This is a genomic window from Methylophilales bacterium MBRSF5, from assembly GCA_001044335.1.
GTDB lineage: Bacteria > Pseudomonadota > Gammaproteobacteria > Burkholderiales > Methylophilaceae > BACL14.
Genome location: CP011001.1, coordinates 1211102 through 1326444 on the forward strand (window position 1 = coordinate 1211102; position 115343 = coordinate 1326444).

Consider the following 115343-nt stretch of genomic DNA (forward strand, 5'->3'; position numbering starts at 1 on the left):
TTTTTAATTCTTGTCCGACAAGATTACTTCCACCAGAGTCAATCACCGCAATAGAATCATTACCAACAATAAATCCGATATTGCATATATCTCCATCATAGCCAACATCCACATCAAGGTGTTTACCAACATGAACATAGATACCTGGAGCAACTTCTTTAACAAATGCATTAACATTGATTGCAACAAGCAAAAGAAATAAAAAGATATAATGTTTTAACATTAGTCCTACTATATTGATATTTATTTATTTAAGGTCTATATTAGCTGTTAATGGCAAAAGTTAAAAATAATTATTTTGGTCCAAAAAAAGATAGGTATAACAATGTAGCCATTTTGCTGCATTGGTTACTAGCTATTGGGATAATTTTTATGTTTATTCTAGGAACATATATGGAAGAACTTCCCAAAGGTGGCACGAAAGTAACTAACTTTGATCTCTTTGACTTAGGATTAATAACAATTGAATCATCCAAAGAAATGTCAGTAAGGTCATTTTACTTTACATTGCATAAATCTATTGGCGTAACCATTTTTTTCCTTGTTTTATTTAGAATATACTGGCGACTGACTCATAAACCGCCAAAAATGCTATCTAGCATGAGTGCTCTTGAGGTGAAATTAGCTACTGCAACCCACCACGCGTTTTATCTTTTAATGTTTTTAATACCATTAACAGGAATTATTATGTCGGTTGGTAGTAAATATGGTGTTCATTGGTTTGGAATTCCTTTTCTTCCAGGAATAGATAATGAAACCTTAAGAGAGTTATTTAAAGAATTCCATGAGATATTTGGACTTATTTTATTATTATTTTTTATTCTTCATTTTGCAGGTGCAATTAAACACTCCTTAGTCAATAAAGACGGTGTCCTCAAAAGAATGTGGTTCCACAAATAATTCAAACTATTTACTGTTAACAATTTCTAATTCCTATGCGGAATTACATTATTTTTTCAGACCTCGATGGCACACTTCTTGATCATAAAACATACACTTTCGGGCCAGCCTCCGAAGCCCTGTCTGTTATAAAATCACGCAAGATTCCTTTAATCCTTTCCTCAAGTAAAACGAAAGCTGAAATTGAAAGAATACAGTCCAAATTAATTATTGAAGATCCTTTCATATTTGAAAATGGATCAGGTGTTTTTTATAACAATCAAGTCACTAGCTTTGGAATTAACTTAACCGAAATTCACGACAAAATAATCCCTTTGCAAAAAACTTTTAATTTTAATTGTTACTCTATGCTACCAATTGAGGAAGCGGTTCACTTTACCGGGCTACCAATAGAGGAGGCTATGTTCTCACAACAAAGGCACTTCTCAGAACCCATTATTTGGCTTGATGATGAAGATAAAAAAATTGATTTTATTCAAAGCATTCATCTATTAGGGCTGCATGCTGCCCAAGGTGGTCGATTTTTAACCATTTCATCGCACCACGATAAAGCAAAAGCACTAAAATGGATCAAAAATACTCTCGAAAAAGATTGTCAAACAGAATTTATCAGCATTGCATTGGGTGATGGAGAAAATGATATTAATATGATTGACGCATGTGACATTAAGATATTGATTAAAAATAAAAATGAACACTTGCATAAAGCTGGCTGGGTCATGAGCAAGGTGAGTGGACCCTCTGGCTGGAATCAAGAAATAATGAAAGTATTAAATAATGAGTGATTTTTATCAAAATGGGATTATCAGCACCCTTCATAATTTAAGAACACAGTCCTTAGATGATTTAGAAAAAAATTTAGAGTCATTTGCTAAATCAAGGCCAATGACTTTGGTTCTGCCCAGTTTATTTTCTGAACTTGAAAAACCAGCACTTCAATTAATAGTGGACGAGCTAAAAAAGGTTAATTATCTAAATTCAATTGTTATCGGTTTAGATCAAGCGACAAAAGAAGAGTATAAGTATGCATTACATTTTTTCAATCAACTTCCTCAAAAACACTTTGTTTTATGGAATGACGGTCCACGCTTAAAAAAAATAGATGATAAACTCAAAAAGTTTGGTCTATCTCCAAAAGAGTTAGGTAAAGGACGAAACGTCTGGTTTTGTTTTGGATTTGTCCTCGCAGATGGCAGCGCAAAGTCAGTTGCTCTACATGATTGTGATATTGTCACTTATAATCGAGAATTACTAGCGCGTCTAATTTATCCAGTTGCTAATCCAAATTTTAATTATCAATTTTGTAAAGGCTATTATTCAAGAGTGGCTAATGAAAAAATTAATGGCAGAGTCTGTCGTCTTCTTGTCACTCCTTTGATAAGATCTTTAAAAAAAATCTTCAATGACAATGAATATTTAAATTACCTTGATAGTTTCAGATATGCACTGGCTGGAGAATTTTCAATGCGCACTGAAGTGCTTAATGATATCCGTATTCCCAGTGACTGGGGTTTGGAAATAGGTGTGCTTTCTGAGGTCAATAGAAATTACTCAAATAATCATTTATGTCAGGTTGATATTGCCGATCATTATGATCATAAACATCAGGACTTAAGTTTAGATGATCAAGAAAAAGGATTATCAAAAATGTCCATTGATATTTGTAAGTCCATCTTCAGAAAACTTGCAACCAACGGACATGTTTTCAATTCTGAAACCTTTAGATCCATCAAAGCTACATATTTTCGTATTGCCCTAGATTTTATTGAAACTTACAACAATGATGCTCTGATGAATGGACTTAAATTAGATATTCATTCCGAAGAAAAAGCTGTTGAAATGTTTGCACAAAATATTCTTGACGCTGGAAATAGCTACTTAGACAATCCAATGGAAACCCCTTTTATACCATCTTGGACAAGGGTTAATAGTGCCATTCCTGATTTACAAAAAGAATTTATATCAGCAGTTACAGAGGATATGAATGAGTTTTCAAAATAAAATCTGTGAGCAAATACTTAATCATCTCAATGTCATTTATCCCAAATCAAATAATACCCATTTAACTAACAAGATCTTTTCTATTTTTTTTGAAAAAAAATCACCCAAACAACATTTAATTCAAAACAGATGGGATGAGTCAGATGTTGCCTTAATTACTTATCTAGATACGTTCTATGATGATGATGAAAAAAATATTCAGACTTTGAATAAAGTGCTAAATACTTATCTTCAAGACAGTGTATCAATTATCCATCTCCTTCCTTTTTTTCCCTATAGTTCAGATGATGGTTTTGCCGTTATTGATTATTTAAAAATTAAAAGAGGGTTAGCTACCTGGAGTGATATTAAAAAACTTTCCTCTAAATATAAAATTATGGCTGATCTTGTAATTAACCATTGCTCAAGTGAGTCAGAATGGTTTCAACAATTCTTAAATAATCAACTTCCAGGGAAAAAATTTTTTTTAGATTATGAGGATAAGTTTGATACTTCTAAAATTGTCAGGCCTAGAAGTCACGACTTATTGCAGTTATTTAAAACAAAAAAAAATAAAAAATATGTGTGGTGTACTTTTAGTAGGGATCAAGTAGATTTAAATTTCAAAAATAAAGATGTTTTAATTGAATTTTTAAAGATTATTAAATTTTATCTAGACCAGGGTATTTCAATTTTACGATTAGATGCTGTTGCATTTCTTTGGAAAGAGCTTGGAACAAATTGTATAAATCTGAATGAAACTCACGAGATTATAAAGCTATTTAGACTGCTGCTCGATGCTAGCTCCCAAAAAACATTTTTAATTACAGAGACGAACCTTCCTAACAAAGAAAATCTTGATTATTTCGGGAATGGTAATGAAGCGCAATTAATATATAACTTTTCACTTCCTCCTTTAATTCTTTATTCCATGCTTTATGGTAATTCGACTATCTTAAGAAAATGGCTTATGTCTATGCCTCCTCCAATGGAAGGGACTACTTACTTTAATTTTATTGCTTCTCATGATGGAATCGGAATGAGGCCTGCAGAAGGGTTGATATCGGAAAGAAATATCAAAGCTATCTTAAAAAGAATGAAAGAGTTTGGGGGCGAAGTTTCTTATCGCAAGGTTGAAAATAAAAGTAAACCATATGAAATCAATATTGCACTAATTGATGCCCTTAAGGGAACAATTAATAATCTAGATAATTTTCAAATCCACAGATTTATATGTGCGCATGCAATTATGTTAAGCCTTGAGGGAATTCCAGCTATCTATGTTCATAGTTTTTTTGGAACAGAAAATGATTACGCTGGAATGCAATCAACAAAACAGAAAAGAAGTATCAATAGAAAACGATATGGTTTAAAAGACCTAAGCAATAAGATGAATAAAAAGACAATCCATTCTTCTGTCTTAAAACAGCTTAATTCTTTAATTTCTATTCGAAAAAAACAACCAGCATTTCATCCAAATGCAACACAATTTACATTGAACCTGGGAGAAAAAATATTTGCTTTGTGGAGACAATGTCAAAATAGAAAACAGAGCATTTTTGTCTTATGTAATATTACGAATCAGAAACAGCCGGTTGATCTTAATGAAATAAATTTAATTTTCAATAAAAACTGGATAGATCTCATTTCCAATAAGAAAATTGAATCTAAAAAGATTTCTTTAAAGCCATATCAAACGATGTGGATTAGCAATTATTAATTTTTGTAAATTAAAGCCAGCTTAAAATTAGCTATAATTGAAGACATGAACAAAAAAACTTATGTCCTTCATGCTGAAGATCATGATAGAAATATATTCGATTCAAAATATGTTTATCCTGTTGTCTCACGCAGAGCTGGGGGATTGTCTTTAGGGGTAAATCTCAATACCAATAATGCATGTAATTGGCAATGTATTTATTGTGAAATTCCAAACCTCACAAGAGGTGGTCCGGAACCCATCCAAGTTGAATTTTTAAAAGATGAGTTAAACTTTTGGATTGATCAAATAATAAATTCTAACTTTTTAAAAGAAAATACTCCCCCCGGGACAACCTTTGCCGATGTAGCCCTATCAGGAAATGGAGAGCCCACTGCAGCACCAGAATTTTTAGAGGTTTTAGAAATTATCATTGCAAGTTTAAAAGAACATAAACTAATTGATAAAATTCCTGTTCGCTTAATTACAAACGGAAGCTTTATCAGCAAAAAAATAGAATGCCTTAATATTTTTAATCGCTATCATGGTGAGGTCTGGTTCAAAATTGATGCAGCTGACGAAGGCTCTATAAAACTAATCAATCAAGTTAATTTAGATCCAAATTCAATGATTAATAATTTAAAAAAATGTGCAGAGGCTTGTCAGACAGTGATTCAAACCTGCCTATTAAAAATTAATCATCAAGTTCCGACAAACGATTTTTTAAAAAATTATTCAAGACTAATTAAACCTTACGAAAAGTTAATTAAAAAAATTGATCTTTATAGCTTGGCAAGACCATCCTTACAGAATAATCAAGATATTTCTATTGAAAGATTATCTTTAGACGAACTTAATCATATTAAGAACATATTACAAAAACAATTGACAATTAAAATCGATGTTTTTCCATGAGTAACTTTAGTTATTAATGTTATATTTACAACATGAAAGATATAAGTCATCTAATAAGTATCAAAAAGAAAATGGTTGTGCCGCTCTTATTTATAATCATATTCTCCTATTTCTTATTTATTATTTGCATTGCTTATTTTCCTGAATTTTTAGGTCAGCAATTTTTTAATTCCACAATCTCATATGGAATCGTTTTTGGTTTCTTATTAATTCTCATCATATTTATCGTCACCCTTGTGTATGTATTTTTATCAAATAAGTATTTAGAACCTGAAATCAAAAAAATCACGTCATGAACATCATTGCAGTTAGTTTATTTTTACTTTTTGTATTTGTAACGCTTTATATTACCTATTGGGCAGCGAAACAAATCTCTAACCGAGACTCTTTCTATACGGCCGGTGGAAATATATCTGGTTTTCAGAATGGACTAGCTATTTCAGGTGATTTTATGTCAGCCGCATCTTTTTTAGGGATCTCAGGCCTTGTCTTTGCAACAGGTTTTGATGGACTCATTTATTCAATTGGATTCTTAGTAGGATGGCCAATAGTTCTCTTATTAATCGCGGAACCATTAAGAAACTTAGGGAAATATACCTTCGCAGATGTTGCTTCTTATCGGCTTCAACAAAGACCAATCAGAACATTATCAGCCTTGGGCTCTCTAGCAACCGTATCCCTCTATCTGATCGCACAAATGGTTGGTGCAGGAAAATTAATTCAAATCTTGTTTGGCCTTCCTTATGATTTAGCTGTTTATATTGTTGGTGGATTGATGATTTTATATGTCACCTTTGGAGGAATGATTGCAACAACCTGGGTTCAAATCATTAAGGCTGTACTTCTTCTTTTTGGAGCCACATTAATTTCTATTCTGGTCCTATATCAATTCAATTTTAACCTTAATAAATTTTTTGCTACCGCAGTGAATAATCATGAATTAGGATCAAAAATACTTAATCCGGGAGGTCTTATCAAGGATCCTATTTCTGCCATATCATTAGGGTTAGCACTGATGTTTGGTACCGCAGGATTACCACACATATTAATGCGTTTTTTTACAGTAAAAGACTCGATTCAGGCAAGAAAATCCGTAGTCTATGCTACCGGCTTTATAGGATATTTTTATATTCTGACCTTCATCATTGGCTTTGGAGCCATCATTCTCGTTGGCTCCAATACCGACTATCTAAATCCTGAGGGTGGGCTAATTGGAAATAATAATATGGCAGCAATCCACCTTGCTCATGCCGTTGGTGGTGATGTGTTACTTGGATTTATTTCGGCTGTTGCCTTTGCTACTATCTTGGCGGTTGTATCAGGATTAACTTTAGCCGGTGCATCAGCCATATCTCACGATATCTATGCCAATGTAATTAATTCTTCAAACAAAAATGAGAAAAAAGAATTATTTGTTTCAAGAATTGCCACGATTTTCCTAGGTATTTTGGCAATTTTTCTAGGCATCATATTTGAAAAACAAAATATTGCTTTTATGGTCGGGCTTGCTTTTGCTATCGCAGCCAGTACTAATTTTCCAATTATATTTTTATCCATGTTCTGGAAAAATCTAACGACAAGGGGGGCTTTTCTTGGTGGGTTAATTGGTCTTTTAGTGACCATCGCATTGGTCATCCTCAGTCCTGTTGTTTGGGTAGATGTTTTCCATTTTAGTGAAGCCATTTTCCCTTATAAGTATCCAGCTTTGTTCTCTATGACTACAACATTCTTTTTTGTTATTTTTATATCTTTATCAGATCGATCAAGTCAGGCAATAAAAGATAAAAAAGGATTTCAGGAACAATTCTATCGATCCATTACTGGGATTGGGATAGAAGAGGGTAAAAAACATTAATGATATTTTTTACTGTACTCTTTCAACACATCGAGCATTAATGTCACTTTAGCAGGATCAGTGAATTGGGTAATGCCATGTCCAAGATTAAATATATGACCTTCACCATGGCCGTAATCATCGATAACTGATTTGACTGTGTCTTCAATTTTCTTATCGGATCCTAATAGGATTGCTGGGTCCATATTTCCTTGAAGCGCTACTTTATCTTTTGTTAATTCTCTTGCAGTTTTTAAACTGGTTTGCCAATCAAGCCCTATTGCATTGGATCCCGCTTTTAATTGTTGATTTATCCATTGTCCACCGCCTTTGGTGAATATTATTTTTGGCACATCACCAAAGCCAAGGATATTAAGGTTATCTATAATGACTTTCATGAAATTCAATGATAATTTTTCATATTCCATATGACTTAATGCCCCACCCCAGGAATCAAAAATCATCACTGCATCTGCCCCTGCCTTGATTTGTTCAGCAAGATATTGACTCACTGTTTCCGCATTAATTTTTAAAATATGATGCATTAGGTCATCACGCTCATATGCCATTTTTTTTACATTCAAAAAATCTGAACCACCTTTACCTTCAACCATATATGTCGCAAGTGTCCATGGACTTCCAGCAAATCCAATTAGGGGGACTCTATTTTGTAAAGCATCTTTAATTGAACGAACAGCATCAAAAACATAAGACAATTTTTCCATGGATGGAATGTCGAGTTTGTGAACGGATGATTCATCGATTAATGGATTTGAAAACATAGGACCCTCACCAGGCAGAAAATTTAATCCCAGACCCATGGCATCAGGGATGGTCAAAATATCAGAGAATAAAATAGCGGCATCTAAGTGAGGATAACGGTCTAAGGGCTGCATGGTGACTTCAGTAGCAAAAGATGTGTTCCGACAAAGATCCATAAAAGACCCAGCATTTTTTCGAGTGTCTCTATATTCAGGCAGGTAGCGGCCAGCTTGCCTCATTATCCATGCAGGAGTGTAGGATGTCTTTTCAAGTCTTAATGTCTTAAGAAATGAATCATTTAATAGATTCATGATGATTATCTAGGTAGCGAGGTGCTTCCCATGAGATATTCATCAACCGCATGAGCACATTGTCTACCTTCACGAATTGCCCACACCACTAATGACTGACCTCTTCTCATGTCCCCAGCTGCAAATACTTTATCTCGTGACGTAAAGTAAGCTTTTTTGCCTTCAGTATCTGCCTTAACATTGCCACGAGCATCTTTGTCAACACCAAATTTTTCAAGAATCGATTGTTGGGGGCTAACAAAACCCATTGCCAATAAAACAAGATCCGCTTTAATTCTGAACTCTGAGTTTGGTATTTCAGCCATCTTGCCATCTTTCCATTCGACTCGGCTAGCAACCAATTCTTTTACAACGCCATTGTCGCCAATCAATTCTTTGGTAGCAACAGACCAATCACGATCACAACCTTCTTCGTGTGAGCTTGAGGTTCTCAGTTTCAGGGGCCAGTATGGCCACACCATCGATTTATTTTCTTTTTCAGGTGGCTGTGGCATCAATTCAAATTGCGTCACTGATTTTGCACCATGACGGTTAGACGTCCCAACACAATCCGAACCAGTATCGCCGCCACCAATCACCACCACGTGTTTATCAGTCGCTAGAATCTGTTCTGACAACTTATCTCCAGCAACCACTTTATTTTGTGAGGGTAAAAAATCCATTGCAAAATGAACGCCGTCAAGTTCTCTTCCAGGAACGGGAAGGTCTCTTGGCCATTCAGCGCCACCTGATAAAATCACCGCATCGTAATCTTTAATTAAATCGTCAGGATGAATATTTTCACCGACATTATGGTTAGTTAAAAAATTAACCCCTTCAGCAGCCATCTGCTCCATTCGTCGATCAATATGAGATTTTTCCATTTTAAAGTCGGGGATTCCATATCGAAGGAGTCCGCCAATACGATCATTTTTTTCCATTAGGTCCACATCATGGCCTGCACGGGCTAATTGTTGTGCTGCTGCTAAACCAGCTGGGCCAGAACCAACAATGGCAATTTTTTTGCCAGTTTTCTTGTCTGCTACCTGAGGTTTTACCAGGCCTAGTTCCCATGCTTTATCAATAATCGCATGTTCAATTGATTTAATCCCAACCGCATCGGAATTAATATTTAGGGTACAAGCAGCCTCACATGGTGCTGGGCATATTCTTCCAGTAAACTCAGGAAAGTTATTAGTAGAATGCAGCACCTTGATTGCTTCTTCCCAATTTTGGCGATACACCAGGTCATTCCAGTCAGGAATAATATTATTTACAGGGCATCCATTATTACAAAAAGGGATCCCGCAATCCATACATCGGGCGCCTTGAACTTTGGCTTCTTCATCCGTTAAGTGCAGAACAAACTCTTTATAATTCTTTACTCGTTCATGAGGAGGAATATTTTGTTCAGATAGCCTATCAAACTCTAAAAATCCTGTTGCTTTACCCATTACACTGTTTCCTTGTTTGTTTTTTCTTGCAGCTCATTTAAAGCTCTTCGATATTCATTTGGCATGACTTTGACAAAATGATTCAACATATCATCCCAATTATCAAGAATATGTTTTGCTACTTTACTATTGGTATATTTCAAATGATCACTGACTAAGGTTTTTAAGATCACTTCATCCGGTTGATTTAGATGTTGAGCTTCACTCGGTTGTGCATTCGCTGGTAACACTTTTTCTAACGTGACCATCGATTTATTGCAATTGGCTTCAAACGTCTTATTCACATCAAATATATAAGCTACACCGCCTGACATACCGGCCGCGAAGTTTTGACCTGTCGGTCCAAGCACGGTAACTGTTCCGCCCGTCATATATTCACACCCATGATTACCGACCCCTTCAACTACAGCGCTGGCTCCAGAATTTCTTACACAGAATCTTTCTCCAGCAATGCCGCTGAAGAATGTTTTGCCAGATGTCGCACCGTACATCACTGTATTACCTACAATGATATTTTCAGATGCTTTTGCATTGAAAGTTTTCGGAGGTTTGATGATAATTTTTCCACCACACAAACCCTTGCCAACATAGTCATTACCTTCACCCTCTAGATTAAATGTAATGCCTTTTGCTAAAAAAGCCCCAAAACTTTGTCCAGCGGTTCCAGATAAATTCACTTGAATTGAGTCTTCAGGAAGTCCGTCATTGCCATATCTCTTCGCAATCTCGTGAGAAAGAAGCGTGCCAGCAGTTCGATTAATATTGGTAATTGGGGTATCAATGACACAAGAACCTTTATTCTCAATCGCATCTTTTGCTTGCTTAATCAGTTCATGATCAAGTGCCTTGTCTAGGCCGTGATCTTGAGTTTCTTGATGATATGTCCCAACCTCGTCTGACAATTCTGGACGATAGAAAATTTTTGTAAAATCTAGACCGTGTATTTTCCAGTGATTGATACCAGCCTGCATGTCTAAAAGATCTGAACGGCCAATAAGATCATTGAAATGTTTAACACCCAATTCAGCCATAATTTCTCTCACCTCTTCAGCAATAAAGAAGAAGTAATTGACCACATGGTCTGGTTGGCCTGTAAACCTTTTTCTCAATTCAGGGTCTTGAGTTGCCACGCCAACAGGGCATGTATTCAAATGACATTTTCTCATCATGATGCATCCTTCCACCACTAATGGTGCAGTAGCAAAACCAAATTCGTCAGCACCCAGTAGCGCTCCAATGACAACATCTCGTCCGGTTTTCATTTGACCGTCCACTTGTAAAATGACACGGCTTCGTAACTTATTCAGCACAAGAGTTTGTTGTGTTTCTGCAAGTCCAAGCTCCCATGGAGTGCCTGCATGCTTGATCGATGAAAGTGGTGAAGCACCTGTACCCCCATCATGACCTGCGATCACAATGTGGTCTGATTTTGCCTTCGCCACTCCAGCTGCAACGGTGCCGACCCCAGTTTCAGATACCAACTTAACTGATATATCAGCCTGTGGGTTGGCATTTTTTAAGTCATGAATTAACTGAGCCAAATCCTCAATAGAGTAAATATCATGGTGGGGTGGAGGCGAAATTAAGCCAACACCTGGAACAGAAAATCTTAGCTGTGCAATGTACGGACTCACCTTATGACCAGGAAGTTGACCGCCCTCACCAGGTTTAGCGCCCTGGGCCATTTTAATTTGAACTTGATCTGCTGCCGCAAGATATTCAGCTGTTACTCCAAAACGACCGGAAGCAACTTGTTTAATTTTAGACCGTAAAGAGTCTCCTTTTTTAAGCTGAATGTTTGCCTCAATTAAATCTTTTCCAAACATTTCTTCCAAGCTGGAATCCTTAGTCAGCGGTATAAACCTTTTCTTGTCCTCGCCGCCTTCGCCCGTGTTAGATTTACCACCAATACGATTCATTGCGATAGCCAGCGTCGTATGTGCTTCAGTTGAAATCGAGCCTAATGACATGGCGCCGGTTGCAAACCGTTTAACAATTTCGGTGGCTGGCTCAACGTCATCAATTGAAATTGATTTATTGGAGGACTTAAATTGGAATAAACCTCTTAATGTCATAAATCTCTCGGATTGATTGTTAATCAATTCGGCATATTCTTTATACGTTTGGAAATCTTTTTTTCGTGTGGCGTGCTGCAATTTTGCAATGGATTCTGGATTCCACATGTGTTGCTCACCACGAATTCTGAAGGCATACTCACCGCCAGCATCAAGCGCATTGGCTAACACAGGATCGTTTCCAAATGCATCGCTATGTAATTTTTCAGCTTCTACTGAAACTTCGGCTAGACCAATTCCTTCAATATTTGTTGTCGTACCAGTAAAGTATTTTTCAATAAATTTTGAGTTTAAACCGATCGCTTCAAAAATTTGCGCACCACAATAGGATTGGAATGTTGAAATACCCATCTTCGACATAATTTTGTATAAGCCTTTGCCAACTGCCTTTATAAAATTAGTTTGCGCTTGAAGAGCATCATCCGTAATTTCTTTCATGGTCTCAAACACAAGCCATGGACATATTGCTTCAGCGCCGTAACCACCGAGTAATGCAAAATGATGAACCTCTCTTGCAGATCCAGTATCCACAACGAGGCCTGCGTTCGTTCTATTTCCCTCGTGTACTAAAAATTCATGTGTTGCAGAGGAAGCTAACAGTGCAGGGATGGCGATTCGATCATTAGACACATTTCGATCAGATAAAATTAAGATATTAAATCCATCACGAATCGCTTTGTTTGCTTCCTGACAGACATTATCTAAGGCCTGCTGCATTCTTGATTCAGCATTTTCTGCTGTTGATTTTTCGTAAGTAATATCAATCACTTTTGATTTGAAGTGCCCGTTAGTTAGCTGTTGAATTGACTTTAATTGCTCTAATTCCTGAAGACTTAATACAGGCTGGCTAGCTTCAAGGCGCCATGGTGGATTGGTTTCTTCAATACCTAAAAGGTTTGGTTTTGGTCCAATAAAAGTCACCAATGACATCACGATTTCTTCTCTGATCGGATCAATTGGTGGATTCGTGACTTGAGCAAACAACTGTTTAAAGTAATTATATAAAGACTTGGCTTTATTTGATAACACTGGAAGAGCAGCATCATTTCCCATTGATCCTGATGCTTCCTGACCAGATTCAAACATTGGCTGTAGGATAAATTTGATGTCCTCTTGGGAGTAGCCGAAACTTTGCTGGATATCTAAGATTGGTTGAGACATTGTTTTCGATTCTTCAACCTTATCCAAATCTCCTAAGAAAAATCTTGAATCATTGACCCACTTTTCGTAAGGTTTTGCTGATGCTAATAATTTTTTAACTTCTTGATCGTCAATCACTCTGCCGGCATCGGTATCAATTAGCAACATCTTGCCAGGCTCTAATCGCCATTTTTTAACAATCTTTTCTTCTGGGAAAGTAAGAACGCCCATCTCGGATGCCATCATCACCACGCCGTCATCCGTCATCAGATACCTCGCTGGTCGTAATCCATTTCTATCGAGTGTGGCGCCGATCATTTGGCCATCGGTAAAAGCCACTGCGGCAGGTCCGTCCCATGGCTCCATCAATGCTGCGTGATATTCATAAAATGCTTTTCTTTCCTTGTCCATCAGAGGATTACCGGCCCAGGCCTCAGGAATTAACATCATCATGGCATGCGGCAAGCTGTACCCACCAGCCACGAGAAGCTCTAAACAATTATCAAAACAGGCCGAGTCAGATTGACCATCTTCGATTAACGGCCATAGTTTTTCCAAATCCTCACCGAGCAACATCGATTTCATGGTCTCATGTCGCGCATGCATCCAATTCACATTCCCTTGGACCGTATTGATTTCTCCATTGTGCGCAATCATTCTGAAAGGATGAGCAAGATCCCAAGAGGGGAAAGTATTTGTTGAAAAACGCTGGTGCACTAGTGCAATGGCAGAGGTGAATTTTTCATCTTTTAGGTCTTTAAAGTAAACACCGACTTCCGCCGCTAACAACATCCCCTTGTACACGATTGTTCTGGATGACATCGATGGAATGTAAAACTTAGCGCTATCTTCCGGATTCAGTTTATTAACGGCTATTTCAATTCTTTTTCGGATGACAAATAATTTTCTTTCAAAGGCTGTGTGTTTGTCACACTCACTGCTTCTTTGAATAAAAATTTGTTTAATGACTGGTTCAACCTCTTTGGCAGCATCGGCGATGTCAGAATTGTCCACCGGCACATCTCTCCAGCCCAGAGTCGTCTGTCCCTCTTCTTCGACTATTTTTTCAATCAGGGTCTCCACTTCATTTCGAAGTGTGTCGTCTTGGGGGAGGAATAGCATTCCGATGCCGTAATATCCGAAGTCTGGCAATTTAAATCCGGCTTCATTGGCTTCGGCTAAGAAAAATTCATGTGGGATTTGACTTAACAACCCTGCACCGTCACCAAGTTTTGGATCGTACCCAGTTGCTCCTCGGTGGGTGAGGTTGTCTAAGATGGTCAGGCCTTGTGCAACAATTTCATGACTTTTTTTACCATGAATATTTGCAACAAATCCAACGCCACAGGCATCATGTTCGTTAGATGGATTATAAAGACCTTGTTTCTTAATATTTGATTTTTTTGCCATAACTTTTTATCTATCGTTTTAAATGAGCCGAACCAACAATAATACTGGTTTTATCCAGTAAATTCAATGTTTATGAGGGATTTATTCGGGTTTAGTTTAGATTTTTTGAAATGCTTTTTTGGCACATTCGATGGTGAAATTAATGTCCTCATCTGAATGTTGTGCCGAGACAAAACCAGCCTCAAATGCAGACGGTCCAAAATAGATTCCTTGGCTCAACATTTCATGAAAAAATGCATTAAATTTTTCACGATCAGACGTCATCACATCTTGAAAAGAGTTAGGCGGTTGTTCGCTAAAATAGAGGCCAAACATTCCGCCCACACTGCGTGCACAAAATTTGATACCCAATTCTTTGGCTGCATCAGTTAGTCCATCTGTCAATTTTTTGGTCTGTTGAGATAAAGATTCAAAGAAACCTTTGGTCTGAATGAGTTCGAGTGTTTTTAATCCTGCAGCCACGGCCACTGGGTTACCTGATAACGTTCCGGCTTGATAGACTGGCCCCAAGGGGGCTAATGTTTGCATGATCTCTTTGCGTCCACCAAAAGCTCCTACCGGCAATCCTCCTCCGATTACCTTACCTAAGGTGGTCATATCCGGGGTGATGCCAAAGAGTTCTTGCGCCCCACCCAGTGAGACTCTAAAACCCGTCATTACCTCATCAAAAATCAACACCGCGCCATGTTTTTCTGTGACACTTCGTAGCGTGTTTAAAAACTCTTCTGACGGCACAATCAAATTCATATTTCCCACCACTGGCTCGAGAATGACGCAAGCAATGTCATCGCCTTGCTGATCAAACAGCTGTTGCAGTTCTTCCACATTGTTGTAGCTTAAAGTTAGGGTATCTTTAGCGACATCGGCTGGTACCCCAGCAGAACTCGGTTGGCCAAAGGTTAGTGCCCCTGAACCGGCTTTCACAAGCAGGGCATCAGCATGGCCGTGGTAGCAACCCTCAAACTTTACAATCTTGTCTCGCCCGGTAAAGCCACGAGCTACTCGAATCGCACTCATGGTGGCCTCGGTGCCTGAGCTCACGAGGCGGACCTGTTCGATCGAGGGCACAATTTTTACGATCTCTTGGGCCATTTCTAACTCTCTTGCCGTCGGTGCCCCGAAGGAAAGGCTATCTTTGGCAACGTCTTGAACAGCCTGAATGACCTCAGGGTGAGCATGGCCTAGAATCATCGGTCCCCATGAGTTGATGAAGTCAATATACTCCTTACCATCCTCGTCCCATAACTTTGAGCCTTGAGCCGACTTGAAAAAAATGGGGGTGCCGCCGACCGATCCAAATGCTCGCACAGGGGAATTGACCCCACCCGGGATAAAGTGTTGGGAATGTTCAAATAATTCTTTATTTCTGCTCATAAGTTTTTAAAATCTCGTTAAATGTTTTAACCGTCTGGGTAATGTCTTGAGATGAAAATATCTCATTGACCACGGCGATTGCGCTCACACCACAATCTAATACTGACCTGCAATTATCTAAATTTATCCCTCCAATTGCAACCACTGGTTTGCTTGCCTGAGTCATAATTTGTTGAATAAATTCTGTGGATGCGTGCGGTGCGTTGGGTTTTGTGGATGAGGGAAAACACGCACCAAGAGCAATGTAGTCACATGCTTGGGATAAGATCGTCTCTACCCTCTTCCCATCGTTATAACAGGAGATGCCGATGATTTTATCTGGCCCTAATATGTGACGAACATCGTCTATTGTGCTGTCATCTTTTCCTAAATGAACGCCATCTGCATCCAAAGTGTCACATAATGTAATATCATCATTGATGATGAAAGTGACCTTACGCTGATCACAAATGTCTTTAATTAATGAGGCCTGTTGCAGTTTTAATTGCGCAGTTGCCACTTTATTGCGGTACTGCAGTACAGATACCCCTGACTCAACCGCCTCTGTTACTTTATCAACTAAAAGAGGTGTGTCGTCACAATCGGGGGTGATGGCATACAAGCCTTTAATGATGGGTGGGGTCGTCGTCACTGTCATCGAAGTCATTCATCCAAAAAAAACGATTGGGGATTCTCTGGCCTTGGCCAGTTTGTATGGCTGCATCTAAGGTGTGCCAGGTAAAATCTTGGCCTTCTTCAACGGCTTGTATGAGAGATAAGCCTTGCGCCACATAGGCAGCAATGGCTGATGCCAGCGTACAACCTGATCCGTGGTACTCATGGGGTAATCGCTTCCAGGCATAAGACTCAGTCTCGCCATCAGATAAATAAAGTTTATTCATCACTTCATCTGTAGCATCATGGGTACCTGTAATCAATACATTTTCACAGCCACCTGCCAATAATCGTTTAGCCGCCTCATCGATTGAAATCTCTTTTATTTGATCATCTAGCTTCACCAGCTGTCTCGCCTCCATGATATTAGGTGTGAGTATTGTCACTCGAGGCAAAATGAGCTCAATCATCAATTGACGCATCGATTCAGATGTTAATTCATCTCCCCGGCCAGAGGCCATAATTGGATCGAGCACTACAGGAATATTTGGGTATTCAGTGAGTAATTTAGCGAGCACACGAATATTTTCTTCGCTCGATAACATGCCGCATTTAATCAAATCAACTTTAGAGTCATCTAAAATGGTTTGAACTTGTGCTGCAAACAACTCTGATTCCACTGGGCTCACATGATAAACGCCCTTAGTATCTTGAACTGTTAATCCAGTAATTACAGTTAACGGGTGACAGCCTAAACTTGAAACGGTTTGAATATCTGCCTGCATCCCAGCACCGCTGGTAGGGTCTGAAGCTGAAATGATTAATATGTTTGGTGTCGAATCCATAAATTGATATATTAATCCATCATGGTATTATTTAACAGTTAAAATCAAGCACATATTTAAGTTTGGAGGAGGCTTAAACAGTGATAAAACAAGGTTTTTCATTAATCGAATTATTAGTGGTTGTTGCAATAATTGGTATCCTGGCAGCCATTGGCACGATCGGTTATCAAAACTACATTGACGGCACACGCATCTCCTCAGCAGACCAAGAAAGAAATCAGAAAGCACGAAAATTAGAAAATGACATCATTGGTGCACAAACTGGAGTTATATCAAATTACTCAAGTTGTTTTGATTTGATAGATGATCAAATTTCAGATTTTAATTCCAGTGGTTCAGATAACCCTTATGACACTAATTACACTGGACAAATTTTTGTAAACGGACATACAGCACCAAAAAATGGATCTAATCAGATTGAGTTAGATGCAGGCCAACAGATTATTATGTGCAGTACGCCATGCGCACCTCCAGAAAGTGTTGAAATTAGAATGTGTTCATGCACAGATCAAAATGGATGTTTAACTTCGTTAGGTTCACCAGCTACTGTAGCTTGTCCTACCCCTGCATCAGTTTCATCATGTTAACTTTTATGAAAAATGAGGTATCAAATAATGAAACACATAAAACAACTTAAATATATTGCTCTAGGGTCAGCACTCTTCGCAGGCTTTCATTTGGCAGCAGATATTGAGGAAGACAGAACCAATACAATCGGAAGTGGAGATTGGCAAACTGGACTTATCACCCCAAGTGATTCTGACACAGATTCAGCTTGTAATGTCGTAGCTGGCATACCCTTTTCATGTACGCTTCCTGCATCCGGCGGGGGCGGTTCAGTAACCTGTTCGCCAGTCTCTATTCCTGGCGGATTAACACTATCATCAGGTTGTGTATTAGCTGGCTCATCACCGACTGACTTTTCTGTTGACGTTCAATTTGATGACGGGGTCAGTGATCCTGTTACAAAAACCATTAATCTCACAGCAGGTCCAAACCAAAGTCCAACTGCAAGTGATCCTAGCGGATGTCCGGCAGCGAAAACTGGTGTTGCATGGTCATGTAATTTAGCTGGTTCAGCCACAGATCCAGAAGGTCAAGCAATGACCTACTCATTAGGCGCAAGTGCACCATCGTGGGCGTCGATCAATGGTGGGGTTTTATCAGGAACTCCGACTGCCTCTGGCTCAGTAGGCGTTCCATACGATATAAGTGATGGTGTAAATATTATTTCATACACATACAACATTAATATTGCCGTAGGAGCAGCTGATGCTCTTGAGGGTGATGACCCAGTATCAATAGCAACTTTAGAAGATGCTGGTGTATCATCGGCAATGACAACAGCGCTAAATTCAAATACATGTGGCACAACAGGAGATCAAAGTTGTCTTACTGCGTTTAATAATCAAAGATCATCAACAGCTTGTTCACTCGCCGGCGGCTCATCTGCAACTACATCACAGATGGAAGATTATGTTGAATGTGTTGTCTTCGAAACATATACAGCAGATGCCTCTGGTGTTTCTACTACTCCTGCGGCAGAATCTGCAGCATCTGGATGCGGTCAATCTGTAAACGTACCTATGCCACCCATGTGTGGTTATAGTGCATGGACATGTCCAATTACTAATTTACCGACCGGATGGGTTAACAATGGTCAGACTGTTTCTATCCCAGATAGTGCAACTACTCAAAATATAACTCTGAACGTTGAAATGAGATTAGCAAGTTGGACAAATCATCTGATCAAGACCGTATCACAACCGGTGAATGTATCAGCAGCCATTTCTGGAGCCTCAAATGGATATAAGCTTTACCATGGTGGACAGACTGGTAAAAGTGGAGCATCGAACAGACGGTGGAACGTTTGGCAGGCCTGGGAATACTGCCAAGATATTGGTGGTAATTTAGCTACTATCAGCGAAGCTGAAAGTTCAGGTGTTTTGGGTACCGCTACTAGAGTTTATGGCCAGAAAGAGGGGCAAACTACCAAGCCTGCTAAACCATTTTGGAATGCTAGCCGTTATGGTACAGACTACAAAGCTGCCAAAGAAAATGGCGCATTAAGGTATATTCAAAGTCCTGGATCATACATATGTACAGCAATGAATAGATACACATGTGGAGGCAATGCTGCAACCACCAAGTACTTTGTATGTAAAGATCTTCCCTCATGCCCAGCAGACTAAATAAACTAAAATTCATTAAAGGAGAATGTTATGAAGAAATTTTTATTGGCACTACTACTAGCAACTCCAGTTGCATATGCGGATTACCCGACATGCGATCCAAATGCTGCAGATAATGAAATATCTTGTCCAGTTTGTTTTGAAGCAGACAATCCGGCTATTGAAGATGCACCGGCCGATCAACAGATTGTATGTGTTGCAGCTTCTGATGAAACATAATATAAATTAATACTTAAAAACCCAATCTTTGCATTGGGTTTTTTTTGTCGAAATATTTCTTGTTTTAATGGTTAGTTATTTAATCCTTTAAATTCTATAGTAAGCTTATTAGTAGTCATGAAAAATCAATTTAAAATTTTAGGTTGCTCTGGAAGTGTTGGTAAGGGGGGTTACACCACCTGTTTTCAAATCAATGATGATATTTTAATTGACGCAGGATCTGGATTGTTGGACCAAGGCTTTGAAGAACTAAAAAAAATAAATAAGATTTTTTTAACGCACAGTCATCTTGATCATATTTTGGGTATCCCTTTACTGGCTGATTTGGTCGGCAACTATCGTGAACAGCCGATTGAGGTCTATGGGAGCAATGACACCATTATTAACGTTAAAAAAAATATTCTTAATGGTGTGATCTGGCCTGATTTTTCTGTAATACCAACCGAATCAAAGCCTTACCTGAAGTTTTCTAATATCAGTACTGAGATACCTAAAGTTGTTGATGAATTTAGGATAACCCCCTTTTATGTTAATCACACGGTACGTTGCTTTGGCTATAAGATCGAATCCCGGGACCAGGCCATTATTTTTTCAGGCGACACGGGCCCATCAGATAATTTAATTCGTATGATTAATGAGACCAAGAATTTGGCCGCAGTCATTATTGATGTCTCATTCCAAGATAAGCGACAAAATATTGCTGACCTGTCCAGACATTTTACCCCCCAGAGTTTAGCGAAGGCAGTGACGGCCATTGAAAAAAAACAAACGATTTACATCACCCACCAAAAACCAGGATGTGAAGAAAATATCCTAAAAGAAATTAAAGATCATAAGATCAAACAGGACATCAAAATCCTCGAAAGAGGTCTAGTGATTAATTTCTAGGTAGTATCACCAACAATGTGGCATCGTCATGCAGCCGGATGACATCCTTTTGCAAGAACCGGTTGATTTGTTCATATCGCTGCGGTGCGGTCATCCCTGATTGATTTTTTGCCATCTGGGCCAATCCCTTAGACTCAATCTCCTTGCCATTTATTTTTGCCTCGGTAATGCCATCTGTCGAGACATAAATAGCTGACCCCTCATGAATGGTGATATCTTGATTGGATGGATTGAATGCCTCGTCATTCAGAATGCCTACCGGTGGAGCGCTGGTCCCATATTCACGATACTTTCCATCTGCATAATGCAAGACCGGATTATGGCCACAATTGACAAACTCCAGATCATTGCCATCCAACCAACCCATGACGCACGTTGCAAAACGGTCATCCGTGCCCTGGCCATAAATCTCAAAGTTCATCTTCTTAGCCATCTGGCTGGCTGACAACTCCTCTTTGGCAAAGAGTCTAAAGAGGGACATGCATCGCGACATGAGAATCGTGGCCGGTACCCCCTTGCCTGAGACATCTCCTTGTATAAAAGCGATATTGCCATTCACCTCAAAGTAGTCAATAAAGTCTCCGGAGAGTTCTCGATAAGGTTTTACCCCGCCGGAGATAAAATCATAGGCATCCACCTTTGGGAATAAGACCGATTGGGCCACCTTGGCATCGGCAATATCTTTTTCGATCAGTTTATCTAAGACAGCTTTTTCGGTGAGCTCAATATTTTTTAATATAATGCCGAGGTTCAATGAGAGCAATTCAAAGTATTCTAAATCCGCTGTGTCAAAAAATTGTTGGTCTGTATTTTTATTTAAGGCCTGCAGACAGCCAAACACATGTCCATCGAACAGGACCGGGACCGTCATCAGAGAGCGGGTCACAAAGCCGGTCTTCTGATCTACTTTATTTAAATGGGCGGCGTCTTTTTTGACATCCTCAATCAGCTTGCTTGTTTGATTGGTAAACACCTCCCCGACAATTCCTTGGTCTGATTTGATCGACAGTCCGGTGATGTCCACAGGGCCGATACAGGATTGGCACTCCAATTTATCTACCTCTTTTTTATAAATAAAAAATGAGGCGGCCTCGGCATGCATGAGCGTAGAAATTTCAGCTAATACATTTTTTAATGTCTCCGAGATATTAGAACTCACAGAAAACTGGTTCAACATCTGCGTCAGTATCGCAATTAAATTTTTATTGTCATTCATGCGCTAAACTCCATCTGGGTCAGGTGCCCATGCCCGGTATATTGAATGGTAAATGATTGGGCCACTTTCTTGATCAACCTCAGGCCCATGCCACCCTCCTCAGAGGGTTCATGCTCTTGATCTAAAAAACTCAGGTCCATTGGCTTGGCGTAGTCGGTAATATCGAACCTCAGTCCATGTTCAGTATTTGTGATGGTCACATCAATCTGCATCCCATCCGCCAGTTGGTAGGCATGTCGATAAATATTTTGTAACACCTCATTGACCGCAATGATGACCTCATCGGTGATCGCAGGAAAGTGATCTTTATTTTCTTGCAACCAGCGCAAGCTGTGGTGCAATAATTTATGTTCGGTCAAGAATGTCTTATTCATAAAAAAGGCCACATATTGATATGCGGCCTTCTAGATAATTTAATAAATTAAATTATGATGGATCATCAAGGTTAAGTGATGATTCAATATCGACTGTTGCGATATCGGCAGCATCAGTACCTGTACAAAATGAAATTGTACCAGCTGCTGCCATCCAAGGTTGGCCTAGGTCAGCGCCATCTGCTGTACAGTCAATCGCTGTAGTGCCAACTGCAGCATATGCCGCATTGCTAAATGGATTCTCCATGCTTGATGCTGCGATGATTAAGTCTGCACATGCATTTTCAGTAGTACCATCAGCACATGTTGTGGTGTCAAGGCCAGCCGAGATAGCTAAATCCTCAGCAGCAATAGCTTTTGCAACTGTTTCCATGTTTGTTTCAGCGACTCTGGCACGAGTTCCGTCAATGTAGTTCTGGTAGCCCACTGTACCTACAGCCGCCAAAATACCAATGATTGCAACCACAACCAATAACTCAATTAATGAAAAACCTTGTTTCATGTTTATTTCCTCCAAATTACTCAAAAGTTCCTGGGTTAAATTCAAAATCATCTGACTTTGAATCGCCAGAATCATTCCCTTCTTTGGAATTGTTACCCGATTCACCAGCCTTGTCAACTGTGCTTGCACCCTCATCAGCAGGCGTGTCATCAAAACTAATATCAAAGTCATCGCCTGAAGGGGTGTCCTCTGAAAAATCCATCACCATGTCGTCGTCATTTTCTTCTATATTTGCTTCTGCAGGCTCGTTCAATTGAGGTTCCTCTTCTGACAAGTTAAGCTCTAGATCATCATCCGCAGCGGATAAATCTAACTCGGGAGATTCCTCCACACTGTTCTCACCTTGGGGATTCTCATCCACCTGTTCTGTTGCTTGCGGAAGCGAGAAGACCGCGCCCAGACCTGCCATGTCGATAATTTTTTTTGCCGAAGCTGAAATGGATTTGATCTCAAAAACCATCTGGTTCTCTTCCGCAACCCTTTTTGCAAATAACAATAAGGCCACCGCAGATGAGTCCATGTACTCGGTCTCACCGCACTCGATGACTAACTTTTTAAAGCCTGCCTTAGGCTCATTCTTAATTAAATCTTTGATCGAAGTCGTTTCCGATAAGTCCACGGTCCCTGAGAGACTTAAGATAAAAGATTCACCATTTGTTTGTAGATCGTATGCCATGACAGTATCCCTTAATCAATTGACTCAATGAGCCCCTTACCCAACAAGATTTCTTTGTATTTCTCCATTAACATCATACCTTCTTTGGCCCCGGTCTGCATCATGTTGGCAATCTGTGAAATTTTCTTCTCTCGGATCAGGTTAGCCACTGCCGGTGTATTCACCATCACCTCAAAGGCTCCAATTCGACCGCCGCCTTTTTTCTTCATCAGTTGTTGGGTCATGACCAGCCTCAAAGAGAGGGATAATTGTGCCTGAGCTTTACTCTGTTCTTCAGGGGGAAACGCGTCCACCAGACGGTTGATCGTTTCAGGGGCCCCGTTGGTATGGAGCGTACCAAAAACCAGGTGGCCTGTTTCTGCGGCCGTCAGCGCCATGGATATGGTTTCATAGTCCCTTAGCTCACCCATCAGAATCACATCTGGATCCTGACGAAGGGCACCCTTCAAAGCCGATGCAAAGGTGTCGGTATCCTTTCCCACCTCTCGTTGCACAATTAACGACTTTTGGTTTTGGTGGGTGAACTCAATCGGATCCTCTACAGTGATAATATTTTCAGCCCTCGTTCTATTAATCTTATCGATCATGGCTGCGAGCGAGGTCGACTTACCCGAGCCTGTCGCCCCGGTCACCAGCACTAGGCCGTCTCTGAGTTCTAGAGCCTGGTGCACTGCAGGGGGCAGGCCCAGCATGTCAATGTTAGGCACCTCGGACACAATCACCCTCAAGACTAGGCCGGTGCCTGTTATTGTTCCTAAGGCCGAAGCACGAAATCGGGTATCCTTAATCACAAAGGCAAAGTCTAAGTCCTTATGTTCACGGAACTTTTGGTACCAGTCCTCAGGCACCTCTGAGGTGATCAAGTCTTGCAGGTCATCCTCGGTGATCATCTTATCTTCATATGTTTTTAGTTCCCCGTGCACCCTACAGGTCAAAGGCTTGCCTGCATGTAAATGAAAATCGGAAACCCTTTCTGCTTGCAAGGTGTCGTAAATATAAGAATATAAGGGATTACTGTCACTCATTATCTTCAGTCCTTGTTAAGTTATGCAAACGCATCGCCCGCACTAAATATTGGTAAGTATAAGGCTACCACCATGACGCCAATCATGCCACCAACAAACACAATCATGACCGGCTCGATGATCGTGGTTAAGCCAGAGACCACCGCCTCAAACTCTTCTTGATAATAACGGGCAATGGACGCTAACATCTCATCCATATTACCGGTGCGTTCACCGACCTTGATGAGCTGGGATAACTCCAATGGGAATACCGTCTCTTCAGCAAATAAGTCTGATAAATCAGACCCCGTGACCACTCGATCATTAATTCTTTCCATGGCCTCAATAAATTTTGTATTGGTCGTGACATTCGTGGCCACCTTTAATATTTCTTCCACGCCAATCCCAGCGGCAAATAAATTAGCCATCAATAAAGAGAGTCGTGCCACAGTTGATTTGATGATGATGTTTCCAAACAAGGGTAACTTCAGCATCATGCCGTGCACACTGGCACGGTAGGGATACGCATGCTTCATCAACATGCGATGGGTAAAAATGATACCGACAATGGTGGCAATTAAACTCATAAAATTACCGCCGTCCATGATCCAGTCACTGGCATCGATAATCATTTGTGTCGGAGCTGGTAATTCAACTCCCATGCCAGCATACATCTCCTGGAAAGTCGGTACGACAAAAATCAGCATCGCCCAGACGATGAGTATGGTGACCACAATCAAGGTTACCGGATAGAATAAGGCACTCTTAATTCCGGATCGAATTTTCTCCATCCGCTCTTGGCCATCGACAATACGATCTAAGAACTGGTCTAATTTACCAGAAATTTCTCCAGCCTCGATCATGTTACAAAAAATACTATCAAAGCAAGAGGGGTGTTTACGGACCACCTCCGAGAACGGCATCCCCACATTGATGTCCTTAATCATCTCGTTAATGTACTTTCTAAAGACAACATTTTGGGTTTGTGAGCTGATTAAGTTTAATGAATCTAGTATGGTTAAGCCACTGCGCACCATGGTCGCGAGCTTCTTGGTAAACACCAAGACATCCTTATTAGGAATTTTACCAAAGGGCCCCCAGGTAATTGCGGTTAACGTGGGATCCTTTTTTGGTTTAAGCTCTTTGGCTCTTATCTTTGTGTATTTTCTTGCTTTGAGTGTTGTTAAGGCGTCATTACGATTTCCTGCTTTGATCGATCCGTTAATCGATCTCCCTTTTTTATCTTTTGCCTTATAGCTAAATTCTTTCATTAATTTTCAAGCTGAAGCGTATTCGCGTATTCCTCAATGGACAAAATACCTGTTTTCACAAAGTCCCGGCCTATTTCCTGCATGGTCCTGAAGCCATCTGTTTTCGCTGCCTTTTCAATTTCCTCCACCGACTTATTGTTCAGGATGGCGATCTCCATCTCCTTGGTCATTCTTAAAACTTCGTAGATACCTTGTCGACCCTTCAGTCCTGAGCCACCGCATACTTTGCACCCTTTGCCTCGCTGAGCTGTAAACGATTCAAGCTCACTTTCTTTAAAACCCATCTTAACTAATTCTTCGGGAGTGGCGCGAGGGTCATCCTCTAGACACTCTTGACAGCTTTTTCGCGCTAAGCGTTGCGCAACCACAACCGATAACGCACTCGCGATCATAAAGTTAGGAACGCCCATGTTCTGAATACGAGTAATCGTCGCAATGGCATCATTGGTGTGCAGTGTTGAGAGCAATAAATGTCCCGTCAATGCAGCCTTGATGGCAATGTCAATGGTTTCCTGATCTCGGATCTCACCCACCAAAATCACCTCGGGATCTTGTCGTAAAAAAGCGCGGAGGATAGAGCTAAAGGTGAGACCAATTTTCTCGTTGGCCTGCACCTGACCAGCGCCCTCTAAATAATATTCCACGGGGTCTTCTGCTGTCAGGATACAGGTATCAGGCTTATTAATTTCTTGCAGTGCGCCATAGAGAGTGGTTGTTTTACCTGAACCTGTGGGACCTGTAACCAAAACCATCCCTTGCGGAGCGTTAATGGCATCAATGATTTTATTGTAGTCGTCTGGATCAAAACCCAGCTTATCTAGAGACAGGGCGGGGTTACCTGCCAAGATACGCATCACGATCCGTTCACCATTTTTTGTTGGCATGATATTGAAACGGAAATCGATATCGTCCTTTCCACCCATCGGATCCTTAATGGTGATGGCCCCGTCTTGCGGCAATCGTCTCTCAGAGATATCACAGTCCGCGAGAATTTTAAAACGAGTGATCACCCCTGCGTAATGTTTAAATAGGTACTTGCTGTATTCTTCAATCACCTGCATGGAGCCATCCCGTCGCATGCGCACCTGGGCATAATCACGGAAGCATTCGATATGAATATCTGACGTCCCAGAGATCACCGATTCGTTTAAGATTTGATCACAAAAATCAATCACCATGTCTGGGTTCCCTAGTGGGAAATTATCTCGATACCTCATCCCCTTGGGGATGTTTAATTTTGTTTTTTGAATAACCCGAGGCGCCTCATCCTGTTTCTTCTCAACCACCTTTTTCTTTGGTGCTCGGGCTTGGGATTCTGCTGCTAAAAAGACGTCACTCACTGCAGGGTAGGTCAGCATCTTTTCGAAATGGGAGAGGCTCGTAATTTCGAAAACGACATTTAAACTAGATTGGGTCTTGATGGATGAAGATAAAGAAATGTTTTTTGGATCCAAAATTAAGACGTGTAGGACATCATCTTCAATCTTATAAGGAAGTAAAATATTTTCAATTATCGTAGAGCTATTGATGCTGCGGACTGCTTCACTCTGACATTCTTCGGGACTCGGAAAGGTCCTGGTTAAGCTAACACTCTTAGCAAAGGTATTGACCAGCCAGGATTCATCAATCGAGCCATCATTGATGAGCATTTTAAGTTTTTCATTCCATTCGAGTTTAGAGAAAAAGTCAGAATTAATTTTACTTTCTTCAAGGCGGCCTGCATTGATAATGGCCTTGATTGCTTTCTCACTTGTGGTTGGGGAATAATTGACCAGCATAAATTATTGTGTGGCTGGTGTGAGTGGTGCTGGTGAAGCTGAACTACTGCCCTCAATATTTATTGGGAATGTCGAGACCGGAATGAACATGGCATTGCCACTCAACCCAGTCACGCTGATACCATTGTCATTAATATTTGTGATCACAAATCCATGGGGGCCTAAAAGCTGGTCAACGGTGACCTCTAAAGTCATTTTTTTTAATTTTTCTAAGCTAAAGTCGTATGGTTTTTCTTTGAAGTCCAGTAATGCGAACTGAGACAGGCCAACAGTGGCTGTATTTTGAGTAGCCATTTCTTCTTGCTCCGAGACAAAGTGTTGATGGACTTGTGAGCAGTTCATGTTCTTATTCTTGGTTAATGCAGCCAAATAATGACAATGCGCGACTGTAATTTCTTTCGTCCGGAATGGGCCGTACTCCAGATCATAGTTGCTCAACGTATTTTTTTCATTGAATCGAATGATGATATACCGGTTCAGGTCATCGTTATAATTGACCATTAAATTTTTTGCAACGGTACGGATTTCACCCAAATCTTGTTTCGATTGAATTTTGACGTAGTAGCCTTGGTGTTCATCACCAAAAAAATCATCGGGGTTCAGTTCTAGTATCTTCGGCATCTGTAATTCTTCGTCTGCAACGATGCCCACTACTCGGTAATACCGCAGATCCTGTAAATGCCTCAGATCATCAATTCTGCTCGAATCACTAGCTGATTCTTCACCAAAGGTGGCGTATGCTGGAGATCTTGTCACCCCTCTTTTAAATGGGTCAGTGTATATTTGCTGATTCTCAATATCTAATTCAATCACTGAATCATCAACCATATCAGTTTGAGGTAAGTCTTCTGGAAGCATTCCATCAGCAAATGATGTAAAGACAAAGAATGTACCAATTAATGTTATGAAACATTTATTAAGTGTCTGTATCTTAATCATTTATCTATCCTTTCCTCTTAGTAGATTGTATAGGATTATTTTCCGTGAAAAAAGGAATGTCGTAAATTACTCTAAATTGGATTTCATCTTGATTGCTTTCAGTCACAATCTCTTCTACAGGAATAATTAGATAAGGGTACTGTTTAAGAACGTCCTGTCTCGCTTTTAAGTAATCCAGATACTGTCCTTTAAGTTGGAAGTGATAGGTCATGAATGACACATTTTTCGGTAAGCTCTTCATTAATTTTTGTTTACGTTGCGCTTCTTTATTTTTGATCACATCCATAATTGTTTTATAATTATCCTTTAGAGCATTGGCCGCCTGGGTAACTTGTGGTTTTTCTTTCGCCTTAGGCTTTTTCTTATTATCTTTTTTCTTACCTTTTCGCATTTTTTTACCAGTTAACTTTTCGGCTACATTTTTTTTATCTCTTTTAGCTTTAGGGGTATCGTCTTCTATTGGTACAACAATATTTGAAAAGATGGTCGTATCGGCATCCGGTTTTTGTAATGGTGGAATCGAGAAAGTCACAGGAGATAATGATTTTTTAATTTGTATTTCTTGTTTCACAATTTTTAAATCCCCATTTTCCAATAACATCGCTACTTGATTGACCAAATCATCTGCTCCCGACTGGGATGGAATCTTATTCAGTTGATCTTGGATATTCTGTTTTTTATTTAAGATATCTTGTTGGATTTTTTGTGCATTTTTTTCGATGTTTTTAATTTCAGCTAACACCTTGGGAAGCTTTTGTTTACTTTTTTTCACTTTCTCAGAGTATGTCTGATAACTACCCCAGCCGTTATTTGCAATAAAAAAGATAATAGCGCCTAGAACTATATATCCTACCGACCAGATGATCATCTTGTTCTGTGCAGCAAATTTGCGATATTTGATTGCTGAAAATTTTTGCTTACTCCCTAAATAGCGAACAGCCAATCTATTTTCAGCAAAATCATTAGCACTTACTTTATCTTGTGTAGATATCTCTTGAGCTTTGATCTCATCCAATAATTTTTGGGCTCTTTTTGATAGTTTTTTCTTAAAGATTGACATTAGGTTTTAATCACCCCCACCAATTCAAAAAAGTTCATCGAGCGATCTTTTCTTCTAAAGGAATCAATTTTAATATTTTCAAAATTGTTATCCTGCATAAATGTATTGTAAAAACTATTGACGCTCATGACGTTCAGACTATTACCAAAAATTTGAAAGGTATTGTCTCTGATGATTACTCGATCCAATTCAACATCCTTAGGAATATCTCGAATTAACTTTTCAAACAGCTTCTGATTGGTTTGGCCATTCGAAAGGTCAGCGATAATTTCATACTCCGCCTCTTTTTGATTAATCTCTGCCTTACCTGACTTGATTGCCTGTTTCAGCCTTTCTAATTTTTTTTCAGACACGACTAGCTGTTTTTCTTGCTGGTTACCTCCCATATTTAGAGTAAACAGGCTTGCGCTAAAAATGAGTGCGCCGATGAGAAGCAGCCCAAATAAATAAAATCCTTTTTTGATTGCTGCCTCTTTTTCAAAGTTACTTTTGATGAAAGCAGCTTTTTCATGAAAGTTCATTATTGGAGCAGAGGTGACTTTATTCGGAATGGCAATTTCTGAAAAATATTTTAGCGAGTAATTGCCCAGTGCAGGAATAAATCTTGAACCACCATAAAAATTGATATCTCCTTGGTCGTTACTCATGAATGAGTTTTTATCGAGAGGCTTTTGCACAGAGATATATTCAAACTGCTGGTTTATAGATATGATGTTAACAACCCTAAAATTCTCACGCAGTAAGCCAAAAAACGGCAATTCGTGGTCATAATCGCTGATAAAGTACATATTCTCAAACTTTAGAACTTTTGCCTCTTCTAAGAGATAATTTGTTGCTGTTTTTAGTGCGGTTGAGATTCGACCTACGACCTCATTCCAAAATGTTTTGTTTTCTTCATTAATTTCAGGAATATCATCTAACAATGACTCATCTAATTCATCAATATTCACTTGGGCGACGTCGACCTGCTCGGCATTGACATAAATGATTCGATTGTTGCCTTTACTTAGATGAAAAATCGCAAAAGGCCTCTCTCTTTGAACTCGGCTTAGGCGTGACTCAATAATTTTAATCAAAGCCTGATCCTCTGCGATATAACCCACTGGATATAGATTGGACTGTAGGGATAGATTTTGGTATAAGCGGGTCAATAATCGATCTACGGCAACATACATCAGATTTGAAGAATTTTCCTCGGCGTCAGTTGTAAGCAAACTCGAACGAATTTCCGCCAACTTCAAATCAGCCAAGTCTGGATCGTGTTCCTTCCAAAAATCATACGGGGTTGCCTTAGTCAGCGTATTAAATTCTTTTTTATCGGCCTTTACATCCAGATTCATCGGAATGGTAATGCTCTTCATGCGGCTTTTTTGGTGGGGGATTATCCATGTGACTAACTCGCCCTCCATTTTGTATTGCCTCACCATGCGGGAAATAAAAGAACTTAAAAACTCAATCTCAGGATTGATATTGTTTGGATCAATCACTTTCGGTAATTTCCACTCCATGACCTTGGTCTGAACCTTGTATGGCTCTGCCGCATAACTCAGGTTAATCAGCAGTGATGAGTGAGTTAAACGCATTACCACACCAGGTTCTGATGGCAAGATTTTTTTATCCGCCATAGGCTTCCTTTAACTCTAAAACTTTCTTATCGTGCTGCTCTTGATTGATGTGACTGCCATCCAACAATTCTTTTAGTGCTTTTAAGTCAAGCGTGAGCTCTCTTTTCTGCTTGCTCGTGAGGGGTGTTGCCTTAGCTGTTTTTTTGGGCTGACTAGCATCTACCTTTAAATCCAAGTCCAAACCGGCCACACTTTTTTTAAATTTTTCAGTGTAGGCTTGATCTTCAGCCGATAGCGGTTTTACTTGGTTAGAAGATTGATTAGCCATCTTTTGTTTTGCCTGCTGAGGTTGTTTGGTATCTAATATTTGATTAGCTTTTTTTCTGCGAATGGACAGCATCAGCCACACCACAAGAAGCAATACCAAACCACCTAACAAAGGTATGGTCAATGGATGAGAGATGATGTTTGCTTTTGATAGAACGGTTATGGTGTCATCGATTATTTTAAAAATAGCATCCATTACAAATTCTTAGTACCTCGTCCTAGTGACTGTACGGTTGATATTCTCTTTAGTGATCACTGTAGGGTTAATGAACACCAAAAGCTCGGTCCCAGTGTCAGTTCTTCTCACCTCACCACCACCGAGTAGCGCAACCAATGGCGATACTAATTTATTAAAGCCCAGTTTTGAGACAAACGGTAATCCCTGTGTGGTGTTGTTCTGGGTCTGCTGGAATAGTCCCGCCATCATGACTACCTCACCTGGTTCAATTTTTAATTTGGTTGTGATGTTGTTTGAGGTAGAAGCAGCAGTCGGTGACGCAGAATCATATGTCTCCTCAACAAAATTAAAATCTAGGTCAATGACATCGTTGTGCTTGTTGATGTTCGGAGTTACTGTGAGTTTTAACGGCGCGTCGTACTCATCAATTTGGTTATTGGATGTGTTCGTAGTAGCAGAGTTGGTAGTCGTCGTTGATCGTTGTGCTCTAAATGTTCTTGTTTTATCGACCACACCCTCTTCACCATCTCGGACTAGAATAACGGGGTTTGATATTTTTTTACCCAATGAGTTTGTTTCAATCATGTTCACCAGAGCTGTAATTTGATTTCGTGAACCTAACCTCGTGCTGGCAGTGATACCGCCCTCTGCAGTCGCACTGGCAAAATCAAGTAGACCTGCAGTAAAGCTATACAAGCCGGAGCCGCCATCCCCTGCAGGAGTAGCATTTGTACTCATTGTGTTTGATGTGAAGCGTGACTCTAACTCATTCTTCCAGTCCGAGTTCACTTCCAAGATGAAGGTCTCGATCATGGCCTGCTTTACCGGCTGATCTTGATCGACCAAGAATTTTTCAACCAACTGAATATCAAGAATGCTACCAGACGCTACGATGCCGAAGTCGTCAGCTACAAAATCGACACAGCCGAGTACAGAATCGGCCTGCAAATCATTAGCCTCTTCGATGAGTTCTGCCGCGGATTGATCAATCGCCGCAAAATCGTTGTTGGAGTTTCCTGCAACTAAGTCATCGATCACCACCGAATCTCCGGTGACTGTGTTTGGGACATTGTCATTCATTGTAGCCCCTCCTTCGAGGATGGTCTCAGTCTCTAACTCACCGTCGTCATTCGTTGATGTTTCCGTCACCGTACAGTCATTAAACACTGAGAAGGCTTGTAATTTTGTGAACATGGCATCCGGGGTATCGTTATACACACTAAACTTCTCAATGACACGCTCGTTACCATTTTTGATATCGTCCTCAAAAATTGTCACTGTCGGTGTTTTAACGAAATCAGATTCTTCTGCCCTTTTGATTAAGGTTGTTCGGTAATAACTTCCCAGCTCTCTTTGTTTCACCACATTTTCTCTGGTTTTCTCGACCAGGATAAGTCGATTCACAATTTTTCGCCCGTAATTTGTTTTCACAAATTGATCGACCTTTAACACTTCCTCGATGGTGGCATCGGATCCCTCAAGTTGTTGAGCAACCTCCTCAATCAGATCCAAGTCCTTTTCCACCTCAAAAGGGTTGAGGGCGATGGCATTGATTACGGGGTTAAATTTTTGATTCTCAGGGAATGCTGTTTTCAGGTGCAAGGTTTTGTAATCCATGGAGAAATACATGACCAGATTATTTTCTTCTGCAATATTTCTGATGATTTCAAAACTGGTTCCTTTATATCGACCCTCGATATCAGTCTCGTCGACTTTCAATTTCAAACCTGTATTTTTCAGCAGCTGCTTCACAATCGAACTCAGCTGTGTTTCGGTCACGTTGACTGTTTTTTGTTTGGCTAATTTTTTATAAACTTGTGTGATTTTCTTAAAATTCTGAATCTCGCCGATCAGGTCATTGGTGTCTTCGTTGAAGTCAGTATTCTGATACTGGTTCTCACTCTCACGCAACTTTCCGATCAAATCATTTGGGAGGTTTGCATTGGACTGCACCAGGTATTCAAGGAAGTTATTGTTTTCAAAACTGTTTGGACCGTATGAGAATTGCATTAACTCACGGCGTTGTTTTAATGGTTTTTTTTCTGTTTCGAACTCTTGGTTGAATTTTTCTGCGCGCTCAATGAACTGATCCATCGTTTTTTGAGCTACTTCTTTTTGACGGTCAATATTGCTAGCGCATCCGGCTATCGATAAAAGTGCGGCGAGCAATACTGTTTTTTTCATTAATTCCCTAGAATTATGCACTATTGATATTAACTTTATAATATCAAAATATAGGTAAATCAACAAGAAAAAATACAATATTTAGTGATTTTTTAAAAAATAATAAATAATTGATTTAATTGGATAAAAATCGACGAGAGAATAATAAATGGGCCATAGGCAATTTTTGTCGGGATCGTTTTATTTTTTAGGTATAAAAAAGCCATAAAAATGATCGCTATCCAGGAGGATAAGACCACTCCCTGCAAGACAAGTAATGGACCAAACCACGCGCCCATCATGGCGAGGAGGAACTTATCCCCATCACCTAGACCTTGTTTTTTTCTAAAAAATTGAAAGAGCCAATTGGTGACAAATAGCAATATAAATCCCAATAAGGCGCCATAAAAATGCAGCACTAATTGATCCAAGTAAAATCCATAACCCAAACCAACACCAATACCGGTCAGCATCATGGGTAGATAAAGCTGCTGATACTCCATGTCCGTCAAAAAAAGATGCAGGGCTATGCTCAAAAAAACTAAATAAAAAATAAATTCCGTTTTATCAGAAAATATTTGCATGTTTGTGAATAACACTAAAAAAATTATTCCTAATAACACCTCAGTTAAAAAATATCGAATCGAGATTTTTTGTTGTTTCTTGCATCCACAATGACCCCGTTGTTTTAACCATGACAAGACTGGGAATAATTGATTAAATTTTAAAGGAGTATCACAGGCACGGCATCGAGAGGGGTTCATAATAGACTCTTCACCACCGAGACGCATCGCCCAGGCATTCACGAAACTGGCTATAGATGCGCCTAGAAAAAACATGATTGTCTGATAAAATAATTCCATGATGATTTCTTTTTTCAAAAGTCATAGTACATCATCTCGGTCGGATAAAACAATGCAAAGTGGATTCTCGCTCCCTGAGTTAATTACGTATGCTGGACTGGCGGGTATTGTTGGACTGTTTATGTGGAGCATGATGAACAACTTCACTACAAAACAAAATAACATAGAAGAGCTCAACAAAATTCTGACTGAAAAAAATTTCACTGTTCAAAAAATTTCAAGATTACTGGCAAAATCTGAGGCTAACCCCAGGGCTTATGATGGATCTAATACCGTCACTTTTACCATCGGAGATTTAAACTTTACCAACCAAGATGGAAAGTGTATGGGGTTTAACGATGTGGTCAACGACCAATTCATCCGCCAGTCCCTATGGCTGGGTTTCGAGGAGGCTAGCGGTCCTCATGCAGTCTATCATGGGGTTGGCATTGGATGCGAAGATGACATGCCGGACAGTGTTATAAAAATATCAGATCCAATTTATGTCAAAAAAGATACTACACGAGCTTGGTTTATTTCGGACAACCAAACCGTCCAATTTAATCTGAAACCCCGAGGAAGATTGATCGGAAAAACTAATTCTAACTTAGATCTTGATATCAATGCCTCACAAACCGTGATTAAGTACAACAAGATTCAGGATATCGGTTGCCGTATCGCAAGCCCAAATCAGAGTTGGTTTAATGGATTGCCAAGCAATTATCGATACGCCTTTATTGCTTTTACAAGTAATTACAACAATGATCGAGACCGTCTCACACTCACCGGGGTCAATTGTGCAGGGAATAATTCGACATCCATTGGTGGCGTCAGCGTGAACTGTCTTTTCTGTCATGCAGGTTCCACCAGTGCCAAGTGTCCGCAAACTGAGCATAATATTGATGCCGATCACCGAGCGAGAGGTTTTTTACATTTAGATGCCGGAGCCGAAAGAACTTCGACCCAGTGGCAAGCCATTCTAAATGAGCTGGAGTATGTCCCTCGATGTGTCGAGGCGGATGGATGCACACCACCTATTGTGATTAACCCTGGTTCAGAAATTGATTCTAAAAGATTGATCACTATTTTATTATCAAACAATCAAAGCATCCTTGAGCACGACGAGAATTTAGGTACCGGCCAGGGAAGTTTTATACTTAACCTACATCGATTATCGCAGTCTTGTACTCATGAAAATTTTTAAAGTTAAATTAAAATCTGGTTATATGCTGCCTGCAGCCATGGCGATGGTCACAATCATGGTCATTATCACTACCAGCTTACTCAATAATTCAGATTTTGCTATTATTAGCGAATACAAAGAAGATAATCGGATAAAATCAAATAACCTGGCAAGAACTGGTTTGGAGAATATTACTTTCTTGCTTCGAAACCTGGCCTCACAATCAGAAAACATGGAAACGCTCTGTGCCTATATCCCTAGGGTGGCTGGGATAGGCAACTGTGACAGCACCGTCAACACCATGCAACCCGCAGTGGCTGATTTTGCAACGGATCCATTTTCTAATTGGATTCAGCTAGCCACAGAAACAGATTTCGACAATCTCACGGATGATGAAAGTGATGCCAATAGATGCGGTATTAGCGGAAGTTATACCGGTAGAGATTCTTGGCCTGCGGACCTGATTAGAAATCTTGCGACCACATTCTATATTCCTGGCAGTGATGCACCAGGTGGCGGTAACATTTCAAGATCACAAGCACTCCTACAATCAATTAATCTAGGTATTATTCCTGATGATCAGCTAGATCCAGCAAACGGGGGTTTTACACTTGAAGCTTGGACCTATTTAACTGATGACGATTATCTTCCAAATGCTTTTTGGCCAAGACTTTTTGACCTAGGCAACCCATCGACTCCTAATACAGACAATTCAAATATCGTATTAGCTTGGAGAGGAAACACCAGCCGTCTAAGTTTTCAGTACTACAAACCAACGGGTGATTCATCTGGAAGGCCCTCAGGCTACAATCGAAGTCGAGCAATGATCGGCTTTACTGGTGACGAGGGTATTCTTTTTCCAGCAAGAATTTGGGTGCATGCCTTTGTTACCGTTGATAGCGACATGATCCGCATGGGCATCACTTGCAATAATGACACCATGGCACTAGGCGTCAACGATACCTGGCTGGCATCTGACGGGCCCAATACTTCTGCCAATGCCAGAACATCCCTGCCCAGTGAGTGTAATAATGGAAGTCCTGTCATTCTTGAATTTGCCAATCCAACGGGTGACCTCAACAATCGGAGTATAGTTCCTACTGGGGTTGATACAAACGGCTGGACCACGTGGACTGAAAATCCAACGCGTCCCAATAACGGTGTTCCATATACATCTAATTTTTTAGGTCGAAGTAACTGGGAACAGGATTCATTTACCCAAGGTTATTTCCATAATGCACGCATTTGGCAAAGAGCATTAACTGAGGAGGAAATACAGGACAATATTGAAAATGATTTAAATGGCATTCCCATCACACTCTCATCACCCGGAGGCAGTTCGGCTATTTTATCCAATCCTTTTTTGAAGCGCAGCACCCGTATGTCTCCGCGCTATGATCATGGCAGTCACTTTTTGAGGTACTTTACCGTCATGGACAATGAGACCCCGAACAACATTGCAAATTCAGCTTTTCCTTATACCTTTCGGGTGATGAGTTGTGCTTGGTCTAAGGCAGACCGCACCCAATCCATAGCCACCTTTTCATCGACACTGCGATATGGAGTCACCGAAGATGGAAGGGGAATCATCACCAACGTTAAACGTTACTAAATTTAGAAACTGGATGGCTGACGGGTAGCCAAGGTATCCCCGAAGCGGTCCATGGGATCGGCAAAACTTTCCATTACAGACTGCACAAATCGTAATGAAAAATCAGAGGAATAAAAGACTAAGCGTGGGGGTAGAAAATACACCGTTGAGGCCGCTGTGGGATCGGTTGAAGCTGAACTAGTAGGGCAGCCAGAATTTTCATCTAAGGTGAGTGTTTCAGTGGCCGAGTCATATGCTGTGACTCGACAAACCGCCCCGTCCAACATCCCGATATCAAAGAAGGGAACGTTGTCGGTATTCATTAAATTGTCGATGTCTGTCTTCAAACGATCGTAATCATCATCATCAAAACAATCAAAGGTGTACTGGTAATTAGAGCCTCCAGTAAATTTACAAGACTCCTGGGGAATGGCAAAGACTCTATAATAAATGGCCTCGTTATCGTCAATGGATAAATTTGTTAGAGGTAGTGTGATCTGAGGTTCGTCTGTTGCAGGCACGTTGCTCTCATCGATCAACTGATCTCGGAAAACACTCAAAGTCCCGGCCGCAGTTGGCCATGGGTTACAGTTTTGAAATTGTTGTGGGCCATCATATGTTTCTGTACCCCCTGGGACCTGTGTTAACCCTCCACAATTACCACCATTACCCCAGCTTCCCGAATTACCTCCCGCCCAAGTAGGCAATTCACCAGGTAGGCCCAATTGACACTGATCAGCTGTGCAAGTGGCTTCCGAATCAATGACCTTGCGGTTATCGATCCATAATCGAATTCTTCCTGGAGTTTGATCGTCAGTACTCCCCGTATCAATATCCCATGTGATGTCATGCTCCATACCATCAAATTCAGGGATTTCATTTAACTCGATACTACGAATCGCTCGGTCAGGACCGCTAAAATTATCATCCTCACTCACAGTGCCCCGGCCTGCACGCATGCGTAAATAAAAATCACCGTTAATAAAAGAAACGCCAATCCATGTCCCTCGTTCTCGACCTCCCATATCAAAAAGTTTTAAAGTCTGAGAAATAGGGTCATCGTTGGGATCAAACAATGTTCTGTCTGGCAGGGTCACGCTCCCTGATGCAATATAATCCTGATGAATAAAGTCATCTGGATCTGATATGCTGGTACCCTGACCAAACCCTGCAGCAATGTTCCCATCTTCAAAGGTATAGTCAGCTGTTAAATTGGAGGTTAAGTCGCCTGGGTTAGCATCCAAACCTAAATCAGTGCTATCAGGATCAAACAGCACCCGGATCCGATCACTACGAAAACGATTTGAATTCGTGAATGGATCAATGTTCGGGGTAAGATCTAAGACCTCAATGGCGGTGGATAATTCTTGGCTGGAATTGTATTGAGCAAAGAACTGATTAAATGCTGCTATCGGTTTATCAACATTTTGCGTGGCCTGGATGGCTTGATACTGACTTTTTTCAATCGCAAAAAAAACTTGATAACCGGCTGCGGCTGTTAAGCCTAAAATACCGATCGCCATCAAGATTTCCATGATAGAAAATCCAGACAGCAATCTTATTTTACTCGACTGCATAGACCGGTATTTTTTCTTTTTTTCCACGAACCGCAATGTCATCAAAAAATTTTAACGCAATTCCCTGTGCTTTAAAATTCTTGATCACCTCATCCGAAAAGTTGAGTGCCCCGGCGAGGATGATCTTTTTCTTCTCTTTGGTCATCGCCTCTAATCGAGCAGCAACATTGACCATGTCCCCCATGACCGAGTAATTGAAACGGAATTCCGAGCCCATGTTGCCGACAACCACCTGACCCGTACTTAATCCCATGCCAAAATTGACGTTAATTAATTTCCTTTGTTCTTGGCTGAGCATGGCTTTCACTTCAGCATTAATTTTCGGGATCTCTTGCTTGATAGCCAACGAGGCATGATAAGCCTTAGCTTGATGGTTCTCTACCTTCACCGGCGCATTCCAGAATGCCATGACCGCATCACCGATGTATTTATCGATGGTCGCTTCATGTCGAATTAAGATGTCAGTCACCCGATTCATAATGTGACCAATCACCTTAACTAAAAGATTAGGATCATCTTTTAGGGTTTCTGTAATGCTGGTGAATCCACGAATATCTAAGAAGAAAACAGTCGCCTCGATCTCCTCGCCCCCTAACGATGGCACATCAGACTCCTTATTAATATTTTTAACAATATCTGCGGGGACGTACTGCAAAAAAGAACTTTGGATCTTTCTTTTTTCAATATTTTCAATGAATGTTTTAATGATATAGGTCGCGATGCCGGAAAAAAATAGGATGGCTAACGCTAGGGGAACATTCACGATCAGCCCAAAACCTAAAAACGCATACTTAGATAAATAGTAGAGCGGGGCGAGGGAAATCGGGAGTGCAAAGGCGATTAGATACACCGAGTACTTAGTAATTAGCCAACATAAGGTGATACAAAACATGACGGTTAGTAAGTATATGATCTGATCATACACCGGATGAAAATTAATAAACCGCTGGCCTAATATTTGATCAATCACTTGCAAATGGAATAACGGTCCCGGAATGTCTTCTTGGTAACTAGTGGAGTGGTAGTCGCCAAGGCCGGCTGCCGATGAGCCAATAATCAAGATTTTCTCAGACAGATCCACCTTGTTTTCCATGACGTCCAAGATTGAGGCTGTGTTAAATCGGTTCATGTCGCCATAGTGGAAGTAGAACGTGCCATCAAGATCGGTTTGCGTGATGACCTCACCCGACTTAATGAGTAACTTATCCCCCACATCATTAAATTTCATAATATGGTTAGGGGTACCTTGGGCAACCCTGACCATTTCAAGATTTAAGGATGGATGGATCTCGTCTTTAATAGAAAAGAGTAAGGGTGTTTTACGAATCTTGCCCTCGCGATTGATGGTATTTACAAAACCAAAGCCGGGCGTATTTTCAAATTCTTTAATAGGGGCTAGTAACGTATCCGCTTGGTATAGAAATTGATCGGCCTCATCAATCACCACAAAGCGTCCAGTCACATCGGTCTGATTTTCTTCTATTTCTTGATCATCATCGAGGGCTGCAATGGCCAACACATAAGGAAATGCCTGCATTTTATCAGCTAGCAACTTGTCCCCATCCAGGACACCAAGCTGAGTAAATTCCTCCTCCTGTATCCCGAAAAAACCTGCAATGTTTTCTGAGGCATAACGATCTTTTTCAGCAAATAAAATATCTACCCCCACTACCGCTGGATTTTGCAGGTTAATGGCATTAAATATTTCGGATATTTTTTGTCTTGGCCACGGCCATTGGCCAATTTTATTTAGCGCCTCATCATCAATATCGACAAATAACATTCTGTCGGCATAGGATTCAAAAACTTCCTCATAGGGAAAAGATTGGCTCAGGAGATCAAGGGTAAAGTGTCTACTCTTATCAGCAATATTCAAGATGTTTGCGGTCGCGACAAACCATAAAAAGAGAGCGACCAATACGCCTGCCGGGAAGGGCAATAATAATTTTAAAATGAATTGTTTAAATGTTTTCATTATTAAATTAATTTATCCAATCGTATATCCAATCGTAAACTAGGTAACTTCTTTTTGTCCAATCGGTACAGATTAAATTGCCCATAAATAAAAATCAGTATACTGTTCAATAAAGTATCCTCAGGATATCTGTTCTTTTTGGGTTCAAGCACGTAACCCTTGAGATAGTCTTTAAAAATTTCTTCCAAAAAAAGATTAAATTCATCCAATGATGTTTTGTAATCTTTTTCTGAGTTATCTCTGGGTTCGAACATGACAAGATACACAAAAGAATAATTCTTTTCTGCATAACGAAATATTTCTTTGATGAAATTTTTAATTTTTATCGATGACAAGCTCGAGTCTTTATCAATTTTGTTTTTGATTGCAGTAATTGATTCTTTGTGATGATTAAGAAGACTCGTCATGAGCTCATGCTTTGAGCGAAAATTCTGATAGATCATCGCCTCGCTGTAATTGGCCTGACGCGCAATATTTTTTGTGCTGATCGAGGGCATCTCAGAGGATTCAATCAACTCCTTCAGGGCCAAAATGATTTTTTCTTTTGGTTTCAATTATAAATAAAAAAATAGTAAGTGGTTACTGATACTATAATTGAAAAAAATAATATTTCAACTATAATTAACTGTATGAAATTGTTACGTTTTTTTATTTTAGTGCTTGTCTTTAATTCTAATGTTTATGCAGATGTGGCTGGGGTGATTTCTCTTGCGACTAAAGAAGTTATTATTGTCTCGGAAGACGGAAGCAAAAGAGAAGCAAAAACCGGCGATAATTTTAATCAAGGTGAATCAATCATTACTCCTTCTGGAGGAAAAACTCAATTACTTTTCAAAGATCAAATGACTATTAACCTTAGTCAAGATAGTGAATTGAAAGTCGATGAATTTGTTTTTTCAAATTTTGATGCTCCAGATAATAAACTCACTACATCAATAAAAAAAGGTGCATTTAAATTTATCTCAGGGAAAATTTCAGATAAAAATAATGATGCGATGAAGGTCAAAACACCCAAAACACAAATTGCTATTCGAGGAACTGGGGTTGTCGGTGATATTGAGCCAGATGAAGAAAGCATTATCCTACTCGATGGAGCTATCGAAGTATTATCAGATCAAACTGGTTCTAGTCAGTTACTGACTCAATCAGGATTAGGCGTTACTGTAGACCGAACTGGTGCTATTTCTTCTCCCATATCATTTGATCCTGCGACAATAGATGCAGTTTTTCAAAAAGTAAGTTTATCTGAGATTAAACCGGCAACCCAATCTGCTGAAGCTCAATCACTTGTATCTTCTTTATCTAAAACTATGCTTGATGATGATGAAAATGAACTCGCAAAAGCCATAGGTTCTAAAAATGCTACTCAAGTTGCTGAGGGATTACTATCTGCAGCAGATCAGGTCATTGCACAAACAGGCAATTCATCAAGCGTTTCAGTTGGTGAGGTGTTTAGTTTATTTGCTAATCAAAATGCTGAGCTAGTCTCTAAAATTACTGGTGATGAAGACTTTGATTTTACGACTCTTGATAATGTTGTCGTGTCTGGTGACATCTTTTTGTATATAGCCTCAGGTTATAGTCAGCCAACAGGGACCACTGTAAGGGATTTTGCTAATGGTCGAACAGGAATCATCTCAAAAAGTTTTGATGATATTCGATTAGGTGGGCAAGGTGGAGCACAAGATGGCTCCAGCGGAAATATGACCGCAACCGTTCAAATTGACACGGATGCTGTTGATGCAATATTTAGAGTACTAACAGCTGGTTCTGCAACACTCAATGGTGATACGTATGACTTAGCCATTGACACTGGCTTCATTGATGGTGCAGTAAACTCAACAGGAATTGCATTTGACCCCTTAGCTGATGTGATCGATGAAGTTCAACTCATTTCGCCGCAGATGGATTCCTTAGATGGCACCGGGTATTCCTCACTTACTGGTTCAAGTGGTCGTACAGCTGATATGCATTTTAAATTTACTGCAGGTCCATTTTCAGGCACTGGGGAAGATTATACAAAAGCTGATGTTTTGCTACAAGACACAACAATTCCAATAGACGGGTCAACTAATACGTACATCGATGGTATTCAGGAAGTCCTAGATTAAAAGTTCTGGGAAATACTTAACATCCATTCGCGATTATCATCACGTTTATAATTTACCAAGTTAGATAGGTTTGAGCCTTGACTATAAAAAATAGTTAACGTGGGTTCTGTTGCTGAAGGTATATCGTAGTTTTTCAAACCGATTGACCAAGATACTCCATAATTGTTAATCACATCACGACGCTCAATATTTGGGCTGATTCCTGTGTTTACGTCTTCATAATTATTTTTAGTGAAGGATTTAAAGATAGTAGTAGATCCAATGCCATAATCTGTAGTCAGACTCATATCAACTCGATCACTTTTATAAGAATAATAATCTTCTTTAGCGCTCATGCGACCTGCGGTGTAGTTGATATTCCCCCGAAAACGTTTCCACGTCTTGGTTAAACCTATATTTGCTGTGTGATTCCAGCCACTTTTCAGGTTGTTATCTGGGATACCATCGTAATATCTAAAATCTAATTTCGTCCCGCCCACACCAAAATTTAACAGTAAGTTTGGCATCAGAACTCTCCGATGATCAATTCTTATACCGGTAAATCCAAGGAAATTTTGTTTGGCTAGATGCATTTCACCACCATTGACACTAAAACGAGTATAGCCGTTAAACATTTCTTTATCATAACCTAAGGTAAAATTGTAGGACTGGTTCCTGCCATCTTTGTAACTTGAATCGTAAGAACGATCATTTAAGCTTACCGAGGATATTAGACGATCGTTTGAACTTTCAAACCCTCTGGAGAGATTTAAACCCAAGATCCCTTGACGAAAATACTCAGCCTCGTCCGATACAGCACTGGTATAAATCGTTCCAGAATAAAACACTTCATTATTGATTGATGCCGCTCTGGCATTGTTTCTTTTACCCCAACCTACCGAATAAAAACCATTAAACGCCCATAGGCTTTGCTCTCCTTTAGCATCTTCAGCTAGGCCTAGCTCTTGGCGAGCTAAGGCAATATTTTCTTGAGGAGCGTTTGGGTTACTAATAATTTGATTATAAAGACGATCGGCCTCAGTGAAGTTTTTGAGCTGACGATTAATTCGGGCTAATAATAATTGCGCAGTCGATTCATTCTCAAAGCGAACCAAAATTCGTTCAAGAGAAGCGGCTGCTCCTTTCAAGTTGCCATTCTTTAGCTGGATACGAGCGAGTTTAAAGTTAAGTTCAAGGCTTTGTGGATTATCAAAAACCTGTTCAAACAACTCCTCCTCTGTCTCGGCAAAAACCAGGGCAGAGACAAATAGAATTAGTATTAAGAAAAGCTTCTTCACGAATAATAGGTTTTACAGTAATATGCTTGTATGAATTATAACAAAAAACCTTTAAAAATCTTATATTTAGCTTTTTTAATGACTTTGTCCCAGGTCATATTTGCCAAAAACATGGTGCATGAGTTAAAGGGAAGTGTGTTAATTAACGATCAGCCGGCTGAAATTAACCAATCTCTAGCTGCAAATTACAAGATTCAAACCCTGCACGATGGTTTTATCAAAGTCATTTTTGAAGAATCTGCCAACTCGATTAAAAAGAATTCAGTCTTCGTTCTGCCAAAGAACACGGATGAATCTTTAGGTAATTTGGTGAAGGGCTCTCTGATCGGTGCGTTCAAAAAGGGTGGGGAACGCAAACTAAAAATCAGTCACGGCATTTTGTCTGTCAGGGGTACCGGATTTGCAGTGGAATCAGGCCATGACCACAGCGCGGTCTGTCTTTGTTACGGCGAGATTGACTTAGATACCGACCAAGAACAAATCTCATTAAGCACCGAAAATACCAAGTATCACCTCGTAGTGCATATTGACCCTGCGGGCGATGTCTACCTCCTGGATCTTAATTCATGTAAATTTGATCACTGGTCTGTAAACAACATTGAACTAGAAAAATTATTAAACAATTCTTCACCCTTTAAGAAAGGCTTGACTCAATTCTTATGATTCTGCGAACACTCATTTTTTGCTTCACTTTACTATCAATTTCGGCCCACGCCGAATTTGAGTTCGTCACCACAAATGAAGATCTGGATGAGATTTATTTTATTGATTTATCGACACTCGATATTTTAAAAAATGATCACAAGACGGTGCAGGTACTCATTAACTATCAGAATGGTTTCATTACCAATAATTCCACCGTTGCTTTCTCAGCGCTTGAAGAAAATATCTACGACTGCAACAAAGATACCATAGAGAATAACTTTATTGAGTACTACTCTGAAACAAATGCTCGCGGGGATATGGTCTACAAGAATGATGAACTGTCTGAATTCATTGTTGATTTTGATAGCCCTGAGTACCGCATTAAAGAAAAAATCTGTAATTAACTTTTATTATAAAAAGAGCCACTTTTTATAAATTAAAAATCTACAGGGTCGACATCGATCACCCATTTAACTCGTGAAGATATCTTCATGGCGCTGATAAATGAACGCAATTGACTTAAGAAATGATTGAGTTCTGTTCGGTTATTTGATTGCATGTAAATATGTGAGCGTTCAAATCCTTGAAGGCGCTCAAGGTAAGGTCTCACCGGTGGAAAGCATGTGACCTTGCTGGGTAAATTGCTCATGAATTGAAAACACTGGGTCACAAATTCTTCTAAATATTTTTTGTTTTTAGACTCAGTCTTTAACATGGCCTGCATGACAAACGGAGGAAAATGTAATTCTTTTCTCAACTGCAGCTCTTCTTTTGCAAACCCATTAAAATCTTGTGACTGTATTTTTTTGTACAAAGGATGTTCGGGGAAATTAGTCTCAATCACCACCTCACCCTTAATTGATGCTCGCCCTGAGCGTCCTGCCACCTGCACCAGTTGAGAAAATAAACGCTCCCCCGCCCTAAAATCAGAACTATATAGAGCATGGTCTGCGTCCAAGATACCTACCAGGGTTAAATGAGGAAAGTCGTGTCCTTTGGACAGCATTTGCGTGCCCACTAAAATATCCAGCTTTTGGTCATGCATCTCGGCATAGAGCTGATCCAAATCTTTTTTATTCTTGATGGTGTCGCGATCCACCCGCTTTATTCTAGCTAAAGGAAAGAGTCGTGCCAGCTGTTCTTCTATCTTCTGCGTTCCCTTTCCTAAGGTCATCAAGTCCACGTTGCCACACTCCTGACAACTGGAATCAATGGTTCTTTGATAATCACAATGATGGCAGCGTAATTGTTGTTTATTTTTATGCACCACCAACTTTGAGCTACACCGATTGCAGTCAGCCTGCCAGCCACAAGAGGAGCAAAACAGAACCGGAGCAAATCCTCGACGATTAATAAAGATCAAGACCTGTTGTTGTTGATCCAGGCGATGTTGAATCGCATCTTTTAAATAGGTGGATAGGGGCTCATCTAAATCCTGACCAGTTTTAATAAGATCCACTCGGGGTAGTGTGGCATCCTCATTGGCCCTCTTTGTTAGGCTCAATAACTTTAATTTTTTTTCATTCACGGCTCGGTGCCATATTTCCATGGAGGGTGTTGCACTGCCTGCGATGAAGGGGATATTCAGTAACTTTGCCCTCATCATGCCGACATCCCTTGCATGGTAACGCAGGTTGTCCTGCTGCTTGAAAGACATGTCATGCTCCTCATCCATCAAGATGGCGGTTAAATTTTTGAATGGAGTGAATACCGACAGTCGGGTACCTATGACAATTTGTGCTTCTCCTGATTTGGCGAGGCGCCAATTTTCTAGTCGGTCGGGTTGAGATAAATGACTGTGCAACGAGACAATTTTTTTGGTGTGAAAACGAGATTGGAAGCGATCTTCCAGCTGGGGGGTGAGGTTAATTTCTGGCACCATCACCAATACCTGACCTTCATTCTTTATGAGGCTATCAATCAGATGCATATACACCTCGGTCTTGCCGCTACCCGTGATGCCATGAATTAAAAATGCCTCAAAGCCTTTTGTTTTTTTTATTTGTTCGACGATCTTCGACTGTTCTGAATTCAATATTAATGGTGCTGAGTGCTGAGGGGTTTCAGGGATGACTTCTACTTGTGTGGCTAAGTCATGATTGATTAGATACTCTATGTGCTTCTTCCAATTACTCATTGTTTTGAGTTTTGTTTCATTCATCGGTTGAGTTAATAACTGAGTCGCTATTCTGATTAGGTTCTTTTGATTTTTTGGAAAGCCATGAATCACCTCATGCGATAAGTTGTTGGATGCATGAAAGATATAATTTTTTTTCTTGCCCCTGGTCACTCCCTGTTTAATTCGGGAAGGGACCGCGGTGTGAATGGTCTGACCAATCGGGTATTGATAGTAGCTCGCAACAAATCGGAATAGCTTAAATAGTTCCGTATTAAAAAGTGATTCCTCATCGACCCGAATGACCTCTTTTATTTTATTTGTAGAGAGGGTGGTATTCACATCCACCTCAACGACAATACCAATTAATTTTCTTGATCCAAATGGGACCACCACAAACTGACCAATATCGACCTGATCACTACATCGATAATCAAATAGATCGTCCACGGGGACGTCGATGGCGACTTTTATGATTTGAGATTCTTTTAAATTCATATGAGATTTACTATATCTGTCATAAGGTCTCAGGTAAAATAATATTTTTTTTAAAAACGCTGCACGTGAAAAATCAGATATCTAACATCCTTAGTGACGCCTTACAACAATTAAACATTGATATTTCTGAAGTCGATATTCACATTGAACGTCCAAAATCACTCGAGCACGGTGATTATTCATCCAACATTGCCCTTCAATTAGCTAAAGGAATGAAAAAAAATCCTCGCGAGATAGCCCAGCTGATTATCGATCAAGTCGGATCAGAACAGCTCTTTAATAAGTTAGAACTTGCAGGTCCTGGTTTCATTAACTTTCATCTGAGTGACATCGGTCGCTCTTTAATCATTAAAGATATTATTCAAAAGGATGATCAATACGGGCGAAATGCCAACGGCGCAAAACAAAAATTACAAGTTGAATTTGTGTCAGCCAACCCAACGGGACCTCTCCATATTGGTCACGGTCGTGGGGCAGCCATTGGTGATTCATTGGCTCGCATCATGGATGCCAATGGCTGGGCAGTCACTCGCGAGTTTTATTACAATGACGCCGGGCAACAAATCAACAACCTCGCTCGATCTGTGCAGTCTCGATTAAAAGGGATCACACCTGAGGATGCAGATTTTCCTGAAGACGGCTATCGTGGAGATTACATTCTTGAAATCGCTGAAGCTTTTAAAACATTATCCCGCATCACTGTCGATAATGAGACGGTCACGGCAAATGGAAATGTCGATGATCTTGAAGCCATTAAACAGTTTAGTGTTGCCTTTTTAAGAAATGAACAGAATATTGACTTAGCCGCCTTTCAGACCCATTTTGATGTATTTACATTGGAGTCCAGTTTTTATGAAAATGAGGCTGTTCATGAAGTCGTACAACTATTAACCGACAACGGCTTTGCCTATAAAAAAGATGATGCGACGTGGTTGAGAACGACTGACTTTGGTGATGATAAAGACAGGGTCATGGTCAAATCGGACGGTGGGTATACCTATTTTGTTCCTGATGTTGCCTATCATTTAAATAAGTGGCAACGAGGGTTCGTGCGCGTCATTAACGAACAAGGGGCCGATCATCACAGCACCATTACCCGGGTTCGTGCTGGCTTACAGGGATTACAAAAAAAGATTCCTCAAGACTGGCCAGAATACGTTCTCCATCAGATGGTCACGGTCACCAAAAATAACCAAGAAGTTAAGATTTCCAAAAGAGCCGGCAGCTATGTCACGTTACGTGACCTTATTGATCAGGTTGGTTGTGATGCCACGCGTTATTTCTTAATTGCCCGCAGACCTGATTCACAATTGGTGTTTGATATTGATCTGGCTACTTCGCAAACTAACGAGAATCCGGTTTATTATATTCAATACGCCCACGCTAGAATTTGTGCAGTATTGAATCAATCCGAATTAGGACAAGATCAACTTTTACAATTTAACGAAGCCCTTCTTTCAACTAAACATGAACATCAGCTCATTAAAAGACTATCAGAGTTTCCGGAAATAATCAGCTTGGCTGCTGAAGAAAGCTCACCGCATTATATTGCCACTTTTTTAAAGGACCTTGCTGGTGACTTTCATAGCTACTACAATGCTAATAAATTTTTGATTGACGACCAAAATATTAAATGTGCGAGACTGGCGCTCATTTTAGCCACCAAAAATGTACTAAGAAATGGGTTACAATTATTAGGCGTTTCAGCCCCAAATAAAATGTAGGAATATATATGGCTCAAGACTATCGAACAAAAAAAGAAATTAACCAAACGCAGGCATTATTTACCAACGGTTTATTTATTGGTGTCTTATTAGGTATTCTTCTTTCGATTGGGGTCACCTTATTTATTACCAGTGGAAAATCACCTTTTGTATTTAAAGACACCGAGGGGGCATGCATTGAGATAAATTCTGCATTTGGTGATGAAGATGTTATCGCAATTGATGAGGAGGCTTCTTTTGATTTTTATGACAACCTACCTGAAAGCCAAGAAACGTACAGCAAAGATATTACTCAGAACAAGGATGATCGAGCTATACAATACTACTTACAAGTAGGTGCATTTTCTGAAGAATCCCAGGCAGATAATTTAAAAGCGAAACTAGCCTTGATGAGCTACGAGTCGGTCATTATGTCTGCAAGAATTGGTGATGATACCTTCCACAGGGTCAGTGTTGGACCATATGAAGATATCGATCAAGCAAAAAAAATCCGTGAAAATCTTATTAAAGGAGGATTTAAAGCGAACTTAATTAAGCTCACAAAGCCCAAAGATTAAATAACGTTATTTTAAGGATTAGTAATGAAAAAAATATTTTTTCTATTTTGTATTTTTATCTTTCAATTTGCACACGCAGTTGATCCCCAACTGAATGTCAATTTCAAGCCAACTAAAGAAAAAATTGCCACAGAGTCAAAAGATAAAATAGAAGTGGTTGAGATGTTTTGGTACGGTTGTGGTCACTGCTATTCATTTGAGCCTGAATTAAAAAAATGGCAGGCATCCTTACCCAAAGATGTGGTCTTCAAAAAAGTGCCTGCTGTTCCAAGACGTGACTGGATTCCAATGGCTAGAGCGTTTTATGCAATGGAGTCACTCGAGGTGTTAGATGATCTGCACAGCAAAATGTTTGAAGCGATTCATAAAGATAAAACTCTCAGTCCTGTTGATGAGGCGGGTGCAATTAAGTGGATTGCGACTAATGCAAAACTGGATACGGACAAAGTAAAGGCTGCATTTAAATCTTTTTCTATGGAAGCTAAACTAAAAAAAGCTAACCAAATGTTTCGAAGTGCAGGAGCCACAGGGGTGCCTACTCTTATCATTAATGGCTCTTACATAACCTCATCAACAATGGCTGGTGGTCCAAAAAATGCCATTGATGTCACCAATGGAATTTTAGAGTCTATCCGTTCCCAAAAATAAAATATTGTCCAAAAAAATATTTATTACCGGAGCTTCTTCAGGAATAGGCTATGCCATAGCTAAACAACTGGATGCTCAGAATGTTAGCCTGGGCCTTGTGGGTCGTAACAAAAAAAGATTACTCGCATTGCAAAAACAATTACAATGCACATCCTTTGTTCTGCCAGCTCATGTTGAAAATGTTGTCTCAATGCAAAAGGCAGCAGATAAATTTAAGCAGCTGTGTGGTTGTCCTGATATTGTTATTGCTAATGCCGGGGTCAGTTCTGGAACACTCGCTGCTGATTCAAAAGATTTAGAAATTATTCAAAAGATTTTTCAAATTAATTTTCATGGTGTTTTAAACACTTTTAGTCCTTTTGTTGGGGATTTTATTCAAAACAAAGAAGGGCAATTAGTTGCTGTTGCCTCAGTTGCAGGAATCAGGGGGCTTCCTGGAGCTGGTGCTTATAGCGCATCAAAATCAGCACTCATAAACTACATGGAAAGCATTCGTGTGGAATTAAAAAAATTTAATATATTTGTGACCACCATTTCTCCTGGCTATATAAAAACGCCAATGACTGATATCAACAATTATCCGATGCCCTTTTTAATTGATGCCGAAAGTGCTGCAAAAAAAATAATTAAAATAATTAATAAAAAAAAGTCTCACGCGATACTGCCATGGCAAATGTCAATCATTGCTAAAATTATGCATATCCTTCCTAATTGGCTCTGGGATCTCTTGGCAAAGAATTCTCCAGGGAAAAAGAAAATTAATTTATAAAAATATATTATATAATTTTATATAATGTTATATAATCTTGCTTATGTTTGAAGCCATTGATTTAGCCCGTTTCCAGTTTGCCTTTGTGGTCAGTTTCCACATTATTTTTCCTGCTTTTACCATTGGTCTCGCATCCTACCTTGCCGTTCTCGAAGGGCTTTGGTTATGGAAAAAAGAAGATCGTTATTTAAATATATTTAATTATTGGTTAAAGATATTCGCCATCGCATTTGGTATGGGCGTTGTTTCTGGCATTGTCATGAGTTATCAATTTGGAACCAATTGGTCAGTATTTTCAGATAAAACCGGACCGGTCCTTGGGCCATTAATGGGTTATGAGGTCTTGTCCGCTTTCTTCTTAGAAGCAGGTTTCCTAGGCATTATGTTATTTGGCATGAACAAGGTCGGCAAACAACTTCACTTCTTTGCCACTCTCATGGTGGCCTTTGGAACATTTTTTTCAGCGTTCTGGATCTTATCTGTTAATAGTTGGATGCATACCCCAGCAGGTTTTAGCATCAATGAGGTCGGGCAGTTTGTGCCTGAGGATTGGATTCAAATTATTTTTAATCCTTCTTTTCCATATCGACTAGTGCACATGCTGATGGCTGCGTACTTAACCACCGCGTTTGTTGTAGGAGCCGTTGGTGCATGGCATCTTTTAAAGAACAATAAAAATTTATGCGCACGCACCATGCTTTCCATGGCTATGTGGATGGCTGCTATCGTTGCCCCATTGCAATTAGTTGCAGGAGATATGCATGGACTCAATACATTGGAATATCAGCCCGCAAAAATTGCTGCGATGGAGGGCCATTATGAAACCAAGAAGGGGGCTCCATTAATTTTATTCGGCATACCTGATGATGATGCCATGGAAATTAATTCCATTGTTGAGATTCCAAAATTAGGAAGCATGATTTTAAAGCATGATTTTGATGCAGAAATCAAAGGCCTTAGAGATTTTCCTGCCGATGAGATTCCACCTGCTGAGATCATCTTCTGGTCATTTCGAATTATGGTTGGTATTGGCATGGCTATGATAGCTTTGGGTTTATGGAGCCTTTTCTTAAGATTTAAAAACCTGTTTTATTCAACTAGGTTGTTTCACCAAATATGTCTGCTTATGGGCCCAGCTGGATTTATTGCCGTCATAGCTGGATGGGTAACCACTGAAGTGGGAAGACAACCATTCACAGTTTATGGTGTATTAAGAACCGTGGATTCAGTGTCACCGATTGATGCACCTGCAGTAGCAACTTCCCTTTTGGTATTTATTGTGATTTATTTTCTCGTCTTTGGCGCTGGTACTTATTATATTTTTAAGCAGTTTTCTATTAACCCCGAACAAGATAAAGATGCAACCAAAAAAGTTGGCTCTTTGGGCGTTTCATTAAAGTTATTTGATAAAGCATGAGTATCGAACTGATTTGGGCCATTATTTTAAGCTTTGCTATCTTTGCATATGTCGTCCTCGATGGTTTTGATTTAGGTATTGGAATTAATTACCCCTTTATCGGATCCAAATGGGAAAGAGATATCGCAATGAATACCGTTGCTCCGGTATGGGATGGTAATGAAACCTGGCTTATTTTAGGAGGAGGTGGTTTATTTGCAGCATTTCCATTAGCATACAGCGTCGTTCTACCAGCACTATATGTTCCGCTAACCGCTATGCTCATTGGTTTAATTTTAAGAGGGGTTGCTTTTGAATTTAGATGGAAGGATAAAAGTAAAACTCAAATATGGGATAAAGCTTTTATCATTGGTTCAATCGGTGCTACTTTTTTTCAAGGTGTGGCACTAGGAGCATTTATTCAAGGTATTCCTATGGAGGGTCGAGCATTTAATGGTGACTGGTGGCATTGGTTATCACCCTTTTCTATTTTCACGGGCATCGCCTTAGTTTTTGGTTATGGGCTTTTAGGATCAACTTGGTTGATTTATAAAACTGAAAATAAAACCAAACGACATATGCAAATGTTAGGTAAACGTTTTTTTATTTTGACTTTGATAATGATTCTTATCGTGAGTCTGTGGACACCTTACTTACATCCAGAATACTTTGAAAAATGGTTTAGCTATCCGCGTATATTATATGTTCTACCAGTGCCTCTTTTAGTTGCAATCTCAACTGTATGTTGCTTTCGTGCGTTAATCAAAAATAATGATTTACAGCCATTTGTTTGGAGTATTATTTTATTTTTGTTATCGTTTATTGGGTTGATGATCAGCATCTATCCCAATATCGTCCCGCCTTCACTGGATATATGGCAAGCTGCCGCACCGAAAAAAAGTTTGCAATTTTTATTAGTCGGCGTATTGATCTTTATGCCCATAATTTTAGTCTATACGTCATTCACATATTGGGTATTTCGAGGCAAAACCAAACCTGACGAAAGCTATCATTAATTGAAGAAAGTTTTTTTTTTCATATTAATCTGGTTGCTCTCTGTTGGCTTTATTTCTATCATTGGTTACTTAATTAAATTAATGATTAAATAACTTATAAATCCAAATCAATATTTTTTGCTGACTTTAAAAACTGTGACTTATATTTTGTTTTTGGCTTAGCTTTTGGTTTTAAATCTTTTTTTTGAGATGTTGTATTCGATTCTAGATCCATTTGCTTGAAAGCATAAATAATTGAATAGAGTGCGACCACAAAAGAAAAGATCAGAAGTAATGACAATAAAAGTAATTCCATAGAGTAATTATAATTCTTCGACAGCTTTAATTAAATCTTCTACGCAATCTTTAGCATCACCTAAAAACATCATTGTTTTATCATCATAAAACAGCTCATTATCGAGACCAGCATATCCGACACCCATAGTTCTTTTATTAACGATAATGGTTTTTGCTTTCTGTGCTTCTAATATTGGCATTCCATAAATAGCCGATCCAGGTTTTTTTGCTGCTGGATTAACTACGTCGTTAGCACCAATTACAAATACAAGATCTGTATCAGAAAAATCATTATTAATTTCTTCCATCTCAAAGACTTGATCATAAGGTACGTCAGCTTCAGCTAAGAGGACGTTCATATGTCCAGGCATCCTCCCAGCAACTGGGTGAATTGCATATCGAACATTTATTTCTTTCTCTAATAATTTGTTAGTGAGCTCTTGCAGTGCATGCTGGGCACGAGCAACAGCTAACCCATAACCAGGAATAATTATTATATTTTCGGATGAGCTCATAAGATATGCGACGTCCGCAGCAGAACCAGATTTGTGTTGTTTTTGATTTTCTGTGGCTGATGCCACCGCGACATCTGATCCAAAACCGCCAAGTAAAACTGACACGATCGACCTGTTCATTGATTTACACATAATGTATGACAATATTGCACCTGAAGATCCTACACATGCTCCAGCAATAATAAGAACAGAATTATTTAACGTAAATCCAATTCCAGCCGCCGCCCATCCAGAATAACTGTTTAACATAGACACCACCACTGGCATATCAGCCCCACCAATCGGAATTATAAGTGTGATGCCTAAAATCAATGCACAACAATTCATTAATATGAAGGCAAGATTGCTTTCATAAATAAAGAAGACCATTCCAAAAAGGATCATTAGTATAAAGATTGTTAAATTTAATAGGTGTTGTCCTTTAAATATTATTGTCTTCGCAATGAACTTTCCAGATAGTTTTCCAAATGCTACCAAGGATGCAGTAAAGGTAATTGCACCAATAAACGACCCTAAAAATAACTCAACTCTTTGGGTCGTTGAGTAGATATTCGTATAGTTATAGATTGAGGCAAACGCGATCAGCATCGCTGCTAACCCAACAAAAGAATGCATTAGGGCAACTAGTTCCGGCATCTTGGTCATATGGACTTTTTTTGCAATAACTAATCCTATTGTTCCTCCTGCCAAGATAGAAATTGCTATAAGTGAAAAAATATAATTTAAATTCATGCTGAGGGTCGTAATGACAGCAATAGTCATTCCAAGCATCCCGTAATAATTTCCTCTTCTAGACGATTGAGGTGAAGAGAGACCTCGCAATGCTAAAATAATTAAAATTGCTGAGATTAAATACAAAGATAAATTCAAGGTGGTCATTGTTTATTTCTTTCTTTCTTTTTAAACATATCCAGCATTCTCTGCGTGACCATGAACCCTCCAAAAATATTTATCGATGCAAAAAAAATTGCAATCGCGCCCAAGATGCTGCTGAAAGAAAAAATATCTCCATCAATTTCAACCACCTGTAATATCGCGCCTACAATAACAATTCCAGAAATAGCATTCGTAACAGACATTAGAGGTGTATGAAGTGCTGGGGTCACATTCCAGACCACGTGAAATCCAACAAAAATAGCTAAAACGAATATGGTGATATTTTGTATTGTTAAGATTTCATCCATAAATAATTCCTAATTCTGTAAACAAGCTTTAACAAGCTCATCCTCTTTGTTAATTTTTATTTGATTGTCTACAACAATTAATTCAAGAAAATTAAATAGATTTTTTGCATATAAAATTGAAGCGTCATGCGCCAACATTGATGGGAGGTTCTGATAGCCCACAATAGTTTTTCCATCAACATTGATTACTTGATCAATCTCAGTCAGTTCGCAGTTACCGCCAGCAATATCAACAATTACAGATCCTGGTTTCATTGATCGCACATCAGCCTCATTAACTAATACAGGTGGTTTTTTTCCTTGAACTAATGCCGTTGTAATAACAATGTCAGATTTTTTAATAGTTTCTGAAATTATTTGTCGTTGTCTATCCAACCAAGATTTTGGCATCATCTGCGCATAACCACCCTTACCTTCAGCGATTTCTTTTTCTTCATCCGTTTCATAAGGAACATTTACAAATTTAGCCCCCAAAGATTCCACTTGATCCTTAACCGAAGGTCGAACATCCGATGCCTCTACTACTGCACCTAACCTTTTCGCTGTCGCTATAGCTTGTAGTCCAGCAACCCCAACCCCCAAAATTAATACCCTTGCTGGTTTTACAGTTCCTGCAGCTGTCATGAGCATCGGCATAAATTTTTTATAAAACTCTAATGCTAATAAAACAGATTTGTAGCCCGTAATATTTGCTTGTGATGATAAAACATCCATTGATTGTGCACGTGTATTTCTCGGTAATTTAGAAAGATCGAAGGCGTTGTGTTTAAAAGAGAAGTCTTTTGTAGAGCCTAAATTTCCAATCACAATTCCTTTTTTTAGTTCTTTTAATATTTTATTGGTCGGTAATGATACCGTTAACAAAATATCTGCTTCGTTTGAAATATCTTTTCTTGTTTTGATTAGGGCGCCTGCCTCAATAAAATCCTTTTCAGAAAACTCAGCTTGAGTAAAACAATCATGTTCAAGAAAAACTTTAATTTTATTTGCATTTAATTTTTTAACAATTTCAGGACTGATCGCGACCCTGTTTTCATTTTTCTCAAATTCGTTTAGAACACCAATAATCATTCGTTCTTACCTCAAAAAATCTTGATATTATTTGATTTGATATCTTTTAATGCAATTACAAACTTTTCAATTGCTTCCATTCTTACTGTACTCTTTCTGTAAGCAATTGCTATTCTTCTAAACGGCACTGGTTTTTTGAAAGGGATCACTTTTACCAAGGGATTGTTATAATTAATTGCTGTAGCTGTTTTTGGTAGAACCGAAATGCCTAAATTTGAAGCCACCATATTACGAATCGTTTCTAATGAGTTTCCCTGTAATACTTCACTTTTTTTTGACAACTCTGGACAGGCCTCTACTACTTGTTCACTAAAACAGTGCTCATTATTTAAAAGTAATACCTTTTCTGTTGAGAGGTCTTTAGCCACTATCTCTTTTTTCTTGGCCCACGCATGATTTGTTGGAACAACAACATTAAATTCCTCATCATACAAAGGAATACACTCAGTGCCAGGTATCTCGAATGGAAGAGCTATCACTGCCGCCTCAATAGATCCATTCTTTAATGCAACCTCTAAGTTTTTGGTTATATTCTCTTCTACATCCAAAGGCATTTCAGGTGTTTTTTTTCTTAATACTGGAATGATTAAGGGTAATAAGTATGGAGCCACCGAATAAATCAAACCTACCTTTAATGGTGTATTTAATTGTTCCTGGCCTTTGTTAGATATATCTTTTAATTTGCTTGCTTCATCTAGAACAATTATGGCTTGATTAATTATTTTTTCGCCAATGGGTGTAATTTTTACTTTAGTTCGATTTCTTTCGAACAATGATATTTTGAGTTCTTCTTCAAGTTTTTTTATTGCTAGACTTAGTGCAGGTTGACTGACAAAACATTTTTCAGCAGCTCTACGAAAATTTTTTTCTTTTGCTACTGCAACAATGAATTTAAGTTCACTTAAAGTCATTAAATATCCAGGTTATTAACTCCAAGCGCGTTTGATTCAATAAAGTTTCTTCTTGGTTCGACCTGATCCCCCATAAGTGTGGAGAATACCTGATCAGCAGATATTGCATCTTCGATTTTTACTTGAAGCAACCTTCTTACGGATGGGTCCATTGTCGTTTCCCATAATTGGGAAGGGTTCATTTCACCTAAACCTTTATAGCGTTGAATATTTAACCCTGATTTTGCTTCAGACATTAACCAATCCACCGCTTCTTTAAATTCACCAACTTCTAAAGCTTTATCATTTCTTGAAATAGTAGCTTTTTCTTGAATTAAATCTTTAGTTAATGAGGATGTTTTGATAATTTGTTTATAATCACCTGACAATAAAAACTCTTCATCTAATACTGATGTGATCAAGTTTCCATGTCTAAACTGATTAATTTCAATCATGAATTTCTCAGAATTAGGATTTTTCTTAACATCAAAATTAATGTTTTCTATCAAAGAAGAAATTTTTAATTTTTCAACATATGATAGGGTCGCCTCTTCAGAATCAAGATTAATATCACCACACAAATAAATCGCTTTTAATATAGAAGAGTCATACCTATGAGCCAAGCGCCTAATAACCGCATCATTTAGTATCATTTCTCTTACTAAGTTACCAAGAGATTCACCTGATATAATATTTTTATCAATCTTTAGTTCAGCGCCATCTAAAGCTGATTCAATTAAATATAGCTCTAATTCTTGCTCATCTTTCAAATATTGTTCTTTTTTATTTTGCCTCACTTTAAAGAGAGGTGGTTGTGCAATATATACATAACCGTTCTCAACAAGCTGTGGCATTTGACGATAAAAGAAAGTTAATAATAGTGTTCTAATGTGAGCGCCATCAACATCCGCATCAGTCATGATGATGATGCGATGATATCTAAGCTTCTCAAGATTAAAATCTTTATCAATTCCGGTTCCCAAGGCTGTGATTAATGTTGCAATTTCTTGGGATGATAATAACTTATCTAACCTAGCTTTTTCTACATTTAAAATTTTTCCTTTTAACGGAAGGATAGCTTGGTTTTTTCTATCTCTACCTTGTTTAGCGGAGCCTCCAGCAGAGTCACCCTCGACCAAATATAACTCACTTAAACTAGGATCCTTTTCCTGACAATCCGCTAATTTTCCAGGCAAACCAAGTGAATCCATTGCCCCTTTTCGTCGCGTCATATCTCGTGCTTTTCTTGCTGCTTCTCTGGCACGAGCCGCATCGACAATTTTTCCACAAATGATCTTAGCATCAGCAGGATGCTCTAATAAATAATCTGTTAATTTTTTCGCAACCACATCTTGAACAACCGGTTGAACCTCACTTGATACAAGCTTATCTTTTGTTTGTGATGAGAACTTAGGCTCAGGAACCTTAACTGATAAGACGCAACTTAAACCTTCACGCATGTCATCACCCGTGGTATCTACTTTAGCTTTTTTTGCTAAATCATTAGATTCAATATAGGTATTAATGGTCCGAGTCATTGCCCCTCTTAAACCAGTAAGGTGTGTACCACCGTCTCTTTGAGGAATGTTGTTTGTAAAACATTGAACATTTTCACCGTATGAATCATTCCATTGCATACTCACTTCAACCGTGATTCCATCTTTTTCACCTTCTGCGGAAAATGGATTTTTATGAATGGTGGTTTTGGTTTTATTTAAATATTCTACAAACCCAGTAACGCCGCCTGAGAATGCGAAATTTTCTGATTTACCTGTGCGATGGTCAATTAATTCAATTTTGACACCATTGTTTAAAAATGATAGCTCTCTAATTCTTTTAGCTAATATCTCAAAATGAAAATTAATGTCTGTAAAGGTGCTTACTGATGGTAGAAACTGAACCTCTGTTCCCGTTTTATCAGTATCACCTATGATTTTTAAACTTTCTTTTCTTTCACCTCTAGCAAATTCAATCTCATGAATCTTATTGTTTCGATGAACTTTTAATTTAAGCCAGTCCGACAATGCATTAACAACAGACACCCCCACCCCATGAAGTCCACCAGAAACTTTATATGAATTCTGATCAAACTTTCCTCCAGCATGAAGCTCCGTCATAACTATTTCAGCTGCGGACCTTTTTTCCTCATCGTCTTCTTTAATGTCGGTTGGAATTCCTCGACCATTATCTTGTACAGACACAGAATTATCTGGATGAATAATCACTTTAATATCATCACAATGACCTGCTAATGCTTCATCGATAGCGTTATCCAACACCTCAAAAACCATATGATGTAATCCACTGCCATCAGAGGTATCTCCAATATACATCCCTGGTCTTTTTCGAACTGCTTCTAGGCCTTTTAAGACCTTGATACTATCCGACGAATAAGCTTTGTTTTCTTCAGTCAATTTAAATCCTCATTGGCATTACAACGTATTTATAATCATCATTGTTTGGAATGGTTACCAGACAACTACTATTAGAATCTTTAAAGGCAAAAGATAATTGGTCAAATTGAATGTTATTTAACACATCAATTAAGTAAGTGACATTAAACCCAATATCAATTGCTTCTTTGTTATATGAAATCTCTATATCTTCTTGTGCTTCCTCTTGTTCACTGTTAGTGGTAATTAATTGCATATTATTTTCAGAGAGGACCAACCTAATACCACGATATTTTTCGTTTGATAAAATTGATGCACGTTGCATCGCATTTAATAACATTTGTCTTTCAATAAGGAATCCATTTTCATACCCTACAGGGATTACTCGGTTGTAGTCTGGGAATTTACCATCGATTACTTTTGTAATAATAAAAATATCACCAAATTTAAAAGTCACTTGTTGGTTTAAAATTTCTAACTCAACAATCTCATCCGAGTCATTCAGAAGTTTAATTAACTCCATAATCGTTTTTCTTGGAATAATCACTTCCTTCTTCTCGTAACTATCATCTAATTTCGTTGATGTAAAACTAAGACGATGTCCATCAGTACCAACTATGTTTAATTTTTGGCCTTGAATCTCAAATAGCAACCCATTTAAATAATATCTTATATCCTGCTGAGCCATTGCAAAATCAACCTGTTTTAATAACCCTTTTAATTTATTTTGCGATAATTTTACAGACACACTTTCTGAATCATTTTTCTTCAACAAAGGGTAGTCTTTTGAAGGAAGGGTTTGTAAATTAAATTTACTTTTACCTGCTTTAACATTCACTCTTGATTCATTAATCTGAAAATCCAGCTCAGTGTTTTCAGGAAGTGCTCTTGTAATATCAAACAGTTTTCGGGCTGAGATGGTAATTTCAAAATCAGTTTCAATTTTAGTATCAATATTTAAACTTGTTTGCATTTCAAGATCTGTTGCTGTGAATGTTAGTTTGTTTGCATTACCTACCAGTAACAAATTAGAAAGAATAGGTAGCGCCTGTCTTTTTTCTACAATTCCCACAACACTACTTAATGGTTTTATTAGAACTTCACGATTGATTCTTATATTCATTTTTTTAAATTATTTATATATTTAATAGTAATAATAATACATTAAAAAACTGTTAAGAACATTCAGTTAACTGATTCTTAATGGGTTATATCGGATATAAATCAGTGGATTTAATATGGATTAATTGTGGTTAAATTGTGGACAAAAAATTTAAATTTTTAAACCAGGCAATTGTTCACATTTAATCAACAATTAACCCACAACCTTATCCTCTTAATACTTGCATTAAAAAGCCTAAATCTTGTCCCAAAGATTGATTATTTAATCTTTGTTCCTCAATTTCTTCACACGCATGCATAACAGTAGTGTGGTGACGCCCACCAAAATAATTACCAATTTCTGGATAGCTTAAATTAGTCAATTCTCTTGTTAAAGTCATTGCAACCTGTCTTGGTTTCGAAAAATTTCTTGATCTCTTTTTGCCCACCATATCAGAAATTTTAATCTTATAATAATCAGCAACTGTCTTTTGAATATTTTCTACCGTAACTTGTCTTCCACGAACCGCAATGAGATCTTTTAATGCTTCTTTTGCAAGGTTTAAGTCAATTGGTAAGTTAGTGAAGTTAGATAATGCGACAATTCTATTAAGCGCTCCTTCCAATTCTCTAACATTGGATCGAATTTGTTTTGCAATAAAAAAAGCAACATCTTCAGGAAGGTTTATTTTTGAAATTTCTGCTTTTTTCAATAATATAGCCACTCTCATTTCTAACTCTGGAGGCTCTATGGCTACTGTTAAACCCCAACTAAATCGAGTCCTTAATCTTTCATCTACCCCTTGAATCTCTTTTGGGTAACTATCACAAGTAATGATAATTTGTTTTTTATTTTCGATCAGTGTGTTAAATGCATAAAAGAATTCTTCTTGCGTTCTATTTTTTTTACCAATAAATTGGATATCATCAATTAACAGAAGATCTAGCGAGTGGTAATTTTTTTTAAACTGATCAAATGTCTTACCTTCATAAGCTTTTACGACATCTGTGACGTATCTTTCAGCATGTAAATACTTAATTTTAAAATCTTTATTTTCTTCTTTAACTTTATTTCCAATGGATTGCAGCAAGTGTGTTTTGCCGAGTCCTACCCCTCCGTATATAAACAGGGGATTGTACGATTCTCCTGGACGCTCTGAGACTTGTTTGGCTGCGGCTGTGGCAAGCTGGTTTGCTCGACCTGTGACAAAATTTTCAAAATTAAGATTTTTATTAAGCCCAGTTGTTTTATTAATTACTGCTTTTGGTGTTGTGTCCTCAACTTTAGGTTTTATCTCATTTTTTTCTTTACCTTTGTTGATTGGTTTAGAAATTTTTTTGCCTTTTTCAGTTACAAATAAAATTTTATTTTTAATCTTATGTTCTTTGCCAATTTCTATAATTTCTTTGGAGAACCGATCAGTAACCCACTGTTGGATGAACTGGTTGGGTGCTACAATCTCCAAGGAATTTTCTTGTTCTCGAATTGATAAAGGTTTTACCCAGGTTTTGAATTGTTGGGCGGTTAACTTTTTCTTTAATTGGGTTGAAACTATTTCCCAGAACTCTTCTGTTTTCATATTTAATTTTTTATTCTTGGATAGAAATGATAACGGATTTGTAAAAAGTTATCCACAGGCAAAATGCAAATATAACAATTATATAAATTGACTTTTTGATTAAATTTATGTATATTTCGCGATCAATTTAAATTTTATGGAATACCATCATGAAACGTACATATCAGCCTTCTAAGGTAAAAAGAGCAAGAACACATGGCTTTTTAGTTAGAATGAAAACTAAGGGCGGAAGATCTGTTATCGCTTCAAGAAGAGCTAAAGGACGAGCAAGGTTAGGTCTTTAATCTTTGATTGTAAGCTCGCTTACTCGATTGACAAATGCGGATGATTTTTCATCCGTTTTTATTTTAAGAAAGCGCTTTAGTGGTGAGTTTATTAACATTTTTCGTAAACCGAACCAATTAGAATACAACCGGTTCGGTCTCATTGTTGGCAAAAAAATCAATAAAAAAGCTGTTGCACGAAATTACATGAAGAGAGTGATTCGGGATGTCTTTCGACAGTTTGATAATTCAAGTAAGCTGGACATAATTATTCAAGTTAAGAAAAACTTTCATAAAAAAGACTATTCGATAGTCAAAAAGGATATTCATACCTTTATTAATACGCATGCTAAATAATCTCTTTATCCTTTTGGTTAGAATTTATCAAAGAGCGATTAGCCCTTTTTTTATTTCTTCATGTAGGTTTACGCCGTCATGTTCTGAATATACAATTGAGGCTTTAAAAAAATACAATGTTTTTATAGCTTTGTTTTTAGCTGCAAAAAGAATTTTAAAGTGCCACCCATGGAATAGAGGTGGCCCCGATCCATTACCATAGATATAGTTAGGAAAATATGGAAACCAAACGTCTAATATTATTTGTAGTCTTTTCATTTTCATTGTTGTTGTTGTGGGACTCTTGGCAACAAAAACAATTGCAAACAGAGCTGGCTGTCAGTAACGCTGAGCTTAGTGATCTTCAGCCAGGTGATTACGATTCAAGCAATATCGAAAACCCTGCATATCAGCTTGCGGATGATAAAAAAATAGTGGTGAAAACATCTTTGTACGAGGCTGAAATTAACACGGTCGGTGGAGATATTAGAAAACTAAAATTGGTGAATTTTCAAAACGACAACAAAGACGGTTTGTATGAAATCCTGAACGATGAAATGAACCCTCTCCTATATATCGCCCAAAGCGGCTTGATTGGTAAAAACCTCCCCACTCATAAGGATGTGTTTAAGTCGGACCAGTTACAATACGAATCAAACGATCAAGAAGTCCGCGTTCCTATCATCTTTGAAAATGAGGAAGTTAAGGTCGTCAAGACATACATCTTTTCAAACGATAACTACCAGATTAAGTTGGTCACCTCGATTACTAATAAAAGCGATGCTGCCTTACAGCCTCAAATATATTATCAGTTGTTACACGATCACAAATCCGCAGAAAAATCAGGCTTGATGCCGACCTTTACAGGCATATCCTATTTTACAGAGGCGAGTAAGTTTAAAAAAATGGATTTCAATGACATCGACAATCAAAAACCTTTTACTCAGAATGCTAACGATGGATGGATTGGAATCATCCAAAGATACTTTGCTAGCGCATGGATCATCCCAGGCAACTCTCCCAGACAATTTTATACCAAACGCCTTACAGACGGCATCTCCTCTGCTGGTGTTCGAGCTAAGCTTGCAATGGTAGAAGCGGGTTCCAGTGCGGAAGTCAGTTCGGTTCTGTATTCTGGTCCCCAATTGAAAAAACAATTAATTAAAGCCGCTCCTGGGATGGAGTATACCGTAGATTATGGTTGGTTAACCTTTATTGCCTCACCTTTGTTTTCATTGTTATCAGGCATACAGAAGTTAGTGCATAACTGGGGCGTTTCTATTATTTTATTAACCCTAGTCATTAAGATTTTCTTTTACCCGCTATCTGCTTCAAGCTACCGGTCTATGGCTCAATTAAAAGAAGTCGCACCGAGGCTACAGAGTATGAAAGAAAAATTCGGTGATGATAAACAAAAAATGCAACAGGCCATGATGGAGCTCTATAAAACTGAGAAAATTAACCCGCTAGGCGGTTGTCTCCCCATCCTGATTCAGATTCCGGTATTTATTGCGCTCTACTGGGTGTTGTTAGGAGCGGTTGAGTTAAGGCAGGCTCCATTTTTTGGCTGGATTACAGACCTTTCAGTGAAGGATCCATTGTATATTTTGCCAATACTAATGGCGGCTTCAATGTTCTTACAACAAAAACTGAATCCAAAACCTACGGATCCGACTCAGGCCCGATTAATGATGATGATGCCCATTATCTTCAGTATCTTCTTTTTCTTTTTCCCTGCTGGGTTGGTGTTGTATTGGTTCATCAACAACGTGTTGTCGATGATGCAACAGTGGTATGTGAATAAACAGATTCATGCGACGGCTATGAAGAAGAAAGGAAATGGTTAATTCATCATTTGTAAATGATGATTCAACCATTGCCGCTATTGCGACAGCCGCTGGCATGGGGGGCGTGGGTGTTATTAGAATATCTGGTCCTGATGCGTTCACTATCGCCCATCAAATTACTCATCTAGATTCTATCGATTCTCATCGGGCTCACTTCACTTCCTTTTATTCTAATGAAGGTCAATTACTCGATAAGGGTTTATTGATCGGTTTTAAAGGTCCCAAGTCATTTACGGGTGAAGATGTGGCCGAGTTTCAATTGCACGGCGGCCCAGCATTGCTGCAGTCCTTGTTGGAGGAAGCGCTATCTATGGGAGCCCGCATGGCCAAACCTGGTGAATTTACTTACCGTGCGTTCCTGAATAACAAACTAGACTTAACTCAGGCTGAAGCGGTAGCGGATATCATTAATGCGTCTACCAAGTCGGCGGTGATTAATGCAGCAAATTCTTTAAAGGGAAATTTCTCATTACAAATCAATGACTTATTAAAAAAACTCATCGATATTCGCATGTACATAGAAGCATGTTTAGATTTTCCAGAAGAAGAGATAGATTTTATCGAAAAAGGACAGATTAAGTCAAAAATACAATCCATTCAGCAGGCGATTGTTGCTTTAAAAGAGACTGCTGCCAAGGGCCAAATGATTCAGGATGGTTTTCAGGTCTGCTTAGTAGGTAAGCCTAATGTTGGTAAATCAACGCTGATGAATTTATTTTCCCAAGAAGAAGTGGCGATTGTGACCAATGTCCCAGGAACGACTCGCGACCCAGTGAGAGCCTCTATTGCTTTAAAGGGGGTACCCCTAAGCTTTGTGGATACGGCAGGGATTAGAGAAACTGAGGATATTGTCGAACAAGCAGGTATAAAAAAGACCAGGGAGATTATCGGTCGTTCTGCGCTGGTGTTAGTTCTTTTAGAATCTTTAGATGATGCAGATGATTACCTTAAGCAAAACATCTTACAGGACGAGTGTAATGTTATTTGGATCCTTAATAAAATTGACCTCAATAATGAACCACCCCAAGTCACTGATTATGCTGGACAACCCCTGGTAGCAATATCTGCTAAATGTGGGACCGGCTTAGATCTGTTGGAGGACCAAATTTTACAAATTTTTGGTTTAAACCATTTAGAGGGCAATGAGCAGTTATTTTCATCGAGGCAGCGACATCTTGAAGCCTTAAAGCAGATTGGTCATCATTTAATCACTGCGCTTGATCAGCTCGATCAACCTGAGTTAGTGGCTGAAGAACTCACCTTAGCTCAGAAAGAAATGTCTGGCATTACTGGTGAGTTTTCTACAGAAGATCTTCTCGGTGAAATTTTTAGTCGTTTTTGTATTGGGAAATAGTGTTTCACGTGAAACACTAACTTTTAACCTCAGCACTATATAGTTTCACGTGAAACAAAACAAAACCTTAAAAACATTATAAAATACGTTTATGAATAATTTTGATTCAAATTATGATGTCATTGTCATTGGTGGCGGCCATGCCGGAACAGAAGCCAGTCTTGCTGCTGCTCGCATGGGCCAAAAAACCCTTCTGATTACACATAATATTGATACCTTGGGTCAAATGTCATGCAACCCATCCATTGGTGGCATCGGTAAGGGGCACTTGGTTAAAGAAATTGATGCGCTGGGCGGTGTGATGGCGAAGGCAGCTGACCAAGCAGGCATTCACTTTAGGATGTTAAATGCGAGTAAAGGCCCAGCCGTGAGAGCAACGAGGGCTCAGGCTGACCGGGTCCTATATCGCAGGGCAATCAAATACCACTTGGAGAATCAAGACAATTTAAGTATTTTTCAACAACCGGTAGATGATCTGATCATAAAAGAGGATCAAGTCCAAGGTGTTGTGACAGAGTCAGGCATTCATTTTCATGCGAAATCAGTGATCTTAACCGCTGGAACGTTTCTAGATGGTGTTGTGCATGTTGGGTTAAAGAATTATCAGGCGGGTCGAGCGGGTGATCCGTCATCAAAAACGCTGGCTCACCGATTAAATCAATTAAATCTTCCGGTGGGACGATTAAAAACGGGAACGCCACCACGCATTGATGGTCGGTCGATTGATTATAGCGTCATGGAAGAACAGCCAGGAGATGCTCCAACACCCTATTTTTCCTTACAATCACCTTTATTAGAGCACCCAGAACAGATTTCTTGTTGGATTACCCACACCAATTCAGCAACTCATAACATTATCCGATCCGGTTTAGACCGATCACCCATGTATACCGGAGTAATTGAGGGCGTGGGTCCACGATATTGCCCGTCGATTGAAGATAAAATTCATCGTTTTGCCGATAAGGAGTCCCACCAAATCTTTCTAGAGCCTGAGGGGCTAACGACGCACGAAATTTATCCCAATGGCATATCCACGAGTCTTCCTTTTGATGTTCAGTATGAGCTGGTCCGCTCCATCAAAGGGCTTGAACAGGCGTACATCACCAGGCCGGGTTATGCAATTGAATACAACTATTTTGACCCGAGGAACTTGCAATCAAGCTTGCAGACGAAAACCATTGAGGGTCTTTTCTTTGCTGGACAAATTAACGGCACCACAGGCTATGAAGAGGCGGCGGCCCAGGGCCTGGTGGCGGGAATCAATGCGGCACTAAAAGCCCAAAATAGACCTTTTTGGTGTCCAAAAAGAGAAGAATCCTACATCGGGGTAATGATTGACGATCTTATTACGAGAGGGGTGACAGAGCCCTACCGAATGTTTACCAGCCGAGCAGAATACCGACTTCTTTTGAGGGAAGATAACGCCGATCAGAGACTGTCATCAGCTGGTTATGATCTAGGTGTCGTGAATCAAACACAATATGATCGATTTATGAAGAAAGATCAGGGGATCCAGTCCTGTTTGAATATCATGAAAAAAACGGTGACTAAACCAGAAGCGATTCCAACGGATGATCAACAACGTATTTTTGGGAAACAATTAGAGCGTGAGTACAGTATTTATGACCTGATCAAGCGCCCCAATGTCAATTGGAAGAAATTACAAGATTTTATGAAGCTGGACCAGGACTACGATGACCAAATTATCGAACAAGCCGAAATTAGTGCTAAATATTCGGGGTATATTAGCCGCCAGTCCGACGAAATCTTAAAAATTCAGTCTCAATACGCCATGAAAATACCCAAAAATATCAATTTTAAAGATATTAGTGGCTTAAGTAATGAGGCGATACAAAAATTTAAAGATGTGATGCCAGAAAATATTCAACAGGCGAGTAAAATTTCGGGAATTACCCCGGCTAATATTGCTTTATTGGTGGTGTATCTAAAAAAATTGGCTGTAAAGCAAGACAAGACCAAGCAAAAGGCGTCTTAGTTGGACTTGAAGTTACAGATACAGAGTGGGCTAAAGGAACTTAAGATTGATTTTATAGATGAGCAGGTTAATTTATTAGAAACCTATAAAAATCAGTTACTTAAGTGGAATAAGGTGTTTAATTTAACATCGATAACGGATGAGAAGGATGTAATAACGAAACATTTTATGGATTCTTTGAGTGTGAATCATGAGATTCAGGGTACACAGCAAGTTCTTGATGTCGGAACAGGGGCCGGTTTTCCAGGAATGGTGCTGGCAATCTTCAATCCTGATATCACTTTTCATTTAGTGGACGGGGTGGCTAAAAAGATTTCTTTTTTAGATGATTTGAAGGGAAAGTTAGGCCTGACAAATGTAAATACCTATCATGAAAAGGTAGAAAATCTACGTTTAGATACCCCGGTTGATATTGTCATCAGCCGAGCATTTGCTGACATAAAAAAGATGATGGATCTAACCCAGCATTTATTAAAAACAACGGGTCAATTTTTTGCCATGAAGGGTCCCGGGTATGAAATGGAATTGGAAAATTTAGATCAAAATAAATTGGCTGTGACCCCATTAAAAATTCCATTTTATGATGGCAGCAGAAGTTTAGTAAAAATATATAAGTAACCACTCAATATTTAAATTATGATGAAAATTATTGCAGTATCAAATCAAAAAGGCGGAGTCGGTAAAACCACCACCACTCTGAATCTGGCCACGGGACTTGGTATGGAGGGCAAGAAGGTGTTGCTTGTGGATCTTGACCCGCAGGGCAATGCCACCACCGGATCGGGGGTTGAGAAGAATGAAGTCGAGGCGACGATCTATGAAGTCATCATGGGAGAGACAGACATCAATACAGTGATCCATGAAAGCAAACATCATGACGTCATCCCAGCAAATCAACATCTAGCCGCAGCAGAGTTGGAGCTGGTGGGTAAGGAGCAGCGAGTTAATGCCCTCAAAAACAACTTACAACAATTACAAAAAAATTATGACTTTATTCTGTTGGACTGCCCACCCTCATTGGGTCTTTTAACCTTGAATGCATTAACCGCAGCCAAATCCGTGATCATCCCAATGCAATGTGAATACTTTGCACTCGAGGGACTCACTGATCTTGTAAATACCATTAGGCGTATCAAACAAAAAATGAATCCGGATATTGAAATAGAAGGGTTGTTAAGAACAATATACGATTCAAGAAATACCTTAAGTAAAGAAGTCTCTGACCAGCTATCTTCCTACTTCCCTAACAAGGTCTATAAGACCATCATTCCAAGAAATATCCGTGTGGCAGAAGCACCTAGTTTTGGAAAGTCTGCAATTGAACATGATAAATCATCAAAAGGAGCTAAGGCATACATCGACCTAGCAAAAGAAATAATTCATATTGAGGAGCGAAGAAATGGCTAAAGAAAAAGGTTTGGGTCGGGGGTTAAGTGCTCTGTTCGGATCTGAGGTGGAGGAAAAGTCATCACTAGAACCTGTGGTGGGTGAAAGTATTCAACAGGTAGACATTGACCAATTAATGCCGGGACGCTACCAACCGCGTTCTATTATGAATGAGGATGCCCTGAATGAGTTAGCTGAATCGATTGTCGAGCAGGGTCTGATGCAACCGATCATTGCCCGACAGTTGGATGATGGCTATGAAATCATTGCCGGCGAGAGAAGATGGCGTGCGGCACAAATAGCTAAAGTTAAAGAAGTGCCGGTCATTATCAGGGAGATATCGGATCGAAGTGCTTTGGCTATGGCACTGATTGAAAACATTCAGCGTGAGGATTTGTCTGCCCTTGAAGAGGCGAACGGGATTCGTCGCATGATTGATGAATTTGAAATGACCCACGAGCAGGCGGCCGATGCCTTAGGAAAATCAAGGGTAGCGGTATCAAATCTGTTGAGATTATTAAACCTGACCCCGCACGTGAGAAAAGCCTTGGCTGAGAAAAAGATTGAGATGGGGCATGCCAGGGCCTTGCTCCCTTTAAATCCTGATCGACAGATCATGTTGTGTGAAAAGATTGCCAGGGAATCTTTATCGGTAAGAGAAGTAGAGGTCTTGGTCAATGGTGAGAGTCGATCGGCATTTGCAAAACCGAGTAACAGAAAAAAAGAGCAGACCAAAGATACCGATGTTCAGGCCATAGAAAATGAATTATCAGACCAACTCGGTTTTTCGGTGAAGATCAATAACAAAAAAAATAATTCGGGAGAGATTCGCATAAGCTATCGCAACCTAGACCAACTCGATGTTTTGATTGAAAAATTAAAAAAATAAACTATCATAGAACTGACAAGTAAAGAAAGATCTGTATTAGATATAGCTTTACCTTCATAATCCTCTTTTTCACTTGCATGTTCGCAAGGGCGGGTGGTGCTTCCCCTGACGCTGGACAAATTCTCAATGAGATAGAACAGAGACCCTCCCGGAAATTGACATGATGGAATTCGAGGCATGCTCGATCAATTAATCAGGAAGTTATGGATTCGATTTGCTTAATTTTAAAATTGATAACCAAGGCCTAAATTTAGACTTCTAGAATCTAAATCCAGGTCTTGTTGGAGGAGACCACCGCCTACCATGGCCGATGTGTTTTCATCAGAAAAGATGTATTGATTGAATTCACCAAACCAGAATAGATTCGTCTTGAGTTGGTGGCGATAACCTAAACCAAACACGTATCCATCATAATAAACAGATTGATTATTGATGTCCACCTTGGCCCTAGAAAGTCCAGTTTTAAAGGAGATAGCAGAGTTTTCAGAAATTTGTAGCTGAGGTTGTAAGTGAGCACTCACTGTGTAATCTCGCTCGATGTCGGTGGTGGCTAACCAGTTTTGGAGAGATGTTTTTTGTCCAATGTGTGGAGATAATTCTAGGCCGATCAACACACTGAAATTATCACTAATATTTTTTTGATAGGCGGCGTTAAAATTTATTCCTGCCTCGACTTCATTTTCACTATCGCTGTTCACATTGATACCTCCGGCCACGACATTATTATTTTGAAAATCATTAAATTCTGCAGTTAGACCTAACATGATAACAAAGCCATCTTTTTGAAAGGCGTTGTAAGGTTTTTTTTCATCTTCGATAAAAAGCTCACCCTGATCATCAAAACCTTTAATCTTCTCACCCATTTTTTGTACAGACTCTTTCTTTGTTTTTGGTTCGGAATATTTTTGTTCAGAATGTTCAACAATATCATCTAGCTGTTTATTGAGGAGCTGTCTTTTTTCATTCTCTGTAGACATTGCAATGCGCTCATCCTCAGTGATTTGTCGTGGTTTTTTCTCTACTGTCTTGACTGGGCTGGGGTCAGGGATCTCGGTAAAGGTGTTTTCAGGCAGTAAGTCAAAGCTCACGGGCTCGGTTGGCTGTATCTCTGGTAATAAAGAGACCTCTTCTTCAACTACTTCTTCATCTGGCATTATTTGGGTTACATAAAAATAGGCCAACACCGAAAACAGCATGCCTAATAAAAGAATTCGCACAGCCCAACGAATAAATTGCGGGTTTTTAGGTAACGAACGAACAAAAGTGGTGAATTTATTCATTACTTAAGGGGAAGTATTTGCATTTTAATATTTTATACAATATGTAGGTCTATGAATAGTAAATAATTGCATATTTAGTACTTCCAGAGATAATTGCTCGTAAGACTTGACGAATCATCAAAATCCATAGAAAATTTTGTTTTTTCTAAAGGAACGTTTTTCTTTTTAATGAGCTTAGTAGACAACCTCATAGAAAAACTTGAAGGCGTCCCAAAACAGTTGAAAAAAATGTTGCTCAGGCAGTTTACTGTGCTGAGCATTTTGTTTGTTCTTAGTTACTATATATATAGTATCGAACTGGCACTCTCAATTGTTTTAGGTTTTGTCGCAGTGATCGTTGGTATTGTGATTTCTACCCCTTTAGCTAAATTAAAAACAAAAGGTTTAAGCGCCTCCTCTGTTTTAGTCAATATATTGAAAGCAGAGTTGGTCAAATTGGGAGTGATCATATTGCTGTTGTGGCTCTCCTTTAAATTCTACTCGAATTTGATACCCTTTGGATTGATGTTAGGTCTGATTATCTCAGCGCTAATGTCGGGCCTGGCAATTTCGAAGTTAGATAACCGTTAATTTATAGGTATAAAAATATATATGGCAGATTCATACGGCTCACCAAACGAATACATTGGTCACCACTTAGCATTTAATGAATTATCTATTGGCGATACTCCTTTTTGGACTTTAAATCTCGATTCAGTTGTTGTTTCTATCATCCTAGGCGTTCTTACTATTGGCTTTATCTGGTGGTTTGCTAGAAAGGCAACTTCGGATGTACCGACCAAGACACAAGCCTTTGTTGAATTAATTTTTACCTTTATCGATAATCAAGTTAAAGCCACTTTTCATGGCGACCGCCATAGCTTCGTTGCACCTGCGGCGATGACAGTATTTTTATGGGTATTCATGATGAACGCGATGGACTTTCTTCCGATCGATATCATGGCCACCATTTTAGGTTGGTTTGGTATCCACGAGTGGAGAAACGTCCCAACCGCTGATGTTAACACCACATTTGCCCTCGCTTTAGGTGTTTGGTTCCTGATGATTTTCTTTGGCATTAAAGTTAAAGGCTTGGGTGGTTGGCTTCATGAATTATTCTGTGCCCCATTTGGATCAAGCCCATTTGTTTGGCCAGCAAATTTTATTTTTAATTTAATCGAATATGTTTCGAAACCGTTATCACATTCATTGCGGTTATTCGGAAACATGTATGCAGGTGAGGTGATCTTTCTATTGATCGCTATGCTTGCAGGTTTTTCTGGAGTTGCGGGTACCGCAGGTAGTGTCTTATTAGGAGCAGGTTGGGCAATTTTCCATATCCTGATTGTGACACTTCAAGCATATGTATTCATGATGCTCACAGTAGTATATTTATCCATGGCTCACGAGGGCCACTAATTTTTTGAAGGGAATTTAAATGGAAGCTTTACAATTTTTAGCAACAGTACAATCTTACACAGCTATCGGTCTTGGACTTATGGTTGGTCTTGGAGCGCTTGGTGCTTGTATCGGTATCGGTATCATGTGTGCGAGTTTCTTAGACGGCGCAGCAAGACAGCCAGAAATGATCTCACAATTACAAACTAAAGTATTCCTATTATTAGGTTTGATTGATGCTTCATTTATTATTGCGGTTGGTATTGTGATGATGTTCGCTTTTGCTAATCCTTTAACAATGGGCGTAACACCTGGCGTTTAATTTAAGATTTAATCTGGAGATCAAATGAACATCCATTTTACTTTAATTGCGCAAGCACTGACCTTTGCAATTTTAATCTGGTTTACGGTTAAATTTGTATGGCCACCGCTTTTAAATGCAATTGAGAATAGACAAAAAGAAATCGCTGATGGTTTAGCAGCAGCCAGAGAAGGTAAAGCCTCTCTTGAAATGGCTGAGAAAAAAACCACAGAAGTTTTGGATGGAGCAAAAGAGAAGTCATCTGAGATCGTTTCACAGGCTGAAAAAAGAGCAAGTGAAATCGTTGAAGAGGCCAAGCAAAATGCGAAAATTGATGCAGACCGTATTATTGCAAACGCGAAATCTGAAATTGACCAAGAAGTTAACAAGGCAAAAGAAGAGCTCCGAGCACAAGTAGCGTCTCTAGCAGTTGAGGGGGCACAAAAAATTCTTGAAAAAGAAATTGATGCAAAAGCTCACAGCGCAATGTTAACAAAACTTTCTAAGGAACTATAAGAAGATATGGCTGAAATTTCAACGATAGCTAGACCTTACGCACAGGCAGTTTTTGATCTTGCAAAAGAACAAAAAAAACTGAAAGCATGGTCTGAAACTCTGAGTTTGTTATCTCAGGTTGTTGAAGATGATGCCGTTAAGTCTGTGATCAATGATTCAAAGGTGCTGGATACAGATAGAGAAAAATTAATCCTTGATATTTGCAAAAAGAATATCAATAAAGAAGGTGAAAATTTTATAAAACTTCTCATCGAAAACAAACGCTTATTGATTTTACCCTTCATCAGTGAGGCGTTTGAAAATTTAAAGGCGAATGAAGAAGGATCTGTAACAGCTAATATTGTAGTTGCAACTAAGATTACAAAAAAAGAAACAGACGAAATAATTAAAAACTTAGAAAAGAAATTAAATAAAAAAATTGAAGTAACCGTTGAAATAGATCAATCTATTTTGGGAGGCAGTCTTATTACTGTGGGTGACACAGTCATAGATGCTTCAGTTAAAGGACAACTTGAAAGTTTAGCTTTCTCAATGAAAGCGTAATTACCCAGGAGAAAATAATGCAATTATCAACTTCAGAAATTAGTGAACTGATTAAAAGTCGGATCAAAAATTTCAAATCTTCATCAGAAGCCCGTACACAGGGTACCGTTGTATCAGTTACAGACGGTATTGTGCGTATACATGGTCTATCAAATGTTATGTCTGGAGAAATGATTGAGTTCCCTGGCAATACTTACGGAATGGCTCTTAACCTGGAAAGAGACTCTGTGGGTGCTGTTGTTCTTGGTGATTACGAACACATTTCTGAAGGCGATACATGTAAATGTACAGGTAAGATTTTGGAAGTTCCTGTAGGTCCTGAATTGGTTGGTCGAGTTGTTGATGCTTTAGGTAATCCATTAGATGGCAAAGGACCAATTAAGTCAAAATTAACAGACAAAATTGAAAAAGTTGCTCCTGGCGTTATTGCTCGAAAATCAGTTTCACAACCAGTACAAACTGGACTCAAATCCGTTGACTCCATGGTGCCGATTGGTCGTGGTCAGCGAGAATTAATTATTGGTGACAGACAAACCGGTAAAACAGCTGTCGCTGTGGATGCAATCATTAACCAAAAAGGTCAAGACATGACCTGTATTTATGTTGCGATTGGTCAGAAAGCATCAACCATTGCTAACGTGGTTAGAAAGCTTGAAGAAACTGGTGCGATGGAATATACGACTGTTGTGGTTGCCTCAGCATCTGATTCAGCTGCATTGCAATTTTTAGCCCCATACGCTGGTTGTACTATGGGCGAATACTTCAGAGATCGTGGTGAGGATTCATTAATTATTTATGACGATTTAAGTAAACAAGCTGTTGCTTATCGTCAGATTTCATTACTTTTAAGAAGACCTCCAGGTCGTGAAGCATATCCTGGTGATGTGTTTTATATCCATTCACGTTTATTAGAAAGAGCTGCTCGTGTAAATGAAGAATATGTTGAAAACTTTACTAAGGGTAAAGTGAAAGGCAAAACGGGTTCATTAACTGCGCTTCCTGTTATTGAAACTGCCGCTGGTGACGTATCAGCGTTCGTTCCAACAAACGTTATTTCTATTACAGACGGTCAGATTTTCTTAGAATCAGATTTATTTAATGCGGGTATACGACCAGCTATTAACGCTGGTATTTCTGTGTCTCGAGTTGGTGGCGCTGCCCAGACTAAGGTAATTAAAAAGCTGGGTGGTGGTGTGCGATTAGCGCTAGCTCAGTACCGTGAACTTGCTGCATTTGCTCAGTTTGCATCTGATCTTGATGAAGCTACAAGAAAACAGTTAGATCGAGGAAGAATGTTTACCGAACTAATGAAACAAGCTCAATATAGCCCGTTAAGTGTTTCTAAGATGGCAGTCACTTTATACGCTGCTAACAATGGTTACTTTGACGATGTTCCTGTTGAGAAGATTCTTACATGTGAATCAGACCTACATGGATTTGTTGCTTCTAAACATAAAAAGGTAATGGTAAGTATTGAGAAAAATCTTGACCTATCTGAAAAAGATGAAAAAGATTTAGTTAAAGCAATTGAAGATTTTAAATCTTCTAGCAAATATTAATATTTGGAATATTTATGGCTGGTAGTAAAGAAATACGAACAAAGATCAAGAGTGTAGAAAATACCAAAAAGATCACTAAGGCGATGGAAATGGTTGCTGCATCAAAAATGCGTAAAGCTCAGGACCGTATGGCTGCTGCAAGACCTTATGCTGAAAAAATTAGGAATGTTGCAGCACATCTTTCTTATGCACAGTCTGAATCTAAACATCCTTTTTTAGTTTTAAGAGACAAAGTGAAGAATGTTGGCCTTATTGTTGTTACATCAGACAAAGGATTGTGTGGCGGATTAAATACAAACGTCTTAAGAACATCATTAAATCAAATTAAGAGCTGGGAAAAAGAAGGAAAAAAAGTCCAAATCGCAGCTGTTGGAACTAAAGGTTTTAGTTTTATGAATCGCGTTGGAGCAGACGTGAAGTCGAATATCACAGGACTTGGTGACACACCACATTTAAATGATTTAATTGGAAGTATTAAGGTGATGCTGGATTCATATATTAATGGCGAAATTGATCAGCTTTATATATGCTTTACAAAATTCATCAATACGATGAAACAAGAGCCAAGCATGGACCAAGTACTCCCATTAAATGGTGAAAAAATTGGTGCTCCTGAAGGGCCATGGGATTATATTTATGAGCCAACTGCGGATGCGGTGATAGAAGAATTATTAAAGAGATATATCGAATCAATCATCTATCATGCAGTAGCGGAAAATATGGCATCAGAACAATCAGCACGAATGGTTGCAATGAAAGCTGCATCAGATAATGCAGTAAATGTGATTGATGAATTGACGTTGGTTTATAACAAAGCACGTCAGGCAGCAATTACTAAAGAGATATCAGAAATTGTGGGTGGAGCAGCCGCGGTTTCATAATTTTTTAATTTTTTTGAGATGAGTAAGGAAATAAAATGAGTGCCAAACAAATCGGAAAAGTAGTTCAGTGTATCGGAGCTGTTGTTGATGTTGAATTTCCAAGAGATTCAATGCCAAAAGTTTTTGATGCTTTAAAAATAGACAGCAAAGACGCAAATGCAAAAACAGCTGAAGAAGGTTTAACGCTTGAAGTTCAACAACAGCTTGGTGATGGCATTGTGCGAGCAATTGCGATGGGTTCAACAGATGGTTTAGCTAGAGGCACTCAATTTACATCTACTGGCGCACCAATCCAAGTTCCTGTTGGTGAAGGCACTTTGGGGCGTATTATGGATGTTCTAGGTAGACCTATTGATGAGGTTGGTAAAATTGATACGAAAGAACATCGTTCGATTCACCAAAAAGCTCCTGAATTTAGTGAGCTATCTCCATCTGTAGAATTACTAGAAACAGGTATTAAGGTTATCGACCTGATTTGCCCATTTGCGAAGGGTGGTAAGGTTGGTCTATTCGGTGGTGCCGGTGTTGGTAAAACAGTTAATATGTTGGAATTAATTAACAACATTGCAAAACAACACTCAGGTTTATCAGTTTTTGCCGGTGTCGGTGAGAGAACTCGTGAGGGTAACGACTTCTATCATGAAATGTCTGATGCTGGAGTTATTAAGTTGGATGACATGAAAGAGTCTAAAGTGGCTATGGTATTTGGTCAGATGAATGAACCTCCAGGCAACCGCTTAAGAGTTGCGCTTTCAGGTTTAACAATGGCTGAAAAATTCCGTGACGAAGGTCGTGATGTTCTGTTCTTTGTTGATAACATTTATCGTTATACTCTTGCTGGTACTGAAGTTTCAGCTCTACTAGGGCGTATGCCGTCAGCGGTGGGATATCAACCAACTCTTGCTGATGAAATGGGTCGCCTCCAAGAAAGAATTACATCGACAAAAACAGGTTCTATTACATCGATTCAAGCGGTTTATGTTCCTGCAGATGACTTAACTGATCCATCTCCAGCAACAACCTTCCAGCATTTGGATTCTACTGTTGTGTTATCTCGTGATATTGCTTCATTAGGTATTTATCCAGCTGTTGATCCACTCGATTCAACATCAAGACAGCTAGATCCACAAATTGTTGGTGAAGATCACTATCAAGTGGCACGAAGAGTTCAAGCAACTCTTCAAAAATATAAAGAGTTAAGAGATATTATTGCAATTCTTGGTATGGATGAATTATCACCTGAAGATAAATTAGCCGTGAATAGAGCACGTAAAATTCAGAGATTCTTATCACAACCATTCCATGTGGCGGAAGTCTTTACAGGCTCGCCAGGTAAGTATGTTTCATTAAAAGAAACGATTGCAGGCTTTAAAGCGATTGTTGATGGTGAATATGACGATCTACCTGAACAGGCATTCTATATGGTTGGAAGCATCGATGAAGCCGTTGCTAAAGCAAAAAAACTTTAATTAATTTTTAGGTTATAACTTATGAGTAAAGTTTTAGTAGATGTTGTAAGTGCTGAAGAGTCTCTCTTTTCAGGTGAGGCTGAATTTGTAGTTGCTCCATCAGCTATGGGTGAGGTGGGTATATATCCAAATCATGCACCAATGATTACGACTTTAAAGCCGGGTTCTGTGCGAATAAAATTATCAGGTAAAAATGATGAAGAGTTAGTGTATGTTTCTGGTGGCATCTTGGAAGTGCAACCAGGCTCAGTAACGGTATTGTCTGATACCGCTGTAAGAGGCTCAGATCTTGATGAAGCCAAAGCGAATCAAGCTAAGAAACAAGCTGAAGATGCATTAACAAAACAAAAAGGCGATATAGATTATGCAAAAGCACAAGCTGAGCTAGCTGAGGCTGTTGCTCAAATACAAGCCATTCAGCGTTTACGAAAAAAGAAATAAAAAATCTCAAAAAAAATAAAAAGCAGCTTCTGGCTGCTTTTTTTGTTTATACTCAACATAATAATGAATTTAGATATTGTAATACTAGCAGCTGGTAAAGGGACTCGGATGAAGTCCTCAAAACCAAAAGTAATGCAGGAGTTTGTTGGACAACCTTTTTTACAAAGGGTCATCAACACAGCAAAAGAATTAGATCCGAACAAGATCATACCTATAGTAGGTTACAAAGCAGATGAAATAAAAAATTATTTCTCGAATCAACAGCTTGATTTTGTTATTCAAAAAGACCAGCTTGGGACAGGTCATGCTGTAATGCAAGCGATCAATGAAATCACCAGTCAACTTACCTTAATTTTATATGGCGACGTACCATTAATTAATCATAAACTTTTGATAAGACTTATTGATGCCTCAAAAAAAACAGGAATAGGACTAGTAACTTTTGATAAAACCAACCCAACTGATTTTGGAAGAATAATTAGAGATGATAACAAGCAAAAAATAATAAAAATTGTTGAGGAAAAAGACTGCGACTTCGAACAAAAAAAAATCAATGAAATAAATACTGGGATAATGTGTGTTCAGTCAGATCATTTAAAAAAATGGTTAGCACAACTGGATAATAATAATGCTCAAAAAGAATATTATTTAACTGATATCATAGAGTTTGCGAATAAGGATAAAATAGAAGTTACTGGCATTAAAGCCGAAACCGAAACCAGTATCCAAGGCATCAATTCAATAGAAGAACTTATTCTGCTTGAGAGAATGTATATGCAAGAAAAAGCTGAGCAATTAATAAATCAAGGCGTCAAAATCATTGACCCAAATCGGATAGATATCAGAGGTACGTTAACATGTGAGGAAAACGTCACTATTGATGTCGGCTGTATTTTTGAAGGTGATGTATTAATAAAGAAAAATTCAAAAATTGGACCATATAATATTATTAAAGCATCACAAATAGGAGAAAACACAAACCTAAACGCCTTTAATCATATCGATGATGCATTGATAGGTGATAATTGTAATATAGGACCTTATTCAAGAATTCGTCCCGCAACCACATTAAAAAATAATATAAATATTGGTAACTTTGTTGAGATTAAAAAATCTAGCATTGATGATCATTCAAAAATAAATCACCTTTCGTATGTTGGCGATACAAAAATAGGAAAAGAAGTGAATATTGGTGCCGGAACAATTACATGTAATTATGATGGAGCCAATAAGCATCAAACAATTATTGAAGATCATGTTTTTATTGGGTCAGATACCCAGTTAATCGCTCCGGTCGTGATTAAAAAAGGTGCAACCATTGGCGCTGGTTCCACAATCACAGAAGATGCGCCAGAAAACAAACTTACAATTTCTAGAGTTGAACAAAAGAGTATTGATGACTGGATAAGGCCTAAGAAAAAATAATTATGTGTGGAATTGTTGGCGGCGTTGCTGTAAATAAAAATATTGTTCCAATATTAGTGGATGGTCTAAAAAAATTAGAATACCGTGGGTATGATTCTGCCGGTATTGCTGTAATCAACAATAGCCATATCAAAAGAATTCGTTCAGTGGGTCGAGTGGATACCATTCAACAGAAAGTTAATAAGCAAAAATTAAATGGTTCAATTGGTATAGGTCATACTCGCTGGGCAACACATGGCGGTGTAAATGAAAAAAATGCACACCCTCATATCTCAAACGATGAAATCGTCGTAGTTCACAATGGCATTATTGAAAATCATGCCAAGTTATGCAAATTTTTAAAAGACAAAGGGTATAAATTTAATTCTGAAACAGATACAGAAGTTATTGCACACCTCATTCATTATTTTAAAAAGGGAAAAGTATCATTATTTGATGCTTTCTTAAAAACTTGTGCCAAATTAGAGGGAGCTTATGCAATTGCTATTACAGATAAAATTTCAGAAGAAATAATAGTGGCAAGAAATGGTTGTCCATTAATTATTGGTATATCTGATCGAGAAAATTATATTGCATCCGATATTTCGGCTCTCTTATCTGTTACAAATAAAGTTATTTTTCTAGAAGATGGTGACTTTGGGATACTAAACATTAATGGATACCAAATATTTAATCAAAATAAAAAGAAAATTAACCGTAAGATTCATACTAGTGCACTAAAAAATAATCAAATGGAACTGGGTCCATATAGTCACTTTATGCAAAAGGAAATATATGATCAGCCAGTTGCAGTGGCTGATACAATTGAATCAATTATTGATGATGGAATTATTAGTCCAAAATTAATTGGCGGGAAAAAGTTTGATGCAAGCCGATTTGATTCTGTTCTTATATTAGCCGCAGGAACGAGTTACTACGCTGGGCTAACAGCAAAATATTGGTTTGAAAATATTGCAGGTATTCCTGTCAATGTTGAAATAGCGAGTGAATATCGATACCGAGAAGTTGTAACGCCAAAAAAACAACTTGTCATTACGATTTCACAGTCTGGTGAAACTTTAGATACACTTGAGGCATTAAAACAAGCTAAAAAAAATGGTAATCGTAAATCTTTAGCTATTTGTAATGTTCAAGAAAGCGCTATTGCAAGGCAGTCTGATCATGTGCTTTATACTCGAGCTGGGGTTGAGATTGGCGTTGCCTCAACAAAGGCTTTTACTACTCAATTGGTCAGTCTTTTTGTCCTCGCGGTTCTTTTTGGAAGACAGAATAAGAAAATTTCTAAATCTATAGAATTAGAACTGATCAATGAATTAAGAAAATTATCCGGCCATATTCAAACAGCACTCAACCTGGAACCACAAATCAAAACGTGGGCTAAAAAATTTGCTAGAAAAGAAAACGCATTGTTTTTGGGTAGAGGCGTTCATTATCCGATTGCACTTGAAGGGGCCCTAAAGCTAAAAGAAATTTCTTATATTCATGCAGAAGCTTACCCTGCTGGTGAATTAAAGCATGGCCCACTAGCGTTAGTTGATAAAAATTTACCTGTGGTTGTTATTGCGCCAAATGATAAGCTACTTGAAAAAGTAAAATCTAACATGCAAGAAGTGAAAGCGAGAGGTGGTGAATTATTTGTTTTTGCTGATGCTGATAGTACCTTTGATGCTGAAGATGGGTTATCAGTGATCAGATCTCATCGGCATATTGGAATCTTGTCACCTATTGTCCATACCATTCCAGTTCAATTGTTGGCATATCATGTAGCCTTGGTAAAAAAGACTGATGTTGATAAGCCAAGGAATCTAGCAAAATCTGTTACTGTCGAATAAATTTAAATCTATGTATAAATTTCTAGTTATATGTGTATTAATATTTTATAAACAACTTTTTGCATTTGAATTATTTATTGAAATTGGTAACGTAAAAAATAAAAATAGCGTGGTTGGATGTGCATTATTTGATAAAACAATCAAAGACTCATTTCCAACAGATTATGAAAAAGCATTACAGCTAAATATTCCTGGGAACATGGAAAATATAGTATGTAGATTTGAAAACCTTCCCAGTGGAGATTATGCAATAAGTGTATTTAATGATGAAAATAATAATGGCGAGCTTGATACAAATTTGTTTGGCATACCTAAGGAGGATTGGGGTGTTTCAAACAATATTCGACATGCAATGAGCTCTCCAACATTTGAGGAAGCTAAGGTCACTATTGATAATGATAATTTAAAAATTAGAATTGATTTAGGTAATTGAAAAATAAAAAAATTATAAAAGATCGAGTTACTGCAAAGAAAGATAGCGGATTTGTTGTTTTTCTAATTGGAATGAGGATCAATTACTTCTGGAAAATACATCGCTGGTTCCCTATTTTTTTAAGTTTTCCTAAGATGGTAAAAGAATTAATCAAAAATCAATCTTTAGGTTATTTGGGTGGTGAAACGTGGTTTGGCCGAAATATTATCACAATACAATATTGGGAGTCATTTGATAAGTTGGAGCATTTTGCTCGATCAAAAGATTTGAGTCATTTACCAGAATGGCAAAAATTTTTAAAAAAAGTAGGAACAAATGGTGATGTCGGTGTATGGCATGAAACTTATATTATTAATAAAGGGCAATATGAGAATATTTATGCAAATATGCCACCTTTTTTATTAGGCAAGGTTGGTAAATTAGAAAAGGTGATCACCAAAAATAATTCAGCAAGAAAAAGAGTTAATCAAAAAAATTCCTAAAAACACTAACGAGTAATAAATGTTTGGATAGATAGATTTCAAGGCAGATCTTTAAATATAAATAATCAATATGTAGTTGTCAACATATATATTTTTACAAAATATTGTATTTTTCCTTAAAGGGAGTAAGGTTTTATTATGTTTAAAGCGAAGAGAGTTTAAACGTAATTTCTATAGTTATTACTATATAAGGAGAAGTAATAGATGGATATTTTAAAAACAGTTAGAACTTGGGCAGCAGCTCTTTCAGAGACGGTAGTAAGTCTCTTAGCACTTGGTATCGTTCTACAAATCCTTATGGGAGGGGCAGCTATCCCATTTTTTGGCGAACCAAGAATCATTGAAACTGTAACAGGCCATATTAATTCACTTGGTGGTGAAGGAATAGTCGGTCTTGTAGCCATCTGGGTGCTTTATTCTATTTGGAAAGCTCGTAAATAGAAGTAGCGTTTAAATCACCAATTTAAAAACCCTTGGAAACAAGGGTTTTTTTTGAACCTTTAAAATTGCATAAAGTCCATATAAGGAATCAGGTTATTCTGATCGTTAGGTCTATAAATTTAAGTAAATACATGTGGAGAGGTATTCGTTTAAGTTTATGGGTTATTTGTGTTTTTTGTGAGATGAAGACAGTCTCAAAAAACCAATTTATTTAAATGGAGAATCTCTATGGAAGTAGGCGGATATAATTTAGTCTATAACTCACTGTCATTCGCAATCGCAACATTTGGTGCGGCTACAGTATTCTTTTTTGCTCAGCGTTCTCAAGTCGCTCCAGCATACAAAACTGCGCTATCCCTATCAGGATTAGTTTGTTTAATCGCTTTTTATCATTATCTAAGAATGTTTGAAAGTTTCAATGATGCTTATACATTAGTTAATGGTACTGTTGAAGCAACAGGTGCTCAATTCAATGACGCTTATCGTTACGTGGATTGGTTACTAACTGTGCCTCTATTACTTCTTGAGTTAGTCTTGGTTATGAGACTATCAAAAGAGGAAACATATTCTAAAGGTACTAAATTAGCTTTAGCTGCTGCAGTAATGGTCATCTTAGGTTACCCAGGTGAAGTAATTACCGATCCATCTATGTACGGTGATCGTTGGATGTGGTGGGTACTAGCTATGATTCCGTTTGTATACATTGTATGGGATCTAGTTAGCGGCCTTGGCGCATCAATCAGCAAACAGCCAAAAGCTGTTCAAGGTCTTGTTAGTAAAGCAAGAACTTTAACTATTTTGTCATGGTGCTTCTACCCAATCGTTTTCGTTTTCCCAATGATTGGTTTACAAGCAGACCCAGGTGCTGTTAACCCTGCAATTCAAGTAGGTTACACAGTTGCTGACGTGGTTGCAAAAGCACTATTTGGTGTAATGATTTATATGATTGCTCAGCGTAAGTCTGATGCAGGTGCATAATAGATCAATATTACATTTAAAATCTTGAGATAAGAAACGCGCCTCTTTGCAGGCGCGTTTTTTTTAATATGAAAATAATTATCAGCAGTCATTTTGATGAATTTTTTATGCCACCGGAGGCGACAGCTGATTTACATCTCGTAAAAAAAGAAATTCAAAAAGCACTACAAGACAAGAAGACGATCCTAAATGAATGGCTTAAATTTCAAAATCAATCTAAAGGTAAATTCATTCGCGCACAACTTGCTCTAGCTTCAGGAGAGTTGTTAAATTTACCAAAAGATACTGTTATTAAATGGTCTGTTGCATGTGAATTAATTCATACAGCTTCTTTGATTCATGATGATATATGTGATCAAGATGAAAAAAGAAGAGGTTTGACGACTATATGGAAAAAGTATGGCGTACCTGCTGCCATATGTCTTGGTGACTTTATTATTGCTCAAGCTTTTCAAAAATTATCGGAAATAGAAACAGGTTGGCATCAAACTATTTTATTAAATTCATTATCATTGAGCATGAAAAGAATTATCGTTGGACAAGTGTCAGATGTTGGAGTGGACATAAAAAAAATAAGTATGAAAGATTATGAACAAATCGCTTATGAAAAAACTGGACCTCTATTAATGACACCATTAGACGGTATGTTTCGATGCAAAGAACTGCCTGAGTCAGAATTAAACGGGCTCAACAAATTAATGAATAGCATAGGCCTTGCCTACCAGATGATTAACGATTATAAAAATATAAAAAGTAAAAAAACTGATATATCGTTGAATCATTTAAATTTTATAAGCATCCTAATAAAAGAAAACAACCAAAAGATAAATGATAAATATTCCATTAAATTATCATTAACGGATGCGCATGAACGAATCATAAAAAAATTAAATGAGATTGATAGATATATACATCAGGTCCCCATTATTCTTCAACCAATATTTATAAGCATTGCAAATCAAATGAAAGAAACATTATGAAAACAACTGTGATTGGTTCAGGTTTTGGAGGAATAGCAGCCGCATTAAGATTGCGAGCGATGGGCCATGAGGTGACGTTATTGGAAAAACTAGATGAAGTTGGAGGAAGGGCACAGCAATTCAAAAGAGAAAAGTATATTCATGATGCAGGACCAACAGTGATCACAGCCCCAAACTTATTTTACGAATTGTTTGAATTGTTCAATGAAAACCTTGAGGATTATCTTGAATTTAAACCATTAGATCCATGGTATAGATTCTATTTTGTAAATGGATTTGAATTTGATTATGTGCCTGATCGTGAACAAATGCTGGAACAAATACAACGGATCAACCCAAAAGATGTGGATGGGTATAACCGAATGTTAAAAAAAGCACAAGAAATATTTGAAATAGGTTACCAAGAGCTTGCGGATAAACCATTTCATAAATTATCAACAATGATCAAACATGCTCCAGATATTCTGAGATTAAAGGGATACCAGTCGGTCTATAAGTTTGTCTCGACTTACCTAAGTGATCAAAATTTGCGAAATGTATTTTCAATTCAACCATTACTGGTCGGCGGTAACCCATTTCAAACATCATCGATATATGCATTGATCCATGCGTTGGAACAAAAATGGGGTATTTATTTTGCCATGGGAGGTATGGCAAAAGTTGTGGAAGAATTAAAAAATTTAATGATTAGACAGGGCGTCACCATAAAAACAAATCATGAGGTAGAGAAATTAGAAGTAAATGGAAAAAAAATATCCAGAGTTCACATTAAGAACCAAGCGTCTATTAATACTGATTTATTAGTTTCTAACTCTGACCCAATCACTGTAAATTCTATCTTTTTAGGAGAAGAAAAAAAATCAATCCAAAACAGATTCTTGAAAAAATATGCAAAACATTCCATGGGCTTATTTGTATTATTCTTTGGAACAAAAAAAACTTATCCAAAGATTGCACATCATACTATATGGATGGGACCACGCTATAAAGAATTACTAAATGATATTTTTAATAAGAAAGTTTTAGCAGAAGACTTCTCAATCTATCTGCATAGACCAACAGCTACAGATCAAAGCTTTGCGCCAAAAAATCATGATAGTTTCTATGCCTTAGTCCCAGTGCCAAATTTACAAGCAGATATATCATGGGATGAAATAAAAAATGAATATGCAAACAAGGTGGTCAAAGCATTAGGTAAAACAATTATGCCTGACTTAGAAAAATATATTGATGATCTATTCGTAATGACACCTAATGACTTTAAAGAATCTTATATGACACCACATGGTTCGGGCTTTTCAATTGCTCCAATCCTCACCCAATCAGCATGGTTTAGAACACACAATAAAGATGATTATTATAAAAATTTATTCTATGTTGGGGCCGGTACTCATCCCGGTGCAGGTGTTCCTGGCGTATTAAATTCTGCCAAAGTTGTAGAAAGAATATTAAATGAGCGATAGCAGACAAATAATTAAACAGAATGGTAAATCATTTTACTGGGCTTCAAAGTTTCTTGGTAAGGATTATATTGATCCCATTTATTCAATCTATGAGATGTGTAGAAAATTAGATGATATTGTAGATGAGCAAAGTAAAGAAGCAGCGATAAAAGAGATAGGTTTATTAAAAAAAGATCTTACTAAAAAAAGTTTACAGAAAAAGTTTGAGTCTTTAAAAAGATTAGATGATGATCAATTTCCTCAAATTAAATATTTTGAAGAATTTATTTTGGGACAAGAGAGTGATATAAGTTTTAGACAACCGAAATCAATCAATGAGTTATTGAGGTATTGTTACCGTGTCGCTGGTGTTGTTGGCCTGATGGTATGTGATGCAGTTAATATAAAAGATGAAAATCTAAAATTTTTTGCAATTGACTTAGGAATAGCAATGCAGCTTGTTAACATCGTTCGTGATATTCAAGAGGATGCACTAAGGGGAAGGGTATATATTCCTGAAAATTTAATTGGATCAGTATCAGCCAGTGATGTTCTAATAAAACGAGATCTTATTACAAAGGTAGAGCAAGAGAAATTAAGAATCTTAGATATTGCTGACAAATATTTTAATAGTGCTAATTATGCTATAAAATTTTTACCAAAAGAAGTTTCAATGGCGTTTGGATTAGCATCTAATCTATATCAAGGCATCGGTAAAAAAATCATTAAAAAAAAACAACCCTTTACGAATGGGAGGGTGTATTTGAATGGTGCTGAAAAGTTATTTCATACACTAAAATTCGTACTCAAGAGTAAAAAAAATAAAAATTATCAGCCTATCCATAATAACATGCTTCATCTTCCAATTAAGAATTCACCGAGCACCAACAATTAAAATGTATGACTTAATTATTATTGGGCGTGGGTTATCAAGTTTGTTATTTTTAAAACAGTATTTAGACATGCATTCTGATTTAAAAGTATTAATAATTGAAAAAAGTAAAAAAATTGAAAGTAAATATATTAGCAGTTGGCAGGGACCAGGACTGCTTGATCTAACAAAAGAGTATGGCATTCAAGCGGATAAAGCATATAAAAAAATATCAATTAGCAATGAAAATATTGCGATTAAAAAGAATATTTTACCCTACAGCTATAACACTTATGACTATAAGCATGTAATTGAAACTATTTTTAGTAGTTTAAAAGATAGTGTTGAAATTATTTATGATCAGGTCGTCTCAATTAAAGAAATGTATAACGAAGTCAACGTCAAGACTAAAAAATATAAGTTTCAAAGTCAGTATTTAATTTCTAGTACTTCTATAGACCAACAATCAGTCAATAATAAAAAAATGTTATTTCAATATTTTGTTGGTACTAAAATTCAAATAAAAGATAACCACAAACACGACACATGCCAATTAATGCATTTTTTACAATCAAATAATGAAGTTTTGTTTAACTATAATTTACCTTTTGATCAGAAATCAGTGCTAATTGAAACCACTGCATTTGGAAAAAAGGTACATTTTGAGAACCTTGAGAAGATTCATAAGAAATCATTAGCAGTGTTTAATATTGCAAAAATTATTAAAAGAGAAAAAGGCATAATACCAATGTCGGTGAATCATAAATTTCATAGAACTGCTCGTATCATTAATATAGGTCTTGATGGTGGCTTTGCGCGACCATCTTCTGGCTATATGCTATTAAGAGCAGCACAGTGGTCAAAAATTAATAAAAATACAAATCTTAAAGACCTAGTTTTTAAAGAAAAAAAACTTATTAATTTTTTAGATAAAATATTTTTGAAGGCTTGTTATTATTATCCAGACCTTGCTAACTCTATATTTATAAAATTATTTAATTCAAATGATATTGCATCAGTGATAAGGTTTTTAGCAGATATTCCAACACTATATGACATTGTCAAAATATTAATTAACACCCCAAAGAAAATAATGATTAATGCACTTATTAAATAAAATAAATATTCATCACCTACTTTTTTCAATCTTAGGAATAATTCTGATCAGCTTATATCCTTATCAAAGTCTTGAAGCAGTATATTCTTTAGGAATCCACCCTTTAATTCTGATAATTTTTATTGCTATAACAACGATTGGCTTGGGGCATGGCGCGCTCGATGGAAAAATAATCTGGGAACTAAGCATTAAAAAAAATTCTCGTTTTAAAATTTACTTCATTTATTTACTCATTGTTTTAGTTTCAATTTTAATATGGATGGCTTTTCCAACTTCAGGATTATTTATCTTATTTTTGATGTCCATATATCACTTCGGTGATAGCGATCTTAAAAATTATTCATTAAATAAATTACAGAAAATAACATGGGGTTTCCTAGTCACAATGATCCCAATATTTTTCCATGCAGAAACGGTCAATTTAATTTTTTTTAATTTAGCTGATTACCAAATGAATAAAATATTAATTATATGTATACAAATATCATTTATTGTTTGTCTTATAGGATGGTTGAGAATTGCTTTTAAAAAGAAACTGTGGTGCGAGACGTCAGTATTATTTGTGATGCTTATATCCGGTTATTATTTAGATCCACTATTTTGGTTTGGTTATTATTTTTGTTTTTATCATGGAATGAGAGCATTAATGAATCATCAATTTCAGCTAAAAAAAGATACGATTTGGATGGTAATTTTTACAATTCCTGTTTTGATTGTATGGCTGATATGTAATGAATTGATTAAGGTATCGTTTATCGAATTATTATTTCCATCATTATTTGCATTAACTGTTGCCCACATGCAGTTGGGTAACATTATTAAGTTAGTTCATGTTCGTTAAAAAATAGTTGAGGGTGTATGTGACTAAACATATACCAATCGTCACTAAAAATAAGGACAGATAAAAATTCATACCTAACTTAAGCAATACTGATAAAAGATACAGAAAGGGCAATACTGGTAGGATATAAAGTACGGTCTCGTGCGTTAATTTTGCAATGTGTAAATTGTCTTTATTTTGTTGATAAATAAGTGCAAAAGATACAAATAGGACGATTGGCATAGCTAAAAGCATAGCAGCAAGGGTAGTACTTTTCTTACTGAGCTCGGATGCAATTAAAATGATTGCTACAGCGATAGTTGTTTTAATAAAAAATATCATGTGTTATAGATAAATAAATATAAGAAAGATTCAATTAATGAAAGAAATACTAATAATAGGAGGTTCTGGAGCGATAGGGTCTGCCTTGATCAGCGAATATGTTAATAATGATATTAAAATTACTATTGCGTCTAGAAAAAAACAAAATTTAGACCCACACATTAACCAAATTATCTATGACTATGAGCAGCATAATGAGATTAAATTAAGCACGAAGATTAAGTTTGATCTAATTATTTTTGCTACAGGACATTTGCATAACGAGCACTTTAAACCTGAAAAAAGCTTAAAGGATATTGATAAAAATGCCTTTCAATTTTCGTACCATATTAATTGTATTGCACCCCTCATATTACTTAGCCAGCTGAGAAATAATCTCACGGATCATACAAAGATAGTTTTTTTGTCAGCTCGAGTAGGTAGTATTTCTGCAAATGAATTGGGTGGATGGTATGCCTACAGAATGAGTAAAGCTGCACTAAATATGATGATTAAAAATTTATCAATTGAGTTAAAAAGAAAATATAAAAATATTATAGTTTGCGGTATGCATCCTGGCACAGTGGATAGTAAATTATCTAAACCCTATTCTGGCTTTGTTAAGCATGGAATATTTACCCCATCTCAGTCTGCAGCAATGTTAAAAAAAGTGATTGATGAATTAAATTTGAAGCACTCGGGAAAGATTTATGATTATGCTTTTCAGGAAATTGCTTATTAGTTAACGGTTGGCTAAATAAATAATAATAATCAGCAATAGAATCAGAATGATAAATATTACTACCTCTATCCAAAAAAAATCTATTTGCATTTAAATTTCCCTGAGGCAATTTCGCTAGATTGAATTTTTTTTGGTTTGCTCACTGTTGACTTTATTTGGTGATCAAAAATTAGGTCTCTGCTTTCATTATCATAAATAATTTCCATAAAGTATTCTGTATGGGCTGTTGATTCATACCGTGTGCCTGTATTGGGGTCACGCTCTCCCATTTCTGATAAAAAAGTAGCCTTTTTTAAACACACTGTTTTTGATGATTGTGGTTCACATGGGTAATTCATCTCATTATTGATTCTTAGTTTATTTTTAAGATCAAAATTAATCGTTTTATATTTTTTGTCGAATGAAACATTTAGCAAAACATTTGAAAGATCTTGTTGGTCATGAATTTGATTATTAATTTCGTATCGTTGAGAAACCTGACCGATGCACTCCAATGCAAATAAATGATGACACGTCATCAGAGATAGAAATAAAAGATATTTCACTTTTTAGCCAGGTAGAGGTGAATAAAGAAATATAATCCAAAGACAAGTGATACAAAAAGAGTGGCTTCTAAGTCACCTATCAATTTAATAATAAAGTTATTTGAACAAAATAAATTGAACACCTCACATGCCGACAAAGACTTCACCCATACCCCTCCTTTAATATACTTATACAAACTAAAACCAATATAAAGTAAAAAAGTGATAATAGCGGTCAAGAATGTTGAGCCTAAAATGATGGCATCAAATCTAGTAAATTTTGTATCCTTCTTCATATCTATTATTATAACGTGATGGAACATAATTTTTGGTCAAGACTAGGCGGGTTTGTTTTGCTAATTTCGCTCGGCGTATGTTTTTGGTTGGGCTTTAAAGATCAAAAGTGGCTATGGGTGATTGCTATTCTTCCATCTTATTTACTTGGATTTTATCTATATCGAATAATTAATGGGAATCATCTCAAGATTGAGTTTTTCCGCAAGATATATTTTGTCATCATTGCCTCAATAATAACCTTATCGATAATTTACTATATCGGTTTATTTTTTAATATAATCTTAGATATATGAGACCTCCAATCCTATCAAAATATCCTGTAGATGAAATTGTTGCTAATCTAAAACGATCGAAACAATCAGATAAGTGGATCGTTCGTTTTATTCCCCAAATCATGAGTAAGGATAAGCTTAATGCCAACGCGATTTCTGTAACAAAAAGAGTGAGCTTGCTAAAGACTGAACCAATTACAAAAGATGAATTAGATAGACTTAAGAAATATTTCAAAGAATTGAAGCGAGATGAATTAGTTATCATTCGACAAGAGGACAGTAGGCAGCAAAGAGTATTAATATTTTGTGCTCATGATGATGCTCCTGAAACAATTGATGGCCTAGAAAGGCATATATATCGTGTTATTCCAAATGCTAAGCTAAAATTTGGTGCTTCTGATATTAATCGAGATCGATGCCAAATTGTCAAAAGAAGATCATGGAAAACAGAAAAAGATCGTCCAACCGGTGTATATTCAATAACAGACCTCTCCGGTTCGGATTAATATATATCTTATTCCTTAATCCTCAATTTATTTTTTCTACTGAAAAAATAAGTGAAAAAAATAGAAATATAAGTTCTAGGGATAACAACAATCAGATTCAATTTTATGAACCAGTCCAGAAAAAAATAACAGGAAATAGTTGCGGACCTCAATCTGATTGGCCATGCATAGACCCCGATGGCTGTTTAATAATTGATGGGTTTAAAAAAAAGGAGTAATTGTTCATTACCCCTTTTCAAAAAATTACTTATGTAGTTAAAGAATTTAACTGTTGTGATGCAAGATTCTTTATTCCATTAATCTCAATTTTTTTTGGTTTTTTTGATTCTGGAATAATATTTTCAAGCGAGATTTTAAGTACACCAGATTCCAGATCTGCACCTTTAACTTCAATGGTATCTGCTAATCGAATTGTTTTTGTAAATGATCGATTAGAAATTCCCTTATGAAGATACTGTATATTTGTATCATCTTTTGACTTATCACCTTTGATAATAAGTAGTCCATCTTTAACGGTAACATCAATATCAGCTTGATTAAAACCAGCAACAGCTAATTCCACTGAATATGAGGTTTCATTATGTTTGATAATATTGTGTGGGGGAAATTTTTCATGGACGGACTCAATCGAGTTTTCCATCAGTGCTTCAATATCTCTTAAAGCAGTTTCAAAACCAAGCGTGCTTGGATATAAGTTACCAAATGAAATTTTCATGTTTATCTCCTTTAATAAAGCAAAATAAAAATTCTGGTGTTACCCATTAGGCATAACAACCATAATTTGTATATGGGAGCTCTTAAAGAAAATTTCAAGTCACTTAATTAGTTTTCCATTTTGATATAAATCTTTGGATATCAACTCACCTTCTTTATTCCAAATCCATTCGTGACCATCTTTGGTACCATTGACCCACGAACTTTTTGATTTTTGTTGACCATCGTCAAACCATTGTTCCCATAGGCCATTTTCTTTTCCATCTTTATATTCAACTTTAAGTTTTATCTGGCCATTCTCATACCACTGCTTCCAGTATCCATGTTCCTTACCATCTTTAAAGTCACTTTCCATTTTAATTTGACCATTCTCATACCAAAATTTTTCTTTGCCGTTTTTCTTTCCATTTTTATAGGTGATTTCAAATTTCGGAGATTTATTTTCAAAGAATTCTTGATAGAGACCATCTTTAATCTCTTCGGCAGATAATGGATTTGAGAATACTGCGTAGGATAGGATTATTATTTGAAAATATTTAAACATAGTCACTCCAAATTTATAATATGAAATGACTAGATCAATTTTGTTAAGTTTCTGTTATTTGAATAATTTTTTATATTCTGGAAAGTAATTTGCGATCACTTCAATATCGAATTTTCTTAAAATAGAAGTATTGGATTCCCTCTGCAAAAGAAATATGAATGATTGTTCAATAATTTCTTTTTTTGTGAGATTTTTTATTTGATATTCAGTGATGAAATTATCTGAAATTGTAACTTGATGGCTTGTTTCAGTATTTGAATATATTGTTACATCAAAAGCATTAGGAGATAGCTCTTTAATATTTATTTGATCTGACATTGGCCCTCAAAATTTTCAATATAATGTCCAAACCCTTTATTTCCTGATATCGAGTCAGTAATTTTTAATGTTTTTAAATCCAGATTGAGTGATCTGATATTTAAAAGATTTGATTTACATGTCAAAGTAGTTTTGGACTTTTCGCATTCAATGTTATTGAGGTCAATTAAGGTTAAATCTTCAAATTTGTATTCCCGTGACTGCTGTTCCTCTTTTGCTCCACTGGCTCCAACAAGTTCAAAATGACTTAATCCCTCACAAATATAAGTTAATTCATTTGCGAAAGAGTTGCTGGCAAGGAAAAGTAATAAAAAAATATACCTCATTGAGTTAATTCTTCCAGGCAAATTGCAAAATCTTCTGTACCTACTTTAAACCCAAGTCTTTCACACTTCTGTTTTGCAATTGTTCCGTTCAAGCGTTTCGATGATTTTCCGTCAATTTCTAACTCGTCAGATAGCTTATTGGCAAAATTACATTTAAACTCAAATATATCCTGGAGTAATAAATCACTATCTTTTTTTTGAATACTGTCTTGGTTGAGACCGCCATATACCTTACATGCCCTCATCATGTAGTCATTAGCATCTTCTCCAGAAAAATGTTGTTCAACAAATTTACCAGTATAGTCGTTATGTGGGGCAGGGCGTTGAATATTCTGATTAGTGGTAGCACACGAGGCTAGGAACAAAGAAATAGTGAGTGATGATATAAGACGCATAACTAATTATAAGCATTTTTTTTTAAATTAGCTAAATATTGAAGAACCAAACCCCTTTAATATCATCTTAGAAATATGCATAAACAAAACTTGCCCCAAAAAAAATGCGTCACGTGTCAGCGACCTTTCTCATGGCGAAAGAAATGGGAAAGATGTTGGGATGAGGTAAAGTATTGCTCGCAAAGGTGTAAAAATCATCGTGTCACATAATATTTTCTGGTTTAGAAACAACCTAAGAATTCATGACAACTACCCTTTGGTGCAATGTATCAAAGATTCAACAAGCATTTCTTTTGTTTATATAGTTAATCGGCATTTAAGAGTTCTTGATGGCCATGAAAATCATAAGAATAAATTTTTAATTGATGTGTTGAATCAACTTAAGATAAATTTATCTGACTTGGGGCATGAACTCTATATTATTGAGGGTGAGCCTTCAGATATATTTTCTTCTTTGGCAAAACAATACCAAATTAATAAAATATATTGTGAAAAAATAGTTAGTCCTTACGAAAAGGATGAGGAATTAAGCATTACTCAGACAGATGTGCTGTCCTTCTGGGACTCTACCTTGTTAAATATTGATGACCTTGATTTTGATGTCATCGATTTACCTGACACCTTTACGACATTTAGAAAGAAGGTGGAATTAAAGCCAATTACAGCGACCCTTTATGAAGGATTAACTCTTCCGAAACCTGCTAATCTTTCAAATATTAATTCATATCAATTACCCAATTTTGATATCAAATATAGAGGCAGTGTAGATTTTTTAAATCATTACACTATCTGTGAAAATGGCGCACAAAAATATGTGAAAGATTATTTTTCAGACAAAAAAGCGCTTGAATATAAACAGACAAGAAATGAGTTAATGGGCAATGATTTTTCAACAAAATTTTCGGTTTGGCTTGCACATGGTTTAATTTCAGCAAGACAAATTTTTACTTCCCTCAAAAATTATGAGGAGAGTAACGGGGCTAACGAGGGTACTTATTGGATATTGTTCGAACTATTGTGGAGAGATTACTTTAGACTTTTGCACTTTAAATATAACAAAAAACTATATTTCCAATTCGGGCTAAAAAATAAAGAGATTAATGAGACAAGTCAAGATAACATAAGTAATTTAGAAGAGGCTAACACAGAGTCATCATTTATCAATGCAGGTATTAGAGAGTTACAAAATAGTGGATTCTTATCCAACCGAATGAGACAAATATTAGCCTCCTTTATTATTTTTGAAATGAAAATAGATTGGCGAATTGGCGCTGATTTTTTCCAAAAATATTTGATCGATTTTGATATTTATTCTAACCAGGGTAATTGGATATACATCGCTGGGTATGGAACGGATCCCAGAGGCGGTAGACGATTCAATGTTGAAAAGCAGAAGAATACTTACGACATAGATAATCAATATGAGATGTGCTGGAATGAAAACAATTAGATTATTATTGGGTGATCAATTAAATAAAAAGCACAGCTGGTTCAAGCAAATTGATCACAATGTCATCTATTTGATGATGGAAATTATTCCTGAAATGACTTATGCAAAGCACCATATTCAAAAAATGCTAGCGTTCATGCATGCGATGCGCAACTTTGCAAAAGAATTAGAGCAAGAAGGCCATGTTGTTAGGTATATCAAATTAAAAGATCCGGATAATCAGCAATCCTTTTATAAAAATATTCTTAAATTAATTGAAATAAATTCAGATATAAATAAATTTGAATATCAGGTGCCTGATGAATATCGACTGGATCAAGAAATGAAAAAAATAACCGATCAAATCGGTTTAGAACACCAATCTTATTCGACAGAACATTTTTTGACTCACAGGCAAGATTTGCGTGATTTTTTCACTAAGAAAAAAATATGGAGAATGGAAGAATTCTACCGCCATATCAGGAAAAAATATTCCATCTTGATGGTTGGTGATAAACCTATCGGTGATAAGTGGAATTATGATCAGGACAATAGGAAAAAGTGGGATCCAAAACAATCTATACCAGATCGTATCAGGTTCTATCATGATGTAGGACATCTCAAGGATGAGATTGATGAATTAGAAATTGGGTACATCGGATCTGTTGATACAAAAAATTTTAATTGGCCAAGTAATGAGGAGGAGTCATTACAAGTCCTAAACCATTTTATAAGATTCAGCCTTGATAAATTTGGTGATTTTCAAGACGCCATGGCGAATGAAAATCCTTTTTTATTCCACTCATTAATTTCTTTTGCTCTTAACACTAAAATGCTATCTCCATTAAAGATTGCTGAAACAGTGGAGGAGAACTTAAAAAAAGATTTATCCAATTTAAGCGCCGTCGAGGGATTTATAAGGCAGATTATTGGCTGGCGAGAATATATTCGAGGAGTGTATTGGGCAAAAATGCCTGAATATGGACAGAGTAACTTTTTAAAATTTAAGAATAAGTTACCTGAGTTTTTTTGGCATGGTAAAACTAACATGAACTGCCTGCAAAAATCAATTCAACAGTCTTTACAACATGCATATGCCCACCATATCCAGAGATTAATGATACTGGGTAATTTCATGTTACTCAGTGAAGTTGATCCAAAGCTTGTTCATGAGTGGTTTTTGGCAATTTACATAGATGCCATCGAATGGGTTGAAATGCCAAATGTACTAGGCATGTCACAGTATGCTGATGGAGGTTTGTTGGCCACAAAACCCTATGTATCATCTGGCTCTTATATTAATAAGATGGGAAATTACTGTAAATCCTGTCAGTATGACGTCAAGACTAAATTTGCAGATAACTCATGTCCATTTAATAGTCTCTATTGGAGCTTTTTTTTAAACAATCCAACATTATTAGAAAATAATCCAAGAATGGGTATTGTAAAGATGCAGATAAATAAAATGAAAGAAGAAGATAGGGGCTTATATATTAAAAAAAGTAAACAAATATTGAAGAATATTGAACAGCTATGACTTTTTTAATGCAGTCATACATACCCAACCATCTTGATATAAAGAATCTTCAAAAATAAAGTTATCAGCATATATCTCTTTGATTTCATTTTCCTGTGATTGCAAAATACCAGATAGTGCGATACGCCCTTGGGGTTTACATTTAGAATGTATTAGTGGTTCTAATACTTTAAGTGTTCTTGATAATATATTTGCGACAACAATATCATAAAGGTCATTTGTTGATTCGTCTGATGTATAAAAGTTAATGGCACTCGTTTGATTATTCTCTGCATTTTGATGACTGGCCGTAATTGCCTGAGGATCAATGTCAGTTCCAGCAACTGATTTGGCCCCTAATTTTTCTGCCGCAATAGCTAAAATTCCTGATCCACATCCATAATCTAAGACAGATTTATCAATAAGATCAATTTTGGTTAACCAATCTAAACAAAGTTTGGTAGTGGGATGCGATCCAGTACCAAATGCCAATCCAGGGTCTAGGTGGATGTTAATCGTATTATTATTTTTTGTCTTGTGCCAGGAGGGAATGATCCAAATTTTGTCATTAATTTGGATCGGCTTAAATTGTGACTGAGTCTCTTTAACCCAATCTTTTTCTGCAACAGACTCAACCTGAATCTGATCGATATGAATGTTAAACTCATTGTGAATGGAATTAATAACCTCTGTGAGAGTACGATCATTCTGGAATAGGGCCATGACCTTGGTATTTTTCCAATACCTTTCATGATCATCAGGGTCCTCACCAAAAATCGCTATTTCGTTCTGAGTGTCTAAATCAGAGTCGCTAAAGTTTAGTGATAGCGCATCGAGTTCAATGAGATGGTCACCAATGGACTGTGCAATATCATCATCAACTATCAGTGATAAAGAAATCACCTATTTTTTCATTCCTAATTTTTCTTCCAAATAATGAATGCTTGGCCCACCTTTAAGGAAAGCAAGGTCGATTAATAAATCACGATGTAAATCAATATTAATTTTAATTCCTTCGCAATAAATTTCTGAGAGAGCCATTTGCAGTTTTGCAGCAGCCTTTTCACGCGTATCCCCGTGTGCGATTAGCTTACCAATCATTGAATCATAATGCGACGGGACGCGATAACCACCATAAACATGAGTATCAACTCTGATTCCAGGACCACCGGGTACATGAAAACGATTGATGAGACCAGGTGATGGAATAAACGTAAATGGATCTTCAGCATTGATCCGACATTCTATTGCATGACCATTAATTGCAATATCTTTCTGGCGATAGCTTAACTTCTCACCAGCTGCAATTCTTATTTGTTCTTGAATTAAGTCAACCCCAGTAATCATTTCCGTCACAGGATGTTCAACCTGAATACGAGTATTCATTTCAATGAAGTAAAATTCACCATTTTCGTATAAAAATTCGAAAGTACCAGCACCACGATAACCAATCTTTCTACAGGCATCTGCACATCTGTCACCCATTTTTTTCCTTAATTTTTCTGGCAACCCTGGCGCAGGAGCTTCTTCAATAACTTTTTGATGCCTTCGCTGCATTGAGCAGTCTCTCTCAAAAAGGTGGATCGCATTTTTGTGATTATCTGCAAGTACCTGGTACTCAATGTGCCTTGGTTTTTCCAAATATTTTTCCATATACACCGCAGCATTACCAAAAAAGCTGTGAGCTTCATTTTTTGTCATGGAGACTGCATTTAGAAGCGATGCTTCGGAATGGACCACCCTCATTCCTCTTCCACCACCACCACCGGCTGCTTTTATAATCACAGGGTACCCAACCTTTTTTGCCGTTTTAATTATTTCATCAGGGTTGTCACTCAACTCACCATCTGAACCTGGCACAACTGGAATACCGGCTTTAATCATCGCCTCTTTAGCACTTACCTTGTCACCCATTAATCTGATAGTTTCTGATTTAGGGCCAATAAAAGTAAATCCACTTTTTTCAACTTGTTCAGCAAAATCAGCATTTTCAGAAAGAAAACCGTATCCGGGGTGAATGGCTTGAGCATCGGTTACTTCGGCAGCGCTAATAATGGCAGGGATATTTAAGTAACTCTGGTTTGATGGCGCTGGACCTATACAGACCGATTCGTCAGAAAGTTTGACATACTTTGCATCGACGTCAGCCTCTGAGTGAACAGTTACCACTTTAATACCCATCTGGCGACAGGCTCTTAGGATTCGGAGTGCTATCTCTCCGCGGTTAGCAATAAGAATTTTTTCAAACATAAATTACTCAATAATAAAAAGTGGTTCACCAAATTCAACCGGCTGAGCATTCTCAACTAAAATCTTCTTAATGGTTCCGTCTCGATCGGCCTCAATTTCATTGAGTAATTTCATTGCCTCAACAATACATAAGGTATCACCTTTTTTTACAGTGCTGCCTACTTCAACATATGGATCTGCCTCGGGTGAGGATGATCTGTAGAAAGTACCCACCATTGGAGACGTCAGAGCATTATCTGACTCTTGAACCACATCTTCTTTGACAACATTAGCTGTTGGGGTTGTGGTGTCACTTTGTATTGATGGTGCTGGTTGCTGAGGTATTGTATATTGCTGAGGCTGTTGAACTGCCTGACCTTGACGACTGATACGAACACTTTCCTCACCCTCAGTTAATTCTAATTCACTAATCCCAGATTCTTCCACCAGGTCGATTAGTTTTTTTAGTTTTCTTAAGTCCATGATTCTTACCTTTTATGAATTTTTAACAATGTGTTGAATTGCTGCCGAATAACCATCCTTACCTAAACCACATATCACTGCCTTGGCTTTATCTGAAAAATAAGATTTATGCCTAAACTCCTCCCGAGCATGAACATTTGATAAATGAATTTCGTAAAAAGGTATACCTACTCCTAATATAGCATCTCGAATAGCTACTGAAGTATGGGTAAATGCTGCAGGATTAATAACGATATAATCAACTTTTAGCGCATGAACAAAATTTACGATCTCTGATTCACTATTGCTTTGAAAAAAACTAAAAGTTATTTTTGGAAATAGAGTTTGAAGTTCATTATTAATATCTTCTAAACCTTGATTGCCATAAAGATCTGGCTCTCGCTGTCCAAGAAGATTTAGATTGGGTCCATTAATTAAAGCTATTTTCATATTAATCTCTACAGTAGAACTCCAGTTTGCCGAATTTAACGACATTTGTCTACTAAAATAAAGCGTCTAGTATAAAAAAAAGCAAATATCTTATAAATAGAAATTAAAAATTAAAATAATGATCTATTAACTACATATAATAACTTTTAAATGTTATTTGACGACATTTAATAGGTCTTTTTCAGTTATTTCACCATAAAATTTATGGAGGATTTGATAGTTTTTATCTACTACAACAGTGAATGGCAACACACCCTTGTCATTGCCAAAGTGACGACTCAATAGAAAACCATTTTTTTCATCTGTTAGATTCGAGTATGTAATTGGTATTTCCTTCATAAACGAAATGACTTCATCCATATCATCTATTGCAACGCCAATAAGACGGGTAATGTTGTCCTTATCTAAACTTGCATTGAAGCTATTGAGTTCCGGTATTTCTTTTTTACATGGCTCACACCAGCTAGCCCAAAAGTTAATGATTAATATTTCCTTAAATTCAATATCATTTAATGATACCTTTCCTCCATTTTCAATCAAAAAGGGAAGATCCATAGCTGATTTACTCTCTGTATCAGCAATCTGCCGTTCTCCGGATGAATTTATAAAAATATTAGTTCCAATGCCAACAATAAAGGCCAAAGAAATTAATGCGATGATTGGTAATTTTTTCATTTAATGTCCTTGATGTGTTTGAGAAAATTTTCAGCATTCATGAATCCAAAAATTTGTTTTTTTGTTAACTCTTCACTATCCGAGTTAAAAAATACAATGGCTGGAGGCCCGAAAATATTGAATCGGTTCATAATTTTTTTATCATTCTCATTAAAATCTGTCACATCGACTTTTACGAGGATGAAGTTATCTAGTTCAGCTCGAACATTTATATCTTGGAAAGTATATTTTTCAAATTCAAGGCAGGCGACACACCAGTCTGCATAAAAATCAATCAGTATGGGTTTGTTTGCTTCTTGAATTATTGAGTTCAATTCATTCTCAGTTGTGACCATGCTAAATTGAATTTTCTCTGTTTCATTCAGCTGATATTGTTTGAAAGAATCGATGGACAGAAATATAGAGGCAATAAAAGCTAGCATCAATAAAATAATTTGAATAAATTTTTTAAGCTTTAAAGCTATCAATGCGTAAATAAAAACGATTAGTCCTAATAAGATAAAGAGAAATTCAATCGTCAAACTTTTTAATAGCGGCTTGGCAACATAGATGGCAGAGCCAAGCAGAATAAAGCCAATTAATTTTTTAAAAAAGATGTTGACTTGTCTTGTCTTCGGAATAAATTTTATGGATGTCAATCCAATTACTAAGAGGGGCAAAGACATCCCTAATGCCAAAAAGAATAGAGAGGCCATCCCGATAAACGCATTCCCTGTTTGGCTAATATACAAGATAGCGCTTGCCAGTGGAGGTGCAACACAAGGACTCAATATTAACGAAGAGATCATACCCAATAAAACAATTCCTAAATAATTTTTTGTATTTAAGCTATTGGCAAAGTTATTAAGTTTCGTTTGGATGGAGGATGGGAGATTTAAATCGTACACATCAAACATGGCCAGAGAAAATAATATAAATAACAGAGCTGTGAACAACAAGACAAGCTCACCTTGGAGGTAAATCGATAAAACACTTCCTGTTTTTGCGGCTATGAGGCCAATAAGGCTGTAGGTGATACAGATACCAACAACATAGGCAATCGTAGCAAGCCCCCTGTTATTTTTCAGATTACTTAACATGGCCAGGAGAACTGGAATTAGTGGCAGTACACAGGGCGTTAATGACAATAGAATTCCACCAAAGAGGAAAAGTGCAAATGCTTTATAGATGCTAGCTTTAAAGGCTTCCTGGTAAATATCAGATCCTCCAATACTCGTTCTATCAAGATTTTTCGTGTCATTTGAAATTTGTTGAGGCGGATAACATAGTCCCTGGTCACTGCACCCCTGGAAGTGGATGACAAACGACTCATCATCAGCAAGAGGTTCCTTTAAATTAATTTGAAATACCAGTGGCTGGTCATAAATAATTTGTTTGCCAAAAAACTCATCTTCTTTCTCTTTACCTTCGGGAAAGTTAAATTGGAAATCAGTGTTGCTTGATGAAGAAAATTTAAATTTAGATTGGTAAAGATAGTGGCCAGGTTGAGTGTTAAATTGCACTGAGATAGAACTATTGGTTGGGGAAATAGAAATTTCGTATGGAAACGCCTCCTCAACCGTTAAAATTTTATCTGCATTTTTTGTTAATGACTTTAAATCATTAAAATCATCCGCATATAAATGCCAGGGTGCTAAAATAAAAATGAATAAGGTTAAGTATCTGGTCATTACTGAAATATGACTTGCAAAAGAAAAATGGTTCAGATCATTATCTCATAGGAAAGCTAACATCATGAAATTTATAGGTATTTGGTTGTTAATACTGGTCCCGTTTATCGAAATATGGGGCTATTTTAAACTTGGCTCATTGTATGGGTGGTGGTACTTTTTATACATGGTTGTTGTTGGTGTGCTTGGCTGGAGAATGATAAAAGAAGAAAAGTCCCAACTGCTCTTTAGAATGATGAATTCATTTCAGAGTGCTGGTTCGCCATTTCAGATGATCATGGGCACAGCAAAAAATATGATAGCTGGTGGACTATTTCTTTTCCCGGGTATCGTCACTGACTTTATAGCCATTATATTGCTGGTTATGCCATCGAAAAACCCAAACGAAAATTTATTTCAAGAAATGCAAAATCGTTTTAATCAAAAAAAACAAAAAAATGATTCGGTGATTGAGGGTGAATTTAAAAAAGAGGATGATGACTAATGTATGTTGGAAAAGTTGATGGTGTTGAATTTGAAATAAAGCCAAGTCAAACTATCCTTGAGGCGGCAATATCTTCTGGAATATCGTTACCTTATGGATGTCGAAGTGGGTCATGTGGATCATGCAAGGCAACAATTATCGAAGGCGAGGTGTTTCATGAAGACATCATGCCAGGAGTACTCACTGACCAAGATAAGAGTGAGCAGAACTTTTTATTATGTAAAACTTATGCGACGAGTGATGTCACAATATCAAGCCTAGTTGAAAAAAAACCTGATGAATTTCCAAAAAAAATAACTCCTGTCAGGGTCGAAAAATTAAACTTGCTAAATCATGATGTTATGCAGATTCTATTAAAGCTGCCTGCAGGTGAAAATTTACAATTCAAAGCAGGACAATACTTAGAATTTATTTTAAAAGATGGAGCACGAAGAGCCTTTTCAATGGCCAATGCACCGAGCGATGATTTGATTGAGTTGCATGTTCGTTTAATTGAAGGGGGTACATTTACCAACTATGTCTTTAATGAGATGAAAGAAAAAAGTATCCATCGCATTGAGGCGCCCATAGGAAACTTTTACCTCAGAGAATCAGATCGTCCAATGATTTTTGTTGCCGGTGGAACTGGTTTTGCCCCAATAAAATCAATCATTAATGATTTCCATCGAGCTGGGGAGGAAAGAAAAATATATCTATACCGAGGCTTCAAGACTCATAAAGATTTATATCAAGATGAGGTCGTTGAGAATTGGAAAAAAAATATTAATAATTTTGAGGCCATTAATATATATTCTGAAGAAGTCGTAAATGGACAAGAAAAAAGTTTAGTACATAAAAAAGTAATCAAAGATCTAGGCCAATTAGATTCATTTGACGTATATTGTTGTGGTGCACCTGGAATGATAGAGGTGGCATACAAAGAATTTGTCGAAGCCGGTTTAAATCCAAATAGCTTCTTCTCAGATGCATTTACCTTTGCGCCGAAATAATCCTAATTAATGCATAAAGATTGTAATTTTTCAGGATCCAAAGTGGGCGTGATTTTTATATCACACTCAAATACTGATAACTCTTTTGCTATATTTTCATGATTCACTATGAAGTGGATATGATCAAAGTGAATTTGATCTGGATTTTCAAATAACCCAAGCTGATCAATAAAATGTTGTGCTATTTGTGAGCTTGTAATCAAGATATACAAAGTTTCCTTTTGTGAACAATTTGCAATTATATTGAAATCTATCAATTTAAAGATTCTCTGATAACACTCTAGGTAGGCTATATTGGCTTGTTTTTTTTCTAACTCATTTTTTAATAGTTCTTTACCGCCAACGCCTCTCACAATCAATATTGACTCATCTGTTACATTTTGTATTTCTGGTAACTCAAGGAGTGTTTTTGAGTCAAATTGGTCAATTGGGGAAAAAATATTCTTATTTAAAAAAGATAATTCTTTTTTTGTGGTTGGACCAATTGCAAATACTTGTACATTATCAGAAAATTTTATTGAGTGATGTTCTGAAATTATTTTGAAGCATTGTGCCGCATTTGAACTGATAAAAATTATTTTTTTGAATAAGTGCATGTCATCAATAATTTTTTTAATTTCAGGTGTTGAAAATATAGGCTCAATTTCAATAAAAGGATAATCAATGACGTTCAGAGAACTGCCCTTAAAAAAATTTATGATGGATTGATTTTGTAAGCTAGAACGAGTTGCAATTAGATTAGCCATGCCCAAGTCCAAGAATATTTTTGGCACCCTGAACAATCAGTGACTGAGCTACATTATTGGCAAGTGAAAGATGCTCTGAGCATGGTCCAGTATCAGTAGCACGAATCATTTTAATTCCATCCGGCGAGGATACAAAGGCTTGAATGGTGAGTAAATTATTTTTTATGGATGCGTGGGCTCCCATTGGCACTGTGCAGCTTCCTGCGAGGGTTTTACTGATCTTCCTTTCAGCCTCGACTTGAGTCTGTGTTTGTTCGTCATTTAAAAAATCTAAAAATTCTTTTATCTCAGACTTATTTTTAAGGATTTCAATGCCAAGCGCTCCTTGACCTACTGATGGGATGTATTGTTTCACATCAAGTGTGCTTTTAATTCTATTTTCTAGGTTAAGCCTGATCAGACCTGCAGAGGCAAGGATAATGGCGTCATATATTCCAGAATCTAGTTTTTTCAGTCTAGTTTGTAAATTTCCACGAAGACTTTCAATAATCAAATCAGGCCTTGTATGTTTAATCAGGCTCTGGCGCCTTAAGCTTGAGGTCCCTACAACAGCATCTTGTGGAAGGTCATCTAGTGAAGCATATTTATTACTGATAAAAGCGTCGCTGGGATTTTCTCTTTGAGAGATTGCACATATTTCAAATGGTTCTGGCAGGTCCATCGGAACATCTTTCATCGAATGAACTGCTAAATCTGCATCATTATTTAATAAGGCATGTTCCAGCTCTTTGATGAATAAACCCTTGCCGCCAATCTCAGCAAGAGGTTGGTCCAAAATAATATCGCCTTGAGTTTTAAAACTTAGCACGCTGACTTCTGTGTCGGGATATTTTTCTCTAATTCGATCAGCAATATAGTTGGCTTGCCACATTGCCAATTGGCTTTCACGAGATGCGATACGGATCATTTTTTTCATGCTGAAATTCTAGCATAGGGCTTGCTTATTAGTGATGTATAAAAGGCTTTGATATATACTTACGACTATGAAAGAACAAAATAAAAAATGGTCTGGCAGGTTTGATGAACCGGTGGATAAATTAGTACAGATTTTTACGGCATCTGTTGATTTCGACCAAAGATTGGCGCTCTATGATATTCAGGGTTCATTAGCTCATGCAGAAATGTTAAAAAAACAAAAAATTATCTCTGCAACTGATTTTAAAAAAATTGATCAGGGGCTAAAAAAAATTAGTGAGCAAATAATGCTGGGAAAATTTAAATGGAGTGTGTCTGATGAAGATGTTCATTTAAATATTGAAAAAAAATTAACGCAATTAATTGGTGATGCCGGGAAAAAGCTCCACACGGGTAGATCTAGAAATGATCAAATTGCGACAGACTTGAGACTCTTTTTAAGAGACATCACAGATGAAGTTATTTTAAAGATAACAAAATTACAAAAAAATATTGTCAGTTTGGCTAAAAAAAATATTAATTCTTACATGCCTGGCCTAACTCACTTACAAATTGCTCAGCCAATTAGTTTTGCCCATCATATGATGGCTTATTATGAGATGTTGGACAGAGATAAGAATAGATTTTTTGATGGAAGAAAAAGAATAAATCAGTTGCCTTTGGGTTCAGCTGCTTTGGCAGGAACCACTTATCCAATTGATAGAAAATTTGTCGCTAAAAAATTGAAATTTGAAGGTATTTCGATGAATTCGTTGGATGCCGTTTCTGACAGAGACTTTGCAATTGAATTTTGTTTTAATGCTGTAATGATGATGACCCACTTATCTAGACTCTCTGAAGAATTAATTATGTGGATGAGCCCATTCTTTAATTTTATCGATATTGCAGATAAGTTTTGTACTGGATCCAGCATCATGCCGCAAAAAAAGAATCCTGACGTACCAGAGCTTATTAGAGGAAAGGTTGCGAGAGTGAATGGAAATCTTCTGAGTTTATTGACACTAATGAAGTCTCAACCTTTAGCCTACAATAAAGATAATCAAGAAGATAAGGAGCCTGTCTTTGATTCGGTGGATACTGTAATTGGTAGTCTCGAAATATATGCTGATTTAGTTAGGCACATTACAGTGAATAAAAAGCAAATGTTACATTATGCTGAAGAAGGTTTTTCAACAGCAACCGATCTTGCAGACTACTTAGTTAAAAAAGGAGTGCCATTCAGGACCTCACACGAAAGCGTTGCAAATTTAGTGAATCATGCGGTGAAAAATGATTTGTCACTTCACGAAATTGAATTAGCTGATCTGAAAAAATTTAGCAGCGTGATTCAAAAGGATGTTTATGATTTTTTAACTGTTGAAGGGTCAGTTGCAGCGAGGTCACACATTGGTGGAACCAGTCCAAAACAAGTTACCAAAGCTATTAGCTTGGCAGAAATTCAGTTAAAGAAAAAGTTGAGATAAGTCGTATCCAGCTCCCTTGGCCTGCTCCACAATTTCATTACCCGACATCTTATCTCGATTCGCTAGAGCCCATAGTGTGCATGAACGGGTGCCTGTTCGACAATAGGCAAAAATAGGGCCATTCTCTTTTTCTAAAAATATTTCGTTAAATTCGTCGACTGCCTGTTGAGTGAACTGACCAGGAAAAATAGGAATAAAAGAATAGTTTAGACCAACAGATTCAGCGGCGCTTTTGATAATCTCTTGAGGAGTTTGGTCGGCTGATTCATTGTCAGGCCGATTACAAATAATAGTATTGAATCCCGCATCCTTAATGATCTTTAAATCATCAACATTAATTTGTTCAGAGACGCTTATTTCCTCATTAATCTTATTTATTTTCATAATAATATTCCTTATCTTAGACTAAATTATGCAGTATTTCATTTAAAAACAACACACCCTTTGCAGTCGGTTTGAGTATCTCATGATCTTCATATAATAAATCTTGTTGAAATGATGGATGGAGTTTTGATTTGATGTCATCAAGTGATAAGCCTGTTCTTTCAGAATATGTTTCTTTAGTAAAGCCATGTGTCAGGCGAAGTGCATTCATTAAAAACTCAAAGGGCAGTTCATGTTGAGGAATTAAAGTTTTATTAGAGAAGAAGTTCTGTTTGTCCACCTCTGTAATGTATTGTTTTGGATTTTTAGTATTATCCATTCTAAAAATTTCATTCTCATGCGTAAGTTTTGAATGTGCGCCTGCTCCTATTCCTAAGTAGTCGCCAAATGTCCAATAATTTAAATTGTGTCTGCATTGATGATCGGGTTGAGCAAAAGCTGAGGTCTCATAGTGATCAAAATGTGAATTTTTTAATTCTGTTAACACAAGGCTTAACATTTCATAAGCATCATCATCCGAAGGAATTTCTGGTTTGGATTTAAAGAACCTGGTTTGAGGTTCAATCGTGAGATGATAAAAACTAAGATGACTTGGATCAAATGATAAGGCAGTATTAATATCTTCTTTTAATTCAGCTAGGCTTTGATTGGGTAAGCCAAACATCAAATCAAGATTAAAATTCTTAAAATATTTTTTTACGACTTCAATGGCTTGTTTTGCTTCCGAGGATGAGTGAATTCTTTCTAGGGACTGAAGGTGGTTGTCATTAAAGCTTTGTATACCGAGGGATACTCGATTGATACCTAAATCGGCATAGGATTGAAAATATTTAATGTCAATTGTTCCCGGATTTGCCTCGAGTGTAATTTCAGTTTCTGATAAGTTAAAGTTTTTGTGGATGGCATTAATAAATTTTTCATATAGTTTGGGTGAAATAAGACTGGGGGTGCCTCCACCAAAAAAAATAGATGTAATGATTCGTTCTTTGATTAGATCTTGGTAAAAATTAAATTCTTCAATCAGGGTATCAACATATTCTTCCTCTAATGATCTCACCTTTTCTTGAGATGCCTCATGCGAATTAAAATCACAATAGGGACATTTATGAATACACCATGGAAGATGCACATATACACCAACAGACTGTGGTGTGGTTATCATTTTTTATTTTTGTAAGGATTATTGAGTTGATTAACTATATCGTGGAAAACATCTCTTATTTGTTGGTCAGATACCTCCATAATCACGCCATCTTCGAAAGCATCCTGCATGAGCTGGTTAATCTCATCAAGATTCTCTTTCATGACTTTAATTTTTTCAGTACAGGAAACGGTTGTTCCATCATCACGCTTCCACACAGGCCATTTATTTTTGCTCATATTTTATTGTAAGTTTCAGTTTTAATTGTTGCAAGGCTTGGCCTCGGTGACTGAGTTTATTTTTTAATTGAGGATCTAGTTCTGCTGCGGTATTTTCTGTCATAAAATCTTCAAAAATTGGGTCGTATCCAAAACCATTAGACCCTCTTGGCTGTTCAACAATTTTTCCTTTCCAAATTCCTTCACAGATGATGGGCTGAGGGTCATCTGGCGTTGTTACAAAAACAATGGAGCAATAATAGTGTGCATTTCTGTTTTTTACTCCCTTTAAATCATGAAGAAGTTTTAATAAATTTTCATCATCTGTGGCGTTTTCGTGTGCAAATCTTGCAGATCTAACACCAGGGTTAAAATCAAGATGATCAACACAAATGCCAGAGTCATCAGCAATCGCAGGTAAATTAGTTTTTTTAGATGCATATCTCGCTTTGGCTAGAGCATTTTCAACGAAAGTCTGATACGGTTCATCTGCTTCACCGATATTAAAAAAAGATTGGGGCATGATTTCCAAATTAATATCCGCGAGCAAATGCTGCATCTCATTTATTTTTTTTTGATTATTTGAGGCAAGGACAACTTTTGTCATATTATTTGTGTGTAATTTGAAAAATAGATTGAATCGCATCAGAGCTCAAAGTTAAAATTTCATTCAACTCATCTTGGCTGAATGGATTTCCTTCAGCTGTCCCCTGAATTTCTATGAACTGTTTATCCTCTGTCATTACAATGTTCATATCCGTCTCACAGTTACTGTCCTCATCATAATCTAAGTCAACGAGCACCTTTGATTCCACAATTCCTGCTGAGATGGCTGCAATTTTTTTTATGATAGGTGACTCTGATATTAACTTAGCTTTTAACATGTATTCAACTGCATCTTCAATTGCACATGCAGCTCCAGTGATAGATGCGGTTCGGGTACCTCCATCAGCTTGGAGAACATCACAATCAACTTGTAATGTATTTTCCCCAATCTTAGTTAAATCAATCATGGCCCTTAAACTTCTTCCGATGAGCCTCTGTATTTCTTGAGTTCGTCCAGATTGTTTTCCTCTGGCCGCCTCTCTTTGCATGCGTGATGAGGTTGATCGAGGTAACATGCCATACTCAGCTGTTAGCCAACCCTGGCCTTGACCTTTAAGGAAAGAAGGCACCCCTTCAATGACACTGACGTTACACAAAACATGAGTTTGTCCACATTTGATCAATACTGAGCCTTCTGCATGACATGTATAATTCCTAGTGATTTCGATTGGGCGATGCTGACTATTAGTTCGGTTGTTTGATCTCATAAGTTACCTAAATTAATTTATTATGTTTTAAGATTATAAAGATAAAATGAGGAAAAAATTTTCATTAATTTGTCAAAGTAGAGAAAATTCATATGATTAATAGCATGACCGGATACGCTAATGGCTCCTTTAAACTTGATTCAAGTGTAAGTTTGTCTGTTGAAATACGTGCATTGAATAATAGATATTTGGATTTGAATATTCGCCTAGATGATGACCTTAAATATTTAGAAGCAAAAATTAAATCCTTGCTCAGTGACACAATTAAACGAGGTAAGGTCGAATGTCGCATTTCTAAGTCTTTAAATCAACAAAGTAAATCAAGTTATTCTGATGATCAAATCAAAGATGCCTTAAAGATTATGAAAAGAGTGGCACACTTAACAAAACAGGAGTTTTCAGCTACGCCACATGAAATCATCAACTTTATCAATTCGAATCAAAAACCAAAAAATATTAACATTAATGAAAAAGCTCTACTTACAGCTTTAAGTAATGTTTTAAAAAATTTTAATAAAGATCGGGCCAGAGAAGGCAAAAATTTATCCAGCATTTTGAAGCAAAATGTAAATGCTATTATTGCACATGTTAAAAATGTCAGAAAATTTTATAAAGATGATGCAAAAGAGCATCAACAAAAATTAATAAAAAAATTAAGTGATATTAATAGCGAGATTGACCAACAACGACTTCAACAAGAAGTAGTTTATTTTTTACAAAAATCAGATATTGAAGAAGAGTTAAGCAGAATCTTGTCTCACAATAAAGAAATTGTTGATTTACTTAAGAGTAAAGATCCTGTTGGGAAAAAACTTGATTTCATGATGCAAGAGTTAAATCGTGAAGCAAACACATTAGGATCCAAATCAATATCAACAAGAATTTCATCACTTGCAGTAGACATTAAAGTTTTAATTGAGCAGATGCGAGAACAAATACAGAATATAGAATGACAAACTTAAATAAAAATAAATTATTTATCATCAGCGCCGCCTCTGGTGCTGGTAAAACGACAATTGTCAAAGAATTATTAAAAAAGTGTCCTAATTTAAAAGTTTCTGTCTCCCATACAACTAGAAAACCAAGGCCATCCGAAGTGAATGGCAAGGATTATTTTTTTACTGAAATAACAGAGTTTGAAAAGATGATTGAAGAGGGGTTATTTCTTGAATACGCTCATTGCCATGGAAATTTTTACGGAACCTCAAAAAAATCTGTTCATTCATTACTAGAAAATGGTAATGATGTAATTTTAGAGATTGACTGGCAGGGTGCGCAAAGTATTAAAAAGATGTTTCCAGAAGCTGTCAGCATTTTTATTATGCCGCCAAGTTTAGAAATTTTAAAAGAGCGATTAATTGAAAGAAATCAGGATTCATTAGAGGTGATAGAAACACGAATGCAATCTGCAGAGGAGGAAATCTCTCATGCCAATGAATTTGACTATGTTACAATTAATGAAGAATTAACACATACCGTAAGTGAACTAATGAAATTATTTACAGCATAATTTATATAGAAGGATAAGTATGGCAAGAATTACCGTTGATGATTGTTTAAAAAAAATACCAAATCGATTTCAATTAACACTAATTGCATCTATCAGAGCTCGTCAATTGGCTAATGGTGCTGAATCAATGATTGACAATGTGAATGAAGATAAACCTTCGGTTTTAGCATTAAGAGAGATTGCTGCAGGAGCCATTGGATTAGAATTGTTGACAGGAAATCAACCATCTTCTAAAGATGAGAGCCAAGTCACAGACGAACCTGAGGAGCAGTCAGCCCCACTCTAAACCTACTGGAGAATAATTTTGGCTGACCCAAATTTTTTAACTAAAGATACTGGCGATGCAATCATTATTCCAGCAGACCATCCTGAATCAAAACTATCACAGGCAATTACTTATTTAAAAAAAAGTGAAATTCAAGATGTATACAGAGCATATCATTATGCTTTTGAGTGCCATATAGATCAAAAAAGAAGAAGCGGCGAGCCTTATATTACGCACCCAGTTTCAGTGGCATGTATTGCAGCAAATCTTCATCTCGATGGGCCTTCAATTATAGCTGCACTTTTGCACGATGTTGTTGAAGACACTCAGGCTACTTTAAAAGAGGTTGAATCAAAATTCGGCAAACAAGTTGCAAAGATTGTTGATGGATTATCCAAGTTAGATAAATTAAATTTTAATGATGTTGTTGAGGCTCAAGCTGAAAATTTCAGAAAAATGCTTTTAGCGATGTCATCAGATATCAGAGTCATGATTATCAAGTTATGTGATCGCACACATAATATGCAAACTCTGGGACATCTTAATGAGCAAAAAAGAAAACGTATTGCACAAGAAACGGTTGATATCTATGCACCAATTGCAAATCGACTGGGCCTTAACAGAATTTATCAAGAGTTAGAAAATCTATGTTTTAAACATATTCATCCTCTTCGACACCAAACAATTACTAAAGCAATAGCTTCTGCTCGTGGAAATCGTAAAGAAGTTGTGGAAAAAATTCTCATAGAAGTTGAGGCAAAATTAAAAAAAGAAAAAATTAAAGCGGAAATTCTAGGACGAGAAAAACAGCCTGCTAGTATTCATAAAAAAATGGCAGAAAAGAATCTGGGATTTTCAGAAATTTCAGATATTTATGCATTTAGGATAATTGTTGAAGATATTAAGGATTGTTATCATGCATTGGGTGTCCTTCACTCTTTATATAAACCGATCCCAGGAAGATTCAAAGATTACATTGCGATTCCAAAAGCAAACGGATACCAATCATTACATACTACCCTTTTTGGCCCATTCGGAATGCCATTGGAGATTCAAATAAGAACTTTATTAATGAATAATTTGGCAGAAGCCGGAGTGGCTGCACATTGGATGTACAAAACTAAAGAAAATCAAGTTACACGCCTTCAACAGGATACCAATCAATGGTTAAAAAGATTATTGGAAATCCAGTCTGATAGTGCAGACTCACTTGAATTCTTAGAACATTTAAAAGTAGATCTTTTTCCTGATGAAGTCTATGTATTTTCTCCCAAAGGAAAAATATTTGTGTTACCGAAAGGATCAACCGCAGTGGACTATGCCTATGCTGTTCATACTGATGTTGGTAATAGCTGCTTCGTTTGTAAAATAAATAATGAGTTGGTTCCCTTGAGAACTGAGGTTAAAACGGGTGATCATATTGAAATCATTACAGGCCCTATGGCCAAACCTAACCCATCTTGGCTAAATTTTGTAATTACAGGAAAAGCAAGATCACAAATTAGAGCTTTTATGAAAAAAGCTGAATCTAGTGATCTTGTGATACTTGGCTACAGTATTCTTAATAAGGCATTGAAAGCCTTTCACATTGAACCAGACAGTATCAAAAAGAAACATTGGGATAAATTACTGCATGACTATCATTTGAAGAATAAAGACGAAATTTTAATAGATATTGCTTTAGGAAAAAGAGTCAATATTATGGTAGCTCATCAATTATCTACAATTGTCAGTGGTCAATCTAGTGTTGGACGTCAAGAAAAGTTTTTAGATGTAATTTCTATTAAAGGGTCTGAAGGTATGGCCATAGATTTAGCTGATTGTTGCCATCCAATTCCTGGAGACCCAATTTTAGGTTACATTGATAAAGACCGCGGTTTGATTATTCATACTCATGAATGTAATGAAATTAAAAAAATTAAAGTTGATCCAGAAAAATGGGTTGATGTTGAATGGGAGCCAAATCCAGATCGATTGTTTAAAGTTAAATTAGATATTTTAGTCAGTAATGAACGAGGCGTTTTAGCAAAGATTGCTTCTGTTATTGCTGAAATGGAATCTAATATTGACAAGCTGACAACTGAAGAGAGTGATGGTGGAGGTTTTACCTCAATTCATTTCTTAATTGAAGTGAAGAGTCGAATTCATTTAGCGGATATTATTAGAAACTTAAGAAAAATTGAACAAGTAAGTAGAATTACAAGATTTAAATTAGGAACTATTAAATAAAGAAAGATAAAAATGACAAAAGAAATTATTTCAACTGAAAATGCACCAAAGGCGATTGGAACTTATTCGCAGGCTATCAAAAAAAACAACATTGTTTTTCTATCTGGGCAAATTGGCTTAGATCCCAAGACGATGGAATTGGTCGATGGAATTGAAAATCAAATTAATCAGGTATTTAAGAATTTATTATCAGTGATAGAGGTAGCAGGTGGAAAAAAGTCAGATATCGTTAAATTAAATATTTTTCTCACCGATCTTAGTCATTTTGTTATGGTCAATGAAATCATGGAACAATATTTTGATTCACCCTATCCAGCAAGGGCTGCAGTTGGAGTTGCTCAATTACCTAAAGGGGCACTTATTGAAGCAGATGGATTTTTAGTGCTTGATTAATTATTGAAATCTTTTTTTACACCACACCAAGAGAAGCTTTTAAATAAACTCAATATTCAAAATTGGTTTGATCTTTTACTACATC

Annotated in this window: 113 protein-coding genes and 5 pseudogenes (2 of these 118 running past the window's edge); 63 read left to right on the forward strand and 55 right to left on the reverse strand. The window is 37.4% G+C overall.

What is annotated here, in order from left to right:
• Positions 1-223: the 5' portion of a beta-lactamase gene (locus tag UZ34_06485; protein AKO64986.1), read on the reverse strand. 677 nt of this gene lie to the left of the window's left edge; 223 of the gene's 900 nt are visible here — the first part of the coding sequence; its start codon is at positions 221-223; the stop codon falls past the left edge of the window.
• Between the two features lie 110 nt (positions 224-333).
• On the opposite strand from UZ34_06485, the gene UZ34_06490 reads away from it, so the two are divergent.
• The 7 genes from UZ34_06490 to actP all read left to right on the forward strand — a co-directional run bounded on the left by UZ34_06490 (position 334) and on the right by actP (position 7349).
• On the forward strand, positions 334-900 hold the full coding sequence (locus UZ34_06490; protein AKO65189.1) for a cytochrome B561: 567 nt from the start codon (positions 334-336) through the stop codon (positions 898-900).
• A 35-nt stretch (positions 901-935) separates the two neighbouring features.
• A complete protein-coding gene (locus UZ34_06495; protein ID AKO64987.1) occupies positions 936-1685 on the forward strand; it encodes a hypothetical protein in 750 nt (249 codons plus the stop codon).
• On the forward strand, positions 1678-2901 hold the full coding sequence (locus UZ34_06500; protein AKO64988.1) for a glycosyl transferase: 1224 nt from the start codon (positions 1678-1680) through the stop codon (positions 2899-2901). The genes UZ34_06495 and UZ34_06500 overlap by 8 nt, the downstream gene beginning before the upstream one ends.
• A complete protein-coding gene (locus UZ34_06505; GenBank protein ID AKO64989.1) occupies positions 2885-4600 on the forward strand; it encodes an alpha-amylase in 1716 nt (571 codons plus the stop codon). Before UZ34_06500 ends, UZ34_06505 begins: the two co-directional genes overlap by 17 nt.
• A 45-nt stretch (positions 4601-4645) precedes the next feature.
• Entirely contained in the window at positions 4646-5494 is an 849-nt protein-coding gene (locus UZ34_06510) for a radical SAM protein (protein AKO64990.1), read from the forward strand.
• 71 nt (positions 5495-5565) lie between these two features.
• A complete protein-coding gene (locus UZ34_06515) occupies positions 5566-5790 on the forward strand; it encodes a hypothetical protein (protein AKO64991.1) in 225 nt (74 codons plus the stop codon).
• Positions 5787-7349 (forward strand): acetate permease, encoded by a 1563-nt coding sequence (actP, locus tag UZ34_06520; protein ID AKO64992.1) that lies wholly within the window; start codon positions 5787-5789, stop codon positions 7347-7349. Before UZ34_06515 ends, actP begins: the two co-directional genes overlap by 4 nt.
• On the opposite strand, the gene UZ34_06525 is transcribed toward actP, so the two are convergent.
• The 6 genes from UZ34_06525 to UZ34_06550 form a co-directional block, all read right to left on the reverse strand.
• Entirely contained in the window at positions 7346-8401 is a 1056-nt protein-coding gene (locus tag UZ34_06525) for a uroporphyrinogen decarboxylase (GenBank protein AKO64993.1), read from the reverse strand. The genes actP and UZ34_06525 overlap by 4 nt on opposite strands.
• Positions 8402-8406: 5 nt before the next feature.
• Positions 8407-9834 carry a glutamate synthase gene (gene gltD / locus UZ34_06530; protein ID AKO64994.1) on the reverse strand — a complete coding sequence of 476 codons (1428 nt, stop codon included), beginning with the start codon at positions 9832-9834 and terminating at the stop codon, positions 8407-8409.
• A complete protein-coding gene (locus tag UZ34_06535; GenBank protein AKO64995.1) occupies positions 9834-14459 on the reverse strand; it encodes a glutamate synthase in 4626 nt (1541 codons plus the stop codon). Before UZ34_06535 ends, gltD begins: the two co-directional genes overlap by 1 nt.
• Before the next feature lie 96 nt (positions 14460-14555).
• Complete coding sequence (locus UZ34_06540; protein ID AKO64996.1) at positions 14556-15833, reverse strand: glutamate-1-semialdehyde aminotransferase; 1278 nt, start codon at positions 15831-15833, stop codon at positions 14556-14558.
• Positions 15820-16470 carry a hypothetical protein gene (locus UZ34_06545; protein ID AKO64997.1) on the reverse strand — a complete coding sequence of 217 codons (651 nt, stop codon included), beginning with the start codon at positions 16468-16470 and terminating at the stop codon, positions 15820-15822. The genes UZ34_06540 and UZ34_06545 overlap by 14 nt, the downstream gene beginning before the upstream one ends.
• Positions 16439-17272 carry a phosphomethylpyrimidine kinase gene (locus tag UZ34_06550; GenBank protein ID AKO64998.1) on the reverse strand — a complete coding sequence of 278 codons (834 nt, stop codon included), beginning with the start codon at positions 17270-17272 and terminating at the stop codon, positions 16439-16441. The genes UZ34_06545 and UZ34_06550 overlap by 32 nt, the downstream gene beginning before the upstream one ends.
• 83 nt (positions 17273-17355) lie before the next feature.
• Here UZ34_06550 and UZ34_06555 point away from each other — a divergent pair.
• The 4 genes and pseudogenes from UZ34_06555 (at position 17356) to UZ34_06570 (ending at position 20508) form a co-directional block, all read left to right on the forward strand.
• Positions 17356-17538: pseudogene (locus UZ34_06555) on the forward strand (hypothetical protein).
• Positions 17539-17886: 348 nt separating this feature from the next.
• Positions 17887-19464 carry a hypothetical protein gene (locus UZ34_06560; GenBank protein ID AKO64999.1) on the forward strand — a complete coding sequence of 526 codons (1578 nt, stop codon included), beginning with the start codon at positions 17887-17889 and terminating at the stop codon, positions 19462-19464.
• 30 nt (positions 19465-19494) lie between these two features.
• A complete protein-coding gene (locus tag UZ34_06565; GenBank protein ID AKO65000.1) occupies positions 19495-19683 on the forward strand; it encodes a hypothetical protein in 189 nt (62 codons plus the stop codon).
• A 117-nt stretch (positions 19684-19800) separates the two neighbouring features.
• Positions 19801-20508: pseudogene (locus UZ34_06570) on the forward strand (hypothetical protein).
• Between the two features lie 52 nt (positions 20509-20560).
• Here UZ34_06570 and UZ34_06575 read toward each other — a convergent pair.
• The 13 genes and pseudogenes from UZ34_06575 to UZ34_06635 form a co-directional block, all read right to left on the reverse strand.
• Positions 20561-21787 carry a hypothetical protein gene (locus tag UZ34_06575; GenBank protein ID AKO65001.1) on the reverse strand — a complete coding sequence of 409 codons (1227 nt, stop codon included), beginning with the start codon at positions 21785-21787 and terminating at the stop codon, positions 20561-20563.
• On the reverse strand, positions 21784-22161 hold the full coding sequence (locus tag UZ34_06580) for a hypothetical protein (GenBank protein AKO65002.1): 378 nt from the start codon (positions 22159-22161) through the stop codon (positions 21784-21786). The genes UZ34_06575 and UZ34_06580 overlap by 4 nt, the downstream gene beginning before the upstream one ends.
• Before the next feature lie 307 nt (positions 22162-22468).
• Positions 22469-22663 (reverse strand): annotated as a pseudogene (locus UZ34_06585) (hypothetical protein).
• A gap of 16 nt (positions 22664-22679) precedes the next feature.
• On the reverse strand, positions 22680-23339 hold the full coding sequence (locus UZ34_06590) for a hypothetical protein (protein AKO65003.1): 660 nt from the start codon (positions 23337-23339) through the stop codon (positions 22680-22682).
• 11 nt (positions 23340-23350) lie between these two features.
• Positions 23351-24334 carry a twitching motility protein PilT gene (locus tag UZ34_06595; GenBank protein ID AKO65190.1) on the reverse strand — a complete coding sequence of 328 codons (984 nt, stop codon included), beginning with the start codon at positions 24332-24334 and terminating at the stop codon, positions 23351-23353.
• A 50-nt stretch (positions 24335-24384) separates the two neighbouring features.
• Positions 24385-25614, reverse strand: coding sequence for a type II secretion system PilC (locus UZ34_06600; GenBank protein AKO65004.1), 1230 nt, complete (start codon positions 25612-25614; stop codon positions 24385-24387).
• Positions 25614-27392: a type II secretion system PilB gene (locus tag UZ34_06605; GenBank protein ID AKO65005.1), complete on the reverse strand. Its 1779-nt coding sequence runs from the start codon at positions 27390-27392 to the stop codon at positions 25614-25616. Before UZ34_06605 ends, UZ34_06600 begins: the two co-directional genes overlap by 1 nt.
• A 3-nt stretch (positions 27393-27395) precedes the next feature.
• Complete coding sequence (locus tag UZ34_06610; protein AKO65006.1) at positions 27396-28331, reverse strand: hypothetical protein; 936 nt, start codon at positions 28329-28331, stop codon at positions 27396-27398.
• Between the two features lie 4 nt (positions 28332-28335).
• The gene (locus UZ34_06615; GenBank protein ID AKO65007.1) at positions 28336-29391 is read right to left on the reverse strand and encodes a hypothetical protein; all 1056 of its coding nucleotides are present in this window, start codon (positions 29389-29391) and stop codon (positions 28336-28338) included.
• Entirely contained in the window at positions 29391-31016 is a 1626-nt protein-coding gene (locus UZ34_06620; GenBank protein AKO65008.1) for a hypothetical protein, read from the reverse strand. The genes UZ34_06615 and UZ34_06620 overlap by 1 nt, the downstream gene beginning before the upstream one ends.
• A complete protein-coding gene (locus tag UZ34_06625; GenBank protein ID AKO65009.1) occupies positions 31006-31479 on the reverse strand; it encodes a hypothetical protein in 474 nt (157 codons plus the stop codon). Before UZ34_06625 ends, UZ34_06620 begins: the two co-directional genes overlap by 11 nt.
• Positions 31480-31488: 9 nt before the next feature.
• The gene (locus UZ34_06630; GenBank protein ID AKO65010.1) at positions 31489-33645 is read right to left on the reverse strand and encodes a hypothetical protein; all 2157 of its coding nucleotides are present in this window, start codon (positions 33643-33645) and stop codon (positions 31489-31491) included.
• A gap of 92 nt (positions 33646-33737) precedes the next feature.
• Positions 33738-34487, reverse strand: coding sequence for a hypothetical protein (locus UZ34_06635; GenBank protein AKO65011.1), 750 nt, complete (start codon positions 34485-34487; stop codon positions 33738-33740).
• On the opposite strand from UZ34_06635, the gene UZ34_06640 reads away from it, so the two are divergent.
• Positions 34486-35670 carry a hypothetical protein gene (locus UZ34_06640; protein ID AKO65012.1) on the forward strand — a complete coding sequence of 395 codons (1185 nt, stop codon included), beginning with the start codon at positions 34486-34488 and terminating at the stop codon, positions 35668-35670. The genes UZ34_06635 and UZ34_06640 overlap by 2 nt on opposite strands.
• On the forward strand, positions 35657-37261 hold the full coding sequence (locus UZ34_06645; GenBank protein AKO65013.1) for a hypothetical protein: 1605 nt from the start codon (positions 35657-35659) through the stop codon (positions 37259-37261). Before UZ34_06640 ends, UZ34_06645 begins: the two co-directional genes overlap by 14 nt.
• Before the next feature lie 2 nt (positions 37262-37263).
• On the opposite strand, the gene UZ34_06650 is transcribed toward UZ34_06645, so the two are convergent.
• From UZ34_06650 to UZ34_06660, 3 genes are read right to left on the reverse strand one after another with little or no spacing between them, the layout of a single operon-like run.
• Positions 37264-38775 carry a hypothetical protein gene (locus UZ34_06650; protein AKO65014.1) on the reverse strand — a complete coding sequence of 504 codons (1512 nt, stop codon included), beginning with the start codon at positions 38773-38775 and terminating at the stop codon, positions 37264-37266.
• A gap of 28 nt (positions 38776-38803) precedes the next feature.
• Positions 38804-40792 carry a hypothetical protein gene (locus UZ34_06655; GenBank protein AKO65015.1) on the reverse strand — a complete coding sequence of 663 codons (1989 nt, stop codon included), beginning with the start codon at positions 40790-40792 and terminating at the stop codon, positions 38804-38806.
• Positions 40793-40794: 2 nt separating this feature from the next.
• Positions 40795-41346, reverse strand: a complete 552-nt coding sequence (locus UZ34_06660; GenBank protein ID AKO65016.1) for a hypothetical protein — start codon at positions 41344-41346, stop codon at positions 40795-40797.
• Between the two features lie 75 nt (positions 41347-41421).
• On the opposite strand from UZ34_06660, the gene UZ34_06665 reads away from it, so the two are divergent.
• Positions 41422-42903, forward strand: a complete 1482-nt coding sequence (locus UZ34_06665; GenBank protein ID AKO65017.1) for a hypothetical protein — start codon at positions 41422-41424, stop codon at positions 42901-42903.
• Here the strand turns inward: UZ34_06665 and UZ34_06670 are convergent.
• Positions 42900-44180 carry a hypothetical protein gene (locus UZ34_06670; protein ID AKO65018.1) on the reverse strand — a complete coding sequence of 427 codons (1281 nt, stop codon included), beginning with the start codon at positions 44178-44180 and terminating at the stop codon, positions 42900-42902. The genes UZ34_06665 and UZ34_06670 overlap by 4 nt on opposite strands.
• 30 nt (positions 44181-44210) lie before the next feature.
• Here UZ34_06670 and UZ34_06675 point away from each other — a divergent pair, with 30 nt between their 5' ends.
• Both UZ34_06675 and UZ34_06680 read left to right on the forward strand, forming a co-directional pair.
• Positions 44211-44843 (forward strand): hypothetical protein, encoded by a 633-nt coding sequence (locus tag UZ34_06675; protein AKO65019.1) that lies wholly within the window; start codon positions 44211-44213, stop codon positions 44841-44843.
• Positions 44840-45229, forward strand: a complete 390-nt coding sequence (locus UZ34_06680; GenBank protein ID AKO65020.1) for a hypothetical protein — start codon at positions 44840-44842, stop codon at positions 45227-45229. The genes UZ34_06675 and UZ34_06680 overlap by 4 nt, the downstream gene beginning before the upstream one ends.
• Positions 45230-45261: 32 nt before the next feature.
• Here the strand turns inward: UZ34_06680 and UZ34_06685 are convergent, their stop codons facing one another.
• Positions 45262-47439 (reverse strand): hypothetical protein, encoded by a 2178-nt coding sequence (locus UZ34_06685; protein AKO65021.1) that lies wholly within the window; start codon positions 47437-47439, stop codon positions 45262-45264.
• A gap of 65 nt (positions 47440-47504) precedes the next feature.
• Between UZ34_06685 and argS the strand changes: the two genes are divergently transcribed.
• Genes argS through UZ34_06715 form a run of 6 tightly spaced genes read left to right on the forward strand, consistent with a single transcriptional unit; the run spans position 47505 to position 53549 of the window.
• Positions 47505-49163: an arginine--tRNA ligase gene (argS, locus tag UZ34_06690; GenBank protein ID AKO65022.1), complete on the forward strand. Its 1659-nt coding sequence runs from the start codon at positions 47505-47507 to the stop codon at positions 49161-49163.
• Positions 49164-49171: 8 nt separating this feature from the next.
• Positions 49172-49720 carry a sporulation protein gene (locus tag UZ34_06695; GenBank protein AKO65023.1) on the forward strand — a complete coding sequence of 183 codons (549 nt, stop codon included), beginning with the start codon at positions 49172-49174 and terminating at the stop codon, positions 49718-49720.
• A 24-nt stretch (positions 49721-49744) separates the two neighbouring features.
• Entirely contained in the window at positions 49745-50368 is a 624-nt protein-coding gene (locus UZ34_06700; GenBank protein AKO65024.1) for a DSBA oxidoreductase, read from the forward strand.
• A gap of 4 nt (positions 50369-50372) precedes the next feature.
• Positions 50373-51137 carry a short-chain dehydrogenase gene (locus UZ34_06705; protein AKO65025.1) on the forward strand — a complete coding sequence of 255 codons (765 nt, stop codon included), beginning with the start codon at positions 50373-50375 and terminating at the stop codon, positions 51135-51137.
• A gap of 43 nt (positions 51138-51180) precedes the next feature.
• Complete coding sequence (locus UZ34_06710) at positions 51181-52554, forward strand: cytochrome D ubiquinol oxidase subunit I (GenBank protein ID AKO65026.1); 1374 nt, start codon at positions 51181-51183, stop codon at positions 52552-52554.
• Positions 52551-53549, forward strand: coding sequence for a ubiquinol oxidase subunit II (locus tag UZ34_06715; protein ID AKO65027.1), 999 nt, complete (start codon positions 52551-52553; stop codon positions 53547-53549). The genes UZ34_06710 and UZ34_06715 overlap by 4 nt, the downstream gene beginning before the upstream one ends.
• Before the next feature lie 94 nt (positions 53550-53643).
• Here the strand turns inward: UZ34_06715 and UZ34_06720 are convergent, their stop codons facing one another.
• The 8 genes from UZ34_06720 to UZ34_06755 form a co-directional block, all read right to left on the reverse strand.
• Positions 53644-53844 carry a hypothetical protein gene (locus UZ34_06720; protein AKO65028.1) on the reverse strand — a complete coding sequence of 67 codons (201 nt, stop codon included), beginning with the start codon at positions 53842-53844 and terminating at the stop codon, positions 53644-53646.
• 7 nt (positions 53845-53851) lie between these two features.
• Positions 53852-55219 carry an NAD synthetase gene (locus UZ34_06725; protein ID AKO65029.1) on the reverse strand — a complete coding sequence of 456 codons (1368 nt, stop codon included), beginning with the start codon at positions 55217-55219 and terminating at the stop codon, positions 53852-53854.
• Positions 55216-55524, reverse strand: a complete 309-nt coding sequence (locus tag UZ34_06730; GenBank protein ID AKO65030.1) for a pyridine nucleotide transhydrogenase — start codon at positions 55522-55524, stop codon at positions 55216-55218. Before UZ34_06730 ends, UZ34_06725 begins: the two co-directional genes overlap by 4 nt.
• Positions 55525-55533: 9 nt before the next feature.
• The gene (locus tag UZ34_06735; GenBank protein ID AKO65031.1) at positions 55534-56595 is read right to left on the reverse strand and encodes an NAD(P) transhydrogenase subunit alpha; all 1062 of its coding nucleotides are present in this window, start codon (positions 56593-56595) and stop codon (positions 55534-55536) included.
• Between the two features lie 11 nt (positions 56596-56606).
• Positions 56607-57506 (reverse strand): LysR family transcriptional regulator, encoded by a 900-nt coding sequence (locus tag UZ34_06740; GenBank protein ID AKO65032.1) that lies wholly within the window; start codon positions 57504-57506, stop codon positions 56607-56609.
• Entirely contained in the window at positions 57506-59899 is a 2394-nt protein-coding gene (gene gyrB / locus UZ34_06745) for a DNA gyrase subunit B (protein ID AKO65033.1), read from the reverse strand. The genes UZ34_06740 and gyrB overlap by 1 nt, the downstream gene beginning before the upstream one ends.
• 1 nt (position 59900) lies before the next feature.
• On the reverse strand, positions 59901-61001 hold the full coding sequence (locus tag UZ34_06750; GenBank protein AKO65034.1) for a DNA polymerase III subunit beta: 1101 nt from the start codon (positions 60999-61001) through the stop codon (positions 59901-59903).
• 205 nt (positions 61002-61206) lie between these two features.
• Entirely contained in the window at positions 61207-62559 is a 1353-nt protein-coding gene (locus UZ34_06755; GenBank protein AKO65035.1) for a chromosomal replication initiator protein DnaA, read from the reverse strand.
• A 149-nt stretch (positions 62560-62708) separates the two neighbouring features.
• Here UZ34_06755 and UZ34_06760 point away from each other — a divergent pair, with 149 nt between their 5' ends.
• Together UZ34_06760 and UZ34_06765 are read left to right on the forward strand one after the other, a co-directional pair.
• Positions 62709-62843: a 50S ribosomal protein L34 gene (locus UZ34_06760; GenBank protein ID AKO65036.1), complete on the forward strand. Its 135-nt coding sequence runs from the start codon at positions 62709-62711 to the stop codon at positions 62841-62843.
• Positions 62844-62846: 3 nt separating this feature from the next.
• Positions 62847-63179 carry a hypothetical protein gene (locus UZ34_06765; protein ID AKO65037.1) on the forward strand — a complete coding sequence of 111 codons (333 nt, stop codon included), beginning with the start codon at positions 62847-62849 and terminating at the stop codon, positions 63177-63179.
• Positions 63180-63206: 27 nt separating this feature from the next.
• On the opposite strand, the gene UZ34_06770 is transcribed toward UZ34_06765, so the two are convergent.
• Complete coding sequence (locus UZ34_06770; protein ID AKO65038.1) at positions 63207-63437, reverse strand: hypothetical protein; 231 nt, start codon at positions 63435-63437, stop codon at positions 63207-63209.
• On the opposite strand from UZ34_06770, the gene UZ34_06775 reads away from it, so the two are divergent.
• From UZ34_06775 to UZ34_06800, 6 genes are all read left to right on the forward strand, one after another.
• A complete protein-coding gene (locus UZ34_06775; protein AKO65039.1) occupies positions 63398-65005 on the forward strand; it encodes an insertase in 1608 nt (535 codons plus the stop codon). The genes UZ34_06770 and UZ34_06775 overlap by 40 nt on opposite strands.
• The gene (locus tag UZ34_06780; protein AKO65040.1) at positions 64998-66359 is read left to right on the forward strand and encodes a hypothetical protein; all 1362 of its coding nucleotides are present in this window, start codon (positions 64998-65000) and stop codon (positions 66357-66359) included. The genes UZ34_06775 and UZ34_06780 overlap by 8 nt, the downstream gene beginning before the upstream one ends.
• Positions 66360-66450: 91 nt before the next feature.
• Positions 66451-68355: a tRNA uridine 5-carboxymethylaminomethyl modification protein gene (gidA, locus tag UZ34_06785; GenBank protein ID AKO65041.1), complete on the forward strand. Its 1905-nt coding sequence runs from the start codon at positions 66451-66453 to the stop codon at positions 68353-68355.
• A 6-nt stretch (positions 68356-68361) separates the two neighbouring features.
• Positions 68362-68973, forward strand: a complete 612-nt coding sequence (locus UZ34_06790; protein ID AKO65191.1) for a hypothetical protein — start codon at positions 68362-68364, stop codon at positions 68971-68973.
• An 18-nt stretch (positions 68974-68991) separates the two neighbouring features.
• Positions 68992-69762, forward strand: coding sequence for a chromosome partitioning protein (locus UZ34_06795; GenBank protein AKO65042.1), 771 nt, complete (start codon positions 68992-68994; stop codon positions 69760-69762).
• Entirely contained in the window at positions 69755-70630 is an 876-nt protein-coding gene (locus UZ34_06800; protein ID AKO65043.1) for a chromosome partitioning protein ParB, read from the forward strand. The genes UZ34_06795 and UZ34_06800 overlap by 8 nt, the downstream gene beginning before the upstream one ends.
• Positions 70631-70854: 224 nt before the next feature.
• Here UZ34_06800 and UZ34_06805 read toward each other — a convergent pair whose 3' ends face one another.
• Entirely contained in the window at positions 70855-71910 is a 1056-nt protein-coding gene (locus tag UZ34_06805; GenBank protein AKO65044.1) for a hypothetical protein, read from the reverse strand.
• A 168-nt stretch (positions 71911-72078) separates the two neighbouring features.
• On the opposite strand from UZ34_06805, the gene UZ34_06810 reads away from it, so the two are divergent.
• From UZ34_06810 to UZ34_06910, 21 genes are all read left to right on the forward strand, one after another.
• Positions 72079-72480 (forward strand): hypothetical protein, encoded by a 402-nt coding sequence (locus UZ34_06810; GenBank protein ID AKO65045.1) that lies wholly within the window; start codon positions 72079-72081, stop codon positions 72478-72480.
• Positions 72481-72501: 21 nt separating this feature from the next.
• Positions 72502-73308 carry an ATP synthase F0F1 subunit A gene (locus UZ34_06815; protein ID AKO65046.1) on the forward strand — a complete coding sequence of 269 codons (807 nt, stop codon included), beginning with the start codon at positions 72502-72504 and terminating at the stop codon, positions 73306-73308.
• 19 nt (positions 73309-73327) lie between these two features.
• Positions 73328-73609: an ATP F0F1 synthase subunit C gene (locus tag UZ34_06820; protein ID AKO65047.1), complete on the forward strand. Its 282-nt coding sequence runs from the start codon at positions 73328-73330 to the stop codon at positions 73607-73609.
• A 24-nt stretch (positions 73610-73633) separates the two neighbouring features.
• The gene (locus UZ34_06825) at positions 73634-74104 is read left to right on the forward strand and encodes an ATP synthase subunit B (protein ID AKO65048.1); all 471 of its coding nucleotides are present in this window, start codon (positions 73634-73636) and stop codon (positions 74102-74104) included.
• Between the two features lie 6 nt (positions 74105-74110).
• Positions 74111-74647 (forward strand): ATP synthase F0F1 subunit delta, encoded by a 537-nt coding sequence (locus UZ34_06830; GenBank protein AKO65049.1) that lies wholly within the window; start codon positions 74111-74113, stop codon positions 74645-74647.
• A gap of 17 nt (positions 74648-74664) precedes the next feature.
• Positions 74665-76206 carry an ATP F0F1 synthase subunit alpha gene (locus UZ34_06835; protein ID AKO65050.1) on the forward strand — a complete coding sequence of 514 codons (1542 nt, stop codon included), beginning with the start codon at positions 74665-74667 and terminating at the stop codon, positions 76204-76206.
• A 14-nt stretch (positions 76207-76220) separates the two neighbouring features.
• Positions 76221-77087 carry an ATP F0F1 synthase subunit gamma gene (locus UZ34_06840; GenBank protein ID AKO65051.1) on the forward strand — a complete coding sequence of 289 codons (867 nt, stop codon included), beginning with the start codon at positions 76221-76223 and terminating at the stop codon, positions 77085-77087.
• A gap of 35 nt (positions 77088-77122) precedes the next feature.
• Entirely contained in the window at positions 77123-78556 is a 1434-nt protein-coding gene (locus UZ34_06845) for an ATP synthase F0F1 subunit beta (GenBank protein ID AKO65052.1), read from the forward strand.
• Positions 78557-78577: 21 nt separating this feature from the next.
• The gene (locus UZ34_06850; protein AKO65053.1) at positions 78578-78997 is read left to right on the forward strand and encodes an ATP synthase F0F1 subunit epsilon; all 420 of its coding nucleotides are present in this window, start codon (positions 78578-78580) and stop codon (positions 78995-78997) included.
• Positions 78998-79060: 63 nt separating this feature from the next.
• Positions 79061-80422: a bifunctional N-acetylglucosamine-1-phosphate uridyltransferase/glucosamine-1-phosphate acetyltransferase gene (gene glmU / locus UZ34_06855; protein AKO65054.1), complete on the forward strand. Its 1362-nt coding sequence runs from the start codon at positions 79061-79063 to the stop codon at positions 80420-80422.
• Positions 80423-80424: 2 nt separating this feature from the next.
• Positions 80425-82254, forward strand: a complete 1830-nt coding sequence (locus UZ34_06860; GenBank protein ID AKO65055.1) for a glucosamine--fructose-6-phosphate aminotransferase — start codon at positions 80425-80427, stop codon at positions 82252-82254.
• A 40-nt stretch (positions 82255-82294) separates the two neighbouring features.
• Positions 82295-82687 (forward strand): hypothetical protein, encoded by a 393-nt coding sequence (locus tag UZ34_06865; protein ID AKO65192.1) that lies wholly within the window; start codon positions 82295-82297, stop codon positions 82685-82687.
• On the forward strand, positions 82684-83169 hold the full coding sequence (locus tag UZ34_06870; GenBank protein AKO65056.1) for a transcriptional regulator: 486 nt from the start codon (positions 82684-82686) through the stop codon (positions 83167-83169). The genes UZ34_06865 and UZ34_06870 overlap by 4 nt, the downstream gene beginning before the upstream one ends.
• 210 nt (positions 83170-83379) lie before the next feature.
• Positions 83380-83610: a hypothetical protein gene (locus tag UZ34_06875; GenBank protein AKO65193.1), complete on the forward strand. Its 231-nt coding sequence runs from the start codon at positions 83380-83382 to the stop codon at positions 83608-83610.
• Positions 83611-83838: 228 nt separating this feature from the next.
• On the forward strand, positions 83839-84588 hold the full coding sequence (locus UZ34_06880) for a xanthorhodopsin (GenBank protein AKO65057.1): 750 nt from the start codon (positions 83839-83841) through the stop codon (positions 84586-84588).
• A 68-nt stretch (positions 84589-84656) separates the two neighbouring features.
• Positions 84657-85568: a hypothetical protein gene (locus UZ34_06885; GenBank protein ID AKO65058.1), complete on the forward strand. Its 912-nt coding sequence runs from the start codon at positions 84657-84659 to the stop codon at positions 85566-85568.
• The gene (locus tag UZ34_06890; GenBank protein ID AKO65059.1) at positions 85565-87031 is read left to right on the forward strand and encodes a phytoene dehydrogenase; all 1467 of its coding nucleotides are present in this window, start codon (positions 85565-85567) and stop codon (positions 87029-87031) included. Before UZ34_06885 ends, UZ34_06890 begins: the two co-directional genes overlap by 4 nt.
• Positions 87021-87905: a hypothetical protein gene (locus UZ34_06895; GenBank protein ID AKO65060.1), complete on the forward strand. Its 885-nt coding sequence runs from the start codon at positions 87021-87023 to the stop codon at positions 87903-87905. The genes UZ34_06890 and UZ34_06895 overlap by 11 nt, the downstream gene beginning before the upstream one ends.
• A 1-nt stretch (position 87906) precedes the next feature.
• Positions 87907-88998 carry a hypothetical protein gene (locus UZ34_06900; protein AKO65061.1) on the forward strand — a complete coding sequence of 364 codons (1092 nt, stop codon included), beginning with the start codon at positions 87907-87909 and terminating at the stop codon, positions 88996-88998.
• Positions 88982-89839 (forward strand): hypothetical protein, encoded by an 858-nt coding sequence (locus UZ34_06905; protein ID AKO65062.1) that lies wholly within the window; start codon positions 88982-88984, stop codon positions 89837-89839. The genes UZ34_06900 and UZ34_06905 overlap by 17 nt, the downstream gene beginning before the upstream one ends.
• Positions 89840-90197: 358 nt before the next feature.
• Positions 90198-90881, forward strand: a complete 684-nt coding sequence (locus UZ34_06910; GenBank protein AKO65063.1) for a hypothetical protein — start codon at positions 90198-90200, stop codon at positions 90879-90881.
• A gap of 80 nt (positions 90882-90961) precedes the next feature.
• Here the strand turns inward: UZ34_06910 and UZ34_06915 are convergent, their stop codons facing one another.
• On the reverse strand, positions 90962-91399 hold the full coding sequence (locus UZ34_06915) for a hypothetical protein (GenBank protein AKO65064.1): 438 nt from the start codon (positions 91397-91399) through the stop codon (positions 90962-90964).
• 23 nt (positions 91400-91422) lie between these two features.
• Positions 91423-91701, reverse strand: coding sequence for a hypothetical protein (locus UZ34_06920; GenBank protein AKO65065.1), 279 nt, complete (start codon positions 91699-91701; stop codon positions 91423-91425).
• Positions 91702-91991: 290 nt separating this feature from the next.
• Here UZ34_06920 and UZ34_06925 point away from each other — a divergent pair, with 290 nt between their 5' ends.
• The gene (locus tag UZ34_06925) at positions 91992-92480 is read left to right on the forward strand and encodes a hypothetical protein (protein ID AKO65066.1); all 489 of its coding nucleotides are present in this window, start codon (positions 91992-91994) and stop codon (positions 92478-92480) included.
• 247 nt (positions 92481-92727) lie between these two features.
• On the opposite strand, the gene UZ34_06930 is transcribed toward UZ34_06925, so the two are convergent.
• The 5 genes from UZ34_06930 to UZ34_06950 all read right to left on the reverse strand — a co-directional run bounded on the left by UZ34_06930 (position 92728) and on the right by UZ34_06950 (position 94777).
• Complete coding sequence (locus UZ34_06930) at positions 92728-93195, reverse strand: hypothetical protein (GenBank protein ID AKO65067.1); 468 nt, start codon at positions 93193-93195, stop codon at positions 92728-92730.
• A 99-nt stretch (positions 93196-93294) separates the two neighbouring features.
• Positions 93295-93738 carry a hypothetical protein gene (locus tag UZ34_06935; GenBank protein AKO65068.1) on the reverse strand — a complete coding sequence of 148 codons (444 nt, stop codon included), beginning with the start codon at positions 93736-93738 and terminating at the stop codon, positions 93295-93297.
• Positions 93739-93792: 54 nt separating this feature from the next.
• Complete coding sequence (locus UZ34_06940; GenBank protein AKO65069.1) at positions 93793-94056, reverse strand: hypothetical protein; 264 nt, start codon at positions 94054-94056, stop codon at positions 93793-93795.
• Positions 94041-94382 (reverse strand): hypothetical protein, encoded by a 342-nt coding sequence (locus UZ34_06945; GenBank protein ID AKO65070.1) that lies wholly within the window; start codon positions 94380-94382, stop codon positions 94041-94043. The genes UZ34_06940 and UZ34_06945 overlap by 16 nt, the downstream gene beginning before the upstream one ends.
• Complete coding sequence (locus tag UZ34_06950) at positions 94379-94777, reverse strand: hypothetical protein (protein ID AKO65071.1); 399 nt, start codon at positions 94775-94777, stop codon at positions 94379-94381. Before UZ34_06950 ends, UZ34_06945 begins: the two co-directional genes overlap by 4 nt.
• 199 nt (positions 94778-94976) lie before the next feature.
• Here UZ34_06950 and UZ34_06955 point away from each other — a divergent pair.
• Both UZ34_06955 and UZ34_06960 read left to right on the forward strand, forming a co-directional pair.
• Positions 94977-96185: pseudogene (locus UZ34_06955) on the forward strand (hypothetical protein).
• 28 nt (positions 96186-96213) lie between these two features.
• Entirely contained in the window at positions 96214-97743 is a 1530-nt protein-coding gene (locus tag UZ34_06960) for a deoxyribodipyrimidine photolyase (GenBank protein ID AKO65194.1), read from the forward strand.
• On the opposite strand, the gene UZ34_06965 is transcribed toward UZ34_06960, so the two are convergent.
• The 6 genes and pseudogenes from UZ34_06965 to UZ34_06990 form a co-directional block, all read right to left on the reverse strand.
• The gene (locus tag UZ34_06965; protein ID AKO65195.1) at positions 97738-98622 is read right to left on the reverse strand and encodes a hypothetical protein; all 885 of its coding nucleotides are present in this window, start codon (positions 98620-98622) and stop codon (positions 97738-97740) included. The two genes, UZ34_06960 and UZ34_06965, sit on opposite strands and share 6 nt — an antisense overlap.
• Before the next feature lie 3 nt (positions 98623-98625).
• On the reverse strand, positions 98626-99972 hold the full coding sequence (locus UZ34_06970; protein ID AKO65072.1) for an acetyl-CoA carboxylase: 1347 nt from the start codon (positions 99970-99972) through the stop codon (positions 98626-98628).
• Between the two features lie 3 nt (positions 99973-99975).
• Positions 99976-100434, reverse strand: coding sequence for an acetyl-CoA carboxylase (locus UZ34_06975; GenBank protein AKO65073.1), 459 nt, complete (start codon positions 100432-100434; stop codon positions 99976-99978).
• Between the two features lie 12 nt (positions 100435-100446).
• Positions 100447-100863, reverse strand: a complete 417-nt coding sequence (locus tag UZ34_06980; protein AKO65074.1) for a 3-dehydroquinate dehydratase — start codon at positions 100861-100863, stop codon at positions 100447-100449.
• A 153-nt stretch (positions 100864-101016) separates the two neighbouring features.
• Positions 101017-101355: pseudogene (locus UZ34_06985) on the reverse strand (hypothetical protein).
• A gap of 179 nt (positions 101356-101534) precedes the next feature.
• The gene (locus UZ34_06990) at positions 101535-103208 is read right to left on the reverse strand and encodes a hypothetical protein (GenBank protein AKO65075.1); all 1674 of its coding nucleotides are present in this window, start codon (positions 103206-103208) and stop codon (positions 101535-101537) included.
• Positions 103209-103272: 64 nt separating this feature from the next.
• On the opposite strand from UZ34_06990, the gene UZ34_06995 reads away from it, so the two are divergent.
• Positions 103273-103692, forward strand: coding sequence for a hypothetical protein (locus tag UZ34_06995; protein AKO65076.1), 420 nt, complete (start codon positions 103273-103275; stop codon positions 103690-103692).
• Positions 103692-104681: a CDP-6-deoxy-delta-3,4-glucoseen reductase gene (locus UZ34_07000; protein ID AKO65077.1), complete on the forward strand. Its 990-nt coding sequence runs from the start codon at positions 103692-103694 to the stop codon at positions 104679-104681. The genes UZ34_06995 and UZ34_07000 overlap by 1 nt, the downstream gene beginning before the upstream one ends.
• Before the next feature lie 2 nt (positions 104682-104683).
• Here UZ34_07000 and UZ34_07005 read toward each other — a convergent pair whose 3' ends face one another.
• Positions 104684-105427: a hypothetical protein gene (locus UZ34_07005; GenBank protein ID AKO65078.1), complete on the reverse strand. Its 744-nt coding sequence runs from the start codon at positions 105425-105427 to the stop codon at positions 104684-104686.
• Positions 105420-106343 (reverse strand): porphobilinogen deaminase, encoded by a 924-nt coding sequence (locus tag UZ34_07010; protein ID AKO65079.1) that lies wholly within the window; start codon positions 106341-106343, stop codon positions 105420-105422. Before UZ34_07010 ends, UZ34_07005 begins: the two co-directional genes overlap by 8 nt.
• 67 nt (positions 106344-106410) lie before the next feature.
• Here UZ34_07010 and UZ34_07015 point away from each other — a divergent pair, with 67 nt between their 5' ends.
• Positions 106411-107805 (forward strand): argininosuccinate lyase, encoded by a 1395-nt coding sequence (locus tag UZ34_07015; GenBank protein ID AKO65080.1) that lies wholly within the window; start codon positions 106411-106413, stop codon positions 107803-107805.
• Here the strand turns inward: UZ34_07015 and UZ34_07020 are convergent.
• From UZ34_07020 to rph, 5 genes are read right to left on the reverse strand one after another with little or no spacing between them, the layout of a single operon-like run.
• Positions 107785-108189: a hypothetical protein gene (locus UZ34_07020; GenBank protein ID AKO65081.1), complete on the reverse strand. Its 405-nt coding sequence runs from the start codon at positions 108187-108189 to the stop codon at positions 107785-107787. The genes UZ34_07015 and UZ34_07020 overlap by 21 nt on opposite strands.
• Before the next feature lie 16 nt (positions 108190-108205).
• Positions 108206-109351, reverse strand: a complete 1146-nt coding sequence (locus UZ34_07025; protein ID AKO65082.1) for a coproporphyrinogen III oxidase — start codon at positions 109349-109351, stop codon at positions 108206-108208.
• Positions 109348-109569: a hypothetical protein gene (locus UZ34_07030; GenBank protein AKO65083.1), complete on the reverse strand. Its 222-nt coding sequence runs from the start codon at positions 109567-109569 to the stop codon at positions 109348-109350. Before UZ34_07030 ends, UZ34_07025 begins: the two co-directional genes overlap by 4 nt.
• Positions 109556-110155, reverse strand: coding sequence for a nucleoside-triphosphate diphosphatase (locus UZ34_07035; protein AKO65196.1), 600 nt, complete (start codon positions 110153-110155; stop codon positions 109556-109558). The genes UZ34_07030 and UZ34_07035 overlap by 14 nt, the downstream gene beginning before the upstream one ends.
• A gap of 1 nt (position 110156) precedes the next feature.
• Complete coding sequence (rph, locus tag UZ34_07040; protein AKO65084.1) at positions 110157-110861, reverse strand: ribonuclease PH; 705 nt, start codon at positions 110859-110861, stop codon at positions 110157-110159.
• Positions 110862-110965: 104 nt separating this feature from the next.
• Between rph and UZ34_07045 the strand changes: the two genes are divergently transcribed.
• The 6 genes in view from UZ34_07045 to UZ34_07070 are tightly spaced (at most 60 nt apart) and all read left to right on the forward strand, a layout consistent with a single transcriptional unit that may run on beyond the window.
• Positions 110966-111814, forward strand: coding sequence for a hypothetical protein (locus tag UZ34_07045; protein AKO65197.1), 849 nt, complete (start codon positions 110966-110968; stop codon positions 111812-111814).
• Entirely contained in the window at positions 111811-112371 is a 561-nt protein-coding gene (locus tag UZ34_07050) for a guanylate kinase (GenBank protein AKO65085.1), read from the forward strand. The genes UZ34_07045 and UZ34_07050 overlap by 4 nt, the downstream gene beginning before the upstream one ends.
• Before the next feature lie 19 nt (positions 112372-112390).
• Complete coding sequence (locus UZ34_07055; protein AKO65086.1) at positions 112391-112657, forward strand: DNA-directed RNA polymerase subunit omega; 267 nt, start codon at positions 112391-112393, stop codon at positions 112655-112657.
• Positions 112658-112717: 60 nt separating this feature from the next.
• Positions 112718-114865 (forward strand): guanosine-3',5'-bis(diphosphate) 3'-pyrophosphohydrolase, encoded by a 2148-nt coding sequence (locus UZ34_07060; GenBank protein AKO65198.1) that lies wholly within the window; start codon positions 112718-112720, stop codon positions 114863-114865.
• A 12-nt stretch (positions 114866-114877) separates the two neighbouring features.
• Entirely contained in the window at positions 114878-115258 is a 381-nt protein-coding gene (locus UZ34_07065; GenBank protein AKO65087.1) for an endoribonuclease, read from the forward strand.
• Positions 115259-115261: 3 nt separating this feature from the next.
• On the forward strand, positions 115262-115343 hold the beginning of the coding sequence (locus UZ34_07070; protein ID AKO65088.1) for a hypothetical protein. 1967 nt of this gene lie beyond the right edge of the window; the window shows 82 of its 2049 coding nt (coding positions 1-82); its start codon is at positions 115262-115264; its stop codon lies off the right edge, out of view.

Excerpts from the sequence above, each read along its gene's own strand:
- UZ34_07030 (AKO65083.1), bottom strand. The coding sequence starts at position 109,569 with ATGAGCAAAAATAAATGGCCTGTGTGGAAGCGTGATGATGGAACAACC.
- UZ34_06820 (AKO65047.1), top strand. The coding sequence starts at position 73,328 with ATGGAAGCTTTACAATTTTTAGCAACAGTACAATCTTACACAGCTATC.
- UZ34_06750 (AKO65034.1), bottom strand. The coding sequence starts at position 61,001 with ATGAATATAAGAATCAATCGTGAAGTTCTAATAAAACCATTAAGTAGT.
- UZ34_06580 (AKO65002.1), bottom strand. The coding sequence starts at position 22,161 with ATGAATAAGACATTCTTGACCGAACATAAATTATTGCACCACAGCTTG.
- UZ34_06935 (AKO65068.1), bottom strand. The coding sequence starts at position 93,738 with ATGTTTAAATATTTTCAAATAATAATCCTATCCTACGCAGTATTCTCA.
- UZ34_06950 (AKO65071.1), bottom strand. The coding sequence starts at position 94,777 with ATGCGTCTTATATCATCACTCACTATTTCTTTGTTCCTAGCCTCGTGT.
- UZ34_06850 (AKO65053.1), top strand. The coding sequence starts at position 78,578 with ATGAGTAAAGTTTTAGTAGATGTTGTAAGTGCTGAAGAGTCTCTCTTT.
- UZ34_06795 (AKO65042.1), top strand. The coding sequence starts at position 68,992 with ATGATGAAAATTATTGCAGTATCAAATCAAAAAGGCGGAGTCGGTAAA.
- UZ34_06970 (AKO65072.1), bottom strand. The coding sequence starts at position 99,972 with ATGTTTGAAAAAATTCTTATTGCTAACCGCGGAGAGATAGCACTCCGA.
- UZ34_06800 (AKO65043.1), top strand. The coding sequence starts at position 69,755 with ATGGCTAAAGAAAAAGGTTTGGGTCGGGGGTTAAGTGCTCTGTTCGGA.
- UZ34_07055 (AKO65086.1), top strand. The coding sequence starts at position 112,391 with ATGGCAAGAATTACCGTTGATGATTGTTTAAAAAAAATACCAAATCGA.
- UZ34_06975 (AKO65073.1), bottom strand. The coding sequence starts at position 100,434 with ATGGACTTAAGAAAACTAAAAAAACTAATCGACCTGGTGGAAGAATCT.
- UZ34_06915 (AKO65064.1), bottom strand. The coding sequence starts at position 91,399 with ATGACGTGTCATCATTTATTTGCATTGGAGTGCATCGGTCAGGTTTCT.
- UZ34_06755 (AKO65035.1), bottom strand. The coding sequence starts at position 62,559 with ATGAAAACAGAAGAGTTCTGGGAAATAGTTTCAACCCAATTAAAGAAA.
- UZ34_06650 (AKO65014.1), bottom strand. The coding sequence starts at position 38,775 with ATGGAAATCTTGATGGCGATCGGTATTTTAGGCTTAACAGCCGCAGCC.
- UZ34_06655 (AKO65015.1), bottom strand. The coding sequence starts at position 40,792 with ATGAAAACATTTAAACAATTCATTTTAAAATTATTATTGCCCTTCCCG.
- UZ34_06825 (AKO65048.1), top strand. The coding sequence starts at position 73,634 with ATGAACATCCATTTTACTTTAATTGCGCAAGCACTGACCTTTGCAATT.
- UZ34_06685 (AKO65021.1), bottom strand. The coding sequence starts at position 47,439 with ATGAATTTAAAAGAATCTCAAATCATAAAAGTCGCCATCGACGTCCCC.
- UZ34_06860 (AKO65055.1), top strand. The coding sequence starts at position 80,425 with ATGTGTGGAATTGTTGGCGGCGTTGCTGTAAATAAAAATATTGTTCCA.
- actP (AKO64992.1), top strand. The coding sequence starts at position 5,787 with ATGAACATCATTGCAGTTAGTTTATTTTTACTTTTTGTATTTGTAACG.
- UZ34_06695 (AKO65023.1), top strand. The coding sequence starts at position 49,172 with ATGGCTCAAGACTATCGAACAAAAAAAGAAATTAACCAAACGCAGGCA.
- UZ34_07005 (AKO65078.1), bottom strand. The coding sequence starts at position 105,427 with ATGGCTAATCTAATTGCAACTCGTTCTAGCTTACAAAATCAATCCATC.
- UZ34_06550 (AKO64998.1), bottom strand. The coding sequence starts at position 17,272 with ATGGATTCGACACCAAACATATTAATCATTTCAGCTTCAGACCCTACC.
- UZ34_06835 (AKO65050.1), top strand. The coding sequence starts at position 74,665 with ATGCAATTATCAACTTCAGAAATTAGTGAACTGATTAAAAGTCGGATC.
- UZ34_06900 (AKO65061.1), top strand. The coding sequence starts at position 87,907 with ATGTATGACTTAATTATTATTGGGCGTGGGTTATCAAGTTTGTTATTT.
- UZ34_06700 (AKO65024.1), top strand. The coding sequence starts at position 49,745 with ATGAAAAAAATATTTTTTCTATTTTGTATTTTTATCTTTCAATTTGCA.
- UZ34_06620 (AKO65008.1), bottom strand. The coding sequence starts at position 31,016 with ATGGCGGATAAAAAAATCTTGCCATCAGAACCTGGTGTGGTAATGCGT.
- UZ34_06995 (AKO65076.1), top strand. The coding sequence starts at position 103,273 with ATGAAATTTATAGGTATTTGGTTGTTAATACTGGTCCCGTTTATCGAA.
- UZ34_06725 (AKO65029.1), bottom strand. The coding sequence starts at position 55,219 with ATGACCACCTTGAATTTATCTTTGTATTTAATCTCAGCAATTTTAATT.
- UZ34_06605 (AKO65005.1), bottom strand. The coding sequence starts at position 27,392 with ATGCTGGTCAATTATTCCCCAACCACAAGTGAGAAAGCAATCAAGGCC.
- UZ34_06815 (AKO65046.1), top strand. The coding sequence starts at position 72,502 with ATGGCAGATTCATACGGCTCACCAAACGAATACATTGGTCACCACTTA.
- UZ34_07050 (AKO65085.1), top strand. The coding sequence starts at position 111,811 with ATGACAAACTTAAATAAAAATAAATTATTTATCATCAGCGCCGCCTCT.
- UZ34_06980 (AKO65074.1), bottom strand. The coding sequence starts at position 100,863 with ATGAAAATAGCTTTAATTAATGGACCCAATCTAAATCTTCTTGGACAG.
- UZ34_06840 (AKO65051.1), top strand. The coding sequence starts at position 76,221 with ATGGCTGGTAGTAAAGAAATACGAACAAAGATCAAGAGTGTAGAAAAT.
- UZ34_06775 (AKO65039.1), top strand. The coding sequence starts at position 63,398 with ATGGAAACCAAACGTCTAATATTATTTGTAGTCTTTTCATTTTCATTG.
- UZ34_06610 (AKO65006.1), bottom strand. The coding sequence starts at position 28,331 with ATGATTAAGATACAGACACTTAATAAATGTTTCATAACATTAATTGGT.
- UZ34_06940 (AKO65069.1), bottom strand. The coding sequence starts at position 94,056 with ATGTCAGATCAAATAAATATTAAAGAGCTATCTCCTAATGCTTTTGAT.
- UZ34_06525 (AKO64993.1), bottom strand. The coding sequence starts at position 8,401 with ATGAATCTATTAAATGATTCATTTCTTAAGACATTAAGACTTGAAAAG.
- UZ34_06740 (AKO65032.1), bottom strand. The coding sequence starts at position 57,506 with ATGACTTTAAGTGAACTTAAATTCATTGTTGCAGTAGCAAAAGAAAAA.
- UZ34_06675 (AKO65019.1), top strand. The coding sequence starts at position 44,211 with ATGAATTATAACAAAAAACCTTTAAAAATCTTATATTTAGCTTTTTTA.
- UZ34_06810 (AKO65045.1), top strand. The coding sequence starts at position 72,079 with ATGAGCTTAGTAGACAACCTCATAGAAAAACTTGAAGGCGTCCCAAAA.
- UZ34_06730 (AKO65030.1), bottom strand. The coding sequence starts at position 55,524 with ATGGATGAAATCTTAACAATACAAAATATCACCATATTCGTTTTAGCT.
- gidA (AKO65041.1), top strand. The coding sequence starts at position 66,451 with ATGAATAATTTTGATTCAAATTATGATGTCATTGTCATTGGTGGCGGC.
- UZ34_07015 (AKO65080.1), top strand. The coding sequence starts at position 106,411 with ATGAAAGAACAAAATAAAAAATGGTCTGGCAGGTTTGATGAACCGGTG.
- UZ34_06560 (AKO64999.1), top strand. The coding sequence starts at position 17,887 with ATGAAACACATAAAACAACTTAAATATATTGCTCTAGGGTCAGCACTC.
- UZ34_06615 (AKO65007.1), bottom strand. The coding sequence starts at position 29,391 with ATGTCAATCTTTAAGAAAAAACTATCAAAAAGAGCCCAAAAATTATTG.
- UZ34_06645 (AKO65013.1), top strand. The coding sequence starts at position 35,657 with ATGAAAATTTTTAAAGTTAAATTAAAATCTGGTTATATGCTGCCTGCA.
- UZ34_06910 (AKO65063.1), top strand. The coding sequence starts at position 90,198 with ATGAAAGAAATACTAATAATAGGAGGTTCTGGAGCGATAGGGTCTGCC.
- UZ34_06540 (AKO64996.1), bottom strand. The coding sequence starts at position 15,833 with ATGAGCAGAAATAAAGAATTATTTGAACATTCCCAACACTTTATCCCG.
- UZ34_06945 (AKO65070.1), bottom strand. The coding sequence starts at position 94,382 with ATGAGGTATATTTTTTTATTACTTTTCCTTGCCAGCAACTCTTTCGCA.
- UZ34_06830 (AKO65049.1), top strand. The coding sequence starts at position 74,111 with ATGGCTGAAATTTCAACGATAGCTAGACCTTACGCACAGGCAGTTTTT.
- UZ34_06925 (AKO65066.1), top strand. The coding sequence starts at position 91,992 with ATGAGACCTCCAATCCTATCAAAATATCCTGTAGATGAAATTGTTGCT.
- UZ34_06510 (AKO64990.1), top strand. The coding sequence starts at position 4,646 with ATGAACAAAAAAACTTATGTCCTTCATGCTGAAGATCATGATAGAAAT.
- UZ34_06880 (AKO65057.1), top strand. The coding sequence starts at position 83,839 with ATGGAAGTAGGCGGATATAATTTAGTCTATAACTCACTGTCATTCGCA.
- UZ34_07025 (AKO65082.1), bottom strand. The coding sequence starts at position 109,351 with ATGATAACCACACCACAGTCTGTTGGTGTATATGTGCATCTTCCATGG.
- UZ34_06735 (AKO65031.1), bottom strand. The coding sequence starts at position 56,595 with ATGATTATTGGTGTTCTAAACGAATTTGAGAAAAATGAAAACAGGGTC.
- UZ34_06845 (AKO65052.1), top strand. The coding sequence starts at position 77,123 with ATGAGTGCCAAACAAATCGGAAAAGTAGTTCAGTGTATCGGAGCTGTT.
- UZ34_06805 (AKO65044.1), bottom strand. The coding sequence starts at position 71,910 with ATGAATAAATTCACCACTTTTGTTCGTTCGTTACCTAAAAACCCGCAA.
- UZ34_06960 (AKO65194.1), top strand. The coding sequence starts at position 96,214 with ATGAAAACAATTAGATTATTATTGGGTGATCAATTAAATAAAAAGCAC.
- UZ34_06890 (AKO65059.1), top strand. The coding sequence starts at position 85,565 with ATGAAAACAACTGTGATTGGTTCAGGTTTTGGAGGAATAGCAGCCGCA.
- rph (AKO65084.1), bottom strand. The coding sequence starts at position 110,861 with ATGAGATCAAACAACCGAACTAATAGTCAGCATCGCCCAATCGAAATC.
- UZ34_06905 (AKO65062.1), top strand. The coding sequence starts at position 88,982 with ATGCACTTATTAAATAAAATAAATATTCATCACCTACTTTTTTCAATC.
- UZ34_06920 (AKO65065.1), bottom strand. The coding sequence starts at position 91,701 with ATGAAGAAGGATACAAAATTTACTAGATTTGATGCCATCATTTTAGGC.
- UZ34_06895 (AKO65060.1), top strand. The coding sequence starts at position 87,021 with ATGAGCGATAGCAGACAAATAATTAAACAGAATGGTAAATCATTTTAC.
- UZ34_07045 (AKO65197.1), top strand. The coding sequence starts at position 110,966 with ATGACCGGATACGCTAATGGCTCCTTTAAACTTGATTCAAGTGTAAGT.
- UZ34_06535 (AKO64995.1), bottom strand. The coding sequence starts at position 14,459 with ATGGCAAAAAAATCAAATATTAAGAAACAAGGTCTTTATAATCCATCT.
- UZ34_06930 (AKO65067.1), bottom strand. The coding sequence starts at position 93,195 with ATGAAAATTTCATTTGGTAACTTATATCCAAGCACGCTTGGTTTTGAA.
- UZ34_06515 (AKO64991.1), top strand. The coding sequence starts at position 5,566 with ATGGTTGTGCCGCTCTTATTTATAATCATATTCTCCTATTTCTTATTT.
- UZ34_06715 (AKO65027.1), top strand. The coding sequence starts at position 52,551 with ATGAGTATCGAACTGATTTGGGCCATTATTTTAAGCTTTGCTATCTTT.
- UZ34_06635 (AKO65011.1), bottom strand. The coding sequence starts at position 34,487 with ATGGAATTATTTTATCAGACAATCATGTTTTTTCTAGGCGCATCTATA.
- UZ34_06590 (AKO65003.1), bottom strand. The coding sequence starts at position 23,339 with ATGGCATACGATCTACAAACAAATGGTGAATCTTTTATCTTAAGTCTC.
- UZ34_06640 (AKO65012.1), top strand. The coding sequence starts at position 34,486 with ATGATGATTTCTTTTTTCAAAAGTCATAGTACATCATCTCGGTCGGAT.
- UZ34_06505 (AKO64989.1), top strand. The coding sequence starts at position 2,885 with ATGAGTTTTCAAAATAAAATCTGTGAGCAAATACTTAATCATCTCAAT.
- UZ34_07035 (AKO65196.1), bottom strand. The coding sequence starts at position 110,155 with ATGACAAAAGTTGTCCTTGCCTCAAATAATCAAAAAAAAATAAATGAG.
- UZ34_06710 (AKO65026.1), top strand. The coding sequence starts at position 51,181 with ATGTTTGAAGCCATTGATTTAGCCCGTTTCCAGTTTGCCTTTGTGGTC.
- UZ34_06780 (AKO65040.1), top strand. The coding sequence starts at position 64,998 with ATGGTTAATTCATCATTTGTAAATGATGATTCAACCATTGCCGCTATT.
- UZ34_07000 (AKO65077.1), top strand. The coding sequence starts at position 103,692 with ATGTATGTTGGAAAAGTTGATGGTGTTGAATTTGAAATAAAGCCAAGT.
- UZ34_06500 (AKO64988.1), top strand. The coding sequence starts at position 1,678 with ATGAGTGATTTTTATCAAAATGGGATTATCAGCACCCTTCATAATTTA.
- glmU (AKO65054.1), top strand. The coding sequence starts at position 79,061 with ATGAATTTAGATATTGTAATACTAGCAGCTGGTAAAGGGACTCGGATG.
- UZ34_06885 (AKO65058.1), top strand. The coding sequence starts at position 84,657 with ATGAAAATAATTATCAGCAGTCATTTTGATGAATTTTTTATGCCACCG.
- UZ34_06575 (AKO65001.1), bottom strand. The coding sequence starts at position 21,787 with ATGAATGACAATAAAAATTTAATTGCGATACTGACGCAGATGTTGAAC.
- UZ34_06760 (AKO65036.1), top strand. The coding sequence starts at position 62,709 with ATGAAACGTACATATCAGCCTTCTAAGGTAAAAAGAGCAAGAACACAT.
- UZ34_06990 (AKO65075.1), bottom strand. The coding sequence starts at position 103,208 with ATGACCAGATACTTAACCTTATTCATTTTTATTTTAGCACCCTGGCAT.
- UZ34_06680 (AKO65020.1), top strand. The coding sequence starts at position 44,840 with ATGATTCTGCGAACACTCATTTTTTGCTTCACTTTACTATCAATTTCG.
- UZ34_07020 (AKO65081.1), bottom strand. The coding sequence starts at position 108,189 with ATGAAAATAAATAAGATTAATGAGGAAATAAGCGTCTCTGAACAAATT.
- UZ34_06565 (AKO65000.1), top strand. The coding sequence starts at position 19,495 with ATGAAGAAATTTTTATTGGCACTACTACTAGCAACTCCAGTTGCATAT.
- gltD (AKO64994.1), bottom strand. The coding sequence starts at position 9,834 with ATGGGTAAAGCAACAGGATTTTTAGAGTTTGATAGGCTATCTGAACAA.
- UZ34_06545 (AKO64997.1), bottom strand. The coding sequence starts at position 16,470 with ATGACAGTGACGACGACCCCACCCATCATTAAAGGCTTGTATGCCATC.
- UZ34_07010 (AKO65079.1), bottom strand. The coding sequence starts at position 106,343 with ATGAAAAAAATGATCCGTATCGCATCTCGTGAAAGCCAATTGGCAATG.
- UZ34_06600 (AKO65004.1), bottom strand. The coding sequence starts at position 25,614 with ATGAAAGAATTTAGCTATAAGGCAAAAGATAAAAAAGGGAGATCGATT.
- UZ34_06770 (AKO65038.1), bottom strand. The coding sequence starts at position 63,437 with ATGAAAAGACTACAAATAATATTAGACGTTTGGTTTCCATATTTTCCT.
- UZ34_06495 (AKO64987.1), top strand. The coding sequence starts at position 936 with ATGCGGAATTACATTATTTTTTCAGACCTCGATGGCACACTTCTTGAT.
- UZ34_06625 (AKO65009.1), bottom strand. The coding sequence starts at position 31,479 with ATGGATGCTATTTTTAAAATAATCGATGACACCATAACCGTTCTATCA.
- UZ34_06665 (AKO65017.1), top strand. The coding sequence starts at position 41,422 with ATGAAATTGTTACGTTTTTTTATTTTAGTGCTTGTCTTTAATTCTAAT.
- UZ34_06720 (AKO65028.1), bottom strand. The coding sequence starts at position 53,844 with ATGGAATTACTTTTATTGTCATTACTTCTGATCTTTTCTTTTGTGGTC.
- UZ34_06630 (AKO65010.1), bottom strand. The coding sequence starts at position 33,645 with ATGAAAAAAACAGTATTGCTCGCCGCACTTTTATCGATAGCCGGATGC.
- UZ34_07065 (AKO65087.1), top strand. The coding sequence starts at position 114,878 with ATGACAAAAGAAATTATTTCAACTGAAAATGCACCAAAGGCGATTGGA.